This is a genomic window from Roseovarius marisflavi, from assembly GCF_900142625.1.
GTDB lineage: Bacteria > Pseudomonadota > Alphaproteobacteria > Rhodobacterales > Rhodobacteraceae > Roseovarius > Roseovarius marisflavi.
In genome coordinates this window covers 57,672-169,734 of sequence record NZ_FRBN01000005.1, presented here as the reverse complement: position 1 = coordinate 169,734, position 112,063 = coordinate 57,672, and the positions used below count along the sequence as shown (strand labels likewise).

The window sequence follows — 112,063 nt, the reverse complement described above, 5'->3', positions numbered from 1 at the left end:
AAGATGATCGCGCATCTGCGCATGCAACATCGGCAACTTGTGAAACGGCACCTGCGGCAATGTGTGATGCTCGGTGTGATACGGCATGTTCCAGGCCAGAAACCGTACAATCCGGTTGGTAAAGGTGGTGCGCGTGTTCTCGAACATATTGGCCACAAAGGCACAGCGGCCATGCTCCGCCAAAAGATACAACCGCAAGAACGGCTGCCCCAAAAGACAGGGCAACAGCCAGACCCACACCAAAACCGGCGTGACCAAAAGACTAAGCACCGCCAGCCCGTAAAGCGCCAGCATAACGCGCGCCTCCCGCCTTACCCGCCCCCTTGCCATCTCGGGCACATAATCGCCCGGATCACGCCCTATCGCATTGCCGACAAGCTGCCGGATCATGCCCGCCCAATAAGGCAGGCCTGACACATGGATCAGATAAGCCATTCGCGTCTCGGGCTTCCCGCCCGGCCCAAGCTCGGGGTCTTTACCGGGAATATTGGTGAACCGGTGATGCGCCAGATGAAAATAGCGGAACCACTCGAAAGGCAGCACAAGTAAAAGCCCCGCACTCCGCCCCACCCACTCATTTAACCAAACGGATCGAAACGGCGTCTTATGGGTGGCCTCATGCTCCAGCGTGAACAGAAAACAGATCGCAATCCCCTGCCCCACCAGCGCCACAGGCCACGCTGCCCAGCCCTGCGTGATCCAGAGACCAAACACCACAATCACCGCCAGATGCCCGGCAAGATGCCAAAGCCCCGGCACATCCTCGGTTTCATTTAAGGCGGCCAGCGTATCGCGTGGCAAAGCCGCGACAAAATTCTTGTGATCCATCCCAAAAGCCTATGCAGAACTGCGGGTACAAACCAGCCCCTGGCTTCTTCTTGGTCCAAATACTCATCCCGATCCAACCTGCCCCTTTGAGGGCGCGGGGTGGGCGGGTGGGAGCGCCCTCAAAGGGGCATTTTCACACCACACCCTCAGGCGAAGTGCGTCGCGCCAAAGGCCTGTTGGCGCACGTCTTCGGGGGCCTCACCGTACTTTAGAACAAACCATTTCTTCATCAGCGTGACATTTGAAAACCCACAGGCCACCGAAACCTCGTTCATCGACAAGGCCGTTTGCCCCAACAACCGGCGCGCCCGGTCAAGCCGCAGATCGCGATAAACGTTCAACGGCGTTTGGCGCAGAAGGTCCCGAAACCCGCGTTCAAGCTTGCGCGCGCTCACCCCGAGCAAATCGGCGATCTGCCCGACGCTTAGCGTATCTTCCAGATGCTCAAGCATGATCTGAAGCGCCGCATTAAGCGTTGCGTCCCCCTGCGCAAGCCGCAGATAGCGCAGATGCTCCCCCGGCGGGGCCTCGCTCCCCGGCTCACTCAGGCCCAGATATCGCGACAGGCTGGCGCGGGTAAATTCGCCATCGCGCGCCCCGACAAGCTCGACCATCATCCACACGGCGGCGGCGGGGCTGACGGCACTGCTCAGCGCCTTGTGATGACAGGTGGTCTGATCGCTAAACTCGATCCGGCGGCTTGTCTCCTGCACCCCGGCGCGAAAATCAGGATGCACCGCCAATTGGCGCGCCCCCAGAACGCCCGCTGCCAGCGGCACAAACACCGCCGAGCCCACAAGACAAAGCCGCGCGGCATTGCGGATTGCCCGGCGCAAATCGGCAAGATCGTCGGTGACCGGTCGCCATGCCGTCTCAATCCCGCCCACAAGCACAAGCGTCTGATCCGGGCCACAGCCATCGATCTGCGCAAGGCCGCGCGCGCCGCAGACATGATCCCAACAATAGCTGTCGCGCCCCAAAAGCCGGTTGGCAGAGCGCAGCACATCAATACAGGCCTCGGCGGCAAACGCCATGTCCTGACCTTGCGACACGAACAGAAAATCACCCGAAAGACTACGCCTTGCATGGATCGGCGCGGCGGCCTCGGCGCGATCAGGTGTCAGCGTTTCAATATACATGGTGACCTTCCTTTCCTGTCTTGCCTGTCGTTTGCCCCGCGACCCGTCAGGCGATATTGCTCAACGAGGTTTCGATCGCATGCAGGAACGAACCCGCAGACGAACTGCCCGACATCAGGCGATAGGCGTCATCCCCGGTGCGAATGATAAGCGTGCCAAGATGCTCCATCATGGTGCGGGCACTATCGCCGAGCGCAAAGGCATCGGGATGCAGATCAATCGGGCAAATCCGCTCCAGCGCGCGGCGCGCATTCTGCCCCGAAAGATCAAGCGCGACCCAGACATCGGTCTGATCGGTGGTATAGGCGGCGCCCTTGAGGCGCGCGGCCACCACCCGTTCGGCATCCGGCGTGGGATGGGTAAAGATCACGAAGGCAGAATCGCTGCCCAAGCGGACAATCCGGGCGCCATCCTTGGCAAGGCTCGATTTGCCGACCTCGGGCAAGGCCACGCCAAAGGCGGTCTTGATCGCCTTCTCGGCGGCTTTTTCCGCACCAAGCGGCAGGGCAACCGACACGACCGCAAGATCGGCAGGTGCCAAAAGACGGGTCTGCGCGATGGTGATATCGGTGCCCGCAAGCGGGGCGGCGGGGGTCAGGCTATACTCAGGCACGAAGACGCTCTCCTTCGGGATCAATGAAATGCGCCGAGACGATCTCGACCTCCATTTCGGTGCCGTGAACCGGGCTTACGGCGCGCACGATCTCGCCCATGCGGGTATCGCCGTTCTTGATGAACCCAAGGCCGACGGAATGCTCAAGGCTTGGCGAATAGGCCACCGACGACATCCAGCCCTGATCGTTATCCATGTTCGCCACATCGCCCTTGGTGATGAAATGCGACCCGGCAATCAGCCCGCGATCACGATCCACCGGGCGGAACCCGACCAGCTTTACGGCATCCTCACGCACCATCTCGGGGCGTTGCGACAGCACGTTGCCGATGCATTCTTTGGTCTGGCTGACCATCCGGCCCATGCCAAGGTTATGCGCGGTGGTCTGACCGTTTAGCTCGTTGCCGGCCGCATGCCCTTTTTCGATCCGCATCACGCCAAGCGCCTCGGTGCCATAGGGCGTCGCGTCAAACTCTTGCCCCGCCTGCATCAGAACATCCATCATCGCATTGCCATAGCGCGCAGGCACCGCGACCTCATAGGCAAGCTCGCCCGAGAACGAGATCCGGAAAAGCCGCGCCGGGGTGCCGTTGCAAACCGTGACCTCGCCGCAGGCCATGAAGGGAAACGCCTCGTTCGAGAGATCATGCGCTTCGTCCACCACCTTGCGCAAAAGGTTGCGTGCATTGGGCCCGGCAACGGCGAATTGTGCCCAGCCATCGGTGGTCGAGATAAGATGCACATCCATATCCGGCCAGAGACACTGGCGCGCGAATTCAAGCCGGCGGAACACCAGAACCGCATTGGCGGTGGTGGTGGTCATCACAAAGTGGTTCTCCGACATCCGCGCTGTGGTGCCATCGTCATAGGCAATCCCATCCTCGCGCAGCATCAGCCCATAGCGCACCCGGCCCACGGCCAGCTTGGCAAAGCCATTGGCATAGACCCTGTTGAGAAACGCGGCGGCATCCTTGCCCTGCACATCAATCTTGCCGAGCGTGGTCACATCGCAAATCCCAACCGACTTGCGCGTCGCCAGAACCTCACGATCCACCGAATCGCGCCAGCCCTTTTCGCCGGGCCGCGCAAACCACTGCGCCCGAAGCCAGTTGCCAACCTCGACAAAGGTCGCGCCGTTTTCCTTGGCCCAGTTATGGCTTGGCGTCAGGCGATAGGGCCGGAAATCGCGACCGCGCGAGCGCCCGCCAAGAGCGCCAATCGGCACCGGCGTATAAGGCGGGCGGAAAATCGTGGTGCCGGTTTCAGGGATCGTCTTGCCGGTGCATTCCGCCATGATCGCCAGCGCCGGGATATTCGCGGTCTTGCCCTGATCGGTGGCCATGCCAAGCGTGGTATAACGCTTGAGATGCTCGACCGAACGAAACCCTTCGCGATGCGATTGCTTGACGTCCTTGACCGTCACATCGTTCTGAAGGTCCAGCCAGCCGCGCTTGGTGCTTTCGCGCACATGCCAATAGGGCACGCATTCGCGCGGCTCGTCCTCGGCACGGGGCAGGTCGGCTTTGCCGGGTTTATATCCAAGCGCCTCGATCTGGGCATTGGCGGCGCTTTGGCCCTCGGCCAGGGCCGCGGCCAGCGTCATCGCGCCATTTGCGGCGCCCGCAACGGCCATCCCCGGCGGAAGATCATGCCCCGGCACAAAGGCCGAGATATCATCACGCCATGTCGGGCGACCGCGTTGGTGACAGGTCAGGTGCACATTCGGGTTCCACCCGCCAGAGACTGCAAGGCAATCGACCGGGATCACCTGACCGTCAGTCAGGGTGACCGATTTCAAGCCCTTGCGCCCGACCGTATCAACCACGCCCGCATTGCGGATATGGCGCGCGCCGGGGACGTCACAGACCGCAGCCGCGTCGCGCACGTCGATGATCGCGGGCACATGCACGCCCTTGGCCACAAGATCGGCCGCCGTGCGCCAGCCGTCATCATTGTTGGTAAACACCGCAACCTGCTGACCGGGTGTCACGCCATAGCGGTTGGCATAAGAGCGCACCGAACCGGCCAGCATCACGCCGGGGCGGTCGTTGTTGCCAAAGGCAATTGGGCGTTCGGTGGCACCCGCCGCCAGAACCGCGCGCTTTGACGTCACCCGCCAGAGGATCTGGCGCGGTTTGCCGCCCGAGGTTGCAAGATGATCGGTGCACCGCTCCAGCGCGCCGTAAACGCCGTGATCATAGGCGCCATAAACCGTGGTGCGCGCCATCAGGCGGACGTTATCCATCGCGGCCAGTTCGACCAGCGCCTCTTTGGCCCAATCGGCGCCGGTCATGCCGCCCACCTCAAGCGTTTCGGAATTGAGCCGCCCGCCAAGGGTAAAGTCCTCATCCGCGAGAATAACCCGCGCGCCCGCGCGCCCCGCCGTGAGCGCCGCCATAAGGCCCGTCGGCCCGGCGCCAATCACAAGCAGATCGCAATGCAGATAGCCCTTGTCATAGATGTCAGGATCTTCCTGCATCGACAGGCGGCCAAGGCCGGCCGATTTGCGGATGATCGGCTCGTAGAGCTTTTCCCAGAACGCCCGCGGCCACATGAAGGTTTTATAATAAAACCCCGCCGACAGGAACGGCGACATGAAATCCGTCACCGCCATCAGGTCATAGTCAAGCGAGCCGCGATGGTTCTGGCTATTGGCTTGCAGCCCATCATACAGCTCTGTCACTGTGGCGCGTGTGTTGGGTTCCTGGTGCGCGCCGCTGCGCAGCTCTACCAGGGCGTTCGGCTCTTCCGAGCCGGCGGTGAAAATCCCGCGCGGGCGGTGGTATTTGAACGACCGCCCGACCAGACGCTGGGCATTGGCCAAAAGCGCCGAGGCCAGCGTATCGCCGGGATGCCCGCGCATCTCCTTGCCGTTGAAGGTGAACTTGAACTCTGCCGCGCGGTCGATCTGACCGCCGCTGATCCGGTTGATCTGGCTCATTTGCTGCGTCCCTTTGCCCGGGCCACATCGCGGGCCATCTCGACAGACGTTATTTCATGGGTAACCGTGTCGCGGGTCACCAAGAGCCAAGAGCGGTCGCCCTGTTCGTGATACCAAAGCTCGGCATGCTTGCCCGCCGGATTGTCACGCAGATAGCCGTATGCATGGAACGCTTCGGCGGCATCGGCGGCTTGCCAGTCGGGCCGCTCTATCAGGGCGGCATCGCCGAGATAGACGAATTCGGCGGCATCGCGGGGGCCAAGAAGGGGGTGATTGATGATCATGCGTCCGGGCCCTTTGTCAGCGGTTGGACTTGAGTATTTTTGGAAAGATGAAAGGTCATATGCGCTCGCCTCAATGCAGGTTGGGCTGATTGCCCTGACCTTTTTCGTCGATCAGGTTGCCGCGCTTGAACCGATCAAGCCGCATTTGCGTGGCCACCGGATGGGGCGTGTCCTTGGCAAGAAGATGGGCATAGCACATGCCGCTGGCAGGCGTGGCCTTGAACCCGCCATAGCACCAGCCGCCGTTGAAATAGAGCCCGTCGATATCGGTCTTGTCGATGAAGGGAGAACCGTCCATCGACATATCCATGATGCCGCCCCAGCTTCGCAAGAGGCGGGCGCGCCCGATCATCGGCATGATCGCCATGCCGCCCTCGGCGACGTCCTCTACCACCGGCAGATTGCCGCGTTGAGCGTAAGAGTTATAGCCGTCGATATCGCCGCCAAAGACCAGCCCGCCCTTGTCAGACTGGCTTACGTAGAAATGGCCCGCGCCAAAGGTGATCACGCCGGGCAGAACCGGTTTGAGGCCCTCGGTCACGAAGGCCTGCAAGACATGGCTTTCGATCGGCAGGCGCATGCCCGCCTGCGCCATCACGCGGCCCGAAGAGCCGGCAACACAGACCGCCACCTTCCGCGCGCGAATGGCGCCGCGGCTTGTCTGGACACCGCGGCATTTGCCGTTCTCAATGTCAAAGCCGGTCACCTCGCAGTTCTGGATGATATCGACGCCGCGCTCATCCGCGCCGCGCGCATAGCCCCAGGCCACCGCATCATGGCGCACCGTGCCGCCGCGCCGCTGAAACAAGCCGCCCTTGATCGGGAAGCGCGCGTTTCCATAGTCAAGAAACGGCAATTCGGCGCGCAGCTGATCGGCGGTGGCAAGCTCGGCGTCGGCACCCGCAAGGAACATCGCGTTGGCGCGGCGCACGAAGGCATCACGCTGTGCATCGGTGTGAAACAGGTTCAGGATCGACCGCTGGCTGACCATGGCATTATAGTTGAAATCCTGTTCAAGCCCCTCCCAGAGCTTGAGCGACATTTCATAAAACGGTTCATTGCCCGGCAGCATGTAATTCGAGCGGATGATCGTGGTGTTGCGCCCGATATTGCCCGAGCCGATCCAGCCCTTTTCCAGAACCGCAATGTTGCGCATCCCGAATTCGCGGGCGAGATAATAGGCGGTTGCAAGACCATGACCACCGCCGCCGATGATCACGATGTCATATTCCGGTTTTGGATCGGACTCGCGCCAGACAGGTTTCCAACCTTTGTTCCCGGTCAGCCCCTCGCGGAGAATTTTTAAGGCAGAGTAGCGCATGAGCCAAAGAATCCTGTTGATGTCCTTGATCCAGCATCGCGGTTTATCTGGCAATAGACTTGCCTGAAAAAGCCAATTACATATCCAGTATGGACAAGACCCCGCAAATCCGAACAAAGCCGCTTCGAATCGGCATTCTGCCGATCGAGGGCTTTGCGCTTATGTCTTATGCCGCCACAACCGAGCCCTGGCGCGCCGCGAACCTTTTGGCCGGGCGCACGCTTTACGAGGTGATCAACATCGCTGCCACGGCCATGCCGGTCGCAAGCTCGGGGGCTGCGGAAATCAAGCCTCAGGCAAGCCCTCGCGACGATCTGCGGCTTGATTACCTCTTTGTTGTCGCGGGGGGCGATCCGGCCCTTTATCCGGGGCGCGCCATGTCCGCCTGGCTGACGCGACAGGCGCGCGCCGGGGTGGTCATGGGCGGCGTGTCGGGCGGGCCGATCATCTTGGCGCGCGCCGGGCTTATGGCCGGGCGACGGATGACGGTGCATTGGGAATATGCCAGTGCCCTGGCGGAAATCTCGCCGCATCTGATGGTTGAACGGACGCTTTACGTGATTGATCGCGACCGGATGACCTGTGCCGGGGGCACCGCGCCGATGGACCTGATGCATGCGCTAATCGCCCAGCATCACGGCACCGATTTCGCCCGCCACGTCAGCGATTGGTTTATGCATACCGAGATTCGCCCCCCGACCGGCCCACAGCGGTCCGGGCTGGTCGAGAGGGTGGGCACCCATGCTCCGGCCATTCTTGACGCGGTCGAGGCGATGGAAGGCAATATCGCCGACCCTCTGTGCCTTGAACAGCTTGCTAAGCTGGCGCGGCTCTCGACCCGGCAGCTCAACCGGTTGTTTCAGGACAAGCTTGGCCAGACGACGATGGGATACTACCGCGAATTACGGCTGGAGCGGGCGCAGAACCTGTTGCGTAATTCGGCGCTACCGCTGACCGAGGTCGCGCTTGCGACGGGCTTTGCCAGTTCCTCGCATTTCTCGCGGGCCTATAGCGCGCAGTTTGGTGAGGCGCCGTCGCGCTATCGCCAGACCTAAAAGGCAGGATCAGACCCTAATCCGGCCGACCTTTGGCGCCGTCCGCCTTGAGCAGCGCCTCGATATTGGCGAGCCGCCCCATGACCTCGTCGCGATAACTGTCGGTTCTTTCGACGTTTTCGGCATGATGCGCATCCTGCATCGAGTTCACAATCAGACCGACCAGAAGGTTCACCACGGCGAATGTGGTAACCATGATGAAAGGCACGAAAAACGCCCAGGCATAGGGGAACACCTCCATCACCGGGCGCACGATTCCCATCGACCAGGATTCAAGTGTCATGATCTGAAACAGCGAATAGGCAGAGCGCCCCAGATCACCGAACCACTCGGGGAAATGCGCGCCGAAAAGCTTGGTCGCCATGACCGAACCGATGTAAAACAGCATCCCCATCAACAGAAACACCGACCCCATCCCCGGCAGGGCATTGACCAGCCCCTCGACCACCCGGCGCAAGGACGGCGCCACCGACACCACCCGCAAAAGCCGCAGAATGCGAAGCGCGCGCAGCACCGAAAGGCCCTGCGTGGCCGGCACAAGAGAGATGCCGACAATCACGAAGTCAAAGATATTCCAGCCGCGCGAGAAAAACCCGGCCACACCGCGGGCAAAAAGCTTGGCCGCGATTTCAACGACAAAGACCGCAAGACAAAGCTGATCCAGCAGGGTGATAAGCCCGCCGACCCGGTCCATGATCGGGGCCGAGGTTTCCATCCCGAGGATTATCGCATTGAAAAGGATGACCCCAAGAATGAAGTTCTGAACACTGGATTGATCGAGAAAACTGCCGACGCGAGTGCGAGAAATCATGGGCCTGCCTGTATATCCTGCCTGAAATGCTTGGCCCACATATGGGCGCACATTGGCAAAGCTGCAAGCCGCGACGCGCTAGTCCTTGGCGCGTGCAAGCATGCGGCCAAGCGGACGACCGCCGAGGATATGCAGGTGGAAATGCGGCACCTCTTGCACGCCATGCTCGCCGGCATTGCTTATGCTTCGAAACCCGTCGCCGTCTTCGCCCGGTTGCACGCCGCTCAGGCGGCAAACCTCGCCCACGGCGCGGGTGAAATCAACGATTTCGGCGTCCGTGGCGGCAAGCGCAAAATGATCATGACAGACATAAGGCCCTTTCGGGATCACCAGCACATGCACCGGCGCCTGTGGCGCGACGTCATGAAACGCAAGGCTATGCTCGGTTTCCAGAACGGTCTTGTTGGGGATTTCGCCGCGCAGGATCTTGGCGAAAATGTTCTGGTCGTCATAGGCATAGGGCATGGCTGTCCTCAGTCTGCAAAAAGGTGATCTTGTTGGGTGATTTCCTGCGCCTTTTCGCGCGAGATATCAAGGAAGCGCACCAGAAGATCGGCATGCTGATCGCGCTCGTCGGATTCGCGCAGGATCAGGTGGTTTTCAAAATCGGCATCCCGAATGCTGTCGCTTTCATAGGTCATGTCACCCCGGATCGTCGGCAAAAGCCGCTCAAGCGTATCCTCGGGCGTTTGTTCACCGGCCAATCCGACGCGCATGGCGTGCCCGATAAGGTACTCATCGGTGAAATCGCACTGCACCTCCAAAAGCTTGGTGGTCGCGCGATCCCCACAAAAATCCTGCAACAGGTCGATGCTTCCAGGGTCCATGCAGACGATAAGGCGGTCGGTTTCATAGTAATCGAACAGCATCCGCATCAAGGCACGGCGATGGCGCGTGCGTTTGGCCAGCGTGCCCTGAATTCCGCCAAGGTCCGGCAGCGCCGTGCTCTCTTCGTTAAACAGGTACTCGATCGCGGGCAGGTTCGTGACCTGACGAATCCGCTCCATCAGACGCTTGGCCACATGCCATTTCTTGCAGACCACGATCATCAACTCGCGCTCGCGGCCAAGGCTGCTTTCGGTTTCCCAGAACCGGCTTGCAAAACGCCGCCCGTCACGGCCGCGCGCCGACAGGAACTTGAACAGGCTGCGCCCCTCGTCGGAAATCTGGAAGGTCGCGTTGTCATTGGCATAAAGCGTGCCAAGACGGCGCTTGAGCTCTAGTGCTTCGGGGCTGATCTTGCGGGTAAATAGATAATCCTGACCCAGCAAAAGATCGTAGTGATCGTTATAAAAGGTCACCGGCATGCCGTAATCGGTGAACATCAAGAAGGTCAGGGTTCGGGTGCTTATCTCTTTTTCCGGCACGAGATGACGCACCAGGGTCTGAAAAAATGTCTCATCCGGAATCCAGGTCGTGCGAAAGAACCGCATCACATCGCGGCGTTTGCGCGTAAAGTCGATGATCCACTCGATGGTGCGCCGACGCAGGCACCACCACTGGCTTCCGATCTGAACCTGGACATCACGCGGTATCTCGCGGGTCAGGCCAAGCTTGGTTTGCAGGTTGTACGAGGCATAAAACCTCTTTGGCTGAGTGCGCTCATTAAAGAAGTGGCGATAAATCAGCCGTTCCTCCTTCATCCCGGTCTTGATCCAGTCGCTTTCGAAATAATCAAAGCTTTCGATGTAATCGACATCCGAAGAATCCAGAAACTCATGCGCATAGCTGGCGGATTTGATCGGCGCGCAATCGCCCGACAGCATGTAGAAATGCGTGGCGCGCGGAAAGGCATCAACGGCGGCCTCGACGGCATAAAGCGTGGCCTGAACAAGCGACCATTCACCCCAGCCGCATTTGATCCGCTTCCTGGCAAACACCACGTTGGGATTGTCGCCAAGTTCTGTTTTGATCTGTTCGAAATGCTCGGGCTTGGCGCGGGCATCGAAATGGATCGCGATGTAATCGCCCACGGCCGTCAGCATCTCTGCCTGTCGAACAATCGCCTCGGGGTCTTTATGGCACAAAAGGATGAACGCTATTTTTGCCATATTAGAAACGATTCAACCCTGAGTTCATAGATTGTCTATAGCAATAGCGGTGAAGACAGTCTGAATAAACAGACTTTCTTTGGTTTTTTTAACCGGGTAGACATAATTAAAGCTGCAAAAAACAGGCAGCAGTGTGCGGAGGCAGTAAATATGGGGTTCCCAGGCACCTGGATGACCGAGAGTGAGAGCGTGGTTTACCGCGTTGTGCCGAAATGTGCGTGTTCGACAATTGGTCAGGCGCTTTATTATTCGGATCATGGCGCATTTTTTGACGGTGATATTCATGATGCTACCGAGGGTCTGCATAAATGGGCCCGCGAAGATAGCCAGAAGCTGATCAACGCGAACGTCAAAACCCACACCTCTTATGCGTTCACCTGTGTGCGCAATCCCTATACCCGCATCCTGTCGAGCTTTTTCGACAAGATCTGCGGCATTCAGCGCAACGGCAAACGCTATCGCGGCAAACTTGTTCCGACCCTGATCCAGAAGTACGGGATCGAGGTTGGCGGTGATGATGGCAAACAGGAATTTGACCAGATCAAGAGCTTTCGCCGTTTCCTTTTGTTTGCCCGCGACACCATCCGCTGGAAGCGCCCGATGGAGCCGGACATTCACTGGTCCGCCATGTCCGGGCATGTCTCGACCTTCATCGTGAACGGCGGCACCTATGACAAGATCTTCTGGACCGAAAAGTTCAACGAGGGCATGCGAGAGGTGCTCGATTCGATAAAGACCCCCAATAAGGTTGACCTCGAGAACATGCCGCGGTTCAACGAATCCGAGGGGCACGGCCCAAAGCGCGCCCATCCGGTCGAGGATTATTTCGACGACCTGTCGATGCACCTTGTCTATGAAATCTACAAACGCGATTTCGAAGTGTTCAAATATGACTTTGAGAATCCGGGTAACAAGATGCCGATCGGTGAAATAGATCTGGCAGAGGTGCACGCGAAACTGGGCGTTTAGCCCGCAATTCCTTGGGGAAACGATAGGGCTTTGCATTTGCCCCGAACTGGCGTATATGCCGCCCCATACATGCGCGTGATGCCCGCTCAGGCAAGAATCATATCCCCAGAGAGTGGGGGCCCGGTCTGGTATCGTTGCGCAACACAAACATATACCAAACCAATGCAAGGGTCTGATTCACATGGCTAATACGCCCCAATCCAAAAAACGCGCCCGTCAGAACGAAGCCCGTTTTGCCGTCAACAAAGCGCGCCGTTCGCGCATCCGCACCTTTCTGCGCAAAGTAGAAGAAGCAATCGCATCCGGCGACAAAGAGGCGGCAACCGCCGCTCTGCGCGCCGCTCAGCCCGAGCTGATGCGTGGCGTGACCAAGGGCGTTTTTCACAAGAACACTGCGTCACGCAAAGTGTCACGCCTTGCTGCACGGGTTAAGGCAATCGCCTGAACCGTCATTGAGCGCTAAACTATTGAACGCAAAAGGCACCGGGCCAACCGGTGCCTTTTTGTTTTTAAACCGTAAAAAAGCGCCCGATAGATTCTTTTCAGCCAAAGCCCCTGTCAAGCGCGAAGATCAGTTGCCCGCGCGCTTACGACTTTGCTAGTTTCGAAAGGCGATTCACGCTTGGGGGGACAGGCTAAATCGGTAACTGACCGCTTTTGACACAGAAGCCGTCGGATGCTGTAACTGGGCAATTTGCCCTGGCCATGTTCATTGCGTATGCATTTTATAAGGCACGTCAGGTGCACGGTTTTGGGACGAACCGTGATACCATTCTTGCGGCCTTTTGATATGCGTACAACTTTGTGAAAGAGGCTTGGAACCCGTTAACTTTGGTTAACGGTATGGTGTCTTTTGCAGGGTCCGATCCGGGATCGCAGACCAAAGCCAGCTGGCGTTGTCAGCCTGACATTTGGATGGTGTGAAGAGTCGCGGAACGGGGAAGCATGACACAAGATCAATGGGGCCAGTTGAAGCAGAAACTTCAGCAATCGGTTGGGCAAAGTAATTTCAAGAACTGGATCGAACCGCTGGAGTTTTCCAAACTCGCGGATGGCGTGGCAACATTTCATGTGCCGACCAGTTTTCTGGGCAATTACGTCTCACAGCATTTTGGGGATTTAATCCTCTATCAGATGAACGCGCTTGTATCCGACGTGCGCCGTATCCACTTTCAGGTGCCTGCCAACACCACCGAACGCCCGACACGGCCCGCGACGCGCACATCCCAGACCGGGGCCGGCAACGTTGCGTCCTCCGTTAGCGACAGCATGCTGCCAACCGCGCCGCTCGACGAGCGTTTTACCTTTGACACCTTCGTTGTCGGCAAGCCCAACGAGCTTGCCAATGCCGCCGCGCGCCGCGTCGCCGAGGGCGGGCCGACAACCTTCAACCCGCTGTTCCTTTACGGTGGGGTCGGCCTTGGCAAAACTCACCTGATGCACGCCATCGCATGGGAGCTTCAGACAAGCCGCCCGGACCTGAATGTCGTTTACCTGTCGGCGGAACAATTCATGTATCGCTTCGTGCAGGCCCTGCGCGACCGCAAGATGATGGATTTCAAGGAAATGTTCCGCTCGGTTGATGTTCTTATGGTCGATGACGTGCAATTCATCGCCGGCAAGGACAGCACTCAGGAAGAGTTTTTCCACACCTTCAACGCGCTGGTTGATCAAAACAAACAGATCGTGATTTCCGCCGACCGCGCCCCCGGCGAGATTGCAAATCTCGAAGAGCGGATCAAATCGCGCCTGCAATGCGGGCTGGTGGTTGATCTGCATCCGACCGATTACGAATTGCGCCTTGGCATCCTTCAATCCAAGGTCGAACGCCACCGCGAGCAGTATCCCGACCTGACCATGGCCGATGGCGTGCTTGAATTCCTTGCACACCGCATCAGCACCAATGTGCGCGTTCTCGAAGGCGCGCTGACCCGGCTGTTTGCCTTTGCCTCGCTTGTCGGCCAGCCGATCACGCTTGAACTGACCCAGGATTGCCTGGCCGATGTGCTGCGCGCGTCTGAACGCAAAGTCTCGGTCGAAGAGATTCAGCGCAAGGTCTCGGATCACTACAACATCCGCCTGAGCGACATGATCGGCCCCAAACGCCTGCGCAGCTTTGCGCGCCCGCGGCAGGTGGCGATGTTCCTGTGCAAACAGATGACAAGCCGCTCTTTGCCCGAAATCGGTCGCCGGTTTGGCGGGCGTGATCACACCACGGTCATGCATGGCGTCAAACGCATCGAAGAGCTGCGCATTCAGGATGCCCAGATCGCCGAGGATCTGGAGCTTTTGCGCCGCACACTTGAGGGCTAAGGACCGCGCTCGTCTGCCCGCGTCGGGCAGCCTCGCCCTTTGGGGCGGGGTCTGCTCTTGACGCGTCGATAAATACAGCCGAAAACGCAATAAAGCACTTGAGCCGCAGGGGGAAATTGATACCGTGCCCCTCCCGGCGCTAATCCGGCACCTATAGGGAGCGATGGTATGAAACTCAGCATCGAACGCGGCGCACTGCTTAAGGCCGTGTCACAAGCACAATCCGTGGTCGAGCGGCGCAATACCATTCCGATCCTCGCCAATGTCCTGATCGAGGCCGAAGGCAACTCTGTTCAATTCCGCGCCACCGATCTTGATATCGAAGTCGTCGACAAGGCCCCGGCCATGGTCGAGCGCGCCGGTGCGACCACCGTATCGGCGGTGATGCTGCACGAGATCGTGCGCAAGCTGCCCGATGGGGCGCTTGTCACGCTGGCCGATGACGGCACCGCCGGGCGCCTGACGGTTCAGGCCGGGCGATCGAATTTTAACCTTGCCACCCTGCCGAAGGAAGATTTCCCGGTAATGGCAAGCTCTGAATATGCCAGCAATTTCAGCGCCCCGGCGCCGGTTCTGCGGCGGTTGTTCGACAAATCCAAGTTCGCCATCTCGACCGAGGAAACCCGGTATTACCTGAACGGCGTCTACATGCATGTCTCTGACAGCGATGGCGGCAAGGTTCTGCGCTGTGTGGCCACCGATGGTCACCGCCTGGCGCGGATTGATGCCGACCTGCCCGAAGGGGCCACCGATATGCCCGGCGTGATCGTGCCGCGCAAGACCGTCGGCGAGCTGCGCAAACTGCTGGAAGACGACGACATGAAGATTGCCGTGTCGGTGTCGGAAACCAAGATCCGTTTTGCCACACCCGATATTACCCTCACCTCGAAGGTGATTGACGGCACGTTCCCGGATTACACCCGCGTTATCCCCCAGGGTAACACCCGCCGGATGGAAGTGGATGCCGCCGAATTCGCACAGGCCGTCGATCGCGTCGCGACCGTGAGTTCGGAGCGCTCGCGCGCCGTCAAGCTGTCGCTGGATGAAGACCGGCTTGTTCTGTCGGTCAATGCGCCCGACAGTGGTGCCGCAGAGGAAGAACTTGCCGTGGCTTACGGCGATGAGCGGCTTGAAATCGGCTTTAACGCCAAGTACCTGCTTGAAATCGCAAGCCAGGTTGACCGGGAAAATGCGGTGTTCCTGTTCAACTCGTCCGGCGACCCGACCCTGATGCGCGAAGGCAATGACACGACGGCGGTTTATGTCGTCATGCCGATGCGCGTTTAACACCTGTCGGAGCCTCCGGCGGGAGTATTTTTGCCAAGAAGAAGGGCAATGAATGCCCGGCCTCTACCTGTCAGACCTGACTCTCTCGCATTTCCGCTCGCATAAGGCGGCGCGGCTTGCGCTTGATCCGCGCCCGGTCGTGCTTCATGGGCCGAACGGGGCGGGCAAGACCAATATCCTTGAAGCGGTTTCGCTTTTTTCACCTGGGCGTGGGCTTCGCCGGGCGGCGGCGCAGGATATGGCGCGCAGGCCAGAGGCGCTGGGGTGGAAGCTGAGCGGGCTGTTGCACTCGTTGCATCAGGTGCACGAGATCGAAATCACCGCGCAGGACGGGGCCGCGCGGCAGGTGCGTATTGACGAGAAAGCCGCCACGCAGATGGCGCTTGGCCGGGTGGCGCGGGTGCTCTGGCTGGTGCCGTCGATGGATCGGCTCTGGATTGAGGGGGCCGAGGGGCGACGGCGGTTTCTGGATCGTATGACGATGAGCTTCCTGCCCGGACACGGCGACGCGGCGCTGGCCTATGACAAGGCGATGCGCGAACGAAATCGCCTTTTGAAGGATCAGGTGCGTGATGCGCATTGGTATCTGGCGCTGGAACACCAGATGGCCGAGGCCGGGGCGCAGATTCATGCCAACCGCCAAGCCGCCCTTGCCCAGATCGCAGAGGCGCAGGCCGAGGCACAAACCGCCTTTCCGGTGGCCGAGCTTGACCTGACCCAGACCGAGGGCGAAATGCCCGACAGCGCCGAGGACCTGCGCGAGGCGCTTGCCGAGTGTCGGTTTCGCGATCTGATGGCCGGGCGCACCCTGGTGGGCCCGCATCGCGCCGACCTTTACGGGGTTTATGCGGCCAAGGGCGTGCCTGCGGCCGACTGTTCGACCGGGGAGCAAAAGGCGCTTTTGGTCTCGCTGATCCTGGCCAATGCCCGCGCTCTGGCGCGCGACTTCGGGGCACCGCCCCTGTTGCTATTGGATGAGGTTGCCGCCCATCTTGATGCCAGCCGCCGCGCCGCGCTTTATGATGAGATTTGCGCGCTTGGCGCACAGGCATGGATGACCGGCACCGGACCAGAATTATTTGCCGAGCTTGGCGAGAGGGCCCAGTACATCGAGATCACCGAAACCGATGGCACCAGCCATATCACCCAGAAGGACACCGAATGACCCCTCAGCGTGTAACCCTCATCACCCTTGGCGTTGCCGATCTTGATCGTGCGAAAGCATTTTACGCAGCGCTCGGCTGGTCCCCGGCGCAGGAGCAGGAAGAGGTGGTGTTTTACCAGATGAATGGCCTTGTTCTGGGCCTGTTTGGCAAGGCCGACCTGGCAAAGGATCAGGGGCGTGCCGGGCTGGAGTTTGGGACCGGGGCGATCTCGCTTGCACAGAATTTCGGGACCGAGACGGAGGTTGATGCCGCCTTTCAAACGGCCATTGATGCCGGGGCGAGCCCGCTGAAAGCGCCGGAAAAGGTGTTTTGGGGCGGGTATTCGGGGTATTTTGCCGATCCTGATGGCCACGTCTGGGAAGTGGCGATGAATCCGTTCTGGCCGCTGTCCCCCGATGGCAGCCTCACACTGCCCAAGGCCCCATGACCATCACGCTTTCCGATCTGATGCTCTATGCGGCGGCCATGGCCGGGCTTTGGGCCGTGCCGGGGCCGGTCTGGGTCGCGCTGACTGCGCGCGCGCTCTCGGGTGGCATGGGCGGGGCTTGGCCGCTGGCGGTTGGCGTGGCACTGGGCGATTTGATCTGGCCGCTCTGCGCGATCCTTGGCCTGGCATGGGTGCTGTCGCTATATGGTGACGCGCTCAACCTCCTGCGTTGGATCGCGGCGGCGGTGTTCATCATGATGGGGCTGCTTTTGATCCGCGCCCCGGCGCGCGTGCCCGGCGCCGACAGCCGCATGACCCGCCCCGGCATCTGGGCCGGATTTTCGGTGGGTATCGCGGCGGTGATCGGCAATCCCAAGGCAATCCTGTTTTACATGGGTTTTCTGCCAGGCTTTTTCGATCTTTCCAAGGTCACGGCACCCGATGTCGCCGCGATCCTTGCGGTTTCGGCCATCGTGCCGATGTTGGGCAACCTTGGGTTGGCCCTTTTTCTTGACCGCGCGCGCCGCCTTTTGCAGAGCCCGAAGGCCATTTCGCGGCTAAATTTCATATCAGGTTTGCTGCTTGTTCTGGTCGGGTTGATCATCCCCTTTACCTGAGGGCCGGACACCGCAAAATATGGGGGAAAGGCGTGACAATCCCCCCAATACCTCGTATAAAATAGGAAAAATACGAAGGAACTTTCGCATGTCCGAAACCGTCGCGGCGCCCGAGGAATATGGCGCCGATTCCATCAAGGTTCTCAAAGGGTTAGAGGCGGTCCGCAAGCGCCCTGGCATGTACATCGGGGACACTGATGATGGCTCTGGTCTGCATCACATGGTGTACGAGGTCGTGGATAACGGCATTGACGAAGCACTGGCCGGTCATGCCGATGCCGTCAACGTCACGATCCATGCGGATTCATCAGTTTCCGTCAGCGATAATGGCCGCGGCATTCCCGTCGACATGCACGAAGGCGAAGGCGTTTCTGCGGCCGAAGTGATCATGACCCAGCTTCACGCCGGCGGCAAGTTTGACAGCAATTCCTACAAAGTATCGGGCGGCCTGCACGGGGTGGGTGTTTCGGTGGTGAACGCGCTGTCGGAATGGCTAGAGCTTCGAGTTTGGCGCAATGGCAAGGAACACTATGCCAAGTTCGCGGGCGGGTTCACGGTGGAGCCGCTGCGCGTGGTCGGTGATGCCAATGGCCGCAAGGGCACCGAGGTGCGCTTTCTGGCCTCGACCGAGACCTTCTCGAACCTCGACTATAGCTTTGAAACGCTCGAGAAGCGTCTGCGAGAGCTGGCCTTTCTGAATTCCGGGGTGCGCATCATCCTGCGCGATGAGCGCCCGGCCGAGCCGCTTGAAACCAACCTGTTCTACGAGGGCGGCGTCAAGGAGTTTGTGAAATATCTCGATCGCCATAAAACCCCGGCCATGCCCGAACCGATTTTTATCACCGGCGAGCGTGACGATATCGGCGTCGAAGTGGCGATGTGGTGGAACGACAGCTATCACGAGACCGTCCTGCCGTTTACCAACAACATCCCGCAGCGCGACGGGGGCACGCATATGGCGGGCTTTCGTGGTGCTCTGACCCGCACGATCAACAACTATGCCCAAAGCACCGGGATCGCGCGCAAGGAAAAGATCAGCTTTACCGGCGATGACGCCCGCGAAGGCTTGACCTGTGTGCTGTCGGTCAAGGTGCCCGACCCCAAGTTCTCGAGCCAGACCAAGGATAAACTGGTCAGCTCCGAGGTGCGCCCGGCGGTCGAGGGGCTGGTGAACGAAAAGCTTGCCGAATGGTTCGAGGAAAACCCGAGCGTGGCCAAGGTCGTGGTCGGCAAGATCATCGAGGCCGCCCATGCCCGCGAGGCCGCCCGCAAGGCGCGCGACCTGACCCGGCGCAAGAACCCGATGGATGTGAACTTTCTGGCAGGCAAGCTTAAGGATTGCTCGTCAAAGGACCCGTCGAAAACCGAAGTCTTCCTCGTCGAGGGGGATAGCGCCGGTGGATCGGCGCAGACCGGCCGTGATCGCGGCACGCAGGCGGTTTTGCCCCTGCGCGGCAAGATCCTTAACGTCGAGCGCGCGCGCTTTGACCGGATGCTGGGAAGCCAGGAAATCGGCAACCTCGTGATGGCGCTTGGCACCGGGATCGGGCGGGATGAGTTTGATATTTCGAAGCTGCGTTACCACAAGATCGTCATCATGACCGACGCCGATGTCGACGGCGCGCATATCCGCACGCTGTTGCTGACGTTCTTCTATCGGCAGATGCCACAGCTGATCGAGGGGGGCTATCTCTATATCGCACAGCCGCCGCTTTATAAGGTGATGCGCGGCAAATCCGAGGTTTACCTCAAGGATCAGGCCTCGCTTGAGGATTACCTGATTTCGCAGGGCACGGCAGACGCGGTTTTGCGGCTTGGCTCGGGCGAGGATATCACCGGCACCGATCTTGTGCGCGTGGTCGAAGAGGCGCGACAGGCCAAGCGCATTCTCGAAGCCTTCGCAACCCATTACCCGCGCCACATTCTTGAACAGGCCGCGATTGCCGAGGCGTTTCTCGCCGGGAGTGCCGATGCCGACCTTCAGGGCGTCGCCAATGCGGTGGCCGCGCGGCTTGACCTTATTTCCAGCGAATACGAGCGTGGCTGGCAAGGCCGCCCGACACAGGATCAGGGCATTCGGCTGACCCGCACCGTGCGCGGTGTCGAGGAAATGCGCACGCTTGACGGGCCGATCCTTCGCGGTGGTGAGGCGCGCAAGCTTGGCAAGATGACCCAGGCCCTGCGCGAGGTATACCGCGAGCCTGCGACCCTCATGCGCAAGGACCGCTCGCAGACGATCTATGGGCCGCTCGACCTGTTGGATGCGATCCTGAAAGAAGGTGAAAAGGGCCTGACCTTGCAACGCTATAAAGGTCTGGGCGAAATGAACCCCGGCCAGCTCTGGGAGACCACGCTTGACCCCGAAGCGCGCACATTGTTGCAGGTCAAGGTCGATGACGTGGCCGAGGCCGACGATCTGTTTACCAAGCTGATGGGCGATGTCGTCGAGCCACGCCGCGAATTCATCCAGGCCAACGCGCTGAACGTCGAGAACCTCGACTTTTAGACCAGCAGGGTCTGCTCAAAAAGCTTGAGCAACACCAACAGGAAAAAGGGCGCCCGGTTTTGGGCGCCCTTTGTTATTTATCCGGGTGAAGATCTCTTAGCCGGGGCCAAGCAGGCGCTCGGACCGGCGACGCAGGTACTCCAGCGTGGTTGGGAGACAGATCCAGATCATAACGATCAGCCCGCCAAAAGGTGATAAAGGCAAACAAACCGCCCGAGATCACGCTCTGCACGATCAGCGGCATCCGACGCCACCAGCCGATGTCGACTGCGGCTGTGATCTTGACGCATTGAGGAAATATTCTTACGACCTTCCGGTTCGGAATTGTTTTGGCGCAAGTACGATATCTTCGCAATGGCATAGCATTGTGCTGTCAGAAATTGCCAACCGAAGAAGCCCATGAAGCCACTCTTTTTGATCATCACCTATCTGGCCGCCGTTACGCTGCCGCTAATTCTGTCCTGGCTTGTCGGCGGGCCGCCACGCCCGGCCCATCAAGAGCTGGCCTCTGGCCTTGGAATTCTCGCTTTTTCGACGATCCTCGCAGAGTTCGTCCTTTCCGGTCGCTTCAAGAAGATTTCGCATGGCGTCGGGATGGATGTGACCATGCGGTTTCACCAGATCATGGCACGCACCGCTCTGATCTTTGCGCTTCTGCATCCATTTTTATATCGCGCTACGCCGTCCGGGGGGCCGCGGCCCTGGGACCCGACCCATCAGCTTACGCTCACCACTGATTTTTCTGATATGTCCAGTGGCATTGCGGCGTTTCTTATCCTTCCAAGCCTCGTTTTTCTGGCCATCGGGCGCACCAAGCTGGATCACAAATACGAGGTGTGGCGTCTGATGCATGGGATCGGCGCGGTTTTGATCGCGGCGCTTTTGTTGCATCACGCCACCGAGGCTGGCCGCTATGGGTCACAACCGGTCATGACATGGGTTTGGCGGGCCATGACAGGGCTGGCCGTTGGCTCGCTTTTCTATGTTTACCTGATCGTGCCGTTTCAGGATCGCAGACAGGCATGGCGCGTCGCCTCTGTCACCCGGCTGACGCCGAAGCAGTGGGAATTGACCCTCGCGCCCGATGCGCATCCGGGGCTTGCCTACACGGCCGGGCAATTTGTCTGGCTGACGGCGGGACATAGCTCCTACTCGATCAACGAACACCCGTTTTCGATCTGCTCGGCGCCATCGGCCGGGCCAGAGGTCTCCTTCATGATCAAGGAACTTGGCGACTTTACGCGCGGGGCTGGCGACATAAAGCCGGGCACGATCGCCTATCTTGACGGTCCTTACGGAAGTCTGGCCATCGAGGGGCGCACCGAACCCGGCGTCGCGTTGATTGCCGGCGGTGTCGGGCTTGCGCCGCTTCTGGGTATTCTCAGGCAGATGCGCCTGACCGGTGATCCGCGGAAGGTCAGGCTTGTCTATGGCAACCGGAAAGCCAGCCAGATTGCCTTTCGCGACGAGCTTGGTACGGCGGATGTCACCTATGTCCTGTCAGAGCCACCAGAGGGATGGAAGGGCGAGACGGGTTTCATCGACGGCGCGCTACTGGATCGGGTTTTCACGCCGCAGTATTTCAAGGACTGGCTGTTCGTGGTCTGTGGGCCGCCAGTAATGATGGATATTGTGGAAACCCATTTGATCAAGCGCGGCACGCCGTCTGATCGCATCCTGTCGGAGCGGTTCGACTATGATTAATCCGTTCAAAAAGATGACCCTGCGGCGCCGGATAGGCATCGTGATCCTGGTGGTGAATCTCTGCCTGTGCCTGGCGGTGATCGCCTTTGCCCTGCGCTGAATGCCAGTGTGAGGCAAAGCAAAAGGGCGCCCGGTTGGGGGCGCCCATTGTTATCTGTCAGGTGTGGAGACCTTAACCCGGGCTAAGCCCGCGCAGACGCTCGGAGCGGCGGCGCAGATATTCCAGCGTGGTCAGCAGACAGATCGAGATCACCACAAGAATGGTCGCCACCGCAAGAATGGTCGGGCTGATCTGTTCGCGCAGGCCCGTGAACATCCGCCATGGCAATGTCTGCTGATTGGCCGAGCCGACGAAAAGCACCACGACAACCTCGTCAAACGAGGTGATAAAGGCAAACAGCCCCCCCGAGATCACGCCGGGCAGAATAAGCGGCATCTGCACCCGGAAGAACGTGGTCAGGGGATCAGCGCCCATATTCGCCGCCGCCCGCGTCAGCGAGCGGTCAAAGCCCACAAGCGTGGCCGTGACGGTGATGATCACGAAGGGAATGCCAAGCGCGGCATGCGCCAGAACAACACCCATATAGGTGCCCTGCAGGCCGACGCGGCTATAGAAAAAGTACATGCCCGCCGCCGAGATGATCAGCGGAACGATCATCGGTGAAATCAGGATCGCCATAATCGCCCGACGGAACGGCACATGCGGCTGGCTAAGGCCGATTGCCGCCAGCGTACCAAAGCCCACCGACAGGACCGTCGCCATCGGCGCAATGGCCAGCGAGTTGCGAAGCGCCTGCTGCCAGCCGGTCGAGGTGAAGAAATCCTCATAATGCTTGAGGCTGTAACCGGCGGGATCAAACCGCAACATTTCGGGCGTGAAGGTAAAGAAATCCTGCGCGTTGAAGCTAAGCGGCATGACCACGAGAATGGGCGTGATCAGAAAGACAAAGATCGTGCCGCAGATGACCCGGAAGGTATAATGCCAGAGCACCTGACCAGAGGTCAGATAGGGCGCAAGGTTGGCGCGATACCGGCCTTCGCCGATCCAGAAGATGAACCAGGAAAAGAACCATCCGGACAGCGCCCCAAGCACCAACCCCGGGAGCCCGGCCACAAGCCATCCCACCACGATAAAGAGGACGATCATCCCCCTGCGGGTGGTCTTTTCCATGCCAAGGCCAAGCACCTTGAGCGCGATCAGGGAAAGCGCCATCAAGGCGATTGCGCCAATCACGATGCCCATAAGGCCAGAGCCATGCGCCGTGCCGACAAACAGCCCGGCAAAGGCCCCTGCCGCGCCGACCATCGGCAAGGTGAAAGACATAGGTTTCGTTTCAACCGGTGTAAGAGTGAATCCGCTCATTTTTCTTTACCCCAGCTTCACGTTGTCGATGCCGACGATCTTGTCGTAGGCGTAGTAGAGAACCATCACCACCGCGAGCAGGATAGAGCCCAAAGCAGCGCCAAGACCCCAGTTGAGCGATGACGAAATGTGATAGGCGATCCGGTTCGAAATGAACGTCCCGGTGGTGCCGCCGACGATTTCGGGCGTGATGTAATAGCCGATCGCGAGGATGAACACGAGAATGCTGCCCGCGCCGATGCCCGGCACCGATTGCGGGAAATAGACCCGCCAGAACGCTGTCCAGTTGTTGGCACCAAGCGATTTGGCCGCGCGCAGATAGGTCTGCGGGATGGTCTGCATCACCGAATACATCGGCAGGATCATGAAGGGCAAAAGGATATGCGTCATCGCGACGATCGTGCCGAACTGGTTGTTGATCATCACAAGCCGACTTTCATCGGCTACAAGCCCAAGCCAGACCAGCACATCGTTGATCACCCCCTGTTGTTGCAGCATGATTTTCCAGGCACTGGTTCGCACCAGAAGCGATGTCCAGAATGGCAGCAGAACAAGGATCATCAACAGGTTGGCCGAGCGCGCCGGCAGGTTCGCCATGATCCAGGCAATCGGATAGCCAAGCGCGATACAGCTAAAGGTGATCACCATCGACATGAACATCGTGCGCTTGAACAGGATGCCATAAATCCGCTCGTCCTCGGACCGCAGGGCGATGCCATCGGGGGTTTTTTCCATATCAATGGCATTGAGGAAATAGCCGGTGGTATAGGGCGGTGAATAGGCCTTGATCACCTGCCAGTATTCGGTGCGAAGCCAGTCCTTGTTGCTCTCGGCAAAGGCGGCCTTCATGTCAACCGGAGGAAGGGTGTCGATCTGGGCGGCGGCATCGCGCAATTCCTGTGCGCCGGGGCCCTGATAATCTGCAAGCGCCGCCACCGTGGCGGGCTCGGCAAGGTCAAGCGCAAGCGCGGGATAGACGGCCTCCCAAGGGTCTTCTTCGGCAACGACATCGTTCTTCATGAAAAAGGTAAAGGCGGCAAAAGCGGTATAGGCCCGCGTGGTGTTGGGCAGGATCTTGTAGATCTCCGCGCCCGGCACAAAGCCGATCTCACCTTTGAAGGTCGTGGATTCGAGCATTTCGAGACGCCCGATCTGGTTCGACAAAAGCTTTGTGTTGCCCTCGGCCCCCTGGCCTCCGGACATCATGTCATACCAGAACGCGCCCTCGTCGAAGGCGGGGTCCAGTTTCTTGAAGGCTTTCTGGTAAACCTTGCCCATGTCATCGACATCACGGCCGGTGGTGCGGAACATCGAGGAAATACCACTTTCCTCATAGTTCAGACGCGACCCAAGCTTGGTGTGTTCCTTGCCTTCGGCGGCAAAGAAAAGGTCAAAGAACAGCGCACGATAGACCCTCTCGTCGGGTGTGCCGGTGCCATCCCAATCGCGCAGCTCTTCCACCGTCATCGGCAGGGTTTTTCCAGTGATCTGGTTTTCGACCGAGCGAAACAACATGTCCGCAATGGGTGCGATGAACGTCAGCAGCACAAAGAGCAGCAGCGGCGCAATAAGCGCCAGAGCCCGCAATTTCTGCGCTCGAAGGGCGCGTCGCAGGCTGCGTTTCAGCGGCGTGCCATCCGCGGCAAGAACCGGGCCGGTGTGGGTTGTATCGCTCATGTCATCCCCGTCGGACAGTAGTGTTTATAAAAACCGGGTCTTTTGCCCGGCATGGGGTGGAAGGGGCCGATCCGGCCCCCTCCTGTTTGTGTTGGCGAGACTTATTGTACCAGCCACGCCTGGAATTTTGCATCCAGATCGTCACGGTTGTCTGCCCACCATTCGTAGTCATAGATGTGCACGTTCGACGCGTTTGCCGGATCGGTCGGCATATGCGGTGCCATGTCGATGCCCAGATCTGCGTGCTTGCCAACAAGCGGCGCCGAAGACGCGCGTGCCGGGCCGTACGAGATATAGGCGGCCTGATCTGCAAGACGCTGAGTGTCGGTGGCGAACTTGAGGAAGTCCATCACGCGCGCCAGACGGTCCGCGGGCAGACCGGCGGGAACGATCCAGCCGTCAAGATCGAAGGACTGCATATCCCACATCATGGCAATCGGCTGACCCTGCTCGGCAATCGCCGAGAACAGACGACCGTTGTAGGTCGAGCCCATGAACACTTCGCCATCGGCCAGAAGCTGGGGCGTTTCGGCACCAGCCGACCACCAGACAACCTGATCCTTGATGGTGTCGAGCTTGGCCAGAGCCTTCTCTACACCGGCATCTGTACCAAGGGTCGGATAGATGTCTTCCTTGGCGACGCCATCGCAGTACAGAGCCCATTCCATGTTGTCGATCGGGCGCTTTTGCAGCGACCGCTTGCCGGGGTACTTGGCAAGGTCGAACACGTCACAAACGCTGGTCGGCGGCTCAACACCGGCGGGCACCAGATCGGTACGATAGCCGAATGTGGTCGAGTAAACGATTTGCGGCACGAAGCAATCGCTGACGATCAGATCGCCAAAGTCATCGCTGGCAGAGGTGCCATCGGGCGCGGCGGCCAGATCTTCGTCGTGATCCAGCTCCATCGCCAGACCTTCGTCGCACAGACGCATGGCGTCAGAGGCAACGACGTCGACCAGATCCCAGGTCACGTTGCCAGCTTCGTTCATCGCGCGGAGCTTGGCAACGGCCTCGGCCGAGCTTTCGTCCCAGGTTGCACTGACGCCAGCGTTGTTGGCGAGGTAAGGATCAACGTAAGCCTTGTTCTGGCTGTCCTGATAGGCGCCGCCCCATGACACGAGGGTCATGCTGTCGGCCATATCCTGTGCGGTCACGGCTGTGCTTGCTGCTACGGTCAAAGCCGTTGTCGCGAGCAAAGTTTTCGTGAGTTTCATAAACATTCTCCCAGTTTCTTTTATAGTCCCGTTGGTCTGTGAATGGGCCCCCGTGCTACGGGTAAAACTTCCGAGGGCCTCGCTCAACTCACGCCACACCCCTTGGGTCACGGCGCGAATAGGGTTACGCGTCTGGCGCATCCAGAGCACGGCAATCTTCTGCAAGCCAGCCGATGTCGATCATCTCGCCCGGTTGCAGGCGGCGTTGATCAGGGGCATTGCGGGTCTTGATGATGAAATCGTCACGCCCGGCCACCTTGAGGCGCGTGCGGAAGATGTCCCCCATATAGATAAACTCGGCCACTTCGGCCTTGAGTGTGTGGGCATCGGGGCTAAGGCGGTCACGGTTGAATTCAACCCGCTCGGGGCGGATCGAAATCAGCGTGCGATCGCCGGCTTTTTCAACGTTCACCGGCGTGGCATCAATCACATCGCCGTTGTCGAGCTTCACAAGAGCACGACCGCCCTTGATCTCCTGAACGGTGCCGGCAAGCGTGTTGTTCTCGCCGATGAACTGCGCCACGAAACTGTTTTGCGGGCTCTCATAAAGCTCGTCCGGCGGGGCCAGCTGTTGAATGCGGCCATCGTTGAACACGGCAACCCGGTCTGACATGGTCAGCGCCTCTGTCTGATCGTGGGTCACGTAAACCGTTGTAATCCCAAGCTGGTGCGCCAGGTGAGTGATCTCGAACTGCATCTTTTCGCGCAGCTGTTTGTCGAGCGCGCCAAGCGGTTCGTCCATCAAGACAAGCTCGGGCTCAAACACCAGGGCGCGGGCAAGCGCGACACGCTGTTGCTGACCACCGGACAACTGCGCCGGGCGACGGCCGCCAAAGGCGCCCATCTCGACCATCTCAAGCGCGCGCTTGACCTTGGCCTCGCGGTCCGATTTGCCGATCTTTCGCACTTCAAGCGGAAAGCTGAGGTTTTCGGCAATCGTCATATGCGGGAAAAGCGCATAATTCTGAAACACCATGCCGATGCCGCGTTTGTGCGGCGGGATATTGTTGATACTGATCCCGTCAAGCTTGATTTCGCCATGGGTGGCAGTCTCGAACCCGGCCAGCATCATAAGGCAGGTGGTCTTACCAGACCCGGAGGGCCCAAGCATTGTAAGAAATTCACCCTTGGGCAAGGAAAGGTTCAGATCTTTGACGACCAAAGTCTCGCCGTCATAGCTCTTTTGCACGCGCTCAAAAGCAACGAACGCGTCGTTGTTCCCGGTATTGGCCAAGTTCGGCTCCCTGTTTTTATTTCGCGGAGTCCCCCGCGTTCGGTCGAAACTAAAACGACAAACGTCCTTTGTTGCAAGTCGATTGCGTCACTTTTTTCCGAAATCCGACCAGCACAGGTCAAAACGACCATATCTGGATCAAGAAAAGACGATTTTCCCGTGGATCATTGGTATTTGACCGGGGACGCGCACACCCTTAACGCGAGCCCCGGCCCTTTTTAGGCGAAAGACTCAGCCTAGCCAAGAACCGTTCTGACGGCTTTGGCGGTCTTTTCGACAACCTCATCGGCCTCGGCGCGGGTCAGACAGAACGGCGGCGCAAAGCCGAGGATATCGCCCTGCGGCATGGCGCGGGCAATCACCCCGTGGGCGCCAAGGGCGGTGGCCACCTGTGGGCCGATCTTGTCTGCGGCGTCAAAGAAGGTGCGGCTGTCGCGATCTTTCACGAACTCGACCGCGCAGAGCATGCCCTCACCCCGGACCTCGCCGACATTGGGATGATCGCCAAGCGCATCGGTCATGGTCTTGTTAAGGTAGCTGCCGACATCGCGGTTGTTCGCAATAAGGTCTAGCTCATCCAGAAGCTTGAGGTTGGCAACCCCTGCTGCCGCACCAATCGGATGCGCCGAATAGGTCCAGCCATGGCCGATCGGGCCGTTTTCATCGGTGCCCTGCTCAAGGACTTTCCACATCTTTTCACCGACAATCGACCCCGACAGCGGCGCATAGGCAGATGTCAGGCCCTTGGCGATGGTGATAAGGTCGGCCTCAAGCCCGTAATGATCAGAGCCGAACATCGTGCCAAGGCGGCCAAAGCCGGTAACGACTTCGTCGACCACGAGCAGGATATCGTGCTTTTTCAAAACCTTCTGGATGGCGGGCCAGTATCCGGCGGGCGGCGGAACGATGCCTCCGGTGCCCAGTACCGGCTCGCCGATAAAGGCGGCAATGGTATCGGCGCCTTCGCGCTCGATCAGCGCCTCAAGCTCGGCCACGCAATGGGCGGTGAACTGTTCCTCGGTCTGCTCAAGGTCGGCGCGACGGAAATAATAGGGCGCCTCGGTATGGACCACCTGCGACAGCGGCAGATCGAATTTCTTGTGAAACAGCTCAAGCCCGGTAAGCGAGCCGGTCACGAGACCGGACCCGTGATAGCCACGCCAGCGGCTGATGATCTTTTTCTTTTCGGTGCGGCCAAGGATGTTGTTGTAATACCAGATCAGCTTGACGTTGGTCTCGTTGGCGTCCGATCCGCTCTGGCCGAAATAGACCTTGGACATATTGGCCGGCGCACGATCAAGGATCATCTTTGAAAGGGTGATGCTCGCCTCGGTGCCATGGCCGACATAGGAATGATAATAGGCAAGCTCCTTGGCCTGCGCGGCGATCGCAGCGGCGATATCCTGACGGCCATACCCGACATTGACGCAATAGAGGCCGGCAAAGGCATCCAGCATCTTGTTGCCGTCGCGATCCTCGATATGGCAGTTGGTGCCGGTCTTGATCACCCGATGCGTAAGCTCTCCGCGCGCGAATTGCGCCAGGTGGGTTGAGGGGTGGAAAAAGTTGTCGCGATCCCACTCCGCCAGTTGGTCGTTTCTCAGCATGTTTGTTCCTTTCGATCCTGTGTGTCGGGGCCCGGAAATTTCAAAAATTTCCGGACAAAAATCTTTCCAAGATTTTGGTCTGGCTAGGCCCAGTCGCGGCAAACGTATTTGATTTCCATGAATTCCTCCATCCCCCGGCGTGCCCCTTCACGGCCCAGGCCCGATTGCTTGACCCCTCCAAAGGGAATCGGCGCGCCGGTCACTTTGGTACGGTTCACCGCCACCATCCCGAATTGAAGCGCCCGCGTCATCCGGTAAATCCGGCGCGGATCAAGGCTGTGAAGATAGGCGATCAGCCCGTATTCGGTGGCATTGGCGCGGGCAATCACCTCGTCTTCGGTGTCAAACGGCGTGATCGCCGCCACCGGGCCAAAGGTTTCGTCGCGCATGATCGCGGCGGCGTCGGGCACATCGGTCAAAACCGTGGGCTGATAGAAAAGCGGCCCCAAAGCATCGCGTTGTCCGCCACAGCCAAGCTTGGCCCCGTGATCAAGCGCGTCCTTTACCTGCTCTTCCTGCTTTTGCACGGCGCCCTCGTTCATCAGCGGGCCAAGGTCGGGGTCATCCATCCCGACCCCCAGGCTCAACGCCTTGGTCGCCTCGATGAAGCGGGTGCAAAAACTGTCATAAATGGCGCGCTCCACGTAAATGCGATTGGCGCCAAGGCAATCCTGCCCCGAGGTGGCAAATTTCGCCTTGATGGTTTCCGCAACCGCGCTGTCGATATCCGATCCCTTGAACACAATCACCGGCGCATGCCCGCCAAGTTCCATCACAAGCTTTTTCACCGTCCCCGCGCATTGGCGATACAAAAGCTGGCCGATATTGGTTGACCCGGTGAAGGACAGAACCCGCACGCGGGCGTCTTGGGTCCAGGGCTCGACCACGGTCGGGGCATGGCCCGTGACCACGTTGAACACCCCCGCAGGCACGCCCGCACGTTCGGCCAGCTCGGCCAGGGCAAGCGCCGAATAGGGCGTTTCGCCGCTTGGATGCGCCACCACGGTGCATCCCGCCGCCATCGCCGCCGCCGCCTTGCGCGTCAGCATCGCCGCCGGAAAGTTCCACGGGGTGATGAGGGCCGCCACACCGACCGGCTCAAGCCACAATTCAACCTCGGCGTCGGGAAGGTGGCTCGTGACCCCCTCGATATTCGGGCGCTTTGATTCCTCAGCGTAATAGTCGACAAAGCTGGCGGCATAGTCGATCTCGCCGCGCGCCTCGGACAGGGGTTTACCCTGTTCAAGCACCATGATGCGGGCCAGGTCTTCCTTGTGCTCGATCATCAACTCGAACCACCGGCGCAGCACCGCCGAACGCTCTTGCGGCAAGGTCATGCCCCAGATGGCAAAGGCCTCCTGTGCGGCGTCCACCGCCGTGCGTGCCTGTGCCGCGCTCATGCTGGCCACCTCGCCAAGCAAGGCACCATCCGCCGGGTTGGTCACGCTCAGGGTTTCGTTGCCGTCCCCGGCCACCCACTTTCCGTTCACGTAAGAAAAATGGCGCACAAGCCGCGTATCGGTGATCCCGTGACGGGTCCAGTTTGCTGAATCTGACATGCCTTGCCCTCCTTTGCGCCAATGAATGCAATGGAACGGCGAGTAACTGCGCCTGAAGTTGGGCGCTATCGCAGAATAATCGTCTGCCTAGAGCGATCTCAAAAGATGAATCATCCGCCAAACATATCCAGCGGCGGCAGGCGCGGCGATTTTACCGGCTTGGTCACAATATAGGTGAAATAGCGCGCAAGGCCGATCCGCGCCTCTAGCATCGCGTCGATCAGGCGCTGATAGGCGTCAATATCGCGGGCCACGATCTGCAAAAGATAGTCGAACCCGCCGCCAAGCGCCCAGCATGCCGTCACCTCACCGTAGCGCATCACGCTGGCCTCGAAGGCCTGAAAGCTGGCCGGCGTGTGATCGGCCAATTCGGCGGCGACAAAGACCGTCACATGGGGCCCAAGCTTTTTCAGGCTGATGCGCGCGCTGTAACCGTCGATAATGCCGCCCTCTTCAAGTCGGCGAAGCCGCTCCCAACAGGGGCTTGCCGAGAGGCCGACACGCGCGGCCAGATCGGCCTTGGTGATCCGGCCTTCATCGGCCAGAACCCGCAGAATTTCGAGATCGCGCGCATCAAGTTTCATGGATCAGGCCGAAATCACGGTGCCGGTCGTGCCATTCTTGAGCCGCTCGAACACATGGGTGGCGATCGCCGTATCCTGAACGCCAGTGCCGGTCAGATCGGCGATGGTGATCTCGGCGTCACTGCGCCGCCCGCGGCTGCGCCCGGTAATGACCTGCCCAAGCTCTGGCGGCGTGCCCTTGTCCCAAATGCCCGCAGCCATCGCGCTGCGCAATTCGCCAAGCTTTTCGGCCTGCGCCACCCGGTCGGCCACGTAAAGATCCGCCTTGATCAAGGCCTCTGGCTCGATCTCGTTCTTGCCGTCCTGATCCGATCCCATGGCGGTGATGTGCAATTCAGGGTGAAGCCAGCGCGCCTTGACAATCGGATCGCGCGCCGGGGTTGTGGTGACCACAAGCTGGCTTGCCATCACAAGATCGCCGGGGTGCTCGACAACGCGGGTTTCGCATTTCAGATCCCGCGCCAGATCATCGGCGCAGGCCTGTGCGTGGGCCGCGTCACGCCCCCAGACCAGCAACCGCTGAAACGGGCGCACGATATGCGCCGCCTTCATCTGAAGCCGCGCCTGAACCCCGGTGCCGATCACGCCCGCCGTATGCACCACGTCGGGCGCAAAATGATGCGCCGCCACCGCCCCAGCCGCCGCCGTGCGCAGATCGGTAAGATAGCCGTTGTCCAGAAACACCGCCTGCACCATGCCGGTCGTGGCCGAAAACAGGACCATAAGACCGTTCAGGCTTGGCAGACCAAGCTTGGGATTGTCGAAAAAACCGGGGCTGACCTTGATCGCGAAGCCGTCAAAGCCGGGGATATAGGCGGTCTTAACATCGACCTCGCCGTTCACATCGGCCATCTCCATCGACATCACCGGCGGCATGATAACGCCGCCATCGGACAATGCGGAAAAGGCTTTTTCAATCACGCGAATGATCTCTTTGTTCAGCGTGACGACACCGCGCAATTCGGCCTCGGTCACGACACGAATATCATGTGCCATATTTCACTCCGTTAATAACTTTATCGCCAAGGCGAATATCCTGCCCGGTCATCACACGGGTGAACATATCCATATCCAGATTGCGACCCGTTACAATGGTGGCGGTCGGCCCGGTCAACTTGACCTTGCCGGTCAACACGGCGGCCAGACCGACAACACAGGCACCTTCGGCCACGATCCGATCCTCGAAATACAGCACCTGCATGGCGCGATAAATCTCTTCCTCGGTGACAAGCAGGATGTCGTCGAGCAGATCGCGGCACATCGGAAACGACAACCGGTTCCGGATGCCGACGCCACCCCCAAGAGAATCGGCAAGGCTTGGGTATTCTTCCACCTCGACAGGCTTGCCCGCCTTGATGCTTTGAAACATCGCCGCACCGCGATCCATTGTGATGCCAATCACCCGGATACCCGGCTTGATCGCCTTGGCGGCCATCGCCACACCTGCGGCAAGACCACCCCCCGATAAGGGCACCAAAAGGGTGTCCAGATCCGGGCGCGCCGCCAGCATCTCAAGCCCGATGGTGCCCTGCCCTGCAATCACCAGCGGGTCATCAAAGGGCGAAATCTCGGTCAATCCCTCGTCGCGCACAAGCCTTTCAACCTCGGCCTGCGCGTCATCCTGACTTTGGCCGATAATCCGCACCTCGGCGCCCAGCGCGCGAATGCCATCGACCTTGGCCTGCGGCACCAGCTCAGACATACAGATCACCGCGCGCATGCCACGGGCACGTGCAGCATGCGCCACACCTCGCCCGTGATTGCCCGTCGAACAACAGGTCACACCTGTCGCCTCGCCAACCCCCGCCACGGCGTTCAGCGCACCGCGCAGTTTGAAGGCGCCGATCGGTTGCATATTTTCGAGCTTGAGCAGGAAATCCGCACCCGCCTGCGCGCTCATATAGGGCGAAGGTACAAGCGGCGTGCCGTCCGCCACCCCCCGGATCACCTGTGCCGCAGCATAAACATCGGCCAAAACGGGCTGCATTGGTCTCTCCTTTTCCGGGTCAGGCATACCTTGGTCAGGCCATAGCCTAACGTCAACCGCGCGCGGGCCGGTTTCCTGAAAACGACATTTTATGGCGTATTTCTTGGGGCAACAGGGCGCTAAACCCCCAGTATGGGAGTGAAACTTAGCCATGGACCATGACATGATCGAAAAAGACCTGCCGTTTTCACCGCAAGAATTTCAGCGTCGTCTGGCCAAGACCCGCGCCGCGATGGAAAGCAAAGGGCTTGATGCGCTCTTTGTGACCGATCCGTCAAACCAGAACTGGCTGACGGGATATGACGGCTGGTCGTTTTACGTGCATCAAGGCGTCATCGTCCTGCCCGAGGCCGACCCGATCTGGTGGGGCCGAAATCAGGATGCCAATGGCGGCGTGCGCACCGTCTGGATGACCGATGATCGCGTGATGGGCTATGCCGACAACTACGTGCAATCCACCGAACGCCATCCGATGCAGGACCTCGCGGAACGCCTCACCGGGATGGGCCTTGCCGATAAACGTATCGGCGTTGAAATGGACAACTACTATTTCTCCGCCAAGGCAATGGAAGTGCTGCGCACCGAGTTGCCCGGCGCGACGTTCATCGACGCGACCGCCCTTGTGAACTGGCAGCGTACCATCAAATCCGAAGAAGAACTTGCCTTTATACGCAAGGCCGCCGCGATCTCGGAAAAGATCGTCGATGGCCTGCTTGAGCGGGTCGAGCCGGGCATTCCGAAGAATGAAATCGTCGCCGAGATCTTTCGTGACGGCATCCGCGGCGTCGATGGCGCCTGGGGTGACTATCCCGCGATTGTGCCGCTTCTGCCTTCCGGCTCTGATGCGGCGGCGCCTCACCTGACGTGGAACGGGCGCGAATTTGCCACCGGAGAAGCGACTTTCTTTGAAATCTCGGGCTGTTACCGGCGTTATCACGCCCCGTTCTGCCGCACGCTCTTTCTCGGCAAACCGCCGCAATTCCTGCTTGATGCCGAAAAGGCGCTTGTCGAAGGGCTTGAGGCGGGTCTTGAGGCGGCGAAATCCGGCAACCGCGCCTGCGATATCGCCAATGCGCTTGCTGCGCCCCTCGAGCGCGCAGGCATCGAACGTGGCGCACGCTGTGGCTATCCCATCGGGCTGAGCTATCCCCCCGATTGGGGCGAACGCACCATCTCGCTGCGCTCTGAGGATGAAACAGTCCTCGAGCCCGGCATGACCTTTCACTTCATGCCAGGTCTCTGGATGTCGGACTGGGGCCTCGAAATCACAGAATCCATTCTGATCAAAGAGACAGGTCCGGCTGAAACCTTCTGTAATCGTCCGCGCAAGATGTTCGTCAAAGACTAAGCCGTCAGCACAACAGGACAGGACAGGAGCCTCCGGCGGGGATATTTAGAGCAAGAAGAAACAGAGGCATCCTATCCGCTTCTTCTTGCCGCAAATATCCCGGGAAGTGTGAGGGGCAGCGCCCCTCATTCCGGCCATTGCATCAATGTGAGACGGTCAGTCTCCAAAAGACAGGCCCATATCCCAAAACGCGACTTCAAGCCGGGTCGCAGTCGTAAAGCGCTGTGAAATCCGCTCCCAACCGGGGGTGGTTTCCGGGGAGTCGCCAAGGCGGCGCGCGACCGCCCCGTCAAATAGCACACCGGCATTGCGACAGGCCTGTTGATAGTCATCACCGGCATAGGTGTTGATCCAGTCGGCATAGGGATGATCTGCGTGAACATCCGCCGCAAGCCGCGCGCCGATTTCGCCGTATCCCATCACACAGGGCGCAAGCGCCGCGATCAGGTCAAGGAAATTGCCCGAATGCCCCGCATCCATCACATAGCGCGTATAGGCAAGGTTGGCGGGGTGCTCGGCGGCGGTGAAAAGCTCTTGTTCACTTAACCCCTCGGCGGCGCAGGTTTTGACATGCAGGCTGATTTCGCCATTGACCAGAACATCCACCGAGGACGCACAGGCGCGCATTTCATCAAGCGTATCGGCCTTGGTGACCGCAAGCGCCCAGGCGCGGGAAAAATGGATCAGAAAGATGTAATCCTGAACCAGATAGCCAAGGAACGCCTTGCGCGGCAGTGATCCGTCGCGGATGCCTTCGACAAAGGCATGATGGGTATAATCCTGCCAGACCTCCCCCGCCGCGTCACGCAGGCGGGGAAAGGTGGTGCCATAATCGCCGCTCATTCCGCGCTCAGGTCCAGAGCAAGGCCCGAAACAGGCGTGAATTCTTCGATCATCCCGGTCTCTTTGAGGAAGGCTTCAAACCGGGTATAGCGGGCATGATCAAGCGCCGAAGGGCGCAGCGCAAAGCGCGGCACTGTATCAACCCAGGCTTTCGCGTTCAGCTCATCACGAAGCTCGGCCGAAGTACTCGCGAAAATCTCCCAGCTTTCGGTGGGGTGGTTGACGATATATTGCGTCGCGCGCTCGGTGGCGAAGAGAAAGCGGCGGATCATATCGGCATTCATCGTCGCCGGATTGGCCACATAGATCAACTCGTCATAGGCCGGAATGCCCTCTTCCTCGATGAAGAAACAGCGCCCCGGCACACCTTCGATTTCCATCTGGTTCAGCTCGAAATTGCGATAGGCACCGATAACGGCATCGACCTGCCCCGACATAAGCGAAGGCGACAGCGACCAGTTCACACTCACCAGTTCGATATCGTCAAGCGTCAGGCCATGCTGCCCCAGAATGGTGGACAGCAGAACCTCTTCGACACCGGCCACCGAAAAGCCAACCTTGCGCCCCTTGAGGTCGGCGCTTGATTTGATCGGGCCATCCTCAAGAACCAAAAGACAGTTAAGCGGCGTCGCCACCAGCGTGCCCACCCGGCGCAGCGGCAGACCGCTTTCGATCTGCATATGAAGCTGTGGTTGATAAGAGATCGCAAGATCAGCCTGCCCGGCGGCGACCATCTTGGGTGGATCGCTTGGGTCGGCAGGGGCGACAATCTCGACCTCAAGACCGGCATCCTTGAAATAGCCAAGTTCCTGCGCCACGATGATCGGGCCATGATCGGGGTTTACAAACCAGTCTAGCAAAAGGGTCATGCGATCCTGTGCCATGGCGGGGGCGGTCGCCAACAGGGCAACCATAAACGCGAGATATTTCATTCAGTCGTCTCCTTGGGTGTCAGTGGGGCTGTCGCCAAGGGCGATCAGCGCAATTTCTCCGGGCCAGTGCTGGCGCAGTCGGGTGGCGGCCTGCCAAGCGCGCAGGCCAGAACGGCAGGCCAGAACAACGCGTTGCCCGTCAGCGGGCAAGGCGGGTGTATCGAAATCAGGAACAGTGCGGCGGATAGCGCCCGCAAGGGCGGGGCCGGGTTCATCAGCGGTGCGCAGATCGCTCAGGGCATCACTGGCGCGGATCTCGCTGGCGGCGATAAAGGCAAACCCGCCTTCGGGCTCTGGCGCGCCATCAAACCGGAACCCGCCAAAGCGGTTCCCAAGGGCCTCGAACGTCACCAGTTGACCAAGCGGATCAGTCTCTAATCCGGCCAAAATGGCCAATGTCATCTGGGCCTGAAGCGCGCCCATTACCCCGACCGCAGGCCCCAACACGCCATCGGCGTCACAGCTTCCAAGGCGATCGGGCAGATCGGGAAAGACCGCCCGCAAAGAGGGCGCCGTGCCGCAAAACCCGCCGCAATAGCCCGATGTGCCGACGATAGAGGCGCTGATCAATGGCGTGGCGTTTGCCTTGCAGACATCCGACAGGATATAGCTGGCGGCGAAACTATCGGCGCAATCAAGCACAAGGTCGACCCCGGCACAAAGGGCGGGCGCGTTGGCCGGATCAAGCGGTACGGTTACGGGCGTGATGGTGCAATCGCGGTTCAGCGCCGCCATGTGCCGGGCGGCAACCTCGGCCTTGGGCTGGCCAATATCGGCCTCACGAAACAGGGTCTGGCGGTGCAGATTGCTAAGCGCGACGGTGTCTTGATCCACCAGCGTGATCTTCCCTACGCCTGCACCGACGAGATACTGCAAAACCGGCGCGGCAAGCCCGCCTGCGCCGACCACAAGAACCCGCGCCGCGCGAAGCTTTTCCTGCCCCTTTGTGCCGAACTCCGGCACAGCGATCTGGCGCGCATAGCGGTTCATGCGGTCGCCTCAATCCATCGGCGCACGCGCCCCTCGGGGTCGTCGTTCAGGGTGATGTCGGTGACAGCCGCGACGATATCAGCACCGGCCTCAAAGGCCCCGGCGGCGCGCTCGACCGACATGCCGCCAATCGCCACCAATGGAATATCGCCGATAGCGGCCTTCCATTCCGTCAGCTTTTCCAGACCCTGTTGATGCCATTTCATCTTTTTCAGGACGGTCGGATAGACCGGGCCAAGCGCCACGTAATCGGGATCAAGCGACAGGGCGCGGTCAAGCTCGGCGCGGTCATGGGTGCTTAGGCCAAGCTTGAGGTCCGCATGCCGGATCGCGGCGATATCGGCGTCATCAAGATCTTCCTGCCCGAGGTGAACCCAGTCACAGCCCGCGTCGATTGCGATCTGCCAATAGTCGTTGACCACAAGGATCGTGCCCTGTGCCCGGCAAAGCGCCTGGGCCTTGATCACCGTGTCGCGCACCACATCGGTGGGCGTATCCTTGATGCGCAATTGCACCAGCTTCACGCCAAGCGGCATGAGCCGCTCAAGCCAGCGAAGATCGTCGAAAATCGGGTAAAACCGCGGAAGGGTCATGCCAGAAACGCCTTTCCCAAAACCGGGGTCGAGGGGGCCGCCATATCGCGCGGCTCCATCGGGTCGGCCTCGAACGCCAACCGCCCGGCCTCTAACGCGCGTGCAAAGCCCTCTGCCATCAAGGCCGGGTTGCCGGCCTTGGCCACGGCGGTATTGAGCAGGACCGCGTCATAGCCAAGTTCCATCGCATGCGCCGCCTGACTTGGCAGGCCAAGGCCCGCATCCACCACCAGCGGAACATCGGGGAAATGCGCGCGCAGTGACCGCAGCCCATAAATGTTATTCAGACCCAAACCCGTGCCAATTGGCGCACCCCATGGCATCAAGACGCGACAACCCGCCTCGATCAGGCGATCACATAGAACAAGGTCTTCAGTGCAATAGGGAAATACCTGAAATCCGTCATCGGTCAGAATGCGCGCCGCCTCGACAAGACCAAAAGGATCGGGTTGCAGGGTGTCGGCGTGGCCGATCACCTCAAGCTTGATCCAAGGCGTGTCGAACAATTCGCGCGCCATCTGTGCGGTGGTCACCGCCTCGCGCACCGAATGACAGCCGGCGGTATTGGGCAGAACCTTGACCCCAAGATCGGCGATCAGATCCCAGAAATCCTGACCGGCGCGTTCGCCGCCTGCTTCTCGGCGGACCGACACCGTTGCGATGCCCGCGCCCGAGCGTTTGAAGGCCTCGGCCAAAATGGCTGGTGAAGGGTATTGCGCCGTGCCAAGCATGAGGCGCGAGGCAACCTCGGTATCGTAGAAACTTGGCATGCTAACCTCCTTGCCGCGGGGCAACGATTTCGACGCGATCACCCATGTTTAGAGTCTGTTTTTCGCGCATTGCAGCGGGCACAAATGCCTCGTTCACTGCGGTGGCGATTTTGGCCTGCCCATGGCCCAGCTCATCCAGCAGGGCGGACAATGTGGTTGCCTCGGTGTCATGCCCCGCGCCGTTAACTATGATCTTCATCCATCACCTCCGGTATCTGACCATCCAGCACCAAATCCGCCAGCATCCGCGCCAGAGCAGGCGACAACAAGAACCCGTGCCGGAACAACCCGTTGACATAGATCGTGCCGCCCCGCCTGCGAATACGCGGCAGGTTGTCGGCAAAGGCGGGGCGGGCGTCGGTGCCGATTTCCAAAAGCTCAGCCTCGCCAAAGGCAGGGTGAAGCGCATAGGCCGCCGACAGCAGTTCCATCACCGAGCGGACCGAAGCGCGCCCGCGCTCGCCACTTTCGATCTGGGTCGCTCCCAGCATGAATACCCCGTCGCCGCGCGGCACGATGTAGAGTGGAAATCGCGGATGCAAAAGCCGGATCGGACGCGAGAGGGTCAGGTCCGGCGCGCGCAGGATCACCATCTCGCCCTTGACGCCGCGCAGGTCTTTTAGAGCGTCACGCGCCGCCAGCCCGCGACAGTCGATCACGGTTTGCGCGCTCGGCGCCGCATCGGTTTGTTCATAGGCCACACCGTCACTGATCAGGCGCGCGCGCAGGGTTTCCAGCGACATGCGCGGATTGATATGCGCCTCGTCCCCGAAGAACAACGCGCGATCAAAATGATCGGCCAAAAGTGGCTCTAACGCGGCCAGATCAGGGCCAGATACGGCGATGTGACCACTGGTGCGGCGGGCGAATTGCGATAGCTCGGCGCGGTCGCGTGCAAGTGTCACCACGAGCGATCCGTTGCGATGCACGGTCGCGCCGTGGGTCTGCCACCAATCGGCGGCCTCCTGGCCCAAACGCACGACGGGTTCTTCGGCGGTATAGCCTTCGCAGAACGGCGCCAGCATGCCACCGGCCCACCATGAACAGGCCTGCGGGCCGGGGCCGGGGGCGGGATCAAGCAGCGTAACCGCCGCTCCGCGCGCGCGCAGTTCGGAGGCGACGCAAAGCCCGACAACCCCTGCGCCACGAATGATCACCGAAGTGGTCATTTCCAGACCTCGTGAAAATGGTGCACCGGCCCATGGCCATGGCAGATCTCAAGGCTGTCGGCGGCCACAATCGCATGGTGAAGCCAGTGATGCGCGCGCTCGACCGCCCTTTCTAGGGGCATCCCCTTGGCAAGACCGGCGGCAATGGCCGATGACATCGTACATCCGGTGCCGTGGGTGTTGCGGGTGACAATTCGGGGCGCGTCAAGCTGCACCACCTCATCGCCGATTAACCAATCGGTGCAGATATCCCCCCTGCCGTGCCCACCCTTCACCAGGACCGCCCTGGCCCCCATATCGCGGAGACGATTGCCCTGATCCTGCATGTCCTGGTCCGTGACCGCCTCGGGCAGACCCAAAAGGCTTGCCGCCTCGGGCAGGTTCGGGGTCAGAAGGTCGGCGCGCGGCAAAAGATGCGTGATCAACGCGCTGCGGGCGGCATCGGGCAAGAGGCGCGCGCCGGATTTCGCGACCATCACCGGATCAAGCACCACCGGCCCGGTGAACCCACGCAACGCCTCGGCCACGGTCTCGATCAGGGTGGCATCGCCCAGCATTCCGATCTTGATCGCATCGACCCTGATATCGCCCAAAACGGCGTTAATCTGGGCCGCGACCATGGCATTAGGGATGGCAAACACATCGGTCACTTCACAGGTGTTTTGCGCGGTGACGGCGGTGATTGCGCTGGTGCCAAAGACGCCAAGCGCGGAAAAGGTCTTGAGGTCGGCCTGAATGCCCGCGCCGCCACCGCTATCGGATCCGGCGATTGTGAGTGCTGTGGGCGTGGTCATGGCCTCTCCTTCCAGTCATCCTGGAAACGGAAAGAGCCTTGTCTGGCATTGGCGGGCCATGGCATTTCCGTTCCCTACGCCGGTATAAACCGGATCAGGTTCGATGGGTTGGCGGGTCGCCTCTCAGCCTGACAAGCAGGCACCCCAACGGATTTGTCAAAGACGTAGCAGCAGTAATGCCTCTGGGCAAGGGGGGAATGCAGGACAGAACCTGTCGCAAATGACACGGAAAGCGCCGCAGGACTGCGGCAGGATGGGAATGTCCCTTCACCATGAAAGCCGCGCGCATGCTCGAAACCGCCCTGAAAGACCCGTTTGCCCAGATAGCGCAGTTCGCGCTTGATCCTCATCTTTGCGTCCCTGACGAGGTGTTGCTTCAGACCTCGACGCTATTGATTGACACGCTTGCGGTGGCGGCGGGGGCGACACGGCTTGAGGTGGCTGAAATCGCCCGTGATTTTGCCAGTGATTTCCACGCGGCAGGTCGGCCAGAACATAGCGCTTTTATGCTGTTTGACGGGCGCCGCGTCAGTGTGCCGGGCGCGGCCTGGGCGTTGGCCACCCAGATCGACAATCTGGATGCGCATGACGGGTTTAATCCGACCAAGGGCCATATCGGATGTGCCCTTGTCCCCGCCCTTTTCGCCTTTGCCGAACAGCGCCCGGACCTAAGCGGCCGTCAGGCATTGGCGGTGCTGGCGATGGGGTATGAGCTGGCGGCCCGCGCCGGGATTGCCCTGCATGCGACGGCATGTGATTATCACACGTCGGGTGCGTGGAATGCGCTTGGCGTGGCGGCGGTTGGCGCGCATTTACGCGGGCTTGGCCCGGATGCCTTGCGCCATGCGATGGGGATTGCCGAATATCACGGCCCGCGCAGCCAGATGATGCGCGAGATCGAGACCCCGACGATGCTTCATGACGGATCGGGGATGGGTGCACTGGTTGGGGCAAATGCGGTGCTTTTGGCCGAGCGCGGTTTTACCGGAGCACCGGCGATCACCGCCGAGGGGCCGGAGGTGGCGCATATCTGGGCAGACCTGGGGCAGGACTGGACTGTGATGCGCAATTATATCAAGCCCTATCCGATCTGTCGCTGGGCGCACGGCGCGCTTGAGGCGTTGCGCCAGGTGGTGCGCGATCATGGTATTGACGCCGGGGACGTCAAAGCGATGCAGGTGCGTACATTCGCGCAATCCGCGCAGCTTTTTGCCGGGATGCCCGAGACCACAAGCCAGGCGCAGTACTCGCTTGGCTTTGCGCTTGCCACGCTTTTGGTGCATGGCCGCATCGGGCCAGAACATATCACCGGTGAGGGTCTGCGCGACGCTCAGGTTGCGGCGTTGCTTGGTCGGATCACCATCACCGAAGAGCCCCGCCATTCGGCACGGTTTCCGGCGGGTCGCTGGTCTGATGTAACCCTGACATTGGCCGATGGGCGCAAAATTTCATCCGGCGACGTCAATGCGCGCGGCGGGCCAGAGGCGCCTCTCGAGATTCTTGAAATCCGTGACAAGATCACTGCTATAGCCGGTCACACTCTGCCCGAGGCAAGGATATCGGCGCTTTGGGGCATGCGTGAAGGGCTTTTGCAGGATGAACTGAAATTCGCCGATCTCGCCCGGATCGTCACGCCAAAATGTGATGACTGAAGGATAAAATCAGAGACTAAACACGTCCAAAATACTGGTTTTTCAAAACGAAAAAGGCCCCGCCGTGACGGCGGGGCAGGTAGAGAGTGCCTGATAAGTCAGGTCTCAGGCACCGGCGGTGTTCTGTGAGACCTAGTTCGGGCGCTCTGACATTTCGGCGCGGATCTGTTGGCGCAACAGGTCAATCGGCACGGTTTTGCCATCGCGCTTGAAGCACCAATAGGTCCAGCCGTTGCAGCTTGGCGCACCTTCAAGATGGGCGCCGACCTGATGAATGCTGCCTTTGACGTCATCACCGATCAGCGTGCCATCGGCACGCACCTTGGCCTTGTGACGACCGTTCATGCTCAGCAATTCTTCGCCGGGGCGCAGCATGCCGCGTTCGACCAGCTGACCGAAGGGCACGCGCGGCTCGGCACGTTTCGAGGTCGTGACCCGGAGCGCCTCGCGATCAAATTTGCGGGTGTTGCCAAGCCGCTTTTCGGCCACCTTGCGATAGGCCTCTTCGCGCTCGATCCCGATGTAATCGCGGCCAAGCATCTTGGCAACGGCGCCGGTGGTGCCGGTGCCAAAGAACGGGTCAAGCACGACGTCGCCGGGGTTGGTTGAACCGACAAGGATACGATGCAAGAGGCTTTCGGGTTTCTGGGTCGGATGGGCCTTGTCGCCGTGTTCATCCTTGAGACGCTCGTGCCCGGTACAGATCGGCAAAACCCAGTCGCTGCGCATTTGGATGCCATCATTGAGCGATTTCAGAGCTTCATAGTTGAAGGTGTACTTGCCGCCTTCTTCCTTGCTGGCCCAGATCATCGTTTCGTGGGCATTGGTGAAACGCTTGCCGCGAAAGTTCGGCATCGGATTGGACTTGCGCCAGACCACATCGTTCAGAATCCAAAAGCCCTGGTCCTGCAAGGCGGCCCCGACCCGGAAGATGTTGTGATAAGAACCGATTACCCAAATTGCCCCATTGGGTTTGAGTAATCGGCGCGCCGCCTTGAGCCAGTCTTGGGTAAATCTGTCGTAGGCGGCGAATGAGGAAAACTGATCCCAGGCGTCGTCAACCGCGTCCACCTGGCTATTGTCAGGGCGATGCAGGTCGCCCTTGAGCTGAAGATTATAGGGCGGGTCGGCAAAGATCAGGTCGACACTGGCCTCGGGAAGGCTGTTCATAACCTCGATGCATTCACCGGCAATAATCGTATTGAGAGGGAGCGCGGGCGCCCCTTTTGCTTTGGTCATCGTCTTCATTTTCTGCCTCTGTCCCGGCACTTTGTGTGCTCTGGTTGTTGAGGTCAAAGATGAGTCAAAGCTGATTCGCCGTCAATTTCTTTTTTGAATCAGAGGGTTAGTTATTTTTCTTGATACAAGATGTTGTGTACCGGTTTGAACGAACGTCTATGGTGAGGGGTCACCCCGAGATTTAGAAGCGCCGCTTTGTGGCTTTTTGACGGGTAACCTGCGTTTGTCTCCCAGCCATAGCCGGGAAACTGTTGCGCCAAGGCCTCCATGATGCGATCGCGCGTTATTTTTGCAACAATGGACGCCGCCGCAATAGAGACCGAGGCCGCATCGCCTTTGATAATTGCCTGCGCCGGAATGCTCAGACCGCGCGGAATAAGGTTGCCGTCAATAAGCGCTATGTCGGCGGTCTGGCGCAAACCAAGTAACGCGCGCTCCATCGCAAGATGCGAGGCGCGCAGGATGTTGATCGCGTCGATCTCTTCGACACTGGCATGGGCGGCTGAAACATCGGCGCAGGCCAACAACTCGTCATAAAGTGCTTCGCGGCGTTTCGCGCTGAGCTTCTTTGAATCGTTCAGACCCACCGGAATATGGGCGGGGTCAAGGATCACCGCCGCCGCCGTAACGGGGCCTGCCAGCGGCCCGCGCCCAACCTCGTCCACCCCGGCGATCAGGGTGAACCCCTGAGACAGGGCAAGCGCTTCATAGGTGTAATCGGGGCCCGGCATTACCCCAGATCGCATAGCGCGCCCGTAAATGCAAAAGGCCCAGAGAAATAAAAGGCCCCGAAATATGAAAGGGAAGAGGCGCACCCCTTCCCTTGTCCGCCAGAAAGTGTCTGGTGATTATTTACGGTCCTGATGGCGTCTGTTACGCGATTGCGTCGAATACCGGTCCGCACGACGTTGGTCGTACTGACGTGCCCGGTGCCCGCGACTGTCATAGGCTGGCTGTGCACGGTGGTAACCGCGGTTGTTGATGTGGCGCTCTTGGTGACGCTCATGACGATGATAGCGCTTTTGCTTGACGTGGCGCTTATGTTTGTAGTGGCGATCCTGGTGCCGGTAGTGGTGGCGATCCTGGCGTTGGTAGTTGTGACCATGACCACGGGCGACATAATCCTTGCGGCGGTCCTTTTTGCGATCATTGGCCACGGCGGCGCCAATGATGGCGAGGGCGGCGACACCCGCGATGATGGCGGCGGTCTCGCCGCGATCCTGTGCGCGCACTGGAGCAGAGCTAAGCCCGGTAACGGCAAGGGCGGCGCCCAGGACGATTGCGATAAACTTGCGGTGCATGATCTCTTTCCTTTCAGGTTTCACGACAGTGATGTCAAAGCGTTCGGCCTGTTTGACCGTTCGCGATGTACTCAAGGTGGGGTCAACCCGTTCAGACAGGCAATAACGCCCCGATGTTATCAGATAACAGCCGGTTTTCGGGTCATTTCGGATCACAGGTTATTGAATAGCCGTGGGGTTGGGCGCATCTTGCCCCCATGAAACAGATCACACAAATCACTCTCATGGCTCTTGGCCTTGCTCTTGCCGCCGGTGGCGCGCAGGCGGCCTGTCAGATCGAGTACAAAGCCAAGCGCGACAAGCCGCTTGAGCTTTATTATGATGTCACCACCGTCAATGCGCCCTGCTCTTCCGCAGAATCGGCGTTGCGCAAGCAATTGGCGAGCAAGGGGCTAAAGCTTCTCAAGGTGCTGTCGAAAAAGGAAAAGTAGGTTGGGTAAAATAGGGGGATGCCCGTGCGGGGATTAACCAGCACAGCCGCCGATGCGCGGCGCTCGGGCAACCGGGTTGTGGTTCTTGGCGTCGTGGCCATCGTTGTCATCCTGATGATTGCAGCTGTGGTCTTGTTTCTCAACCTGCCGGACGCCAATGCGTTCAATGCGCGGGTCGAGCGGATATTCGTGGAAAATGACGCGCTCACGGCGCGCACCGATATCAAGCTTCTGGAAATTCTCGCCCTCTCGGGAACGGCGTTTTCCGAAACCCTGACAAGCTATCGCATGGTGATTTTCGTATTGTTGGTTTTTGCCACCGCTCTTTTGGTCTCGGCTCTGGTGTTTCTGGTGATGCTGATCACGCTTAACCGCCGCATGGCCCAGATTGAACGCTCTGGCATTCAGGTAAGTTCGCTCTTGATCAGCCGCGAGGAAAAGACCGTGTATCTCAACAACATGGGGTTCAAGCTGACTGATGCGGCGATGGAAACCCTGTCGGTTCTGGCCGAGGCGCGGATGGATGACGATGTCATGACCGGGGCCGAGATCGAAGGCGTGATTTCGGGTCGCAATGCATCTGATTGTGAAGAAGCGGCCGGGGCCACCCGGATCAAGCGCCTGCGCGATACCTTGGGAAATCAGCTTGTGAGCGAACTTCTGGTCAAGAATATCGCACGGCGTGGCTATATGCTTGCGATCGACAAAGATGTGATCCGGGTTATCTGATAGCGCGGATTGGCTGGCGTGACGATGACCGATCGCCGCACCCGCGCCAAATGATCGTGAAAAATCGGCGTCAAAGACACGATTTGCCCCCCACGGACCGGGCTTGCAGGGGGGGAGGCGCATCTAATGCTTGTCTTTACGTCAATTCCAAAATAGCAAGCATCACGGTTTGAAGGGTAGTGGTGTCTTCTTAACCTTTGATCGGCTATGGTTTGGCCGCGACGGGATTGGGTTGACCGCGATGCGTATAAGTAATGCCATCAATTTCCCTTTGCCTTTTGGAGGTGCATGCACTTGTTGACAAACGACAGACTATCCGGCTTGTCGACGGCCTTTTCCACGGCTGACAGCACCGCAAGTGTAACGACACCTACTATTGACGACGGGACCCGGATTCTGGTGTGCCCGCAACTTACGTTGGCTGCGACGTCGCAGCCCAAACGCTGAGGGATATCTCAATTTGGCTCATACCCTGATGTCACCTGCTGTCACACCGGCCCAAGAACAGGCCGTGGCGACGCCAGACACCGAAGACGCACGTATTTGGGTCCGCATTCTCGCCAATTACCGAGAGCCGTCGCATGCGCGCAGCCTGTTCGAGCTTGTCGTGACGCTGATCCCGTTTCTGGCGATCTGGGCGCTTGCCATCTGGTGCCTGTCGTTCAGCTATCTTCTTGCCACGGGCCTTTCGGTTTTCAACGGCCTGTTTCTTGTGCGGCTGTTCGTGATTCAGCATGATTGTGGCCATGGCTCGTTCTTCAGCAGTCGTTTGCTCAATGACTGGATCGGGCGCGCCCTTGGGGTTGTGACCGTGACGCCCTATGACGTCTGGCGGCGCACCCACGCGGTGCATCACGCCTCTGCCGGGAACCTCGACAAGCGCGGCATGGGCGATGTGATGACCCTTACGGTCAGCGAATATCAGAGCCTGTCGCGCTTTGGACAGCTGAAATACCGGCTTTATCGCAACCCCTTTGTCCTGTTCGTGTTGGGGCCGTCCTATTTGTTCTTCCTTGAAAACCGCCTGCCGCTTGGGTTGATGACTGCCGGCTGGCGCTATTGGGTAAGTGCGATGGGCACGAATGTGGTGCTGGCCGTGGTTTTGGTCACGCTGGGCTATATCGGCGGACTTGCGGCGATCTTTCTTGTCTTTGTGCCCACGGTCGTCGTTGCGGCCTCGATCGGGGTCTGGCTGTTTTACGTTCAGCATCAGTTTGAAGAAACCTGCTGGGATCATGATCCGGACTGGCAGCTTCAGGATGCGGCCCTGCATGGCAGTTCGCATTATATCCTGCCCGGTATCCTGCGCTGGTTCTCGGCCAATATCGGCGCGCATCACGTGCACCACCTTCAGAGCCGTGTCCCGTTCTATCGCCTCTCCGAAATCCTGCGCGATCACCCCAAGCTTGACCAGGCACAGCGCCTGACGATCCGTGAAAGCATCAGCTGCGTAAAGCTTCAGCTTTGGGATGACCAAAGCCGTCGTTTGATTTCCTTTTCAGACGCCAAGATGATCTGAGCACGCCGGATCTCTGGCACGGACAGTTTGACAGCGCGTGGGTTTCACACACCCTACGGGCAATGCGGTGGGTCCGTCAGGTATAAAAACGGCCTAAACCACAACCTCCAAGGCCTCTTGTTCCCCGACCCCGAACACCCGTTTGTAGCGGGCGATTTCGTCGACGGGGCCCATGGCCTTGCGCGGGTTGTCGGATAGCTTGACGGTCGGGTGGCCATTGGCCGAGACCGCCTTGCACACGAGAGAAAACGGCGCGAGCGCGTCGTCGGCTGTCAGACCGCGGAAATCATTGGTCAGCAGCGTGCCCCAGCCAAAGGAACAGCGCACGCGGCCCGAAAACTGTTTGTGCAGGGTGATGATCTTGTCGACATCAAGCCCATCCGAAAAGATCACCATCTTTTCGCGCGGGTCTTCGCCCCGCTCTTTCCACCAGCGGATTGCGGTTTCGGCGCCGGTCGCCGGATCGCCGCTGTCAATGCGGATTCCGGTCCACCCCGCCAGCCAATCGGGGGCGTCGCGCAAAAAGCCCTCGGTGCCATAGGTATCGGGCAGGATGATGCGCAGGTTGCCGTCATGCTCTTCGTGCCAGTCGCTCAGCACGTCATAGGGTGCGCGCTTGAGCGCGGCGTCATCCTCGGCCAGTGCCGCATAGACCATGGGCAATTCATGCGCGTTGGTGCCAATCGCGGCAAGGTCGCGATTCTTTGCGATCAGACAGTTCGAGGTGCCGACAAAGGCATCGCCAAGACCTTCGGTCATTGCCTGCACACACCAATCCTGCCAGAGAAAGGAGTGGCGGCGGCGGGTGCCGAAATCTGCGATCCGAAGGTCGGGGATGTCGCGCAGCTTTTCGACCTTTTCCCAGAGCTTGGTCATCGCGCGGGCATAAAGCACCTGAAGCTCGAACTTTTTCATCGTGTTGAGCACCGCGCGCGAGCGCAGTTCCATCAACACGGCGAGCGCAGGGATTTCCCAAAGCATCACCTCGGGCCAGGATCCTTCAAAGGTCAACTCGTACTGCCCGTCACGCTTTTCAAGGTGATAGGGCGGCAAGCGCAGGGTCTCGAACCAATCCATGAATTCAGGCGTGAACATCTGGCGTTTGCCATAAAACGTATTGCCGCGCATCCAGGTGCTTTCGCCCCGCGACAGCGACAGCGAGCGGATGTGATCAAGCTGTTCGCGAAGCTCGCCCTCATCGACCAATTCCGCAAGGCGGATGGATTTGGTCCGGTTGATCAGCGAGAACCTGACCTGCGTATCGGCCTTGTTTCGAAACACCGATTGGCACATCAGCAGTTTGTAAAAATCAGTGTCGATCAGGGATCGCACGATCGGGTCGATCTTCCATTTGTGATTATGAACACGGGTGGCGATATCGACCATTTGCGCGGCTCCGGTAAGACTGTTTCGCCGGTTAAATCAAAGGGGGCGCAGGCGCGCAAGGCAAGTGGGCGATTCAAGGCAAAGTTAGGCTATATTCCGGGGCTTGTCGCCCGCAATGCGGACTTGGCCGTCGTTTGTTGTGCCGATCCTTGTATCCGCTTCCTTCGTATGACCTATGAGCACGGCCCCGCCCAAGGACGCGATTTGACAATGGTCAATTGACGCGCAACCCCTTGATGTAGTTTCCAATCAACGGGTATTTCCACGCCAGATACAAAGGAGGGGCATCGCCAGTAGATATGCGTTTAAGCCTCCTTAGAGTATTTGGTTATTTGGTCGGCGGGCTCTGGACAGCTTGGGGCGGGCGCAAGCGAATTGAAGCCAGGCAGCTCCGCAACCTTCGGCGCCTCGTGGATAAAGCGCGGCGCGACTCCCCCTTGTTTCATAGGCTCTATGCGGATCTTCCCGCATCAAGCGAGATCGAACTCTGCGACTTGCCGGTGACCCGCAAACCCGATCTCATGCGGAACTTCGATGACTGGCTGACGATCCGGTCCCTTTCCCTCGAAAGGGCCCGCGAACATCTACGGGATATCCAAAAGGTTGGTGTACCAATCGACGATGTAGCCGTTTTTCAGACCTCCGGGACATCCGGCGAACCTGCGGTCATCGTACTGCCCTCTTCGTTCGTGGAATATGCCTATGGGATAATGATGGCGCGCTTTGAACGGTATCATTGGAAGCTTATCCGAAAGGTCCGAAAGCTCGGTGTGAGGGTGACGATCACCGGCGGCAACGGTCACTTTGCCGGAAACGGATTCAACAAATTGGTGCAACGGCTGAATCCGGCGCTGGCGAGGTCTTTCGCGTTGACCTTCATCGAGGCCGAGCAGCCGATTGACCACCTCGTTGAAAAACTGAATGCGATAAAGGACGTCGCCTGGATCGTGACCTATCCCAGCATGCTGAGCATCCTCGTCAGGGAAAAAGAGGCCTGGCGACTGAAGATCGAGCCTGCGCTTTTCAGTACGGGAGGCGAGAAGCTCACGGATGATCTCCGCAAGCGGGTTCGACAGGCCTTTCCTTCGCTGATATCCGACATTCTTGATCCCTATGGCTGCACCGAGTGCCTGATGATTTCGTTCGAGTGCAGCTGCGGGCGGAAACATTTGAACGAGGACTGGGTGATCCTCGAAGCAGTCGACAAGGCGATGCGGCCGGTTCCCGATGGCACGTTGTCGGAGACAGTGCTGCTGACGGTTCTCGCCAACGCGGCGCAGCCCTTCATCCGATATGATCTCGGTGATTGCGTTCGCTTCGACAAGGAACCCTGCCCCTGTGGATCGCCATTTCGCAGTTTTCAGGTGGAAGGACGCCAGGCAACGCTCGTTCATGTGGGCCAGGTGACGCTGTCGCCGCTCGTTTTCGATTTGGAGCACGAGCAGGCCCGGCGCATCCAACTGGTCCAGACCAAAGAGAAGGTTTTCGAGGTTCGAATAAAGCTGGCAGATGAGGCGGCGGCAGGGCGTGTCTTTCAAGAGGTCATCGAGTCGGTGCAACAGGTGTTTCACGATAATGGCCTGGAGGGTGTCACGGTGCGAAAAAGCAGAGCACTGCCCGAATTCACCGCGAGCGGCAAATTCCACGACGTCGTGCCTTTGCGAAACACCAATGCACGAAACACGACATTATCCGGTAGTCGCCAGTCGGCGTCGGATTGAAGACGTGAGTGCCCCGCAAAACCGCGCTGCTGTATGTCTTCAGCTTCATCATAACAGAGCTTCGCAATTGAACTCAGGCCGGGCAAAACGCGCTCAAAACCAACCTAGGCGGCGTTGCGCGCGGATCGTTTCATCGAGCAAGGGGCATTTTGCGCGTTTGGGGTGCTTTGCAATGCCTTGCCGTTGCCGAGTTAAAGTGGTCAAAAATTGTATTCAGCCCACTTTCAATTATACCAAGACAAAGCTTCAGCACTTTCAGGCCGCTTAACATCTTGTCTTGGCCCTCAGTCGCGACTTGATAGGATAGAAGAGGATTTTACAGGGGCGGCAGGATGACCAAGAGAACCTATTATGCACCGACGGGCGGATTACCGCCTCAAACCCAGCTTTTGACCGATCGCGCCATGTTCACCGAGGCCTATGCTGTCATTCCCAAAGGCACGATGAGCGATATCGTCACCAGCTTTCTGCCCTTCTGGGAGGGCGCGCGCTTTTGGGTACTGTCGCGCCCGCTTTCGGGTTTTGCCGAGACATTCTCGCAATATATCGCCGAGGTTCAGCCCGGCGGCGGAAGCGAGCGGCCCGAAACCGAGGCCGGGGTTGAAGCCGTTCTTTTCGTGGTTGAGGGCAGCATGACCCTTTTGATTGACGGCACGCCCCATGAAATGGCCGAGGGAGGTTATGCCTTTTTGCCGCCAAGCGCCAAGTGGAGCCTGCGCAACGAGAGCAGCGCGCCGGTGCGCTTTCACTGGATTCGCAAGGCCTATGTCGCGGTCGAAGGGCTTGATATGCCCGACGCCTTTGTCACCAACGAGGCCAGGGTCGCACCGACAGAGATGCCCGGCACCGATGGCAAATGGGCAACTTCGCGATTTGTCGATCCGAACGACCTGCGCCATGACATGCATGTCACGATTGTCACCTTCCAACCCGGAGCGGTCATTCCCTTCGCCGAGACCCACGTGATGGAGCACGGGCTATATGTGCTTGAGGGCAAGGCAGTCTATCGGCTTAACCAGGATTGGGTCGAGGTCGAGGCCGGCGATTACATGTGGCTGCGCGCCTTTTGCCCACAGGCCTGTTACGCGGGTGGGCCGGGGCCGTTCCGCTATCTGCTTTACAAGGATGTGAACCGGCATATGCCGCTTGGGCCAAGTCGGGTCTGATCGGGCCTGATCGGGCCGAAACAGACCCTGAGAGACAAAAAGGGGGAAGGGGCATCATACCCCTTCCCCCATTTTTGTTGACCATGCTCCCTTAGTCGGTGGGAAGCGATCCCTTGCCGTGACCGGCCATGCCGCCGGATACCTCTTCGGTGGCTTCATCCGAAAGCTCTTCGGGGAGCACAAGGTTAAGCACGATGGCGATAAGCGCCGCCGGCAACAAGCCCGAGGTCATCAGGATCCGGATCGTATCGGGCAGGTATTTGACCGCGTCAGGTTCAAGCTGAAGCCCAAGACCAACACTAAGCGCGATGGCGAAAATCACCATGTTGCGACGGTTCCATGCCACATCCGACAGCATCGAGATACCGGCCGCGACAACCATGCCGAACATCACGATCACACCGCCGCCAAGCACCTCGATCGGAACGGTACGAATGACCGCGCCCACCTTGGGCACCAGGCCACAGATGATCAGGAAGATCGCACCGCAGGTCACCACGTGGCGGCTCATGACACCGGTCATGGCGATCAGCCCGACATTCTGGCTGAACGAGGTGTTGGGAAAGGCGCCAAAGCAACCGGCAAGCGCGGTACCGAGACCATCGGCATAGGTCGCACCCTGAATTTCCTTATCCGTCGCTTCGCGCCCGGCACCACCCTTGGTGATCCCGCTGACATCGCCAACAGTTTCAATCGCCGAGATGAACGCCATCAGACAAAAGCCGATGATCGCGGCGCCGGAGAATTCGAACCCGTATTTGAAGGGTTGCGGCAGGGCAAAGGCCGCCGAACGCGCCCAGGAACCAGAGATCGTCTCAAAGCTCAGCATGCCCATCATGATCGCATAGACGTAGCCGACCAGCAGACCGACAAGCACCGCAGAAATCGCCAGCATGCCACGGGCAAAGAACTTAAGCCCGAGAGTCACCGCGATCACGATAAGCGCAGCGGACCAGTTGAGAAGCGATCCGTATTCCGCCGCGCCCGACATTTTCGCAGGCACACCGCCGGCGGCATACTGGATGCCGACCTTGACCAGCGCCAGACCGATCATCGTCACCACAAGCCCGGTCACCAGGGGCGGTAGCGCAAAGCGGATTTTCCCGATGAATGTCCCCAAAAGGGCGTGGAAAAGCCCGCCAAGGATAACGCCGGCGAACAGGGCGGCAAGCGCATCAACGCCCTTGCCCGCCACCAGCGGGATCATGATCGGCAAGAACGCAAACGACGTGCCCTGTACAATCGGCAGGGCCGCGCCAATCGGTCCGATGGTGATGGTCTGCATAAGCGTGGCAACGCCCGCAAACAGCATCGACATCTGGATAAGATAAAGCAGTTCCGGAAAATCCGGGGAGTTCGAGCCAAAGCCAAAACCCGCCGCCCCCGCAACGATGATCGCAGGCGTCACATTAGAGACAAACATTGCCAAAACGTGCTGAATTCCAAGCGGAATACCACGTGCAAAGCCGGGAAAGTAGTTTGGATCGCGAAGCTGTTCCGGCGTCCCTATTGAAGTATCAGCCATGATCATTCCTCCTGTCGCAGCTGTCCGCGTTATGCCTCTGGTTCTTTTTGCCAGAGTGCTTGTTCAATGGATTCAACGACAAACGGATCGTCCAACCAGTGTTCTTCAAGATTGGGGCCCTCGCCGATGCGATCGACCACAATGTATTGCCCCGGTGCGCCAATCGGGGCCAGAACCCCGTGCCAGACACCGCGATGCAGGTTGATGGATTGCCCCGGCCCGGTGATGAACGCCTTGAGGTTCACCGGAACGCCGCCCTCGTCATCCGCAACGATCACCAGAAACGGCACCCCGTTGAGCGGCACGAACGCCTGGCTTCCATCAGGGTGACGCTCGACCATATCCACAAGATGCGGCAGGTGGCGTGCGCGTGCGTCAAACAGGCTGATCCCGGCGCGCCCGTTCGAGAAATCAAGCGCGGCCAGATCATCATGGCGGCCACACATGCCTTGATTGATCATCTTGCTCGGCACATCGCGCGGCTCGATGATGTCGCCATAGGGCGCAAAGGCCTCTGGCGTCAGCGGGGTCAGGGTCAGCGGGCGGGTCATTGCGGCAACATGCCTTTCAGGCGCCATTCGCCGATCCGCTCGACCTGTTTGCAGGCCTCGGCAAACTCGGTCTCGCTATCGTTATTGATCCGGCGTTCAAACGCCTGCCGGATCGACGCCTTGGTGTTGTCACGCACCGCGATGATGAAGGGAAAGCCGTGCTTGGCCACGTATTCGGCGTTGAGCGACTGAAACATCGCGCGCTCGGCATCGGTGAGCATATCAAGCCCCGCGCCCGCCTGTTCGCATGTGCTTTCCGCCGTCAGCTGCCCCGCAGCGGCCAGCTTGCCGGCCAGATCGGGGTGCGCCGTCAAAACGCCAAGCCGTTCGTCATGTGACGCAGAGCGGAACATCCGGCAAAGCGCATGATGCAGACCCGTGGCGCAATCATGGGCCGGGCCAAGCTCAAGATCAAAGGCCCGCTCGGCGATCCAGGGCGAATGCTCGAACACCCCGCCAAACGCCGCGACGAACGCCTCTTTGGTCATTTCAGACGGGCGTTCAAACGCCACTTTCGGGTGGTGATCATGCCAATGACGGGCAATCTCGATCCGGCGTGCGAACCAGACATCGGCATGCCCTTGGGCGTACTCCATAAAGCGGCGCAGGGCCATGATACGCCCCGGCCGCCCGACAAGACGGCAATGCAGGCCGATTGACATCATCTTGGCCTGACCGGCCTCGCCCTCGGCGTAAAGCGCGTCAAAGGTGTCTTTGAGGTAGGCAAAAAACTGATCGCCCGAGTTGAAGCCCTGCGGCGTCGCAAACCGCATGTCGTTGCAATCAAGTGTATAGGGCACGATCAGCTGATCCTTGCCGCCCGACGTGATCCAATAAGGCAGGTCATCGGCATAGGCATCAGACACATAGTCAAACCCGCCCTCATCCGCGACAAGATCGACGGTATTTGCCGAGCACCGCCCGGTATACCAGCCGCGTGGGCGCGTGCCGGTCACCTCGGTATGAAGGCGGATTGCCTCGAGCATATCGGCCTTTTCATCCTCGGGCGCGCAATCCTTGTATTCGATCCATTTCAACCCGTGGCTCGCGATTTCCCAATCGGCATCCTGCATGGCGCGTACCTGTTCGGGATTGCGCGCAAGGGCAGAGGCCACACCATAGACCGTCGCGGGTATATTCAGCTCTGTGAACAAGCGGTGCAAACGCCAGAACCCGGCGCGCGCTCCGTATTCATAGATCGATTCCATGTTCCAATGGCGCTGACCCGGCCAGGCGGCGGCGCCAACGATCTCGGACAGGAACGCCTCGGATGCGGCATCGCCGTGCAAGATGTTGTTTTCACCGCCCTCTTCGTAATTGATTACGAATTGCACGGCGATTTTCGCACTACTGGGCCATTTCGGATCGGGCGCATTCGCACCAAAACCGCGCATATCACGGGGATAACGTGTCATCAAAGGTGTCTCCAGATTTCGATTATGTTCTAAGTCGAAAGAATGCATATTACCTTCCAGAAATTTTTGAAGGAGTTGTTTGCAAGACTAATCTGTCAAAAACCTTTAGATAACGCCAGTAAGCAAGCCACCTTCAAAGCCCAAGGAGCGATCATGACCGGTTATTTAACAACGCATGTTCTGGACACCGCGCGCGGTTGCCCGGCCCAAGGCCTGAAGATCGAGCTTTTTCGCATCACTGGCGAGCATCGCGAGTTGCTGGATAGTCTGGTCACGAATGACGACGGGCGAACCGACCGACAAATCCTGCCTGCTGAACGCTTTGAAACGGGCACCTACGAGCTTGTGTTTCATGCCGGTGATTATCTTACATTGATTGGCACCCCGGCCGAAGACCCGCGCTTTCTCGATATCGTGCCGCTGCGTTTTGGCATGTCTGAACATAGCCACTATCATGTGCCGCTTTTGCTCTCGCCATTCGGGTATTCAACCTATCGCGGAAGTTAAGTCACGCGTACTGCGGAAGGGACGCCTGAATGTGATTGACCATGAAATCAATGAATAGCCGCGTCTTGGGGTCCTGACGGCGGCGATGGCTGTAAAGACAGGCCATCTGGATCGGAATCGGCGGCTCGTCTTCAAGAACCGGAACAAGCCGACCCTCGCGCAGGTATTCGGCCACTTCGAACATCGGCTTGAGGATGATCCCGTGCCCGTCCAGCGCCCAGTTGGTCAGAACATCGCCATCATCGGTTTCAAACGGGCCCGACACCGCGAACCGTTTGACCCCTTCGGGCGTTTGAAGCGGCCATTGAAATTCCGGTGCGCCGGGAAACCGCAGATTCAGACAGTCGTGCTTATCCCCCCTGAGGCTTGCGCTATCGCGCGGCAGGCCCCTGCGCGCGATGTACTCCGGGGCGGCACAAAGCACCCTCGGGCAATCCGCAATCTTGCGAATGCGAAGCGTTGAATCCTCGGGCACGCCAAGAAAAAATGCCGCATCAAGCCCCTCACCCGCAAGATCAAGCTTTCGATCCGACAGGCGCAGCCGGATGGTGATCAGCGGATAGGCCTCTTTGAACCGAGGGATCATGGGGGCGATCAGACGCTTGCCCATGCCAAGCGGCGCCGCCACATAAAGCGTGCCCCGCGGCGAACTTGTAACGTCGGTGATATCGGCCTCGGCTTCGTCTACCGCCTCAAGAATCTTGCAGGCCCCGCTATAAAACAGCACCCCCTGCTCGGTCGGGTGAAGCGTCCGGGTGGTGCGTTGAAACAGCCGAATGTTCAGATGCTCTTCGAGATGCGCAATTCGCGCCGAGGCAACCGCGGCGGAAATTCTCTGATCCCGCGCCGCCGCCGACATATTGCCAAGCTCGTAAACACGGACGAACGTCCGGATATTGTTCAAGTAAGACATGGCAAAATGATTATTAGCTTTCTATTGAAGCTGCTAGGATTTTTTTTGCATTACAGGGCAATGGCGCGGTGAAGTAGGGTCGCCCAAAGTGATCTTAGGAGAAGAAAATGCAGGATTTCGCTATCATTTGGGACTGGCTTGACTTTGCCGTACGGTGGCTTCATGTCATCACTGCGATGGCCTGGATCGGGTCATCGTTCTATTTCGTGGCGCTTGACCTTGGCTTGCGCAAGGCCCCGCATCTTCCGCCCGGCGCGCATGGCGAAGAATGGCAGGTCCACGGCGGCGGCTTTTATCACATTCAGAAATACCTGGTCGCGCCCGACAACATGCCCGAGCACCTGATCTGGTTCAAATGGGAAAGCTATACCACCTGGCTTTCGGGCGCGGCGCTTTTGATGATCGTCTATTGGGCCGGGGCAGAGCTTTACATGATCGACCCGGCCAAGGCCGATCTTGCGATCTGGCAGGGCATCCTGATTTCTGCCGCCTCGTTGACCGTTGGCTGGCTGGTCTACGATTTCCTGTGCAAATCCGGGCTTGGCGAAAAGCCGACCTTCCTGATGGTTCTTTTGTTCATCCTGCTGGTAATCATGGCCTATGGGTATAATCAGGTGTTCACCGGGCGCGCCTCGCTTTTGCATCTTGGCGCCTTCACCGCCACGATCATGACGGCCAATGTGTTTTTCATCATCATGCCCAATCAGCGGATCGTCGTGAAAGACCTGCAAGAGGGGCGCACACCAGACCCTAAATATGGCAAAATTGCCAAACTGCGCTCGACGCACAACAACTATCTTACCTTGCCGGTCGTGTTTCTGATGCTCAGCAATCACTATCCGCTGGCCTTCGCGTCCGAGTATAACTGGCTTATCGCGGCGCTGGTGTTTCTGATGGGGGTAAGCATCCGGCACTATTTCAACACACGCCACGCCGGGACCGGCAATCCGACCTGGACATGGGCCGTGACCGCTCTGCTGTTCATCGCAATCATGTGGCTAAGCACGGCCCCTTTGCGCAACGATACCTATGAGGAATCAGAGGCGCGGCCGTTGACTTCCACGCAGCAGGTCTTTGCCGCGGCCGAGGGGTTTGACGAGATCACAAGCATCATCCCCGGCCGCTGTGCGATGTGTCACGCCCGCGAGCCGTTCTACGACGGCATTCACCGGGCGCCCAAGAATATCCTGCTGGAAACCCCCAACGACATCGCCCGCGCCGCGCGCCAGATCTATTTGCAGGCCGGTGTATCCGTCGCCATGCCCCCGGCCAATGTGTCCTTCATGGAAGAGGACGAGCGCAAGGCGATCATCCGCTGGTACCGGGACGCCGCCCGCGATCTTCCGTTCTCGCTGGCCGCAAAGTGACACGAAAACCGGGGCCTGAGGCGGTGATTCTTGCCACTTGGAGGCCCGCTGTGACTAGCCCTTTCAAACATCTCTCGATGGTTTGAAATCAGCGTTTGGAAATACAGGTTAAAGCGAATAACCTTCAAATTAAAAATGGCAATTTCGAAAAGCCGAAATCAGATCCTATATTTTCTTATTTATTACAAAATATTAGAGGGTTTCGATTCAATTTTGACCGTGTGGTTCAATTGCTCTTCATTGCTCAAACATCGCCCCTGAGGCGCTTGATCGGTGCAAATACCACGCCTTCGATACCCTGCTTCACAATGACTTCGCTTGCAGAGCGCCAAAACAAACCGCGCCGGTCAGGCTATATTTACGGAACAGGGACACATAAAAAAACATATCGGAAATCTGCTTGGCGGACTGGCACTTGTTGCGGGTCTTGCGACAAGCAACGCCGCACAGGCCGGCTTTTCCACCACCGAGGTACAGCTGCATTGCGGCGATGGCTACAAGATGGGTCGCAACGCGACCTTCGCGAATGGCTTTAGCGAAGAAACAGCGCGAGACCATCACGCTTGACCATTTCTCGACCAACGATATCGGCGATCTGTTCTTCTTCGTCGACTTTTTCCGCGACACCAGCTCTGGTACCGGACGGGAAAGCGATCAGTATGGCGAGATCTATTATCACCTTCACGGCAGCAATATCGGCCTGACCTTTGACGAAGGCAACCTGTTAAAGGGTCTTGATCTGGGTGTCGGCCTGAACCAGGGCACCGATGTCTCGGTCGCTCTGGCCGGTCCGCGTCTCAGCTTTAACGTGCCCGGTTTCAAGGTCCTGTCGCTTGGCGTCTATGCCTATGAGAATTTCGTCGATGTCTTTGACCGCAAGCTTGATACCACCTATCAGGCCACGATTGTCTGGGATGCGCCCTTCGCCATCGGCTCGCAAAAATTCCAGGCCAAGGGCTTTGTCGACTTTATCGGCTCGCAGGGCAATCGGATTGCAAGACAGATCGTGTTCTCGCCGCAAGTCCGCTGGGATATTGGCAATGCGATGGGCATGAAAGAAAACAAGGGGCATCTTGGCATCGAGTACACCCACTTCGACAACAAGTTCGGCAATAAAGGTGTTGACGAGGATTCCGCGTCGATCTTCCTTGGGCTCAAGTTCTAAACCGGGCCTTTCCAACCGGGTGAGCGAGGCGGAGATATCTTCGCCTCGTTTGCGCTTTACCCCGGATGCGCAAGCGCCGCCACAAGCCGCGCCCAATCATGCGCCCAGCTATCGTCGGAGCGGTCCGAAAGGCGGATCATCCAAAGCTCCATCTGCTGACCTGGAAGGCTTTGCACAAGGCTCTTGAGGCGACCAGATTCAAGGTCTTCGGCCACCATCCCCTCGGGAAGCCACGCCACACCGATCCCGCGACAGGCATATTCACGCGCCGCCAGCGTCAACGCGGTTTCCGCGCGCCGCCGCAACACCCGATGCGCCGGAACGCCCGGCATGATCGCCCGCGCCATCACCTGACCAAGGAATACATCCGACGGATAGCCGATAAACGGAAGATCTTCGCCCTGCGCCAGACGCGGCACGGCGACCGGAATCAACCGCTCGCGCCCTAGCAACACCTGCTCGAACGCCCGGTTCAGGGTCAGCGGCGCAATCTCCGGCGCGGCGTAAACCACCGCAAGATCAACCTCGCCGGACAGCAGCCGCAACAGACATTCATCACGGTTATCCGAGCGCACCCGCACCGAGCGCCCGCCCTGCGCGGTCAGAATGCTGACGATCGCGGGCGAATGGGTTGTGGTGATCGCGTGCTGACAGGCCAGCGTCAGCCCCCGCGCGCCGCTTGTCTGGGTCAGCGCCTCGCGCAGGTGGCGAAGCTGCGTTGCCAGGGCGCGCATTTCCCCGGCCTGCGCCTCGATCTCGGGCAAGAGAACCACCGGCTTGCGACGGCGATCAAACAGCGGCACGCCAAGCGCCTCTTCAATCGCGCGCAGGCGTCGGGTAAAGGCGGATTGGCTCACATGGCGCATCTGCGCCGCCCGCGCCAGCGACCCGGCCTCGGCCACCGCAAGGATATCGTCAAGCCATTCAAGCCGCATGTCCCATCCTATCTTGCAGAATTTGCATAATACATGGCGATAATAGCATTAGACGCCCATGTCGTCGCCACTTATTCTGCTATCAACGCATTTTATTGGAGACTGACATGCATCTTGCCCGTTACCCGCGCCGCTTCATGGCCCACCTGCCCACCCCGCTTGAGCGGATGGACCGCCTGACCGCCGAACTTGGCGGGCCGGAAATCTGGATCAAGCGCGACGATTGCACCGGCCTCTCGACCGGCGGCAACAAGACCCGCAAGCTTGAATTCCTGATGGCCGAAGCAGAGCTTCAGGGCGCTGACCTTGTGATGACCCAGGGCGCGACCCAATCCAACCACGCCCGTCAGACCGCGGCCTTCGCGGCCAAGCTTGGTATGGGCTGTCACATCCTTCTGGAAGACAGAACAGGCTCTAACAATGCCAATTACAACAATAACGGCAACGTTTTGCTTGATCACATGCATGGCGCCACCACCGAAAAGCGCGGTCCGGGTCTGGACATGAACGCCGAAATGGAAGCGGTCGCCGACAAGTTCCGCGCCGAGGGGCGCAATGTCTATACCATCCCCGGTGGCGGCTCGAACCCGACCGGCGCCTTGGGGTATGTCAACTGTGCCTTTGAAATGCTCGCGCAGTTCAACGATCGCGCGCTCAAGGTCGATCACATCGTTCATGCCACCGGAAGCGCCGGCACGCAGGCGGGTCTTATCACCGGGCTCAAGGCGATGAACGCCAATATCCCGCTCTTGGGCATCGGCGTGCGCGCCCCCAAGGACAAGCAGGAAGAGAACGTTTACAATCTTGCCGTCAAAACCGCAGAAAAGCTTGGCTGCCCCGGCGTCGTGAGCCGCGAAGATGTTGTCGCCAACACCGATTACGTCGGCGAAGGTTATGGCATCCCGACCGAGGGCGGCATCGAGGCGATCAAGATGTTCGCAGAGCTTGAGGCGATCCTGCTTGATCCGGTCTATTCTGCCAAAGGCGCGGCCGGGTTCATTGATCTGATCCGCAAGGGCCATTTCAAAAAGGGTGAGCGGGTCGTGTTCCTGCACACTGGCGGGTCTGTCGCTCTGTTTGGCTATGACGCCGCGTTCGACTTTTCGGATCGCTGGACGGCCTAAAGCCGCCCTTTGCCCGACCAATCAAAGACATGATAATGAAACCCCGCAGCGATGCGGGGTTTTCCATATCGGACATATCCGGTAAAGCCTGTGTCGACCCAAGATTTACAGGCGGACGAACGCACATGAAATTCACAATGTCATGGCTGAAAGATCACCTAGACACCACGGCCACGGTTGACGAAATCACCGAGGCACTAACCGACCTCGGCCTTGAGGTAGAGGGCGTGTCTGACCCCGCAAGCCGGTTGTCCGATTTCACCATCGGCAAGGTCGTCAAGGCCGAACCGCACCCCGATGCAGACCGGCTTCGGATTTGTCAGGTCGACACCGATGAAGGCCAGACCCAGATCATCTGTGGCGCGCCCAATGCCCGCGAGGGGATCACCGTTGTGATCGCCAAGCCCGGCGTTTACGTGCCGGGCATCGATACCACCATCGGCGTCGGCAAAATCCGTGGCATCGAAAGCTATGGCATGATGTGCTCCGAGCGCGAGATGGAGCTAAGCGAAGAACACGACGGCATCATCGAGCTTCCCTCGGGCGAAGTGGGCCAGCGGTTTACCGACTGGCTTGCGGTCAATGACCCCGCCAAGGTTGATCCGGTGATCGAAATCGCGATCACGCCGAACCGCCCCGATGCCTTGGGCGTGCGTGGCATCGCCCTTGATCTTGCGGCGCGCGGGCTTGGCACGATGAAACCGATCAAGCCGGCCCATATCGAGGGTCAGTTCCCCTGCCCCATCACCGTGACGATTGACGAAGATGCCGCCACCAACGGCTGTGAGGTTTTTGCCGGCCGCCTTATCCGGGGCGTTGAAAACGGCCCTTCGCCCGAATGGCTTCAGGATCGCTTGCGTGCCATTGGCCTGCGGCCGATCTCGACGCTGGTCGATATCACCAACTTTTTCACCTATGATCGCAACCGCCCTCTGCATGTGTTTGATGCAGGCAAGGTTGTCGGCAATCTGCGGGTTCACCGCACCAAGGGTGGCGAAACATTGGTTGGGTTGGATGAAAAGGAATATACATTCGGCCCCGGTCAGGTGGTGATTTCTGACGACAACGGCATTGAATCAATCGGCGGCATCATGGGCGGCCTTGCCACAGGGTGCACCGAGACGACCACCGATGTGTTCCTCGAGGCCGCCGTTTGGGATCATATCCAGATCGCAAGCACCGGGCGCGCGCTCAAGATCAACTCTGATGCGCGCTATCGCAACGAACGCGGGATCGACCCGGCCTTCAACATGGAGGCGCTTGATCTCGCGACCCAGATGATCATCGAGCTCTGCGGTGGCAGCCCCTCAAACCGCGTCACCGCCGGGCAGGTGCCCGATGTGTCGCGCGCCTATCGACTTGATCCGGCGCGCGTGCGCTCGCTTGTTGGCATGGACATCCCGGAATCCGAGCAACGCCAGACCCTGACCAGCCTTGGCTTCAAGCTTGAGGGCAACATGGCCCATGTCCCAAGCTGGCGCCCCGATATCCTTGGCGAGGCCGATCTTGTGGAAGAGGTGGCGCGCATTGCCTCTCTGACCAAGCTAGTGGGTCGCCCGATGGCCCGGATGGACACGGGCGTGCCCAAGCCGATCCTGTCGCCGATGCAAAAGCGCGAACAGATCGCACGGCGCATGGGTGCGGCGCTTGGCTACAACGAATGCGTCACCTATAGCTTTATCGACCACGCCAGCGCGACCCTGTTTGGCGGCGGCGATGATGCCACGATGCTGGCCAATCCGATCAGCTCGGAAATGAGCCATATGCGCCCCGATCTCTTGCCCGGCCTGCTTTTGGCCGCAGCCCGCAATCAGGCGCGCGGCATCATGGATCTTGCCCTTTTCGAGGTCGGTCACGCCTTTCAGGGCGGTGAGCCGGAAGACCAGCATTTGCAAATGGCGGGCCTTTTGATCGGCCGCACTGGCCCCAAGGATGTGCAGGGCGGAGCGCGCGCCGTTGACGTCTTTGACGCCAAGGCCGACGTCGAGGCGATCCTTGCCACCATCGGCGCGCCCACCAAGGTGCAGGTGCTGCGCAACGGCCCGGCATGGTTCCATCCCGGTCGTCATGGCCGTATCTGCCTTGGCCCCAAGAAGATGCTGGCCGTCTTTGGCGAGCTACATCCGCGTATCCTCTCGGCGATGGATGTCAAAGGGCCTGCCGTGGCCTTTACACTCTATCCCGCCGAAATTCCGCTGCCGCGCAAAACCTCGGCCACGCGCGGCGCGCTTGAGATCAGCGATCTTCAGGCGGTGGAACGCGACTTTGCCTTTGTGGTGGATGCCGAGGTTGAGGCCTTGACCCTGATCAACGCCGCCGCCGGGGCCGATAAGGCGCTGATCGACGATGTGCGCATCTTTGACGAATTCATCGGTGGCAACCTTGGCGAGGGCAAAAAATCGCTCGCCATGACCGTGCGCCTGCAACCACGCGAAACCACCCTGAAAGAGGCCGATATCGAGACTGTTTCGGCCAAAATCATCGAAAAGGTAACCAAGGCCACCGGCGGTACGCTGCGCGGCTGATCATCAGAGGGGATATGGCATGCTAAATGTTTATCTGTCAGGCGAAATTCACACCGACTGGCGCGAACAGATCACAGAGGGCGCAAAAGGTCTTGCCGTGATCTTCAACAGCCCGGTGACCGATCACGCCGCCAGCGATGATTGCGGCGTGGCGATTCTTGGCTCTGAGGACAACAAATACTGGCATGACCACAAGGGTGCGATGGTCAACGCGATCCGTACCCGCAAGGGGATTGCCGATGCCGATGTTGTCGTCGTGCGCTTTGGCGAAAAGTACAAACAGTGGAACGCGGCCTTTGATGCGGGCTATGCCGCCGCGCTTGGCAAATCGCTGATCATTCTGCAACAGCCCGATCACGATCACGCCCTGAAAGAGGTTGATGCCGCCGCCCTGGCCGTGGCCCGCGACCCCGCGCAGGTGGTTGAAATCCTGCGCTATGTTCTGGACGGTAGCCTTCCGGCCTAAGCCTTTACCGGGTCGCGAGGCGCTTAATGCGCCTCGGCCCAGTTCGCCCCCTGCCCTGCATCGACGACCAACGGCACGTCAAGATGCACGGCGGGGTGCGCCGCGCCCTCCATCACATCGCGGGCGGTGGTGATCAGGCGATCAACCGCATCCTCGGCCACCTCAAAGATCAATTCGTCATGCACCTGCAACAGCATCTTGCAGGGGATATCGGCAATCGCATCCGGCATCCGGATCATGGCGCGGCGAATAACATCGGCCGCGCTTCCCTGGATCGGGGCATTGATCGCCGCGCGCTTGGCAAACCCGGCGCGCGGGCCCTTGGCGCCAATCTCGGGGGTGTGGATCTTGCGCCCGAACAGAGTCTGGACATAGCCATGCTCTTTGGCGAAAGCGACGGTCTCGTCCATGTAGGTCTTGATGCCCGGAAACCGCTCGAAGTACCGGTCGATGAATCCCTGCGCCTCTGACCTGGGGATGCGCAGGTTGCGCGCAAGGCCAAAGCCCGAGATGCCATAAATCACACCAAAGTTGATCGCCTTGGCCTGACGGCGAATATCCGGCGTCATTTCCTCCATCGGAACGTTGAACATCTCCGAGGCGGTCATCGCATGAATATCCTGCCCCTCTCGAAACGCCACCTTAAGGGCATCAATCCCCGCCACATGCGCCAGAATCCGGAGCTCGATCTGGCTGTAATCGAGACTGACAAGGCGGTTTCCTGGCTCTGCGACAAAGGCCTCGCGGATGCGCCGCCCCTCTTCGGAGCGCACCGGAATGTTTTGCAGGTTCGGATCGGTCGACGACAGCCGCCCGGTGTTCGCCCCGGTCTGAACATAGGATGTATGGACCCGCCCCGTATCCGGGTCGATATGATCCTGAAGCGCGTCGGTATAGGTCGATTTCAGCTTGGAAAGCTGGCGCCAATCCAGCACCCGAGCCGGTAGTTCGTGCTCGGTGGCAAGGTCTTCAAGCACGTCCGCACCTGTCGCATAGGCCCCGGTTTTGCCGGTCTTGCCACCCTCAAGCCCCATTTCATCAAACAGGATTTCACCCAGCTGTTTGGGCGATCCAACGTTAAAGCTTCGCCCGGCCAACTGGTGAATTTCAGCCTCTAATCCAGCCATTTTCTGGGCAAAAGCATTCGACATCCGGCTCAGGGTTTCGCGGTCAACCTTGATTCCGTACCGCTCCATCCGGGCCAAAACCGGCACCAGCGGGCGCTCAAGCACTTCGTAGACTGTGGTCACCTGATCGCGGTGCAATTGCGGCTTGAACAGGTGCCACAGGCGCAGCGTGATATCGGCGTCCTCGGCGGCGTATTTCACCGCTTCATCGACCGGCACGCGATCAAAGGTGATGGCCGATTTGCCCGTACCTAACAGCGATTTGATCGAAATCGGCTTATGCGCCAGATAGCGATCGCTCAGCGTGTCCATCCCATGGCCATGCTGTCCGGCATAAAGCGCATAGGACATGAGCATCGTGTCATCAATGGGCGCCACATGAACATCCAGCGCGGCAAATATCTTGGCGTCATATTTCATGTTCTGCCCGATCTTGAGGATCGCATCATCCTCAAGCACAGGTTTGAGCGCGCCAAGCACATCGCCAACGCTTAGCTGCCCCTCGGCAAGCTTGTCCGACCCAAACAGATCATCCGCCGCGCCGTCCTTGTGGATAAGCGGGATGTAACAGGCCTCACCGGGATCGACGCAAAGCGAAATCCCGACAAGCTCGGCCTGCATTTCGTTAAGGGATGTCGTCTCGGTGTCGACCGCCACGTAGCCCCGCGCGCGAATGCGGGTGATCCATGTGTTTAGAGCGGCCATGTCGCCGACGCGCTCGTATTTTTCAGGGTCTATTGCAGGCCATTCCGGGGCATTCTGCGCCTCATTTCCCGCCTGACCGGCCTGCGCCGACGGCTCTGGAATCACCGGGGCCTCGGTGCCCAACGCGTCGGCAATCCGCCTTGACAGGGTGCGAAATTCCATCCGTGCCAGAAAGTCGAGCAGGGTGTCCGGGTCCGGATCGCGCACCTCAAGATCATCAAGCGTGAAATCGAGCGGCGTGTTGCAATCAAGCTGAACCAGCCGCTTTGACATCTCGATCTGCTCGCGCTTTTCGATCAGAGTCTGGCGGCGCTTGGGCTGCTTGATCTCTTCCGCGCGATCCAACAGCTCTTCAAGCGAGCCGAATTCGTTGATCAAAAGCGCCGCGATCTTCACCCCGATCCCGGGCGCGCCAGGCACGTTATCGACACTGTCCCCGGCCAAAGCCTGCACATCGACGACACGATCCGGGTTCACGCCAAATTTTTCGCGTACCCCGTCAACATCGATATGGCGGTTCTTCATCGCGTCCAGCATCTCGACCCCGCCACCGACAAGCTGCATCAAGTCCTTGTCGCTGCTGATGATCGTCACCCGCCCGCCAAGATCGCGCGCCTGACAGGCCAGCGTGGCAATGATATCGTCGGCCTCGTATCCCTCGATCTCTTCGCAGGCGATGTTGAAGGCGCGCGTCGCCTCACGGGTCAGCGGCATTTGCGGGCGCAAATCCTCGGGCATCGCCTCGCGGTTTGCCTTGTACTCGGGATACATGTCGTTGCGAAACGTGTGGCTGCCCTTGTCAAAGATCACCGCCACATGGGTCGGCGCATCATGGCCGTTATTGCCCTCAACATAGCGCTGCAACATGTTGCAGAACCCGGCCACAGCCCCAATTGGCAGGCCATCCGATTTACGCGTCAGCGGTGGCAGCGCGTGATAGGCGCGAAAGATAAACGCCGATCCGTCAATCAGATGCAGATGGCAACCTTTTCCGAATGACATGGCTAGCCCCTTTCGCCCAGAAGGCTTTCATCTTTCCAAAAATACTCAATCCTGCGGCATCACCACAGGTGCGGGCTTGGTCGGTTTAGACCTTGCCTTCAAAATCGCGATGCACAAGCTTGGCATCGCAATAGGGGCATTCGACATAGCCCTTTTCATGCGAAATCTGCAACCACACGCGCGGATGGCCCAGCGCCCCGTCGCCGCCGTCACAGGCCACGCGATAGGCGTCAACAATTCTCGTTTCTGGGGCCTGCGTTACCATGGGGGCGTTTCCTTTTGCGTGACTTTGAATTAGGTCCAAATATGATTGATCCGCCAGCAAGGGGCAAGAGCACCATGGCCGCAAATGCCATCGAAATCCGTGGACTGACAAAAACCTATGGCGGCGGGCGCAACAGCCCCGAAAAACAGGCGCTGAAGGGTATTGATCTTGATATCCCGCAGGGCTCTGTCTTCGGGCTTTTGGGCCCCAACGGCGCCGGTAAATCAACGTTGATCAATATTCTCGCCGGGTTGGTTCTTAAAACCAGCGGTCAGGTCACGATCTGGGGCTTCGATCAGGACGTGAACCCGCGCCAGTCGCGTGCCTCGATCGGGGTTATGCCGCAGGAATTGAACCTTGATCCCTTCTTTACCCCGCGCGGCGCGCTTGAGGTGCAGGCGGGTCTTTACGGCGTGCCCCGCGCGCAGCGCAAAAGCGACGAGATCCTGCGCCTGATCGGGCTAGAGGACAAGGCCGACGCCTATGCCAGGACCCTCTCTGGCGGCATGCGCCGTCGGCTTTTGCTGGGCAAGGCGCTTGTGCACACCCCGCATGTTCTGGTGCTGGACGAACCCACCGCGGGTGTCGACATCGAGTTGCGCCAGATGCTCTGGGAAAACATTCGCCGCCTCAATCAACAGGGTATGACGATCATCCTCACCACCCATTACCTCGAAGAGGCCGAAGAGATGTGCGACGAGATCGCCATCATCAACCTCGGAGAGCTTGTTGCCCGCGACAGCACCGCCAATCTTTTGGAACGGCTTGATGCCAAGACGATGATCATTCACCCCGACAGCCCGGCAACAACCCTGCCCAAGGGTATGGGGATTGAAGTGTCAAAGCGTGCGGATGGGGCGCTTGTGATCAACTATCATTCCGCGGCCACCCCGGCCGAGGCGGTTCTGGCCGCCGTCCGAGAGGCGGGGATTTCCATTCGCGATGTGAAAACCGAACAAGCCGATCTTCAGGATGTGTTCCTTGAACTGACCCGAAGCCGCTAGGCCGCGTCACTCGCCCCAGCCGTCAGACTGCATTTCGCGCAGACGGCTGGCGGTGCGTTCAAATTCAAACGATCCTTCGCCCTCAATATAAAGGTATTCCGGCTTTGCCGCCGCTGAACAGATAAGCCGCACCCGCGCCTCGTAAAGCGCGTCAATCAGAGTAACAAAACGCTTGGCCTCGTTGAAATTGCTGCGCCCAAGCTGTGGGATATCCTCAAGGATAAGTACCCGCGCCGCCTCTGCCAGCGCGAGATAATCCGCCGGGCCAAGGGCTTTACCGCAAAGGTCGTAAAACGTGGCCCGCGCCACGCCGTTGTGAAACGCCGGGATTTCGACCTCGCGTTTGTTGACGATAATCTTATGTGGCTCACCGCCCCCGCCGGTCAGATCCTGCCAGATACTCTGAACCTCGGCATGCGATGCTTCATTGATCGGGGTAAAATAACTTGGGCTGCCGGCAAGGCGCTCCTGCCGGTAATCCACCGGACTTGTCATTTCATATACGACCATCCGCTCTTTGACGATCTCGATGAAGGGCAGGAAAAGCTGTCGGTTCAAGCCGTTTTTATAAAGATCATCAGGAACGCGATTGCTGGTCGTGACCACCACGACACCAGCGGCAAAGAGTGCCTCGAACAGGCGGCCAACAATCATTGCATCGGTGATATCGGTGATCTGCATCTCGTCAAACGCCAAAAGGCGCACCGAATCGGCGACCTCCTTTGCCACCGGGGCAAGGGCATCGCTTTCGTTGCGCGCGCGCGCCGCATGCAACCCGGCATGGATTTCCTGCATGAAGGCGTGAAAATGCACCCGTCGCTTGGGCACATCGACCGTCTCGACAAACAAATCCATCAACATGGATTTACCGCGCCCGACCCCGCCCCAGAGATAAAGCCCCTTGGGCGGCTCTGGCGCGCGGCGAAACCAGCCTTTGCGCGGCTGCTCGCTCAAAGCATGCCGAATCCTCTCGAATTCGGGCAAAGCGGCCTCTTGCGCCGCATCGCGGGTCAGCGTGCCCTCGGCCACACGCCGGGCATATAGGTCGGGTAGCGTTTCCATGCCTCTGGGATATCGCGGGAAAAGCGCCGGGAAAAGCGCTTATAGCCCCGAGACTTCAGGCTTTTTGCGCAAGCCGGTTCATCACGCCCACCAATTCGGCGCTTATGCCCGGCTCTGACAGGGCATGACCGGCCACCGGAATCATCCGCAAATCGGCGTTTTTCCAAACGCGCGCCAGTTGATAGGCGGTGCCGGGCGGACAGATCATATCATAGCGCCCCTGCACGATGGTGCCGGGGATGTGGGCGATTTTATGTATCTGATCAAGGATTTGGCCGTCATACTCCAAAAATCCGCGATGGGTGAAATAGTGGTTTTCAAGTCGCGCAAAGGCGCGTGCATAATCCGCCGGGCTATCGCCGCCAACGCCGGTGGAATGCACTGTGGCTAGCGCATTTTCCCAAGCTGACCACGCCTTGGCATATCGCACCTCTTCGTTCAAAAGCCCCGAAAACAACCGCCGGTGATAGGCGGCGATCATGTCGTCCTGTTCATCCTCGGGGATCAACGCCTGAAACTGATGCCATGTTTCCGGCCAGAACGCCCCTGCCCCGCCGCCATAGAACCAGTTCAGCTCGGCCTCTGTCATGGTGAACACACCGCGCAACACAAGATGGGTCACCGGGCCCGGATGGGCCTGTGCGTAGATCAAGGCAAGCGTCGCGCCCCAGCTTCCGCCAAAGACGATCCAGCTTTCGATATCAAGCGCGCGGCGGATATGCTCGATATCGGCTACCAGATGCCATGTGGTGTTGTCCTCGACACTGGCGTGGGGCTTTGACCGCCCGCACCCGCGCTGATCAAACAGGATGATCCGATAGATCGCCGGATCGAAATAGCGCCGCATCGCCGGGCTGCACCCGCCGCCCGGACCACCATGCAACACCACCACCGGCAGGCCATCGCGGCGGCCGGATTGTTCGACATAAATGCTGTGCCCGTCGCCCACATCCATCATTTGCCGGTCAAATGGTTCGACCGGGGGATATAGATATTGAACTGCGCTCTTTTGGCCTGAGAATTTGTCCATGAATGTCCTATATAACGCGCATGACCAAAAGAGCATATGGAGAGCAGAATGCAAGCCGCTCAGAGCACTATTGATCCAGGCGAAGTCGCCAAGTTCGAGGCAATGGCCGCCGAATGGTGGGATCCGAACGGAAAGTTCAAGCCGCTTCACATGCTGAACCCCTGCCGTCTTGACTATATCACCTCGCAAATCGCGGCAGAATTTGACCGCGATCTGTCTCAGGACGCGCCGTTCAAGGGGCTGCGTATTCTCGATATCGGCTGTGGTGGCGGGCTGTTAAGCGAGCCGATGGCGCGTTTGGGCGCCGAGGTTGTCGGCGCAGACGCCGCCCCCCGCAACATCCCCGTTGCACAGGTCCATGCCGAGCAATCCGGCCTTGCGATTGATTACCGCCACACCACCGCCGAAGATTTGGCGGCGGCAGGGGAACAGTTCGATGCCGTTCTGAACATGGAAGTGGTCGAGCATGTGGCCGATCCCATGGCCTATCTCACCGCCTGTCAGCAGCTGCTTAAACCCGGCGGGATTCAGATTTGTTCGACCATCAACCGCAATCCCAAAAGCTTTGCCATGGCGATTGTCGGCGCGGAGTACGTGATGCGCTGGCTGCCCAAGGGCACGCATGAATGGTCAAAATTCATCACGCCGGACGAGTTGTTCGAGCTGCTGCGCAAGGCAGGTCTTGATCCGGTCGATCGCAAGGGCTTTGTGTTCAACCCGATCACCTGGGTCTGGCGTCTGTCGGACAGGGATCTGAGCGTGAATTACGTCACCGCAAGCGTCAAGCCGGGCTAAACCCCCGGTTCCAGCTTCGAGCGCAGCTCGCGCAGCACCGGAAGGCTTGCGCGCACTCTGTCTTCGCCAAGATCGCTGATCAATTCCGAGACCATCGGGGTGATCGCGGCGATGGCGGCGTCGCGTGCTTGTCGCCCAGACGGGCTTATCGCGACCATCTTGCGGCGCGCATCATCCCAATCGGGGCGGATATGCACGTATCCGGCCCATTCCAGCTTGCTGAGCGTGTTGGTCATCGCGCCGCGCGTCACGTGAAAGCTCTTGGCGAGTTGCGCCGGGCTTCGCTCGTCACCGGTGCGGGCAAGGTGGTTGAGAACCGAGAAGTGTGAGATTTCCATGCCCTTGGGCAACACCCGGCTTAGCCGATTGCGGATAAGCTGTTCATTGGTGAGGATTTCACTGAACAGGGCCACCGCCAGGGAATTGCTGGCCGAATCGTTCATGCCGGGCCATCAAACTGCGTGTCATGACGCAAGGACGGGACACGCGCCCGCGCGCTTTCAACTTCGGCCGGGTCCAGATCAACCATCACAACGCCGGGCTCTGTGCCGCCATCGGCCAGAACCTCGCCCCAGGGGGCGACAACAAGGCTGTGACCGTGTGTTTTCCGGGCCCGCCCGGTGCTTGCCGCATGGGTGCCGGTCTGCGCCGGGGCAAGAACGTAACAGCCGTTTTCAATCGCCCGCGCGCGCAAAAGGCTTTCCCAATGCGCGGCGCCGGTGACATAGGAAAACGCCGCAGGCACGCTCAGGATGCGCGCCCCGGCATGGGCAAGGCGGCGGTAAAGATGCGGAAAGCGGATGTCATAGCAAATGCTAAGGCCAAGCCGTCCAATCGGAAGGTCCGCGACAACAGCGCGACTGCCGGGGCGAAATCCGTCTGATTCGCGATAGGTTTCTTCGGGCGACACATCGACATCGAACATGTGAATCTTGTCATAGCGCGCGACGATCCCGCCATCCGGCCCGATCAGAAAGCACCGATTGGCAAACCGGCCATCCGGATCGTTTGTCTTGAGCGCAAGCGAGCCGATCAAAAGCCAGATCTTCCGCTCTGCCGCCTTGACACGCAACGCCTTGAGCGTCGGGTCGCTCTCCTCGGGATGCAGAACCGCCTGTTGATGCGAGCGGCTTCCAGAGACGCAATTGGTCACCTCGGGCGTCAGGACAAAGTCAGCCCCCTGCGCGATGGCGTCGTCAATAAACGCAAGCGTGACCGGCAGGTTCGCTGCCGGATCATCGCTGCTGTTAAGTTGAACAAGCCCCGCGCGCATCGGCATCACTTGGCCAGCAAAGAATCGAGCTTACCTGCTCGCTCAAGCGCAGAGAGATCATCATACCCGCCGACATGGGTATCGCCCACGAAGATTTGCGGCACGGTATGTCGCCCGTTTGCACGTTTCAGCATCTCGGATTTGCGGGCCGGTTGGGCCAGCACATTGATTTCCGAAAAGTTGACGCCCTTTTGCTTGAGCAACCGCTTGGCCGCGTGGCAAAACCCGCAAAGAGGCGAGGAGTAGATTTCGACTGGTTTCATCTTGGCGCTTTCGTAATCCTGTTTGACAGGAACTTAGGCATCCTTGGCCGTGCGCGCCAGTGTTAGTATGTGCACATCTTGTGCGCCTGCCGAAAAACAGGCCTGCGCCGCCGCCGAAAGCGTGGCCCCCGATGTCATTACATCATCCACCAAAAGCACCGTGCGACCGATAAGTTCGGCCCGGCGCTTGGGATGAACACGAATCGCGCCATCAAGCATAGCGTGACGCTCCTCAACCCCCATTCCTTTGAGAGATCGGGTGTGTTTCGGGCGAATCAACAGATCGGGACAGACCGGCAAGGTGGTCTCACGCGCCAGCGCCTGTGCCAAAAGAGCGGATTGGTTGAACCGCCGCTTGAGCATCCGCAACCAATGCAGGGGCACCGGTGCGATGAGCGTGTTGCAGGTCAAAAGCGGTTGCGCGACCCGCGCCATCCAGAGCGCCGCAGGGCGCACAACATCATGACGGTCGCCGTGTTTGAGCGCCAGAACAAGCTTGCGCCCGTTTTCGCGATACACAAGCGCCGATCGCCCCCGCGACCAGGGTCGTGCCACGCTCAGGCACTCATCGCAGTGCTCTGCATGACCTCCGCCTTCGCCCGGCAGGGGCACACCGCAGGTATCGCACACCAGGCCGGCAATGAACGGCGTGTCGCGCCAACACGGCCCGCACAGGCCAAAATCGCTTTCGACATGGCAACCACACGAAGTGCAGCGCGCCGGATAAACCACCTGAAGTGCCGTTTGAAAAGCCTGCATACTCGCCCTATTGTCCCCGCTATGATGCAAGCCCTGACAGACCGTTCCGCCCTGATCCGCAATCGCCAACGCGCCTTGCGCGCGCCTGTCTGGTTTCTGCATGAAACCGCTGCTGATGAGATCAAGGATCGCCTGAGCGTGGTTAAGAAATCCTTTACCGCGCCCGCCGTGGTGACGGGTTTTCCAGAGTTCTGGCAAAATCGCTTCCCAAAGGCCCTTTGCGTCAAGGATGACGAAACCCTTACGCTTGCACCGCAATCGCATGATCTGGTGATCCACGCGTTATGCCTGCATTGGGCCAATGATCCGGTGGGTCAGCTTATTCAGGCGCGGCGCGCGCTTAAACCCGATGGTCTTTTGCTGACGGTGTTGTTTGGTGGCGAAACCCTGCATGAGCTGCGCATCGCGCTGGCGCAGGCGGAATCAGACCTGCTTGGCGGGCTATCGCCGCGCATCCTGCCGATGGGTGAAATCCGCGATCTTGGCGCTTTGCTGCAACGCGCGGGCTTTGCCCTTCCGGTGGCCGACACCCTGCCGCTCAAGACAAGCTATGGCTCACCGCGCCACCTTATGCGTGAATTGCGCGCGATGGGCGAGGGCAACGCAATGACCAACCGGCCGCGGCGCGCAACCCGGCGCGCGCTGTTTGATCGGGCCGCAGAGATCTACACCCAAGAGTTTGGCGATACCGACGGGCGCATTCCCGCCACCTTCGAGATGATATTCCTGACCGGCTGGTCCCCGGATGCAAGCCAGCCCCGGCCCCTGCGCCCCGGATCGGCCGGTGCACGGCTCGCCGATGCCCTCGGGGCCAAAGAAACACCCCTGAAAGATTGACCTTGGGGTCACAACCTTTATGTCAACCGTAACCCGAGACAGTAAGGATTGACCCAGACCATGCCCGATGCAAGCAACCCTGCCGTTCGTCCGCCCCATGCGCCCGGCGATCACCCCGCAATTCCACGCGCCAAGACGGGGGTTCTGCTGGCCAATCTCGGGACGCCTGATAATTACGATTACTGGTCAATGCGCCGCTATCTGAACGAATTCCTCTCGGATCGTCGTGTCATCGACTATGCCCCCTGGAAATGGCAGCCGCTGTTACAGCTGATCATCCTGACCAAGCGCCCGTTCACCAGCGGGCACGCCTATAAATCCATCTGGAACGAGGATAAGGGCGAAAGCCCGCTGATGACCATCACCCGTGACCAGACCGCAAAGATGGCCACCGCGCTTGAGGCAAGGTACGGCGATCAGGTGATGGTTGATTTCTGCATGCGCTATGGCAATCCGTCGACCAAATCCAAGGTTCGCGCCATGGTCGAGGCCGGCTGTACCCGGATCCTGTTCTTTCCGCTTTACCCGCATTACGCCGGCGCCACATCGGCCACCGCCAACGATCAGTTCTTTCGCGCGCTGATGGACGAAACATGGCAGCCGATCGCCCGCGTGGTCGAACCCTATTTCGAAAACCCGCTTTATATCGAGGCCTTGGCCGAATCGGTCGAGACCGCCTATGCGAACATCGAAAAGCGCCCCGATATCCTTGTGGTGTCCTATCACGGAATGCCGAAACGCTATCTGATGCAGGGTGACCCCTATCACTGCCATTGCCAGAAAACCACGCGGCTTCTGAAAGAGCAGCTTGGCTGGGATAACACCCAGATCACCACCACGTTCCAGTCGGTCTTTGGCCCCGAAGAATGGCTAAAGCCCTATACAGTGGACGAGGTTGCCCGACTTGCCCGCGAAGACGGCAAGAAACGGATCGCCGTGATGGCGCCGGCGTTTTCCGCTGACTGCATCGAAACGCTGGAAGAGATCAACGAAGAGATCCGCGAAAGCTTTGAAGAGGCGGGCGGCGAGGAATTTACCTATATTCCCTGCCTGAATGACCAGGACGCCCACATCAGGGCTCTGGCATCCATTGTCGAATCAAACCTTCAGGGCTGGCTTGATTAAGCGCCACACCCCGGCAGAAACGAAAAAAGGCAGCGGTTTCCCGCTGCCTTTTTCTTTGTTTTCAATACTGACTTAGTCAGCAATGACGACTGCGGCTACGATGGCCAACAGGACCAGCGGAACCCATACGCCAGCAGCAGACGAGCTAGCTGCAGTTTCTTCAACAACTACCGGTGCCTCGATAACGGGCTCGGCGTAGCTGCCAGCGAATGCGGTCGAAGCAGCGGCACTAAGGGCGGCGGCGAGAACGAGTTTCTTCATATTATCCTCCAGATATTGGCTTAACGCTGTGTATCACAACGCCAAGCACCCAAGACTTAACCTCGTAACTTTTTTCTAACCAGCAATCCGACACGATTGCAAACGCAAGTTAAGCCACAGACGCTATATCACGCCGCGTTTTCGTCAAATAAGCAACACTTGGGTGCCCACTTTGGCCATTCCGAACAACTCGGCGATGTGTTCGTTGTAAAGACCGACACATCCATTGGACGAACGACGCCCGATTTTACGTGTGTCGTGGGTGCCGTGGATTCGATAATATGTCCAGCTAAGGTAAAGTGCGTGGGTGCCCAACGGGTTATCAGGGCCCGGCCCGACATAGGCCGGCCATTCGGGGTTACGCTCCAGCATCGATGGCGTCGGACGCCAGCTTGGCCCTTCGACCTTGCGCACCACGGAGGTACGGCCGCGACGCGTCAGATCTTCGGTCAGCGGCACGGAGGACGGATAAAGCTTGTAAACCGACTGATCCTCGTTCCAGAAATGAACCGCACGCGAATCGATATCGACAAGGATCGCGCCGTTCTTGAGGTTCGAGAAATAGGGCTCCCAGCTAAGAGTGCGGAAACTGGAAATATTGTGGCGCACCGTTTCGGTGACGTCACGCTCAATCTCAACAGTGCCTTCTCCATCAACGCTTTGCGCCAATGCGGGTGCCCCGATCAGTGCCGCGGTTCCAGCCAGAAAAGCGCGGCGGTTCCAGTTGTCTCGGGTTTCAGAGGCCATTTTGGTTCTCCAGATATAGGTCCTTGGATTTTAGGAATATATGGCGCGAATGACGCAGTCGCAATTCAAACAACTGTCATCCGGCGAACTTGCGCGTATGTGGGTTTGAATCGCAACGCCTCACGCGATAAAGCAGAGACTACAACAATTTCGAGTGGTTTGACATCATGGCGCGTCTTTACATCATTTTCCTGTCGGCACTTTTGGCCTTGGCAGCCTGCGCGGCCCCGCCTCCGCCGCTACAGCTTGGGTCCGACGGCAAACCGCTGCCAAAACTCTATCGCATCAGATCCGGCGAAACGGCCGAAATTCAGTTCCGCATGCTGGATGCTGTCAACTCTCTGCGCCAGGCCGCCGGGCAATCGCCGCTTATTCTTGATGCCTCGCTGAATGCCGCCGCCGCGACCCATTCGCGCGATATGTCGCTGCAAAACCGGCCCTGGCACTTTGGCTCTGACGGCTCTTCGCCGATCGAGCGGGTTCAGCGCGTTGGCTATACCGGGCACCTCGTTGGCGAGACGATCTCGGAGACCTATGAAACCGAGCTTGAAACCCTGTCCGCATGGATGGAAGAACCCGGCTCGCGCCGCGTCATTCTTGCGCCGGACGCCAAAAAGATGGGGTTCTCCTGGCTTCAGGAAGACAACGGAAAGATCTGGTGGACAATGGTACTGGGCGGTTGATCAGGGGTTGATTGTCACAGGCGTTCCGTCGCGGACCATGGCATAGATATTCTCGATCTCGCCGTTCGTGACGGAAATACACCCCGCCGTCCAATCCGGGCCAAAAACCCCGAGCTTGTTCGGCTCGCCGTGAATGAAAATGTCCCCGCCCGGGGATTTTCCGGCCACCTCGGCATAGGCAATATCCTGTTCATTGGGGTAAGAGATGCCAAGCGACAGGTGAAAAGAGCTGTTGGGATTGCGCCGGTCGACGGAATAATCGCCCTCTGGCGTCTTGCCGTCGCCCTCAAATTCCTTATGGCCCTCGGGGGCAAACCCAAGATCGACCTCATGGGATTTCAGCACCCTGTTGTGGTGCATCAAAAACATCTCGCGGTCGCCCTTGTTGATGATGATCCGGGTCACCTCGGGGCCGTTGTAGGTTTTGAACTTTGACGGGGCGCCACAGGCCGCAAGGCCCAAAAGGGCCGTAACCAGCACAAAGAATCTAATCGTTTTCATCAAAAACTGCCGTTGTCCTGCTCGCGATGTTCATACAATAGATCGGCCGCTTGGGGATAGGAAAAATTACACCGATCACGCCGGGTTTAGCGTGAATCCCGCCACCAGCTCTACATGCGAAGACCAGCGGAACTGATCCACCACACGCAGACGATCCAGGCGATACCCCTCGGCCAGAAGCGTCCTGGCGTCGCGGGCAAAGCTGGTCGGGCTGCATGACACATAGGCGATGACAGGTACACGCGCCCGGCAAATCTCGGCAATCTGCGCCTCGGCGCCGGCGCGGGGCGGGTCGATCACCACCGCATCAAACCGTTTCAACTCGTCCGGCAACAGCGGCTGGCGGAAAAGATCGCGCGCCTCGGTCGTGACCGACTTTAACCCTTGGGTTTTGCGCCACCCGGCATCCAGAGCCTCGCACATGGCGGCGCTGCCCTCGACCGCGAGCACTTCGGCGTTTTTCGCAAGAGGCAGGGTAAAAGTGCCTGAGCCGGCAAACAGATCGGCGATCCGCTTTGCCCCCCCAACAATCGCCCGCACGTCGGCAAGCAGGGCCGCCTCGCCCTCTGCCGTGGCTTGCAGGAAGGCGCCCGGCGGCGGCAGAACCCACGCCGCGCCAAACACCTGTTCGGGGGCATGACGGGTCACGACCACCTCGTCATCCCAGGCCAGCCGCGCAAGATTATGGTGCTCGGCCAAAGCCGCCAGCGCGATGCGCAACGGCCCGTCCAGAGGTTTGCCCTCGCTCACCGAAATATCAGGACCGTTCAGCGAAAGGGTCACCGACACCGAAATGCCGTTCTTGCGGCTCGCCCCGGTTACGGCAAGGTCACAGGCCACCGGAACCGCGCCCATAAGGGCAGGGTGCAGCAGCTTGCAATCGGGGATTTCAATGACAACATCCGAACCCTTGGCGTGAAATCCGGCCATCGCGCCCTTTTTGGTGCGCCGCGCGGTCAGTGTCGCACGACGCCGCGATTGTGCGGGCGACACGTGGATCGGCGCAAACTCAGCCGTTATCCCATGCGCGCCAAGTGCAGAGGCGACCACATCCTGTTTCCAGCCCGCCAGGAATTCATCCGAAGCATGCATGAGCTGGCAGCCGCCACAGGATTTAAAGTGTCGACAGGGCGGCGCAACCCGGTCGGGCGAGGGCGTGTCTATCTTGACATCGCGCAGCACCTGGCCGTCAAGTGTTCCGCTCACCACCTCGCCGGGCAGGGTAAGCGGGGCAAAAACGGGGCCTTGGGCGATCCCGTCACCCTGGTGGCCCAATCGAATGATTTTATGTTGGCTCATTTCCCGGCTTTAACCCGTGTTGGGCGCGCGATAAAGGCTACTTAGATCAGATCGTCGCGCTCAAGGCGAAAACCCGACCCGATCCAGCGCTGTTCCAGCTCTGCCAGACGCGCGCCAAGGGCAGGGCCGCTAAGGCCAGGCATCAGATCAGCCGCCTTGACCGGAAACTTTGCCGCCGCTCCGCGCGCGAGATCGCCCGCTGTATCGGCCGCCAGCGGTTGCTCGGACAAGGCCGCGCGCAACAGAAGAATATCAAGCCCCTCAGCCACGCCGTGACGATATCCAAGCTCGGGCGCGCCCATCGTGCCAAGCGCCCCTTCGCGCAAATGCGCCAGCCTACGCGCCTCTGCCTTGCTCAGGCGAAGACGCTCTGCCACGTCTTCTCCGCCCAGCGTGGCAAGACGACGAATGGCGTCCGGGGCCGTATCAGCCTCTGATTCAAGATGGATAAGGGGGCCGAGCGCGCGATCATCGGCCCCCGGCATCACTGACAAAAGAACACCGGTGTTGCGCATCGCGGCAACCGATGGCGCAGGATCGGGCGCGCCCAAAAGCTTGCGAATTTCGCCGCCAACGCGTTCACGCGACAGGCCCGCCAACCCATCAAGGTGCATCGCACACCCCGCCAGCCCCTCGGCATCAAGCCCGTCTTGTGGGTCGCCATACCATGCATGAAACCGGAAAAACCGCAAAATGCGCAGGTAGTCTTCCTGAATGCGCTTTGTCGGATCTTCGATAAAGCGCACGTGCCGCGCCCTGAGATCATCAAGCCCGCCAAGTGGATCAAGAATCGTGCCATCGGGACGCGCATAAAGCGCATTCATCGTGAAATCGCGCCGCCGAGCATCGCCGAGAATACCGCCGCCGAAGGCCACATTGGCGTGGCGGCCAAAAGTTTCGATATCTTCGCGAAACGTCGTGACCTCATGAGGAATGTGACCCGAAACCACGGTGATCGTGCCGTGATCAATGCCTGTCGGGACCGGCTTTAGCCCCGCCGCATCGGCTAGTTTCATCACCTGATCGGGCAGGGCATCCGTGGCAATGTCGATATCGCCCACCGGCGCATCCAAAAGCGCGTTGCGCACACAGCCGCCCACGAATAATGCCTGATACCCGGCGTCGGTCAGCATCTTGCAGACCGCTTGCGTGGCACCGACCCGGATCCAGTCTTGGGTAATCTGCATCATGGTCGCGCCATATCCGCCAGGGTACGCAAGATGCGCGCGGTCGCGCCCCAGACATAATAGGGGCCAAACGGCACCGTGTAATAGCGCCGCCAACTGCCGCGCCAACGCCGTTGCTCCACGCGAAAATGTGCCGGGGCGAGGAAATGCGCCAAAGGCACTTCGAACACCTCATCCACCTCACCCGCCTCGGGGCGTGGCACAAACGGCTGCGCCACGCGCGCCAAGACCGGCGTCACATCAAAGGCGGTGACGGTTTCATGTTTCGGCAGATGGCCCAACACCTCGACATTGGCTGGATCAAGCCCGATTTCTTCGTGCGCCTCGCGCAGGGCGGTGGCCGTGATATCGACATCGCCCAGATCCTGCTTGCCGCCAGGAAAGGCGATCTGGCCAGGGTGATGCTTGAGCGCCGACGAACGCTTGGTCAGGATCACCCGCGCCACGCCACCGGTCTGGATGACCGGCACCAACACCCCCGCCGCCCGAAGCTTGCGCCCCGCAGGCAGGGTGATCTCGGGGTTGAGATCATAGTCCGACGAGGGATGGCGTACCGCGTTCAGCGCCCCAAGCACCCGGTCTAGCGGATCAAGAGTCACCGGGGCCCTCTTTTGCCTCGAAGCCGACGGTTGCCGGATCAAGCCGGTAATGCGCGCCGCAGAACTGGCAATCGGCGGTCACAATCCCCTCATCGGTGGTCATAGCTTGGATATCCTTGGCGGAATAGATCGACAGGCTGTTGCGCACCCGATCCTCGGAACAGCTACAGCCAAAGCGCACCGGCTGGGAGTCAAACACCCGCGGCGCCTCTTCGTGAAACAGCCGCAGCAAAAGGTCGGTCGGCGCCACCGACGGCCCTATCATTTCAAGATCCTCGACCGTATCAAGCAGGATATTCACCCGATTCCAGTTTTCAGCCTCGTCCCCGTCAAGGATGTCCTCGGGCATCAAAAGCCCGGCTTCGCCAGACCCGCCGTCCTTTGCGAAAGGCGAGGCCTTGGGCATATGCTGCAGCATAACACCCCCCGCGCGCCAATGCTCGTCGCCGCCAGACTCGGTCGATTTGCCAAAGCTCAGCGCAAAGCGCGTCGGAAGCTGTTCGGACTGCGCGAAATAGGCCTCGGCGCAACTGCGCAGGCTGTCACCGGCAATCGGGGTAATCCCCTGATAGGGGGCCATCCCCTGACCCTGATCAATCAGCACAGCGAAATAACCCTCGCCAAGCTGTTCAAATGGGACCGCATCGGTAAGCCGCTCGCGGGTATAGCTGGCATAGGCACGCATGCGGGCGGGCTCGCCGTCTTCGGTCGGGCCATAATAATCCGTGGCGATCATCCGCACCGGGCCATTGGTCTGAACCTGAAGCGACAGCTTCCAGCGAAGTTTGATCGTTTGACCGATCAGCGCCGTCAAAAGCGCCATTTCGGCCACAAGCGCCTCGACCACCAAAGGGTAGTCATGTTGCTTGAGGATGCCATCAAGCACCCCGTCCAGCCGCGCAACGCGGCCGCGAATGTCTGCCTGGTCAAGCTGGAACGGCAATATCGTGTCGTCCCAGGCGATTTTTTGTCCGAGTGTCATGGGGTTTCCTTCAGCGCCGGTTCTTGGCATATCGCAGCTATATAGGCAGGGCAAGTCGGCGTCCAAGGGGGCAAGCCATGATCAGACGATTCGGAGAGACACCCAAACCCGGCATTTCATATCGCCGACGGCCGGGCGTTTATGCGATTTTGCCCCGCGGCGGACAGCTTCTTGTCACCCATCAGGCAGAGCCAATGCCCGAATTACAGCTGCCCGGCGGTGGAATTGATCCGGGCGAATCACCAATTCAGGCATTGCATCGCGAGGTGTTCGAAGAAACCGGCTGGAAAATCGCGCGACCGATGCGGCTTGGGGTGTTTCGCCGGTTCACCTATATGCCCGACTATGATCTCTGGGCCGAAAAGGTTTGTGTCATCTATCGCGCGCATCCGGTGCGCGAACTTGAGCCGCCGTCCGAACCGGGGCATCAGGCGATCTGGATCAGCCCGACCATCGCGGTGCGTGAACTTGGCAACGAAGGTGATCGGTTTTTTGTCAGCCAGGAAACAGGTTTGGCTTGAATTCAAGCAAGACCGCCGACACGTCATCGGCAAAATCCGCATCACCGGCGAATTCCGACAACTTCCAGATCAGTGATTCAAGACAGGCCATGCCCCGCGTCTGGCGCAAATCGCGCAGGATGCTTGCAAGGCCCGTATCATCCAAAAGCGCCCCGCTTGTGCCAGCGCATTCGATGATCCCGTCGGAATGAATGAGTAGGCGGTCACCCGGCGCCATGGTCACCTCGAACTGTTGATACTCGGCACCGTCAATCAGACCGACGGGAAGGCCGCCGCGCCCGACGAATTCAACCTGCCCATTGGCCCGTTGCAGGGCCGGGTAGGGGTGACCAGCCTGCGCCATGATCACCTTGCCGCTGGCAAGATCGACGTCCGCCAGAAGCAGAGTGAAATAATGCTCGGTTTCCATTTCGCTCATGATCAGGCGATTGAGGTTGGCAATCACCTCGGATGGCGGGCGAGCAACAAAGCGGCCATCAGAGGTTTTGCGCAGCGCAAGGTTTTGTTCCGGCACGGAAGACGACAGATAACCCGCCAGCCGTGCGGTCATCAACGCAGAGCTGATTCCATGGCCCGAGACATCAATGCCATAAAGGCCAATTCGCTGATCGCTGATCGGGAACATGCCGACAAGATCACCCCCAACATGCCCCGCCGAATGCAGCATCAAGGACACTTCTGCGGGGCCAAAATCGCGATAACGTTCGCTCACCAGGGATTGCTGAAGCTTTTTGGCCTCGATCAGGTCGCTATCAAGCAGGTCATAAAGCGTCTGCAATTCATCCAGCGTCGTTTTGATAAGCCGGTTTTTCTCGGTAAGTTCCCGCTCCATCCTCAAAATGCGGGCCCCGGCAGAAATCCGGGCGCGCAGTTCGGCGGCGTTGACCGGTTTGGTCAGAAAATCATCTGCCCCGGCATCAAGCCCAAGCGCAACCTCATCCTTGTCGCTTTTTGAAGTGAGCAAGATAAAGTATCCATAGTGGTCGCGCGACATCTGTCTGAATTCTTTACAGAATTCAAGACCGCTCAGGCCCGGCATCATCCAATCGCTCATCACAAGATCGGGTGGGTTTTCACGGCAAAGCTCAAGCGCATCATCACCTGATTCGGCCTCTTGAACCTCAAATCCCCAGCGTTGAAGCGAGGCGGTCAGGATACGGCGTTGCAGACGGCTATCATCCACCACAAGCACCCGCCGGATCACACCGCCGCCGGCATCTGATTCTGATAATTCCTGCATCTGAGACCGCACAATCGCCACCTTTGATCTAACTGAACAAGGCCTAACCGAAGGCCGCTTAACGGGATGTGAATGCTAAAATTTTCAACGCTTGTCTGACGGGTTTAACCCTTTGTCAGCAGGTTAGAGTCACCTTTGCGGCAAAGCGAAAGGAGGCTGGAATATGATCGACTGGTACCGTGTTCAGGAGTTGCGCGATGAAATCGGCGCAGAGGCATTTGGCGAGGTGGTCGAATTGTTCCTCGAGGAGGTGGACGACGAAATCGACAAGCTCCGCGCGCTCTCGGATCGCAGCAATCTTGAAAGTCAGCTTCATTTTCTAAAAGGCAGCGCACTTAACCTTGGGTTTGCAGCGTTTTCCGACCTGTGCCACAAGGGCGAAATGGCCTCTGCCGCAGGCCAACAAGACACGGTCGACACCACCGAGGTTCTGACCTGCTATGACGCGTCGAAATCGGCTTTCCTGTCAGGCCTTGACCGGGTCATCGCCGCCTAGATCAGGAATTCGGCCAGAACCTCATCCTTGGTGATGTCACGATAATCAAACCCGGCCGCCGCAAGCTTTTGCAGGAAATGCTTAAAATTGTCGGGGTTCTTGGTTTCGATCCCGATCAGGACAGACCCGAAATTGCGCGCTGATTTCTTGAGGTATTCAAACCGCGCGATGTCGTCATCCGGGCCAAGAATTTCAAGAAAATCGCGCAAGGCGCCGGGGCGCTGTGGCATCCGCAGAATGAAGTACTTTTTGACGCCGGAAAACCGCTGGGCGCGTTCCTTGACCTCGGGCAGGCGTTCAAAATCGAAATTACCACCAGAGGTCACGCAGACAACCGTTTTGCCGCGGATCGCATCCCCCATATCCTTGAGAACATCCACCGAAAGAGCGCCGGCAGGTTCAAGAACGATCCCCTCGATATTCAGCATTTCAAGCATGGTCGTGCACAGCCGGCCCTCGTCGATGACACGGGCATGCGCGGCATCAAGATCGCTCAGCCGGGCAAAGGTCTTGGCCCCGATCTGGGCCACAGCCGCGCCATCGGCAAAGTTGTCGACATGATTGAGCCGCACAGGCTTGCCCGCCGCAAGCGCCGCCCCAAGACAGGCGCCACCCATTGGTTCCACCAGCGTCAGCTTTGCGCGATCCCCAACATAGCTTCGCACGCCCGCCGAAAGGCCGCCGCCACCGACCGGCATGATCAGATGGTCGGGCAAGCCTTCCAGCTGAGCCTCGATTTCAACCGCGACCGAGGCCTGACCCTCAATCACGTCCTCGTCATCAAACGGCGACAGGAAATGCCCGCCGGTTTGCGCGCAATAGGCCTGCGCCGCATGCAGAGTGTCATCGAAATAATCGCCCGTCAGGCGGATCGCCACAGCATCGCCACCAAACTTTTCGGTCTTGCCGATCTTTTGCTGGGGCGTTGTCACCGGCATGAAGATCACGCCGTTCACCCCGAAATGGCGACACATGAAGGCCACCCCCTGCGCGTGATTGCCCGCGCTGGCACAGACAAACTGTGTCGTTTCGGGCGCTCGCGCCAAGACCTTGCGCATCGCATTGAACGCGCCGCGCAGTTTGTAGGACCGTACCGGCGAAAGATCTTCCCGCTTGAGCAGGATTTCGGCGCCGTAACGCTCGGACAGGTGATCATTGCGCTGAAGCGGTGTCGGCTCGAACACCTCGCGCATCGCGGCCTCGGCGGCCTGGGCCCTGGTTCTGAAATCGGTCATGCCCGCCTGAGTGCCGCAATCATCCCGCGCTGGCAAGGGTCAGAGATCGCGACCCTCGACAAAATGACCGTAAAGTGTGGTCAGGATGCTTACATTGATCAGCGCCGAAATCAGGACGCCGACGAGCATGATCAACGGCCCGATCAAAGGAATCACCATCACAAGGCCCAAGGCAAATTGCAGGATAAACTGAAAAACGCTCAGAATGACCAAGAGCAAAAGGATCGTCCCGTTCGCGCCCTTTGTCGCCTCCCAGGCCTCTTTCATCCGAAGCGGCTTGCCAATCGCGGCCGCCGGCAAAATCGGGGATAAGCGCAAGACGATGACGTTCAGTGCCAGGACAACCAGCACCAAAAAGATTGTTCCCGCAACTGGCGCGGCGGTTTCCGTAACCCCCATGATCATGCCGACCGGCAACACGAGGACAAGCGCCACGAGCCCAAGCAAAATTGCGTGCCCGGCATAGGACAGGATACGGTCAAATCGCAGCGTCGGAATCCAGCCCGTGGGGTATTCCGCCAAAAGGATAAAGCGATGCCATGCGACGACAGGCCATAGCCCAATCATGATGAGGATCAGCAAGAGCAGGAAGGTGCCTAAAAGAGTACTGCCACTGATGGCGCCCGGGCCGCCTTCAATCGGGCCGCTTTCAAGGACCGAAAACTGATTGGCAAAAATGGTCAGGATCACCATCCAGCCAACCATAAATGCAAACCCGATCAGAGCCGGAACAAGCGTGATCTTCATAAGCTGCGACAGATTGCCAAAGATCATTCTCAGCGAATGGGTAAAAATCGTCCAAGCTTTCATCGGCTCACCTCTGAGAACACTAATTTTCTGCAATAACACGTGGCAGGGTTCCGTCAACCGGCTCTACTTGCCCATTGGGGAAAAAGCCGCTACTCCGCCAGCCAGATTTGACGCAAGGGGAAAGTGAATGTCTGCGCCCAAAAAAGTTGTCCTGGCCTATTCTGGCGGCCTTGATACCTCGATCATTTTGAAGTGGCTTCAAACCGAATATGGCTGTGAGGTTGTGACCTTTACCGCCGATCTGGGGCAGGGCGAGGAACTTGACCCGGCCCGCAAAAAAGCCGAGCTGATGGGGATCAAGCCCGAGAACATCTATATCGAGGATGTGCGCGAAGAATTCGTGCGCGATTTCGTCTTTCCGATGTTCCGCGCCAATGCTCTCTACGAGGGGCTTTACCTTTTGGGCACCTCGATCGCCCGCCCGCTGATTTCCAAGCGACTGGTCGAGATCGCCGCCGAAACCGGCGCCGATGCTGTGGCACATGGGGCAACCGGCAAGGGCAACGATCAGGTGCGCTTTGAATTGGCGGCTTACGCTCTCAACCCTGATATCAAGGTGATTGCGCCCTGGCGCGAATGGGATCTGAGCAGCCGGACCAAGCTTTTGGCCTTTGCCGAGCAAAACCAGATTCCGATCGCCAAGGACAAACGCGGCGACGCGCCGTTCTCGGTTGATGCGAACCTGTTGCACACCTCCTCCGAAGGCAAGGTTCTTGAAGACCCGGCAGAGGCCGCACCCGATTACGTCTACCAACGCACCGTTAGCCCCGAAGACGCACCCAACACGCCCGAATTCCTCGAAGTTTCGTTTGAAAAAGGCGACGCCGTCGCGATCAACGGCGAAGCAATGAGCCCTGCCACGATCCTGACCAAGCTGAACGAATATGGCGGCAAGCACGGGATCGGGCGGCTTGATTTCGTGGAAAACCGCTTTGTCGGCATGAAATCGCGCGGGATCTATGAAACCCCTGGCGGCACTGTCCTTCTTGAGGCGCATCGCGGCATCGAACAGATCACCCTTGATAGCGGCGCGGGTCATCTCAAGGATTCGCTGATGCCGCGTTATGCAGAGCTTATCTATAACGGCTTCTGGTTCAGCCCCGAGCGCGAGATGCTTCAGGCCGCCATCGACAAAAGCCAGGAGCATGTGACCGGCACTGTGCGTCTCAAGCTTTATAAAGGCGCTGCAACGACCGTTGGCCGCTGGTCAGACCACAGCCTTTATTCCGAGGCCCACGTGACGTTCGAGGATGATGCAGGCGCCTACGATCAAAAAGACGCGGCTGGTTTCATTCAGCTCAACGCGCTGCGCCTCAAACTTCTGGCGGCGCGCAATCGCCGCCTTAAAGGCTAAGCGCTACCGCGCGCAGGCGGTCATAGGCGGGCATCGCCGCCTCTGCCAGTACTGCGCGCGGGCCATCAAGATCGGGTAATGCCCCCTCGGCCGGGGCAAACCCGGTCGATTGATGCACCGCCCCGTACCAATGCGCGGCCCAAACCCCGTCATCTGGATGCCCGCCCGCTGGCCAGCTTAGCATCGCCGGATCCCAGCCAAGGCCAATCGCTGCGCAAAGCCGTTTCAACATCGTCTCGGGATCACGCCGTATATCGGCGGAATCAACCACAACCGGGTGCGCGCCCGCCGCGACAAGTTGATCGTAGAGCTCGGCCTGCTGGACAAAGCCGATATCGGCTAGGGTCGGGTTGTCATATTTCGCAGAAAAACTTGCCGCAACCCGCGCCGGATGGCGGATCAGGAACACATTTGCCACCCGGTGCACCCAATCACGCGGCACCCCCTCAATCATATGCTGCGACATGTGCTTTTGATAAAAATGCGCCTTGCCGCCGGGGATCGGCCTCAAAAGGGTCTCGATCACCTTGGCCGGATCCGTCGGCTGCGACGCGATAATCTCGTCTCGCATGGGATGATCAAACCCGGTTTGCGCAAGATAGGTGGCATAGAACGGCTCGTCCACCACGGCGCAATCGGCGCGTGCGCCAAAGCTATACATCATCGCCGTGCTAAGGTTGCGAGGCCCGGACCACATTGCGATCCGCATCTCTAAGCCCGTCCGGCCAGAGCGATATCGCAACGCATGACGGTTTGACGAAAATTCATGATTGCCTGCCCACGCCCTTTGCTACCACCATAAGTCTAGAATCGTCGAATCGCGGATGCAAGAACAGAGGAAAGGGCAGGATATGGAAGCGGATTTCTGGCATACGCGGTGGCAACATGCGCAGATCGGGTTTCACGAAGGCGAGGTGAACCGGATGCTGGCGGCGCATTTGGGCGCCCTGTCCATTGCGCCGGGATCACGGGTATTTCTGCCGCTTTGTGGCAAAACCCGCGATATTGCCTGGCTTTTGTCGAAGGGATACCGCGTTGTCGGCGCCGAACTTAGCGAAATTGCGGTGCAACAGCTTTTTGACGAGCTGCCCCTCGTGCCCAAGGTCACGCAGGCAGGTCCGTTAAAACGATATGCCGCCGAGGGCATTGATATCTTCGTCGGCGATATCTTTGATCTGACGGCCAAAGTACTTGGGCCCGTTGATGCCGTGTTCGACCGCGCCGCCCTGGTTGCTCTGCCCGGCGAAATGCGTGGTCGCTATACCGATCATATCGCAACGATCACCAAACGCGCGCCCCAGCTCCTTGTGACCTTTGAGTACGATCAATCGGTCATGAATGGCCCGCCGTTTTCCCTTACGGAATCCGAGGTACGGGATCGCTACGGTGCATCTTACGACATCACGCTTTTGGCCGATGCAGAGGTCCAGGGCGGGCTGAAAGGGGTTTGCCCCGCGCAGGAAAAGGCCCTGCGTCTTATGCCGACTTAGACCGTTTCACGCTTAATCAGAGCCTTGTAAAGCCCTTGAATGCGGGTCGTCATCGGCCCTTGCGCACCGTCGCCAATCACCCGGCCATCAATCTCGCCCACGGGGGTTTGCGCCCCAAAAGTACCGGTCAAAAATGCCTCATCAGCTCCATAGGTATCGACCAGAGAAAAATTCCGCTCGTAAACCGGAATGTCATTGCCGCGGCATAGGTCAATAACCTTTTGCCGGGTGATGCCATTCATGCAGTAATCCCCGGTGCTCGTCCAAACCGCGCCCTTGCGAATGATGAAAAAGTTACAGGCGTTGGTCGTGTTCACAAAACCATGCTGATCAAGCATGAGCGCCTCATCGGCCCCTGCTTTTTCCGCCGCGATGCAGGCGAGGATACAATTCAGCTTGGAATGCGAATTCAACTTGGGGTCCTGCGTCATCGGCAGCCCGCGAATATGCGGCACGGTCGCAAGGCGGATCGGTCGGGCAATCTTGGGCTTGGAATGCTCCATGATTATGGTCACGGTCGGCCCCTGACGGCTTAGCGACGGATGCTGAAACGGTCGGACCTTCACGCCGCGCGTCACCATAAGACGGGCATGCGCATCGCTGGTCATGTCATTGGCCGATTGTGTGTCAATTATGGCCTGAAATACCTTTTTTCGGGTCATGCCAATATCAAGGTCAATCGCTTTTGCCGCCTCGAAAAGCCGATCCAGATGCTCATCCGCAAAGGCCCATGTCCCGTTATAAAGCCGAAGCCCCTCCCACACGCCATCGCCAAGCATGAAACCGCTGTCATAAACGCTGACAAGCGCCTCTGCCTTCGGTACAATCCGACCGTTCAGCCAGATCTTGATCTGCTCGTTGCGCGCGTCTTCTTCTGCCTGATGTGTGGTCTGGTGCTCGATCATCATATCCCCCGTTTTCGGCAAGCCTAGTGAGCCACCCACACCATGCCAAGGGCGAATTATTGCTCAACTGCGCGTGACCTCACGGGGACGTATCTTGGTGTGATCGTTCATTTGGTGCAGGATCACGATATCAAAGGAGGGCAGGCCCATGATATTGCAAAAACGAGAAATAAAGGCAGCCGTGCTCGCATTGCTGATCGCGGTCGGCTTGTGCGTTCACGCCAGCCAGGCTAAGGCGGGCGAGCCCCAAGATCTGGTTGTTGCTGGCGGATGTTTCTGGTGCGTCGAGGCTGATTTTGAAAAAGTTTCGGGCGTCATCGGCGCCGTATCGGGCTTTACCGGCGGAACAAGCGAAAATCCGACCTACAAAGAGGTGACCAAGGGCGATACCGGGCATTTTGAAGCCGTAAAAATTACCTTCGACCCCGAAAAGGTGACACGCGCGGCGCTGTTGCACCTGTTTTTCCGCTCGGTCGATCCAACCGACGCGGGAGGGCAGTTTTGTGACCGAGGTGAAAGCTATCGCACGGCGATTTTCGTCTCTGATTCAGCGGAAAAGCAAATTGCCGAGGCGGCAAAGTCAGCCGCAGAAAAGGCCTTGTCCCAAAAGGTTGTGACGCCGGTTCTTCCGTTTGAAACCTTCTATCCCGCCGATAGCAGCCATCAGGATTATTACAAAGGAAGCGCCCTGGTCATCACACGGTTTGGGCCGCGCACCAAGGCAAAAGCCTACAAACTATACCGCGAAGCCTGCGGTCGCGACACTCGCGTACGCGCGCTATGGGGGAATGACGCACCCTTTGCCGGACAGTCCTAGGCAAGAAAGGCGGCAGTTTCGGCGCCTGTCGGGATCGCCTCGGCAGTGCCCGGCCTTTGCACCTGAAGCGCCGCCGCCGCCGAGGCCCGCCTGAGCGCCGCGCTCGGCACGAGGCCCTGCGCAAGCGACGCCACCAGATAGCCCGTGAAGGTGTCGCCCGCACCTGTGGTATCGACCGGCGTGACCGGAAAGGCCGGGCATAAGATAACCTCGCCCGATGCACGATCCCGCCACTCGGCACCATTGGCGCCACGGGTGATCAAAAGCTGCGGCACATCAATCTCGCCTATCGCCTGTTCAAGCTGGCGCGCCTCGACTTCGTTCAGCATCAAAAGCGTCACAAAGGGCAATATTTCACGCACAGCATTGGCATCAAAAGGCGCGGCGGAATAGGCAAGGTTCAATCCACCGACCTGCGCCAGACGCGCGGTTTCGATCTGCAAATTCGTTTCATTCTGCATCATGAGCCAGTCACCCGGCGACGCCGCGCCCAGCGCTGATGTCACATCAGAAACCTCAAGGGCGCGATTGGCCCCTGGGTAAATGACGATTGCATTCTCACCGGCATCATCGACGCAAACCACCGCATGCCCCGAGGGCGTGTCGGACCGTGCAACATGCCCAACTTCGACACCGTATCCCTCAAGCAGATCGACCATCCAATCGCCATCAGGCCCGATAGCCCCGATATGACAAACCCGTTCCCCAGCCCGCGCAGCGGCAACCGATTGATTGGCCCCCTTTCCGCCAAGCGTACGACAATAGCTCACCGCAGCAAGCGTTTCGCCGGGGGCAGGCAAATGAGGCAGGCGATAAATATGGTCCGCATTGATCGAGCCAAGGTTAAAGATCATTCTCATCCTCTGTTTCATCTTTCCCCAAATACTCACATCCCAACGCCTGCCAGAGCCGCCAAACCTAACCCACTTTACAGGCCGCCAGAACCGCCATGTTCAGAATATCATTCGACGAACAAATCTGGATCGCCTGATCTACACCCGACAATATCGGCCCGATCACCGTCGCCGCGGCCATTTCCTGCATCAGCTTGACAGAAATTAACGCCGAATGACGCGCCGACACCACAAGAATATTCGCAGGCCCGTTCAGAGCGCGGATAGCCGAATGTCGAAAGCTGACAAAGGCAACGCGTGGCTTAGGTCCAAGGTGACGCGCCACACCGGCGGCGCGCCTGGCGATATTGGCAAGATCCTCTTCATCCGGCCATTCGTGCACAAGCGTATCCAAGATCAGAGCGATCCGCCCTTTATGCAAGAGTGCCGTTACCCCGGCCCCGCCATGATCGGCATCGGCATCAAAAACATGGTTGATCAGTTCAAGCACATGCGCCGATTTGCGTGTGGCGCCAGTCACAAGGTCATCACCATGCCCATGCGCAAGCATCAGGGCCGAGAGCACATGTCGATCACGGGCGGCAAGACAGGCAATCCCGGCCGCGCCAGCGCCGTTAAGCACGATCCGACCATCCTCGATCTTCTTGCCAGAGATGTGCAGAGCATTGATAAGGCCCGCAGCATAAATCACGGCGCTGCCATGCTGATCATCGTGAAAGACCGGAATATCCATCACTTCTTTAAGCTGCTGCTCGATAATGAAACATTCGGGCGCTTTGATATCTTCAAGGGTGATGCCGCCAAACGTCTGCCCTATCAATGTCACCCTGAATAGCGGTGGAATGCGGCTGCCTCAACTGAAACGCGGTTTTGGCTTTCGCGGGCGGTCGGGGATTTGTAAGGTCACGCCAAGCAAAAGGGGGCCCCCGTGACCGCACAACCATCGACCGTCACGCCGATGATGGCGCAATATCTTGAGATCAAGGCGCAGTACCCAGAGGCGCTTTTGTTTTATCGGATGGGTGATTTTTACGAATTGTTCTTCGATGATGCGGCGGCGGCGGCCGAGGCGCTTGATATTGCCCTTACCAAACGCGGCAAGCATCTGGGCGAGGATATCGCCATGTGCGGCGTGCCGGTTCATTCCGCCGAGGGCTATCTTTTGACGTTGATCCGCAAAGGGTTTCGCGTGGCCGTCTGTGAACAGATGGAAGACCCCGCCGAGGCCAGGAAACGCGGCTCGAAATCCGTGGTCCATCGTGCCGTCGTGCGCCTTGTCACCCCCGGCACCCTGACCGAGGAAAGCCTGCTTGAGGCGCGGCGTCACAATTACCTTGCGGCTTTTGCTCAGGTACGCGGCGACTGTGCGCTGGCGTGGGTCGATATCTCGACCGGGGCGTTTCACGTGATGCCCCTGACAGCGGCGCGGCTTGGCCCCGAACTCGCGCGGCTCGCCCCGCGCGAGGTGGTGATCGCCGACGGTGATGAGGCCGATTTAGGTGAAATAGTCGCTGAATCTGGCGCGTCCCTTACCCCGCTGGGGCGCTCCGCCTTTGATAGTGCCGGCGGTGAAAAGCGGCTTTGCGCGTTGTTTGGCGTCACCACGCTAGAGGCCTTTGGTAAGTTTTCACGGCCAGAGATTGCCGCCATGGGGGCCATCGTCGAATGGCTTGAGATCACGCAAAAAGGAAACCTCCCGCTGTTGCGCACCCCGGTGCGCGAGCAACATGAACGCGCGATGCAGATCGACGCCGCCACCCGGCGTAATCTTGAGCTGACGCAGGCGCTTGGCGGGGGCAGGGCCGGCTCGCTTTTGGCCACGATTGATCGCACGGTAACGGCCGGCGGCGGGCGTCTGTTAGAGCGCCGCCTGTCAAGCCCGAGCCGGGTTTTGGATGTGGTTCAAGACCGGTTGGCTTCTGTCGGTTTTGCGGTGGATCAGTCTCGGTTAGCCGCCGATTTACGCGAGGCCCTGCGCAGGGTGCCCGACCTTGATCGCGCTCTCTCGCGGCTTGGGCTTGATCGCGGCGGGCCGCGTGATCTGGCGGCCGTTCGCAACGGGCTTGAACAGGGCGAAGAGGTCGCAAAGCTTTTTGGCGATGCCGACCTTCCGCCGCTTCTCGCCAGTGCCGCGAAGGGTCTGACCGGCCACGACGCCTTGCTTGATCTTTTGGATCAGGCGCTTGTGGCCGAACCACCGCTTTTGGCGCGGGATGGCGGGTTCATCGCGCCCGGCTATGACACCGACCTTGATGAAGCGCGTCAACTTCGCGATGAAGGCCGGGGCGTGATCGCGGCGATGCAGGGCGAATATACCGCCCTGACCGGCATTCAGTCGCTGAAGATCAAGCACAACAACGTTCTCGGGTATTTCGTCGAGGTCACCTCGACCCATGCCGATAAAATGCTGGCGCCACCGTTGAACGAGACGTTCAAACACCGCCAGACCACCGCCAATCAGGTTCGGTTCACCACCGTGCCACTCAGCGACATGGAAACCAAGATCCTGAACGCAGGCGGGCGAGCGCTTGAAATTGAAAAGCGGCTCTATGACGCCCTGAAATTCGCAATTCTTGAACAATCCGGCGCCATCGCGCAGGTTGCACGTGGGCTTGCCGAGATTGATCTCTCGACCGCCCTCGCCGATCTTGCGGTGCAGGAGAACTGGTGCAAACCCATCGTCGACACCAGCCGCGCGCTTAACATCAAGGGCGGGCGGCATCCGGTGGTCGAACGCGCGCTGCGCGCCCAAAGCGGCGCGCCGTTCATTGCTAATGACTGTGACCTGGGCAGCGAAAACGATATCTGGCTTTTGACCGGGCCAAACATGGCCGGTAAATCGACCTTCCTTCGGCAAAACGCCCTGATTGCGCTTTTGGCGCAGATGGGAAGCTATGTGCCCGCCAAATCCGCCCATATCGGCCTTGTCAGCCAGCTTTTCAGCCGCGTTGGTGCCTCTGACGATCTGGCGCGCGGGCGGTCCACATTTATGGTTGAAATGGTCGAAACCGCCGCGATCCTCAATCAGGCGGATGATCATGCGCTTGTCATTCTTGATGAGATCGGGCGCGGCACGGCCACCTATGACGGGCTTAGCATCGCTTGGGCGACCCTTGAAAACCTGCATGACGTCAACGGCTGTCGTGCGTTGTTTGCCACGCATTATCACGAGCTGACCAATCTTAGCGACAAGCTCGATCGGGTTGAGAACGCCACCGTGACCGTGAAGGAACATGATGGCGATGTGATTTTCATGCACGAGGTCCGCCGTGGTGCCGCCGATCGCAGTTATGGCGTGCAGGTCGCGAAACTTGCCGGCCTGCCAGAGGCGGTCGTTGTGCGTGCACGTGTCGTGCTCGATGCGCTGGAAAAGGGCGAGCGCGAGGGTGGAAGCCGCCAAAAGGCGTTGATCGACGATCTTCCACTGTTTTCCGCAATGCCACCCGCACCTGTGCCCGTCAAGACCAGTGGGGCGTCACAGGTCGAGGCTCGCCTGGCAGATATCCTGCCGGACGCTCTTAGCCCGCGCGAGGCGCTGGACCTTATTTACGAACTCAAGAAACTGGCCAAGGATAAGGCGGGCTGACACCCGCCTTAGATGTTATGCGCCGCGGTTGGACGAAACGCCAACCTGCGCCGGGCGCAGAATACGGTCGTGCAGCATAAAGCCCTGACCAGACACCTGAATGATCTCGCCGGCCTTTGTGCCGGGCAGGGGGGCTTCGAACATGGCCTCGTGATGTTGCGGATCAAAGCGATCCCCGACTTGCGGATCGATCACGGTGATACCGTGCTTGGTGAACACGTTCAAAAGCTCGCGCAGCGTTAGCTCGATGCCTTCAAACACGGCGGCCGAGGCCTGACGCTGTTCATCGGTGAGGGTTTCAAGCGCGCGCTTGAGATTGTCATGTACCGGCAACATATCACGCGCCAGTTTTGATCCGCCGTAATTCTCGGCCTCGCGCCGGTCCTTTTCGGACCGCTTGCGTGCATTTTCGGCATCCGCCAGCGCACGCATGAACTTGTCCTGATACGCGTCACGCTCTGCGCGCAGGGTATCAAGCTCTAACTCTTCGTCTGAAATCTCTGCCTCGTTCTGTTCGTTCTCTTCGGCGGCAGCCTCTTCGATATCATCGAGAAAGCTTTCGTTGTTCGGTTCTGCCATTTTACACCTCTAACTCCGGTCCGAGATCAGTTTGCCAACCAGTTGCGCCGTGTAATCGACAATTGGCACAATCCGCCCATAGTTCAGGCGCGTCGGGCCAATGACACCAACTGCGCCAATGATCTTACGGTCAGCGTTCATATATGGAGAGACCACCAAAGAGGAACCCGAAAGTGAAAAAAGTTTGTTCTCAGAACCAATAAAAATGCGCACACCTGCGCCTTCGTCGGCCAGTTCGAGGAATTCGGCGATATCACGCTTGCGTTCGAGGTCATCAAACAGGGTGCGAATGCGCTCAAGGTCAACTTCCTCGGCGCCTGAATTCAAAAGATTCGCCCGCCCCCGGACGATCAGGCGCTCGTAAGCGTCGCCTTCGCCTTCCCACACCGCAAGGCCACTTTCGACCATGGCGTGAGAAAGCTGATCAATCTCCTGGCGTCGCGCCGCGATCTGTTTGGCGATCACGGTCTGAAGATCCGACAGGGTTTTACCCTCGATCAAGGAATTCAGAAAGTTCGCCGCCTCGCGCATCGAGCTTGGGGTTTGGCCGGGCGGCGGATTGAAAATACGGTTTTCAACATGCCCGTCGGAAAACACCAGAACCACAAGCGCGCGGTCATGGCCGAGGCTAACGAATTCGATATGCTTGATCGGGGCCTCGTGTTTCGGCGTCAAAACAAGGGACGCGCCCCGCGTCACCCCCGAAAGCGCAGAGCCGATGCGATCAAGTATGCCGCCAACGTCCTGTGAATTCGTGGCGACGGTGTCGTCGATCATCTTACGGTCGGTTGCCTCAAGATCGCCCACCTCGAGCAGGCCATCCACAAACATCCGCAAGCCTTCCTGCGTTGGCACGCGCCCGGCGCTGATGTGGGGGCTGCCCAAAAGGCCGAGGTATTCCAGATCCTGCATCACGTTGCGGATCGTTGCCGCACTTACCTTTTCGCTAAAGTCTCGCGTGAGGGTGCGCGACCCCACAGGATCACCATTGGCGAGATAGCTTTCGACCACGCGGCGAAACACTTCGCGCGAGCGGTCGTTCATCTGATCAAGGGCCTGTCTTGGGGTATTCATCTAACTGGGTTTCCTCATAGGTCTGCCATTAAAGACGGGTTGCGCCAAAGGTCAATCGGGGTTGCCATTGCAGGCGCTTCACCTGTATCCCCCGCCCAACAGCGAAAGGGAAACATCATGCGACCGTCTGGTAGAGATTTAAGCGAAATGCGGCCAGTTTCAATCGAAACCGGGGTTTTGAAGCACGCCGAGGGCTCTTGCCTGATCAAAATAGGTGATACCCATGTTCTGTGCACCGCCACGATCGAAGATCGCGTGCCGCCCTTTATCAAAGGCAGCGGCCTTGGTTGGGTTACCGCCGAATACGGCATGCTTCCCCGTTCGACCAATAGCCGGATGCGCCGCGAGGCGACGGCGGGCAAACAAGGCGGCCGTACCGTCGAAATTCAGCGCCTGATTGGCCGCTCTTTGCGCGCCGGAGTTGATCGTGTCGCCCTTGGCGAGCGCCAGATCACCGTCGATTGCGATGTCATCCAGGCCGATGGCGGCACGCGTTGCGCCTCGATCACCGGCGGATGGGTTGCCCTTCGCCTTGCTGTGCAAAAACTGATGAAGGTCGGCGATGTCGTCAGCGATCCCCTGATTGATCCGGTCGCCGCTGTATCCTGTGGCATCTACGCGGGCCAGCCGGTGCTTGATCTTGATTACCCCGAGGATAGCGATGCCGGCGTTGACGGCAATTTCATCATGACAGGCACCAAAAAGCTGATCGAGGTGCAAATGAGCGCCGAAGGCTCTACCTATAGCCGCGACCAGATGAACACTCTACTTGATCTGGCAGAGAAGGGCGTTAACGAACTCGTCGCCAAACAGCTTGAGGCGACAGGTGCGTAAGTTTACCGGCGATATCCTGTTGGTGGCCACGCACAACGCGGGCAAGCTTGAAGAGATCGCCAATCTGCTTGCCCCTTACGGTGTCCGCGTTGTGGGCGCCGCCGAACTGGGGCTTGCCGAACCAGACGAAACCGAGACCACCTTTGTCGGCAATGCGCGCATCAAGGCGCATGCGGCGGCAAAGGCAACCGGTCTGCCTGCATTGTCCGATGACAGCGGAATCGAAATCGACGCGCTGAACGGCGCGCCCGGCGTTTATACCGCCGATTGGGCCGAAACAGAGACTGGTCGTGATTTTGTCATGGCGATGACTAAGACCCATGACAAGCTTGTTCAAAGCGGCGCTGCACAGCCCTGGACCGGGCGGTTTTGCTGTACTTTGGTACTTGCATGGCCCGACGGCCATGACGAGGTTTTCGCGGGCACCGTCGAAGGATGGGTCGTTTGGCCAATGCGCGGCGATCAAGGGCATGGCTATGACCCGATCTTTCAGCCGGTCGGCTATAAGATTACCTTTGGCGAAATGGATCGCTGGGAAAAAAACCGCATCAGCCATCGCGCCGATGCGTTCAACAAATTGGTAAAGGGCTGTTTTGGCTGAAGATTGGCAAGCAGGGGGTTTTGGCCTTTATATACATTGGCCGTTTTGTCAGGCCAAATGCCCCTATTGCGACTTCAACAGCCATGTTGCGCGTGAGATTGACCAATCTCGCTGGCTGCGGGCGTATCTTTCGGAAATTGACCGCTATGGCGAAATGCTCTCTGGTCGTGTGCTTAACAGCGTCTTTTTCGGCGGCGGCACGCCAAGCCTGATGAACCCCGAAGTTGTCGCGGCGATCCTCGACCGTGTGCGTCGCACATGGCCTGCCGCCAATGATCTTGAGGTGACGCTGGAGGCCAATCCCGGATCTGTCGAAGCGGGCAAGTTTCGCGCCTTTGCGCAGGGCGGCGTTTCACGTATCTCTATGGGTGTTCAGGCCCTGAATGATCGTGATCTAAAACGGCTTGGCCGAATTCATTCGGCCAAAGAGGCACAGCAAGCATTTGATATTGCGAGACAAACCTTTGAAAGAGTGAGCTTTGATCTCATTTACGCCCGCCAGGATCAAACGCTTGATGACTGGCGCTCGGAGCTGCGCGAAGCGCTTGGCATGGCGATTGATCACCTTTCACTCTATCAGTTGACAATCGAACAAGGCACCGCCTTTGGTGATCGTTATGCGGCCGGCCGCCTTCGGGGCCTGCCCGAAGATGACCTGGCCGCAGACATGTACCACGCCACGCAAGACATATGCGATGCGGCCGGTCTTGGCGTCTACGAGGTATCCAATCACGCCAAACCGGGATCAGAATCCCGCCACAACATGATCTACTGGCGTTATGGCGATTATGTGGGCATCGGGCCGGGCGCGCACGGCCGGATCACCCGCGACAGACAGCGTTTTGCCACCGAGGCCTTCTCATCCCCCGAACGTTGGTTAACATCGGTCGAAAAAGGCAATGCCGAAAAGCGCGCAATACCACTTAGCCAGCAGGATCAGGCAGCTGAATACCTTTTGATGGGGTTGCGGATCACCGATGGGATTGACGCCGACCGCTTTGCCGCCTTGTCGGGCGTACCGCTAAACCCCGAAACCGTTGCCCACTTGCAAGAGATAGGCATGGTCGAAACCGGGGGAACCGCTCTGCGCGCAACTCGGCAGGGTCGCGCGGTTCTGAACGCTGTTATTCGTGATCTTTTGCCGGAATAGTGACTGTTAGCTGCTGAGAAGCCCGCAGAGCCGATCCAATTGATCGAGCGAGTCATAACTAATGGTGATCTGCCCGTTTTCCTCGCCGGCGGTATGGTTGATTGCCACCTTCATACCAAGATTTGCAGAAAGATCGCCCTCGAGCGCCTTGGTATCGGCGTCTTTTTCCGGCGCTTTGCGGGGCTTAACCGTCGCTCCGCCCTCGTTGAAAATATTGCCGATACCAGCCTTAACGAGCTTTTCCGTTTCCCGCACCGAAAGGTTCTTTTGGATCACCTGACGCGCGAGGGCGGCGGGATCATCCGCTGTGATCAAGGCACGCGCGTGACCCGATGACAGTTTTCCTTCGCGCACGTATCCCAAAACCTCTTCGGGCAGATTGAGCAAGCGCACACTGTTTGCAATGTGGCTGCGGCTTTTACCCAACACCTCGGCCAGCTTTTCCTGGGTATGGCCAAATTTGTGCATAAGCTGATTATATCCGGTCGCTTCTTCTACCGGATTTAGATCGGCACGCTGGATGTTTTCGATAATTGCAACTTCCAACACCTCGGTGTCGTTGAACTCGCGGATAAGGACCGGGATTTCATGAAGTTTCGCCATCTGCGCAGCTCGCCAGCGACGTTCGCCCGCAACGATTTCATATTCTCCCTCACGGCGCGGGTTCGGCCGCACGATCAGCGGCTGAATGACCCCCTTTTCCGCGATGGAGTTGGCAAGATCCTGCAAAAGGTCCTGATCGAAGCTGCGACGCGGCTGATCAGGGTTTGGATGAACCTTCTCGACCGGAACCATAAGATCAGGGCGTTTTGCACCACCCGCTGCAGATCCGCGAGCGTCATCACCGACATCCGCCATGAGGGCCGAAAGTCCGCGCCCAAGGCCACGCTGCTGAGTTTTCTTGCTGGCCATATCTTTTGTCCCTTTCAGTTCAGGCGGCGACGCGCGCGTTGTTTTGCATCAATTCCTGCGCAAGATCGCGATAGGCCTGCGCTCCCTTTGAGTGGGAATCATAGCTGAGTACGGACACCGCATAGGATGGCGCCTCGCTGACCCGTACATTCCGCGGAATTCTTGTTTGAAACACCAAATCCCCAAGGTTTTCCCGTGCATCCTGTTCAACCTGAGACGAAAGGTTGTTGCGGGCATCAAACATCGTCAACACAACCCCCTCGATCCGAAGGTTTGCATTGGCCGTCTGGCGGACCTCGCGGATGGTCAACATCAGCTGAGACAAGCCTTCAAGCGCAAAAAATTCGCTCTGCAGAGGCACCAGGACCGAATGCGCCGCGACCATCGCGTTCACCGTCAAAAGGTTAAGCGACGGCGGGCAATCAATCAGCACATAATCAAGCGCATAGGCGTCAATCGCATGCTGTCGGAGTGCGTCATGCAAAAGAAAGCTCCGCTTTTCATTCGAAATAAGCTCGATATCTGCCGACGAGAGATCAACCGTCGCCGGAATGATCATGAGGTTTTCATCCGCCGTCTTTTGAATCACTTCGCCAAGGCTGATTTCATCCAGCAAAAAGTCATATGTTGTATATTCGCGCGCATCGACCCCTATTCCTAGTCCTGTCGAGGCGTTTCCCTGTGGGTCAAGATCAACAATCAGAACGCGCGCACCAGCCTCAGCCAGGGCCGCACCAAGGTTGATTGTGGTTGTGGTTTTTCCGACGCCGCCCTTTTGATTGGCAATCGCGATGATCTTTGGTCCGCGTGGGCGGGTTGGATCAGGCACGGGCAACTCCTGTTATCTTCATAATGACGGGACCGGATTCTGTTTCACTTTTAACAAGCTGGTAATCAAAATTCCACTTAGATTGCGCATCCGGCAACTCTTTTTCCCAGTTCGCACCCTTTGGAAAAATGGCCGTTCCCGTCGTTGCCAAGTGGCGGTCTGCGAAAGACAAAAGCAGCTCCAAGCTCCCAAGCGCCCGAGCCGACAGAATATCGGCCTCCAAATCGGGTAGGGCTTCGATCCGCTCATTCATAACAGTTGCACTAACTCCGGTTTCGCGAATGACCGTTCGAAGAAAGGCGCACTTACGAGCATCACTTTCGACAAGAGTGGTCTTCTGTGGTGAACCTTGATCCGCGGCCATTATGGCAATCACAAGCCCAGGAAAGCCGCCGCCTGATCCAAGGTCAACCCAATGCTCTATGGGGTGGGGCGCAAGCGCGTAGATCTGGGCGGAATCGATGATATGGCGCGACCAAAGGTCATCCATCGTACTTTTTGAAACAAGATTTATCTTTGGATTCCATTTTCGCAGCAAATCTGCATAGGTTTCCAACCTTGCTTTTGTTTCACGTGAAACATCCGACGACGCGCTCACGCGGATTGACCCCGGCGCTCGTTCCGCAATCTTGCAAGGATAAGCGTGAGGGCAACAGGAGTCATTCCATCAATCCGAGCTGCCTGAGCGAGGTTTTCCGGTCGAGAAGCCGTCAATTTTGATTTTAGCTCGTTGGATAGCCCATCTATATTCGCAAAAGAAAAACCGGTTGGAATCACATGAGCTTCGTCCCGTTTCATCATTTCGACATCGCGATTTTGACGTTCGATATAATTTGAATAAAGTGCATCCTTTTCGAGCTGCGCACGACTTTCCGGATCAATGTCCGATAAACTATCATCAAGGCGCAAAATATCCGCAAAAGTCACGTCGGGATAGGCAAGTATCGCAAACGCACTCCGTCTCGCGCCATCTTGAGAAATTTTGAGCCCTGCCTCTGAAAGCTCTCTGGGCGTAAAACTCTTGCTCTCGAGAATTGCACGGCCACCGGTAAGGCGTGCCAATTTATTCTCAAAAACGGCTTTTCGATTGTCCCCAACGCATCCAAGTGAAAGACCCATTGGCGTTAGCCGTTGATCTGCGTTATCCGCGCGTAAAGACAGGCGAAATTCGGCACGCGACGTGAACATACGATAGGGCTCGCTTACGCCCCGCGTCGTCAGATCATCAATCATAACACCAATATAGCTATTTGTGCGGCTGAAAATTGCGGGCTCTTTCCCAAGAACGGAAAGTGCGGCGTTGATCCCGGCAACAAGCCCCTGCGCAGCAGCCTCCTCATAGCCAGTTGTGCCGTTGATCTGACCCGCAAGGTAAAGTCCCGGCACATCCTTGACAGCCAGGGTACTATCCAGCGCACGAGGATCGACATAATCGTATTCGATTGCATAACCGGGTTGCAGAATTTCGGCGTTTTCCAATCCGGCGATCGAACGCACGTAATCAACCTGCGCATCCTCAGGCAAAGACGTTGAAATCCCGTTTGGATACACGACATCATCCGAAAGGCTTTCAGGCTCCAAAAATATCTGGTGCGACGTCTTATCGGCAAATCGAACGATCTTATCCTCGATTGAAGGGCAATATCGCGGCCCAATACCGTCAATGTGACCACCATACATGGCAGAACGGCTGAGGTTTTCTCGGATGATATCGTGGGTTTTCTCGTTAGTATACGTAATACCGCAGGAAACCTGCCGTGCGGAAGGGAGCCTCGACAGGAACGAAAACATCACGGGATCATCGTCACCCGGCTGTGCTTCGAGAGTGTCCCAGGCGATCGTCTTGCCATTAAGACGCGGGGGTGTCCCTGTTTTCAGCCGACCGAGGGGAAGATTAAATGAACCGATCCGCTCTGCCAGCTTGACCGAAGGGCGATCTCCCATTCTCCCGCCTGGACGAGACACATCGCCAATATGGATCACTCCTCGCAAGAATGTCCCGGTGGTCAAAACGACTGCGCCCGCGGTAATTTCGCTTCCATCGTCCAACACGACACCGCTGACACGACCATCCTTTAGGATAAAGTCTGAGGCTTCGCCTTGGATAACTGTAAGGTTCGGTTGCGCGGAAATCTCAGCCTGCATTTCCTCGCGGTAAATCTTGCGGTCTGCTTGCGCGCGGGGGCCCTGAACAGCGGGGCCTTTGCGCCGATTCAAAAGGCGAAACTGAATGCCGGCCTTATCCGCAACTCGGCCCATGACACCATCAAGTGCATCAATTTCACGAACAAGATGACCCTTCCCGAGACCTCCTATCGCCGGATTGCACGACATCACCCCAATACTTTCGCGGGTCAGTGTAACAAGTGCGGTACGCGCGCCCATGCGTGCCGCACCATGCGCAGCATCCGCCCCGGCGTGACCGCCGCCGATTACAATGACGTTAAAATGTTTCACGTGAAACACTCCTTACTTTCCGAGGCAAAAACTCGCAAAGATTTCATCCAGAACATTTTCGATATCGATGCGTCCTACCAGAGAATCAAGTGCGCGGATAGATGTCCTTAGCTCTTCTGCGGCAATATCTGCTGTCTCTTCGCCCAACGGGATAAGAGTCATGGCGGCGTTAAGCGATTCAAGCCCACGCTGCATGGCCTCTCTGTGGCGCACGCGGGTTGCAAGACCCGCGCCAGACGCGCGTGCGCTCAGGGTTTTCGTGATTTCATCCACCAGGGAAGAGAGGCCGAGCCCGGTTTTTCCGGAAATAGCGCCAGTTGGATTAGCAAGAAGATCAGCCTTGGCCCGTAAAACAATATCACCGCTACGTGGCGGCAACTCGGGTTCCTGGCCCTCAGTGATCAGAAAAACCCGCAAATCTGCACGATCTGCGCGATCCCGTGCCCGTTCTATCCCAATCGATTCGACCGCATCTTGGGTATCGCGAAGGCCGGCCGTATCAAGAAGGGTAACGGGAAGCCCCGCCAGATCCATTCGAACCTCAATCACATCACGCGTCGTGCCGGCGAACTCCGATGTGATAGCGGCGTCTCGCCCCGCAAGCGCGTTCAAAAGTGTGGACTTTCCCACGTTTGGCGCACCAACAATCGCGACCTCAAACCCAGTGCGGATGCGCTCGGCCGCCGCTACGCCTGCTATCTCAAGCTTGAGGGCGGTCGAAACCCCCGCGACAAGGTCGGTAACCTCGGGTGAGACATCAACAGGAACTTCTTCGTCGGCGAAGTCTATCGTTGCCTCAAGCAGAGCCGCCGCGCGGATCAGGCTTTTACGCCATTCCTCGCATTTGCGCCCAAGATCACCAGCCAAGACGCGAAGCGCCTGTTGGCGTTGTGCCTCGGTTTCGGATTCGATGAGATCGGCAAGGGCTTCGACCTGGGCAAGATCTAGCCGTCCGTTTTCAAGGGCCCGTCGCGTGAACTCGCCGGGCTCGGCCGGCCGCACGCCACCAACCTTTGCCAGAGCATCGAGAACGGCGGATACCACCGCGATGCTACCGTGAACCTGAAATTCTACAACAGGCTCGCCAGTAAAACTTTGATGCTCGGGGAAGGTCAGAACAAGGGCTTCGTCCAGGCGCTCGCCATCCTGATCCACCAAAACACGCAATGACGCACGACGAAACGCAGGAATATCGCCGCAAATCGCCCGACAGGCATCCAGAGCGCTTGGGCCAGAGACGCGAACAACCGCGACCCCAGCCTTTCCCTGCGCCGTAGATAAAGCATAGATCGTGTCCATGAACACGCCCCCGTTATGGTGGCTGAATCAGGTATTCATCGAGTCAAAGAATTCTGCATTCGACTTGGTCTGCTTCAACTTGGACAGCAGGAACTCGACAGCATCGGTTGTACCCATCGGGTTGAGAATTCGGCGCAGAACAAAGGTTTTCTGGAGATCGAGCTTGTCGATCAACAAATCCTCTTTCCGGGTGCCGGATTTCAGAATGTCGATGGCGGGGAACACCCGCTTGTCCGCAACCTTGCGATCAAGCACGATTTCCGAGTTGCCGGTGCCTTTGAACTCTTCAAAGATGACCTCATCCATCCGGCTTCCGGTATCGATCAGGGCGGTCGCGATGATGGTGAGCGATCCGCCTTCTTCGATATTACGCGCGGCACCAAAGAAGCGCTTGGGGCGTTGAAGTGCGTTTGCGTCGACACCACCGGTCAGAACTTTGCCGGACGAGGGCACAACAGTGTTGTACGCCCTACCAAGTCTTGTGATTGAATCGAGCAGGATAACAACATCTCGTTTATGCTCGACCAAACGTTTGGCCTTTTCAATCACCATCTCGGATACGGCAACGTGGCGTGTTGCGGGTTCGTCAAAGGTAGAGCTGACGACCTCGCCTTTGACCGAGCGCTGCATGTCCGTCACCTCTTCGGGACGTTCATCAATCAGCAAAACGATCAGATAGCATTCGGGATGGTTCTTGCCGATGCTGTTCGCGATATTCTGAAGCAACACGGTTTTACCAGTACGCGGCGGCGCCACGATAAGCGACCGCTGGCCTTTACCGATGGGTGCAACAAGGTCGATCACCCGCGCAGAGCGATCCTTGATTGTCGGATCTTCGATTTCCATGGTCATCCGCTCGTCCGGGTAAAGCGGTGTCAGGTTATCAAAAGCGATCTTATGACGTGCCTTTTCAGGGTCCTCATAGTTGATCTGCGTTACCGATGTCAGGGCGAAATAGCGCTCGTTCTCGTCGGGCTGTTTCATCTCGCCATCAATCGTATCACCGGTGCGAAGCGAATATTGGCGAATCATGTCCGGAGAAACATAAATGTCGTCGGGGCCCGGAAGATAGTTTGCCTCAGTCGACCGCAGGAAACCAAACCCGTCCTGAAGCACCTCAAGCACGCCATCGCCGAAAACGGTCCATCCATCCTCGGCCCGCTCTTTAAGAATCGAGAACATCATCTCGCCCTTACGCATGGTCGAGGCATTCTCGATCTCAAGGTCCTCTGCGATCGCAAGAAGATCTTTCGCGGTCATCGCTTTGAGATCGGCAAGGTTCAGACGTTCTTCGGTCATGGGAAAACCCTCAGCTGCACCCGATGGGCGCATGTATCATTCATTGATGGAAAACAGGCCACCCGGACGGGCGCCTGACCGCTACATACGCATCAAACCCCGTTCCGTCAATGAGGGCCTTAAAACCGCACGACAACCGAAAGAACGATCACCACCATGGCAAGGGTAGGGACTTCGTTCATCATGCGATGCTGACGGCCTGTGCGGGTGTTCTGGCCACTGACAAACTCTTTGCGGCGCAACCCTAACCAATGATGAAACCAGGTCATTACAAAAATGCCAGCGATCTTGGTATAGGGCCAGACCGCTGACCAATCGACAACACCGGGCGTCATCACAAGAATGATCCCAAATAGCCATGTCGCCACCATTGCCGGATTCATGATCACTCTGAGCAGTTTGTATTCCATGATCTGGAACACTTCATCGCGGCTGTCTCCCGGCGTCGATTGTTCCGTGTGATAAACGAATAGCCGGGGGAGATAGAACAATCCTGCCATCCAGGATATCACTGACATGATATGGAAGGCTTTCATCCAGGGATAAAGGGTGATCAGGAAATCAGGCATGTCTATCCTCGCTCGGGTTCCAGCCTTTCTAATAATTAAAAGATATATAAGAAAGATTGTTGTTTTATTTAGGGAGGTTAATTTCTGTGGATTATTAGGTTTTCAACAGGGTTGGGAACAGGTGGATAACTCTGTGTACGATTTATCAGCGCAGTGATCCCGAAAAAACATAATTAGAAATTAACATTCAAATTCAGATATTTATGCAAATACTTAAAACTTAACACCCCGTTTACCAAATGAGGATAATTTCGATTTCAAGGCCAGAATACACAACCCACATTTATCCTTTCCCACAGATGCATAAAACACTGACAAACCCGCGAGATTTGGGTAATTCAGTGGAAAACTAAGCTGGGATGGATTTACCGGTTAATTCTTCTTAAGAACCAGGTAATATTTCCCATGGGTTATCCACATGCCTCAGCCTCTTGTTCTCGCTTCTACCTCTGAGATCCGGCAAACGCTTTTGCGAAATGCCGGGTTGGATTTTGTTGTCGTACCCGCCCGCGTAGACGAAGACACAGTCCGCAATTCGATGCTGGCCGAAGATGCGTCACCGCGCGATATTGCCGATGCATTGGCCGAATTGAAGGCGACAAAGGTAAGCCAGAAACACCCCGAGGCTTTGGTGATCGGCTGTGATCAGGTTTTGAATCTTCAGGGTCGGCTTTTATCGAAACCTACCACCCCCGAAGAGGTCCGCGCACAGCTTGGCGATATGCGCGGCAAACGTCATGATCTCTTGTCCGCGGCTGTAATCTGTGAGGGCGGCAAACCGATCTGGCGGCATGTCGGGGTTGTTCGAATGACAATGCGGGCGTTTTCAGATGCCTACCTTGATGACTATATCGCGCGGAATTGGGAGAGTATCCGCCATTCCGTAGGGGCGTATAAGCTTGAAGAGGAAGGTGTACGGTTGTTTTCCCGCGTCGAAGGCGATTATTTCACTGTACTAGGCCTGCCGTTGCTGGATCTGCTATCCTATCTGACGCTAAGAGGAGACATCGAACAATGAGCCAAGCAAAAATCCCTTTGGCTGGCGTCATTGGCTCGCCGATCGCTCATTCGAAATCGCCACAGCTTCATGGTCATTGGCTCAAGACTCTTGGAATTCCGGGATATTACATCCCGATGGACGTGGCGGCGGATGATCTTGCAAATGTCCTCAAGACCCTTCCGAAGATGGGGTTTGTCGGGGTGAACATCACCGTGCCGCACAAAGAGCTCGCGCTGGAACTGGCCGATCTTGTGACGGACCGTGCAACCTTGATCGGGGCGGCGAATACGTTGATCTTTCGCAAGGATGGCAAGATTCACGCGGATAACACCGATGGTTACGGATTTATTCAGAACCTCCGCCAGAATGCCCCGGATTGGGATCCGAAATCAGGCCCCGCCGCCGTTCTTGGCGCGGGTGGCGCCGCACGGGCGATTGTCGCCTCGCTTTTGGATGTTGGCGTGCCCGAGATTCTGATTTCAAATCGTACCCGCGTGCGCGCCGAGGCGCTTCAATCCGAGTTCGGCAAACGCATTCAGGTGGTCGATTGGGTTCAGGCCGGCAATATGCTTGAAGAAGCTGTGACCGTGGTCAACACCACATCGCTTGGCATGTTGGGGAAGCCGCCGTTGCGTGTGCCCCTGGATGGCCTGCGCAAGGGCACATTGGTGACCGACATCGTTTATGCGCCGCTCAAGACACGGCTGTTGATCGAGGCGGAAAAGGCGGGATGCGTGACAGTTGATGGCCTTGGAATGCTATTGCACCAGGCCGTGCCGGCCTTTGAACGCTGGTTCGGTGTACGCCCGACGGTGGATAGTGCCACGCGCGCTGCGGCGTTGCGATGACCTTCAAACTTGGGCTGACCGGCTCGATCGGAATGGGAAAGTCGACGACCGCGCAGATGTTTGTGCAAGAAGGTTGCGCGCTCTGGGATGCGGATGCGGCGGTGCATCGGATCTATGCAAGCGGCGGCGTGGCCGTTGCCCCGATCGCGGCAAGGTTTCCAACGGCGGTCAAGGATGGCGCGGTTTCGCGTACGCGGTTGAAAGAGATCATTTCCGAGGATCAAGGCGCTTTGCAAGAGATCGAAAAGATCGTGCACCCGCTTGTGGCCCGAGACCGACAGGAATTTATGCAAAACTGCACCGATGACATCTGTGTGTTCGATATTCCGCTTCTGTTTGAAACAGGCGGGGATAGATCAATGGATGCGGTCGTCTGTGTGACTGTTTCACCTCAACTTCAGCGTGAGAGGGTGCTAAGCCGCGGCACAATGACGGAAGCACAGTTCGACGCGATCCGCGAAAAACAACTCCCCGATGAGACCAAGAGACAGCGCGCGGATTACGTGATCGAGACCGACACACTTGAGCATGCGCGCGAACAGGTGCAGGCTGTGCTGACCGAAATCAGAAAGAAGATATCCGATGCGTGAAATCGTCCTTGATACCGAAACAACCGGATTCGAGCCCGAGCAAGGCGACCGTATTGTCGAGATCGGCGCCGTCGAGCTCTATAATCACATGCCGACCGGCCGCACCTTTCACAAGTACATCAACCCTCAGAGGGCCATGCCGCAAGGCGCGTTCGAGGTTCACGGCCTTGGCGACGATTTTCTTCGCGACAAACCGCTCTTTGCCGACATTGTACAGGAATTTCTGGATTTCGTCGAAGATGCCAAGCTTGTAATTCACAACGCGGCGTTTGACATGAAATTTCTTAACGCCGAGTTGGGCTGGCTTAAAATGCGCCAGCTGCCCTGGGAGCAGGCGATTGATACGCTGGCCATTGCGCGTAAGAAATTCCCCGGGTCGCCCGCCTCGCTTGATGCCCTGTGCCGTCGATTTTCGATTGATAACGGCGCGCGTACCCTGCACGGCGCCCTGCTCGATTCAGAAATCCTGGCAGAGGTTTACCTTGAGCTGATTGGCGGTCGTCAGCCTGATCTTGTCCTTGCCGGTGCGCAAACCAGCAGTCGTGACCAAAAACAGGATGGTGGTGAGAATTGGCGACCGCAGCCGCGCCCGACACCCCTTGCGCCCCGGATTACCCAAGAAGAAGCCGCCGCCCATCAGGCCTTTGTCGACAAGATGGGCGACGGCGCGCTTTGGAAAAAGATTGGTTAGGCGTCGGCCTTCTGACCGTCTGCCTCGGCCTGACGGCGCGTGATTTCATTGCGATAAAGCTGCATGAAATCAATGTTTTCAAGGTTAAGTGCCGGAAAGCCACCATCGCGCGTAACGTCGCTGACGATGCGGCGAATGAACGGGAAAATCATCCGAGGGCATTCGATAAGAAGGAAGGGGTGAATTTGATCGTCCGGCACGCCTTCGATGTGAAACACGCCGACATAATCCATTTCCATCACGAAAAGCGGCTCATTCGCGGTCTTGTCTTTCGACGTGATGTTAAGTTTGACCGACACTTCATACTGATGCTCGACGCTGCGCTTTTTGGCATCAAGGTTGACCGCAACGCTAACGTCGGGCTGAACCTCGCCACCTGTGCCGCGTTGGGCCAGGACATTTTCAAACGACAGGTCGCGCACGAACTGTGACAGGGTATTCATCTTGACTTGCGGGGCTGCCTGGGCGGCACCGTTTTGTTCTTCGGCCATGTCTGGTCTCTCCTGAAGGTCCAAAATACTTTGGCTATCACTTAGCAGGATGGTTTGCGCTGCTCAATGCTTTGTCCAGCCTGACGGCCCATGGGTGGGGCGTTTGGGCGGCTCAACTTCCTGATATTCGCCTTCGATGATATCGGGCTGATGGGGTTGGCGCGGATCGCGGGGCGGCTGACCGCCCATTTCAAACCGCTCGACCTTGACGCGGGCGCGGATGAAATTGAACACGGCGCGCCGCACAGAGGGCACCATGAGGGAAAACCCAATAGCATCGGTGAAAAATCCCGGCGTCAACAAAAGCGCGCCGGCAAACAGGATCATCGCGCCATGGGCAAGATGTTCTGACGGATCATCAAGATCGGAAAACGATTGCCGAAGGTTCGACATCGCAATCGCGCCCTGCCTGCGGATAAGCCAGCTTCCGAGCATGGCGGTGATTACGACGATCGCCAATGTCGGCCACAGGCCGATCGCACCCCCCAGTTGAACGAAGAGGGCAATTTCGATCAGCGGAACCGCTATGAAAGCCAGAAATAACCACATGCTATGCCACTCCTTTGTTTTACGGCCCATAAGGTGGACTTGGCTGCACACGTCACCTACATAAGGACGAGCGACGAACCTTACCATGCCCCGCACAACAAGAGGTGCCCATGAATTCGCCCATTTTACAGTTACTGGTGCTTGTCGGCATCGCCATCTTTCTGATTTTGCGGCTGAAAAGCGTTCTGGGAACCCGCGACGGGTTTGAAGATCCGGCGCGTACGCAAACGGCCCCCGAAAAAAGCCGCCGCCGCGACTTTGAGGTGATCGAAGGCGGGCCGGATCATGACATCATTGATCACGTTCCCGAAGATTCCGACGCTGCCGGTGCGCTTGCCGATATGAAGCGGATCGAGCCCGACTTTAGCGTGACAACCTTTTTGCAGGGCGCGCGCGGGGCCTATGAGATGATCCTGATGGCCTTTGAGAAGGGCAAGCTTGATGATATCACGCCGTTTCTCAACAAGGACGTCTATGAAACCTTCGCCCAGGTGGTGGATGCCCGCGAAGAGCAAGGCCTGACCATCGAGGCGGAATTTGTCGGCGTTCGTGAACTTGCGCTGACCGATGCCACCTTTGATCAGGCGACCCGGCGTGCCGCGATAACTGTCAAATGCGTGGGCGAGCTTATCTCGGTCGTGCGTGATAAGGATGGCGAAATTGTCGAAGGTGAGCCCGGTCAGTCCAAGCGCCAGAAAGACGTCTGGACGTATGAGCGGGTGATGGGATCGGATGACCCCAACTGGCGGCTTATCGCAACGGGCGAATGACGCGCGCGCTTCGGGGTTTTCTTCTGGGGCTTGGGCTTTGGCTGGGATCACCGGCGATGGCCCAGGACCTTAGCCATGATATCCTTGATTTCAAAGACCTGAACGGGTGGGCCGAGGATGATCATTCCGCGGCCCTCAAGGTTTTTCTGAACACCTGCCCGGATATGAAAGACCCCGATTGGCGCGCGCTCTGTGCCCTGGCACAGCAAGGCCCGGACCCGCAGGCCTTTTTCGAGCTGTTCTTTCGTCCGGTCATGATCAGCGAAGGCAAGCCTGCGCTTTTCACCGGCTATTTCGAGCCAGAGCTTCACGGCGCGCTGCGCCCGGATGCCCGCTATCGCTATCCGATTTACCGCGAACCGCGCGCTGCC

General features: G+C 58.6%; 112 protein-coding genes, 1 pseudogene and 1 riboswitch (2 of these 114 only partly in view). Of the genes and pseudogenes, 43 read left to right on the top strand and 70 right to left on the bottom strand.

Translation table 11 applies throughout. The features are described from left to right. From BUB78_RS07205 to BUB78_RS07180, 6 genes are all read right to left on the bottom strand, one after another. A protein-coding gene (locus BUB78_RS07205) for a fatty acid desaturase family protein (protein ID WP_073196555.1) crosses the window boundary here: on the bottom strand, positions 1-828 show its 5' portion. It extends 60 nt beyond the left edge of the window; 828 of the gene's 888 nt are visible here — the first part of the coding sequence; it begins with the start codon at positions 826-828; the stop codon falls past the left edge of the window. A 146-nt stretch (positions 829-974) separates the two neighbouring features. Further along, complete coding sequence (locus tag BUB78_RS07200) at positions 975-1,967, bottom strand: helix-turn-helix domain-containing protein (RefSeq protein WP_073196553.1); 993 nt, start codon at positions 1,965-1,967, stop codon at positions 975-977. Between the two features lie 46 nt (positions 1,968-2,013). Beyond that, positions 2,014-2,580: a sarcosine oxidase subunit gamma gene (locus BUB78_RS07195; RefSeq protein ID WP_073196551.1), complete on the bottom strand. Its 567-nt coding sequence runs from the start codon at positions 2,578-2,580 to the stop codon at positions 2,014-2,016. Then, a complete protein-coding gene (locus BUB78_RS07190; protein WP_073196549.1) occupies positions 2,573-5,521 on the bottom strand; it encodes a sarcosine oxidase subunit alpha family protein in 2,949 nt (982 codons plus the stop codon). The genes BUB78_RS07195 and BUB78_RS07190 overlap by 8 nt, the downstream gene beginning before the upstream one ends. Then, positions 5,518-5,805, bottom strand: a complete 288-nt coding sequence (locus BUB78_RS07185) for a sarcosine oxidase subunit delta (RefSeq protein ID WP_073196547.1) — start codon at positions 5,803-5,805, stop codon at positions 5,518-5,520. Before BUB78_RS07185 ends, BUB78_RS07190 begins: the two co-directional genes overlap by 4 nt. A gap of 70 nt (positions 5,806-5,875) precedes the next feature. Beyond that, positions 5,876-7,126, bottom strand: a complete 1,251-nt coding sequence (locus BUB78_RS07180; RefSeq protein ID WP_073196629.1) for a sarcosine oxidase subunit beta family protein — start codon at positions 7,124-7,126, stop codon at positions 5,876-5,878. A gap of 89 nt (positions 7,127-7,215) precedes the next feature. Here BUB78_RS07180 and BUB78_RS07175 point away from each other — a divergent pair, with 89 nt between their 5' ends. Continuing rightward, complete coding sequence (locus BUB78_RS07175) at positions 7,216-8,181, top strand: GlxA family transcriptional regulator (RefSeq protein ID WP_084732791.1); 966 nt, start codon at positions 7,216-7,218, stop codon at positions 8,179-8,181. A gap of 16 nt (positions 8,182-8,197) precedes the next feature. Here BUB78_RS07175 and BUB78_RS07170 read toward each other — a convergent pair whose 3' ends face one another. The 3 genes from BUB78_RS07170 to BUB78_RS07160 all read right to left on the bottom strand — a co-directional run bounded on the left by BUB78_RS07170 (position 8,198) and on the right by BUB78_RS07160 (position 11,043). After that, positions 8,198-8,992 carry an ion transporter gene (locus BUB78_RS07170; RefSeq protein WP_073196545.1) on the bottom strand — a complete coding sequence of 265 codons (795 nt, stop codon included), beginning with the start codon at positions 8,990-8,992 and terminating at the stop codon, positions 8,198-8,200. Positions 8,993-9,070: 78 nt separating this feature from the next. Further along, positions 9,071-9,457 carry an HIT domain-containing protein gene (locus tag BUB78_RS07165; RefSeq protein WP_073196543.1) on the bottom strand — a complete coding sequence of 129 codons (387 nt, stop codon included), beginning with the start codon at positions 9,455-9,457 and terminating at the stop codon, positions 9,071-9,073. Positions 9,458-9,465: 8 nt separating this feature from the next. Further along, positions 9,466-11,043, bottom strand: coding sequence for a DUF5928 domain-containing protein (locus tag BUB78_RS07160; protein ID WP_073196541.1), 1,578 nt, complete (start codon positions 11,041-11,043; stop codon positions 9,466-9,468). A gap of 150 nt (positions 11,044-11,193) precedes the next feature. Here BUB78_RS07160 and BUB78_RS07155 point away from each other — a divergent pair, with 150 nt between their 5' ends. The 8 genes from BUB78_RS07155 to gyrB all read left to right on the top strand — a co-directional run bounded on the left by BUB78_RS07155 (position 11,194) and on the right by gyrB (position 20,328). Further along, positions 11,194-12,012: a sulfotransferase family protein gene (locus BUB78_RS07155; RefSeq protein ID WP_073196539.1), complete on the top strand. Its 819-nt coding sequence runs from the start codon at positions 11,194-11,196 to the stop codon at positions 12,010-12,012. Positions 12,013-12,193: 181 nt separating this feature from the next. Beyond that, positions 12,194-12,457, top strand: a complete 264-nt coding sequence (rpsT, locus tag BUB78_RS07150; RefSeq protein ID WP_073196537.1) for a 30S ribosomal protein S20 — start codon at positions 12,194-12,196, stop codon at positions 12,455-12,457. Positions 12,458-12,957: 500 nt separating this feature from the next. Continuing rightward, positions 12,958-14,325 carry a chromosomal replication initiator protein DnaA gene (dnaA, locus tag BUB78_RS07145; protein WP_073196534.1) on the top strand — a complete coding sequence of 456 codons (1,368 nt, stop codon included), beginning with the start codon at positions 12,958-12,960 and terminating at the stop codon, positions 14,323-14,325. A gap of 168 nt (positions 14,326-14,493) precedes the next feature. After that, positions 14,494-15,612 (top strand): DNA polymerase III subunit beta, encoded by a 1,119-nt coding sequence (gene dnaN / locus BUB78_RS07140; RefSeq protein WP_073196532.1) that lies wholly within the window; start codon positions 14,494-14,496, stop codon positions 15,610-15,612. 52 nt (positions 15,613-15,664) lie between these two features. Beyond that, a complete protein-coding gene (recF, locus tag BUB78_RS07135; protein WP_073196531.1) occupies positions 15,665-16,777 on the top strand; it encodes a DNA replication/repair protein RecF in 1,113 nt (370 codons plus the stop codon). Continuing rightward, entirely contained in the window at positions 16,774-17,205 is a 432-nt protein-coding gene (locus tag BUB78_RS07130; RefSeq protein WP_073196529.1) for a VOC family protein, read from the top strand. Before recF ends, BUB78_RS07130 begins: the two co-directional genes overlap by 4 nt. Beyond that, the gene (locus tag BUB78_RS07125; protein ID WP_073196527.1) at positions 17,202-17,822 is read left to right on the top strand and encodes a LysE family translocator; all 621 of its coding nucleotides are present in this window, start codon (positions 17,202-17,204) and stop codon (positions 17,820-17,822) included. The genes BUB78_RS07130 and BUB78_RS07125 overlap by 4 nt, the downstream gene beginning before the upstream one ends. A gap of 88 nt (positions 17,823-17,910) precedes the next feature. Continuing rightward, positions 17,911-20,328 carry a DNA topoisomerase (ATP-hydrolyzing) subunit B gene (gyrB, locus tag BUB78_RS07120; protein ID WP_073196525.1) on the top strand — a complete coding sequence of 806 codons (2,418 nt, stop codon included), beginning with the start codon at positions 17,911-17,913 and terminating at the stop codon, positions 20,326-20,328. Between the two features lie 176 nt (positions 20,329-20,504). Here the strand turns inward: gyrB and BUB78_RS20280 are convergent, their stop codons facing one another. Continuing rightward, a complete protein-coding gene (locus BUB78_RS20280) occupies positions 20,505-20,729 on the bottom strand; it encodes a hypothetical protein (protein ID WP_139279273.1) in 225 nt (74 codons plus the stop codon). Between BUB78_RS20280 and BUB78_RS07115 the strand changes: the two genes are divergently transcribed. Next, positions 20,728-22,032 (top strand): ferredoxin reductase family protein, encoded by a 1,305-nt coding sequence (locus BUB78_RS07115; protein ID WP_073196523.1) that lies wholly within the window; start codon positions 20,728-20,730, stop codon positions 22,030-22,032. The genes BUB78_RS20280 and BUB78_RS07115 overlap by 2 nt on opposite strands. A 172-nt stretch (positions 22,033-22,204) precedes the next feature. Here BUB78_RS07115 and BUB78_RS07110 read toward each other — a convergent pair whose 3' ends face one another. The 9 genes from BUB78_RS07110 to eutB all read right to left on the bottom strand — a co-directional run bounded on the left by BUB78_RS07110 (position 22,205) and on the right by eutB (position 33,260). Then, on the bottom strand, positions 22,205-23,395 hold the full coding sequence (locus BUB78_RS07110; RefSeq protein WP_073196520.1) for an ABC transporter permease: 1,191 nt from the start codon (positions 23,393-23,395) through the stop codon (positions 22,205-22,207). A 6-nt stretch (positions 23,396-23,401) separates the two neighbouring features. Beyond that, a complete protein-coding gene (locus tag BUB78_RS07105; protein ID WP_170865035.1) occupies positions 23,402-25,072 on the bottom strand; it encodes an ABC transporter permease in 1,671 nt (556 codons plus the stop codon). 101 nt (positions 25,073-25,173) lie between these two features. Continuing rightward, positions 25,174-26,289, bottom strand: a complete 1,116-nt coding sequence (locus tag BUB78_RS07100; protein WP_073196625.1) for an extracellular solute-binding protein — start codon at positions 26,287-26,289, stop codon at positions 25,174-25,176. Positions 26,290-26,413: 124 nt separating this feature from the next. Then, positions 26,414-27,523 (bottom strand): ABC transporter ATP-binding protein, encoded by a 1,110-nt coding sequence (locus BUB78_RS07095; protein WP_073196515.1) that lies wholly within the window; start codon positions 27,521-27,523, stop codon positions 26,414-26,416. Positions 27,524-27,759: 236 nt separating this feature from the next. Then, on the bottom strand, positions 27,760-29,130 hold the full coding sequence (locus tag BUB78_RS07090; RefSeq protein WP_073196513.1) for an aspartate aminotransferase family protein: 1,371 nt from the start codon (positions 29,128-29,130) through the stop codon (positions 27,760-27,762). Positions 29,131-29,213: 83 nt separating this feature from the next. Beyond that, complete coding sequence (locus BUB78_RS07085) at positions 29,214-30,689, bottom strand: NAD-dependent succinate-semialdehyde dehydrogenase (protein ID WP_073196511.1); 1,476 nt, start codon at positions 30,687-30,689, stop codon at positions 29,214-29,216. A gap of 110 nt (positions 30,690-30,799) precedes the next feature. After that, positions 30,800-31,273: an Lrp/AsnC family transcriptional regulator gene (locus BUB78_RS07080; protein WP_073196508.1), complete on the bottom strand. Its 474-nt coding sequence runs from the start codon at positions 31,271-31,273 to the stop codon at positions 30,800-30,802. A 3-nt stretch (positions 31,274-31,276) separates the two neighbouring features. Then, on the bottom strand, positions 31,277-32,269 hold the full coding sequence (locus BUB78_RS07075) for a cyclodeaminase (RefSeq protein WP_073196506.1): 993 nt from the start codon (positions 32,267-32,269) through the stop codon (positions 31,277-31,279). Beyond that, on the bottom strand, positions 32,259-33,260 hold the full coding sequence (eutB, locus tag BUB78_RS07070; protein WP_073196504.1) for a hydroxyectoine utilization dehydratase EutB: 1,002 nt from the start codon (positions 33,258-33,260) through the stop codon (positions 32,259-32,261). The genes BUB78_RS07075 and eutB overlap by 11 nt, the downstream gene beginning before the upstream one ends. Before the next feature lie 163 nt (positions 33,261-33,423). On the opposite strand from eutB, the gene doeA reads away from it, so the two are divergent. Then, positions 33,424-34,608, top strand: coding sequence for an ectoine hydrolase DoeA (gene doeA / locus BUB78_RS07065; RefSeq protein WP_073196623.1), 1,185 nt, complete (start codon positions 33,424-33,426; stop codon positions 34,606-34,608). A gap of 156 nt (positions 34,609-34,764) precedes the next feature. On the opposite strand, the gene tenA is transcribed toward doeA, so the two are convergent. The 8 genes from tenA to thiD are packed head-to-tail and all read right to left on the bottom strand — an operon-like array spanning position 34,765 to position 40,699. After that, entirely contained in the window at positions 34,765-35,451 is a 687-nt protein-coding gene (gene tenA / locus BUB78_RS07060) for a thiaminase II (RefSeq protein WP_073196501.1), read from the bottom strand. Further along, complete coding sequence (locus BUB78_RS07055) at positions 35,448-36,383, bottom strand: ABC transporter substrate-binding protein (RefSeq protein ID WP_073196499.1); 936 nt, start codon at positions 36,381-36,383, stop codon at positions 35,448-35,450. The genes tenA and BUB78_RS07055 overlap by 4 nt, the downstream gene beginning before the upstream one ends. Beyond that, the gene (locus BUB78_RS07050; RefSeq protein WP_073196497.1) at positions 36,384-37,373 is read right to left on the bottom strand and encodes a HesA/MoeB/ThiF family protein; all 990 of its coding nucleotides are present in this window, start codon (positions 37,371-37,373) and stop codon (positions 36,384-36,386) included. Continuing rightward, the gene (locus tag BUB78_RS07045; RefSeq protein ID WP_073196495.1) at positions 37,370-37,966 is read right to left on the bottom strand and encodes a thiamine phosphate synthase; all 597 of its coding nucleotides are present in this window, start codon (positions 37,964-37,966) and stop codon (positions 37,370-37,372) included. The genes BUB78_RS07050 and BUB78_RS07045 overlap by 4 nt, the downstream gene beginning before the upstream one ends. Further along, positions 37,963-38,736, bottom strand: coding sequence for a thiazole synthase (locus BUB78_RS07040; RefSeq protein WP_073196492.1), 774 nt, complete (start codon positions 38,734-38,736; stop codon positions 37,963-37,965). Before BUB78_RS07040 ends, BUB78_RS07045 begins: the two co-directional genes overlap by 4 nt. Position 38,737: 1 nt before the next feature. Next, on the bottom strand, positions 38,738-38,935 hold the full coding sequence (thiS, locus tag BUB78_RS07035; protein ID WP_073196490.1) for a sulfur carrier protein ThiS: 198 nt from the start codon (positions 38,933-38,935) through the stop codon (positions 38,738-38,740). Beyond that, on the bottom strand, positions 38,919-39,905 hold the full coding sequence (locus BUB78_RS07030; protein WP_073196488.1) for an FAD-dependent oxidoreductase: 987 nt from the start codon (positions 39,903-39,905) through the stop codon (positions 38,919-38,921). Before BUB78_RS07030 ends, thiS begins: the two co-directional genes overlap by 17 nt. Continuing rightward, entirely contained in the window at positions 39,902-40,699 is a 798-nt protein-coding gene (gene thiD, locus BUB78_RS07025; protein WP_073196486.1) for a bifunctional hydroxymethylpyrimidine kinase/phosphomethylpyrimidine kinase, read from the bottom strand. Before thiD ends, BUB78_RS07030 begins: the two co-directional genes overlap by 4 nt. 54 nt (positions 40,700-40,753) lie before the next feature. Beyond that, a riboswitch (TPP riboswitch) is annotated at positions 40,754-40,856 on the bottom strand. A gap of 115 nt (positions 40,857-40,971) precedes the next feature. Between thiD and BUB78_RS07020 the strand changes: the two genes are divergently transcribed. Further along, entirely contained in the window at positions 40,972-42,351 is a 1,380-nt protein-coding gene (locus BUB78_RS07020; protein WP_245813397.1) for an MmgE/PrpD family protein, read from the top strand. A gap of 132 nt (positions 42,352-42,483) precedes the next feature. On the opposite strand, the gene BUB78_RS07015 is transcribed toward BUB78_RS07020, so the two are convergent. The 3 genes from BUB78_RS07015 to BUB78_RS20845 form a co-directional block, all read right to left on the bottom strand. Further along, positions 42,484-43,599 carry a site-specific DNA-methyltransferase gene (locus tag BUB78_RS07015; protein ID WP_073196484.1) on the bottom strand — a complete coding sequence of 372 codons (1,116 nt, stop codon included), beginning with the start codon at positions 43,597-43,599 and terminating at the stop codon, positions 42,484-42,486. Between the two features lie 101 nt (positions 43,600-43,700). Beyond that, positions 43,701-44,321 (bottom strand): ribonuclease HII, encoded by a 621-nt coding sequence (locus BUB78_RS07010; protein WP_073196481.1) that lies wholly within the window; start codon positions 44,319-44,321, stop codon positions 43,701-43,703. A 117-nt stretch (positions 44,322-44,438) separates the two neighbouring features. Next, entirely contained in the window at positions 44,439-44,891 is a 453-nt protein-coding gene (locus BUB78_RS20845; protein ID WP_181444375.1) for a hypothetical protein, read from the bottom strand. Positions 44,892-45,088: 197 nt separating this feature from the next. Here BUB78_RS20845 and BUB78_RS07000 point away from each other — a divergent pair, with 197 nt between their 5' ends. The 3 genes from BUB78_RS07000 to BUB78_RS06990 all read left to right on the top strand — a co-directional run bounded on the left by BUB78_RS07000 (position 45,089) and on the right by BUB78_RS06990 (position 47,570). After that, positions 45,089-45,322 carry a hypothetical protein gene (locus tag BUB78_RS07000; protein ID WP_073196477.1) on the top strand — a complete coding sequence of 78 codons (234 nt, stop codon included), beginning with the start codon at positions 45,089-45,091 and terminating at the stop codon, positions 45,320-45,322. Positions 45,323-45,346: 24 nt separating this feature from the next. Continuing rightward, positions 45,347-46,051, top strand: coding sequence for a hypothetical protein (locus BUB78_RS06995; protein ID WP_084732796.1), 705 nt, complete (start codon positions 45,347-45,349; stop codon positions 46,049-46,051). Between the two features lie 475 nt (positions 46,052-46,526). Further along, positions 46,527-47,570 (top strand): fatty acid desaturase, encoded by a 1,044-nt coding sequence (locus BUB78_RS06990; RefSeq protein WP_073196472.1) that lies wholly within the window; start codon positions 46,527-46,529, stop codon positions 47,568-47,570. Positions 47,571-47,663: 93 nt separating this feature from the next. On the opposite strand, the gene pncB is transcribed toward BUB78_RS06990, so the two are convergent. Continuing rightward, positions 47,664-48,956: a nicotinate phosphoribosyltransferase gene (pncB, locus tag BUB78_RS06985; protein WP_073196470.1), complete on the bottom strand. Its 1,293-nt coding sequence runs from the start codon at positions 48,954-48,956 to the stop codon at positions 47,664-47,666. A gap of 299 nt (positions 48,957-49,255) precedes the next feature. Between pncB and BUB78_RS06975 the strand changes: the two genes are divergently transcribed. After that, the gene (locus BUB78_RS06975; RefSeq protein WP_245813395.1) at positions 49,256-50,677 is read left to right on the top strand and encodes a phenylacetate--CoA ligase family protein; all 1,422 of its coding nucleotides are present in this window, start codon (positions 49,256-49,258) and stop codon (positions 50,675-50,677) included. A 332-nt stretch (positions 50,678-51,009) separates the two neighbouring features. Beyond that, positions 51,010-51,843 (top strand): bifunctional allantoicase/(S)-ureidoglycine aminohydrolase, encoded by an 834-nt coding sequence (locus BUB78_RS06970; RefSeq protein ID WP_073196466.1) that lies wholly within the window; start codon positions 51,010-51,012, stop codon positions 51,841-51,843. A gap of 91 nt (positions 51,844-51,934) precedes the next feature. Here BUB78_RS06970 and BUB78_RS06965 read toward each other — a convergent pair whose 3' ends face one another. The 3 genes from BUB78_RS06965 to puuE are packed head-to-tail and all read right to left on the bottom strand — an operon-like array spanning position 51,935 to position 55,334. Further along, entirely contained in the window at positions 51,935-53,368 is a 1,434-nt protein-coding gene (locus BUB78_RS06965; protein ID WP_073196618.1) for a uracil-xanthine permease family protein, read from the bottom strand. A 29-nt stretch (positions 53,369-53,397) separates the two neighbouring features. After that, positions 53,398-53,919: an ureidoglycolate lyase gene (locus tag BUB78_RS06960; protein WP_073196464.1), complete on the bottom strand. Its 522-nt coding sequence runs from the start codon at positions 53,917-53,919 to the stop codon at positions 53,398-53,400. Beyond that, positions 53,916-55,334: an allantoinase PuuE gene (gene puuE / locus BUB78_RS06955; protein ID WP_073196462.1), complete on the bottom strand. Its 1,419-nt coding sequence runs from the start codon at positions 55,332-55,334 to the stop codon at positions 53,916-53,918. Before puuE ends, BUB78_RS06960 begins: the two co-directional genes overlap by 4 nt. 153 nt (positions 55,335-55,487) lie before the next feature. Between puuE and uraH the strand changes: the two genes are divergently transcribed. After that, positions 55,488-55,841, top strand: coding sequence for a hydroxyisourate hydrolase (gene uraH / locus BUB78_RS06950; protein WP_073196460.1), 354 nt, complete (start codon positions 55,488-55,490; stop codon positions 55,839-55,841). A 1-nt stretch (position 55,842) separates the two neighbouring features. On the opposite strand, the gene BUB78_RS06945 is transcribed toward uraH, so the two are convergent. Continuing rightward, a complete protein-coding gene (locus BUB78_RS06945) occupies positions 55,843-56,754 on the bottom strand; it encodes a LysR family transcriptional regulator (RefSeq protein WP_073196458.1) in 912 nt (303 codons plus the stop codon). Positions 56,755-56,861: 107 nt separating this feature from the next. Here BUB78_RS06945 and BUB78_RS06940 point away from each other — a divergent pair, with 107 nt between their 5' ends. Then, positions 56,862-58,121: a urate hydroxylase PuuD gene (locus tag BUB78_RS06940; protein WP_073196456.1), complete on the top strand. Its 1,260-nt coding sequence runs from the start codon at positions 56,862-56,864 to the stop codon at positions 58,119-58,121. Between the two features lie 303 nt (positions 58,122-58,424). Here the strand turns inward: BUB78_RS06940 and BUB78_RS20890 are convergent, their stop codons facing one another. Further along, positions 58,425-58,604: a hypothetical protein gene (locus BUB78_RS20890; RefSeq protein ID WP_139279272.1), complete on the bottom strand. Its 180-nt coding sequence runs from the start codon at positions 58,602-58,604 to the stop codon at positions 58,425-58,427. A 43-nt stretch (positions 58,605-58,647) separates the two neighbouring features. Here BUB78_RS20890 and BUB78_RS06930 point away from each other — a divergent pair, with 43 nt between their 5' ends. Further along, the gene (locus tag BUB78_RS06930) at positions 58,648-59,286 is read left to right on the top strand and encodes a hypothetical protein (protein ID WP_073196454.1); all 639 of its coding nucleotides are present in this window, start codon (positions 58,648-58,650) and stop codon (positions 59,284-59,286) included. 56 nt (positions 59,287-59,342) lie between these two features. Here BUB78_RS06930 and BUB78_RS06925 read toward each other — a convergent pair whose 3' ends face one another. Beyond that, positions 59,343-60,221 carry a LysR family transcriptional regulator gene (locus tag BUB78_RS06925; protein ID WP_073196453.1) on the bottom strand — a complete coding sequence of 293 codons (879 nt, stop codon included), beginning with the start codon at positions 60,219-60,221 and terminating at the stop codon, positions 59,343-59,345. A 107-nt stretch (positions 60,222-60,328) separates the two neighbouring features. Here BUB78_RS06925 and cuyA point away from each other — a divergent pair, with 107 nt between their 5' ends. From cuyA to BUB78_RS06910, 3 genes are all read left to right on the top strand, one after another. Further along, positions 60,329-61,345, top strand: coding sequence for a D-cysteate sulfo-lyase (gene cuyA / locus BUB78_RS06920; RefSeq protein WP_073196452.1), 1,017 nt, complete (start codon positions 60,329-60,331; stop codon positions 61,343-61,345). 125 nt (positions 61,346-61,470) lie between these two features. Then, the gene (pheT, locus tag BUB78_RS06915) at positions 61,471-63,870 is read left to right on the top strand and encodes a phenylalanine--tRNA ligase subunit beta (RefSeq protein ID WP_073196451.1); all 2,400 of its coding nucleotides are present in this window, start codon (positions 61,471-61,473) and stop codon (positions 63,868-63,870) included. Between the two features lie 19 nt (positions 63,871-63,889). Continuing rightward, entirely contained in the window at positions 63,890-64,336 is a 447-nt protein-coding gene (locus BUB78_RS06910; protein WP_073196450.1) for a YtoQ family protein, read from the top strand. Between the two features lie 23 nt (positions 64,337-64,359). Here the strand turns inward: BUB78_RS06910 and polA are convergent, their stop codons facing one another. Next, positions 64,360-67,170 carry a DNA polymerase I gene (gene polA / locus BUB78_RS06905; RefSeq protein ID WP_073196449.1) on the bottom strand — a complete coding sequence of 937 codons (2,811 nt, stop codon included), beginning with the start codon at positions 67,168-67,170 and terminating at the stop codon, positions 64,360-64,362. 85 nt (positions 67,171-67,255) lie between these two features. After that, positions 67,256-67,435 (bottom strand): zinc-finger domain-containing protein, encoded by a 180-nt coding sequence (locus tag BUB78_RS06900; protein WP_073196448.1) that lies wholly within the window; start codon positions 67,433-67,435, stop codon positions 67,256-67,258. A gap of 74 nt (positions 67,436-67,509) precedes the next feature. On the opposite strand from BUB78_RS06900, the gene BUB78_RS06895 reads away from it, so the two are divergent. Continuing rightward, positions 67,510-68,439 (top strand): ABC transporter ATP-binding protein, encoded by a 930-nt coding sequence (locus BUB78_RS06895; RefSeq protein ID WP_073196446.1) that lies wholly within the window; start codon positions 67,510-67,512, stop codon positions 68,437-68,439. Between the two features lie 6 nt (positions 68,440-68,445). Here BUB78_RS06895 and zapE read toward each other — a convergent pair whose 3' ends face one another. Both zapE and pip read right to left on the bottom strand, forming a co-directional pair. After that, positions 68,446-69,501: a cell division protein ZapE gene (gene zapE / locus BUB78_RS06890; protein ID WP_073196444.1), complete on the bottom strand. Its 1,056-nt coding sequence runs from the start codon at positions 69,499-69,501 to the stop codon at positions 68,446-68,448. Between the two features lie 55 nt (positions 69,502-69,556). After that, positions 69,557-70,531, bottom strand: a complete 975-nt coding sequence (pip, locus tag BUB78_RS06885) for a prolyl aminopeptidase (protein ID WP_073196441.1) — start codon at positions 70,529-70,531, stop codon at positions 69,557-69,559. A gap of 48 nt (positions 70,532-70,579) precedes the next feature. Here pip and ubiG point away from each other — a divergent pair, with 48 nt between their 5' ends. Continuing rightward, positions 70,580-71,326, top strand: a complete 747-nt coding sequence (ubiG, locus tag BUB78_RS06880) for a bifunctional 2-polyprenyl-6-hydroxyphenol methylase/3-demethylubiquinol 3-O-methyltransferase UbiG (RefSeq protein ID WP_073196439.1) — start codon at positions 70,580-70,582, stop codon at positions 71,324-71,326. Here ubiG and BUB78_RS06875 read toward each other — a convergent pair. Genes BUB78_RS06875 through BUB78_RS06860 form a run of 4 tightly spaced genes read right to left on the bottom strand, consistent with a single transcriptional unit; the run spans position 71,323 to position 73,621 of the window. Beyond that, entirely contained in the window at positions 71,323-71,769 is a 447-nt protein-coding gene (locus BUB78_RS06875; RefSeq protein ID WP_073196437.1) for a MarR family winged helix-turn-helix transcriptional regulator, read from the bottom strand. The genes ubiG and BUB78_RS06875 overlap by 4 nt on opposite strands. Next, positions 71,766-72,599 (bottom strand): carbon-nitrogen hydrolase family protein, encoded by an 834-nt coding sequence (locus BUB78_RS06870; protein WP_073196616.1) that lies wholly within the window; start codon positions 72,597-72,599, stop codon positions 71,766-71,768. The genes BUB78_RS06875 and BUB78_RS06870 overlap by 4 nt, the downstream gene beginning before the upstream one ends. A gap of 5 nt (positions 72,600-72,604) precedes the next feature. Next, positions 72,605-72,862, bottom strand: coding sequence for a glutaredoxin 3 (gene grxC / locus BUB78_RS06865; RefSeq protein WP_073196435.1), 258 nt, complete (start codon positions 72,860-72,862; stop codon positions 72,605-72,607). Between the two features lie 33 nt (positions 72,863-72,895). Further along, positions 72,896-73,621 (bottom strand): ComF family protein, encoded by a 726-nt coding sequence (locus tag BUB78_RS06860; RefSeq protein WP_073196433.1) that lies wholly within the window; start codon positions 73,619-73,621, stop codon positions 72,896-72,898. Between the two features lie 24 nt (positions 73,622-73,645). Between BUB78_RS06860 and BUB78_RS06855 the strand changes: the two genes are divergently transcribed. Further along, positions 73,646-74,458 (top strand): methyltransferase domain-containing protein, encoded by an 813-nt coding sequence (locus tag BUB78_RS06855; protein ID WP_139279271.1) that lies wholly within the window; start codon positions 73,646-73,648, stop codon positions 74,456-74,458. 60 nt (positions 74,459-74,518) lie between these two features. After that, the gene (hemH, locus tag BUB78_RS06850) at positions 74,519-75,583 is read left to right on the top strand and encodes a ferrochelatase (protein ID WP_073196429.1); all 1,065 of its coding nucleotides are present in this window, start codon (positions 74,519-74,521) and stop codon (positions 75,581-75,583) included. 72 nt (positions 75,584-75,655) lie between these two features. On the opposite strand, the gene BUB78_RS06845 is transcribed toward hemH, so the two are convergent. Continuing rightward, positions 75,656-75,844, bottom strand: a complete 189-nt coding sequence (locus BUB78_RS06845) for a hypothetical protein (protein WP_073196427.1) — start codon at positions 75,842-75,844, stop codon at positions 75,656-75,658. A gap of 144 nt (positions 75,845-75,988) precedes the next feature. After that, positions 75,989-76,591 carry a L,D-transpeptidase gene (locus BUB78_RS06840; RefSeq protein ID WP_073196426.1) on the bottom strand — a complete coding sequence of 201 codons (603 nt, stop codon included), beginning with the start codon at positions 76,589-76,591 and terminating at the stop codon, positions 75,989-75,991. A gap of 167 nt (positions 76,592-76,758) precedes the next feature. On the opposite strand from BUB78_RS06840, the gene dalA reads away from it, so the two are divergent. Further along, a complete protein-coding gene (gene dalA, locus BUB78_RS06835) occupies positions 76,759-77,274 on the top strand; it encodes a divisome-associated lipoprotein DalA (RefSeq protein WP_073196424.1) in 516 nt (171 codons plus the stop codon). Here dalA and BUB78_RS06830 read toward each other — a convergent pair whose 3' ends face one another. The 5 genes from BUB78_RS06830 to hslO all read right to left on the bottom strand — a co-directional run bounded on the left by BUB78_RS06830 (position 77,275) and on the right by hslO (position 81,842). Then, positions 77,275-77,775 carry a L,D-transpeptidase family protein gene (locus BUB78_RS06830; protein WP_073196422.1) on the bottom strand — a complete coding sequence of 167 codons (501 nt, stop codon included), beginning with the start codon at positions 77,773-77,775 and terminating at the stop codon, positions 77,275-77,277. A gap of 75 nt (positions 77,776-77,850) precedes the next feature. Further along, a complete protein-coding gene (locus BUB78_RS06825) occupies positions 77,851-79,074 on the bottom strand; it encodes a class I SAM-dependent RNA methyltransferase (RefSeq protein WP_073196420.1) in 1,224 nt (407 codons plus the stop codon). Positions 79,075-79,115: 41 nt separating this feature from the next. Continuing rightward, a complete protein-coding gene (locus tag BUB78_RS06820; RefSeq protein WP_073196614.1) occupies positions 79,116-80,261 on the bottom strand; it encodes a CCA tRNA nucleotidyltransferase in 1,146 nt (381 codons plus the stop codon). Next, positions 80,261-80,860, bottom strand: coding sequence for a CoA pyrophosphatase (locus tag BUB78_RS06815; RefSeq protein WP_073196418.1), 600 nt, complete (start codon positions 80,858-80,860; stop codon positions 80,261-80,263). The genes BUB78_RS06820 and BUB78_RS06815 overlap by 1 nt, the downstream gene beginning before the upstream one ends. Further along, positions 80,850-81,842, bottom strand: a complete 993-nt coding sequence (hslO, locus tag BUB78_RS06810; protein ID WP_073196416.1) for an Hsp33 family molecular chaperone HslO — start codon at positions 81,840-81,842, stop codon at positions 80,850-80,852. The genes BUB78_RS06815 and hslO overlap by 11 nt, the downstream gene beginning before the upstream one ends. 77 nt (positions 81,843-81,919) lie before the next feature. Here hslO and BUB78_RS06805 point away from each other — a divergent pair, with 77 nt between their 5' ends. Continuing rightward, positions 81,920-82,363: an NUDIX hydrolase gene (locus tag BUB78_RS06805; protein ID WP_073196414.1), complete on the top strand. Its 444-nt coding sequence runs from the start codon at positions 81,920-81,922 to the stop codon at positions 82,361-82,363. Here the strand turns inward: BUB78_RS06805 and BUB78_RS06800 are convergent. Then, positions 82,338-83,603: a PP2C family protein-serine/threonine phosphatase gene (locus tag BUB78_RS06800; protein ID WP_073196412.1), complete on the bottom strand. Its 1,266-nt coding sequence runs from the start codon at positions 83,601-83,603 to the stop codon at positions 82,338-82,340. The two genes, BUB78_RS06805 and BUB78_RS06800, sit on opposite strands and share 26 nt — an antisense overlap. Before the next feature lie 163 nt (positions 83,604-83,766). Here BUB78_RS06800 and BUB78_RS06795 point away from each other — a divergent pair, with 163 nt between their 5' ends. Continuing rightward, on the top strand, positions 83,767-84,099 hold the full coding sequence (locus tag BUB78_RS06795; RefSeq protein ID WP_073196410.1) for an Hpt domain-containing protein: 333 nt from the start codon (positions 83,767-83,769) through the stop codon (positions 84,097-84,099). On the opposite strand, the gene ilvA is transcribed toward BUB78_RS06795, so the two are convergent. After that, on the bottom strand, positions 84,096-85,334 hold the full coding sequence (gene ilvA, locus BUB78_RS06790; RefSeq protein ID WP_073196408.1) for a threonine ammonia-lyase IlvA: 1,239 nt from the start codon (positions 85,332-85,334) through the stop codon (positions 84,096-84,098). The genes BUB78_RS06795 and ilvA overlap by 4 nt on opposite strands. 39 nt (positions 85,335-85,373) lie before the next feature. Next, complete coding sequence (locus BUB78_RS06785; protein WP_073196406.1) at positions 85,374-86,144, bottom strand: threonine dehydratase; 771 nt, start codon at positions 86,142-86,144, stop codon at positions 85,374-85,376. Positions 86,145-86,271: 127 nt separating this feature from the next. Here BUB78_RS06785 and BUB78_RS06780 point away from each other — a divergent pair, with 127 nt between their 5' ends. Continuing rightward, on the top strand, positions 86,272-87,498 hold the full coding sequence (locus BUB78_RS06780) for an argininosuccinate synthase (protein WP_073196405.1): 1,227 nt from the start codon (positions 86,272-86,274) through the stop codon (positions 87,496-87,498). Here the strand turns inward: BUB78_RS06780 and BUB78_RS06775 are convergent. Continuing rightward, complete coding sequence (locus BUB78_RS06775; RefSeq protein WP_073196402.1) at positions 87,488-88,207, bottom strand: sulfotransferase-like domain-containing protein; 720 nt, start codon at positions 88,205-88,207, stop codon at positions 87,488-87,490. The two genes, BUB78_RS06780 and BUB78_RS06775, sit on opposite strands and share 11 nt — an antisense overlap. 142 nt (positions 88,208-88,349) lie before the next feature. On the opposite strand from BUB78_RS06775, the gene tmpT reads away from it, so the two are divergent. Then, positions 88,350-88,988 (top strand): thiopurine S-methyltransferase, encoded by a 639-nt coding sequence (tmpT, locus tag BUB78_RS06770; protein WP_073196612.1) that lies wholly within the window; start codon positions 88,350-88,352, stop codon positions 88,986-88,988. Here the strand turns inward: tmpT and BUB78_RS06765 are convergent. Continuing rightward, positions 88,985-89,893, bottom strand: a complete 909-nt coding sequence (locus BUB78_RS06765; RefSeq protein WP_073196611.1) for a D-amino acid aminotransferase — start codon at positions 89,891-89,893, stop codon at positions 88,985-88,987. The two genes, tmpT and BUB78_RS06765, sit on opposite strands and share 4 nt — an antisense overlap. Positions 89,894-90,041: 148 nt before the next feature. Here BUB78_RS06765 and msrA point away from each other — a divergent pair, with 148 nt between their 5' ends. Next, complete coding sequence (msrA, locus tag BUB78_RS06760) at positions 90,042-90,710, top strand: peptide-methionine (S)-S-oxide reductase MsrA (RefSeq protein WP_073196400.1); 669 nt, start codon at positions 90,042-90,044, stop codon at positions 90,708-90,710. Here msrA and BUB78_RS06755 read toward each other — a convergent pair. Beyond that, positions 90,707-91,564, bottom strand: a complete 858-nt coding sequence (locus BUB78_RS06755; protein ID WP_073196399.1) for a ribokinase — start codon at positions 91,562-91,564, stop codon at positions 90,707-90,709. The genes msrA and BUB78_RS06755 overlap by 4 nt on opposite strands. A gap of 64 nt (positions 91,565-91,628) precedes the next feature. After that, positions 91,629-92,192: pseudogene (locus tag BUB78_RS06750) on the bottom strand (phosphate acyltransferase); the annotation flags it as partial. Positions 92,193-92,522: 330 nt separating this feature from the next. On the opposite strand from BUB78_RS06750, the gene mutS reads away from it, so the two are divergent. Next, on the top strand, positions 92,523-95,150 hold the full coding sequence (gene mutS, locus BUB78_RS06745) for a DNA mismatch repair protein MutS (RefSeq protein WP_073196609.1): 2,628 nt from the start codon (positions 92,523-92,525) through the stop codon (positions 95,148-95,150). A gap of 15 nt (positions 95,151-95,165) precedes the next feature. Here mutS and BUB78_RS06740 read toward each other — a convergent pair whose 3' ends face one another. Together BUB78_RS06740 and hrcA are read right to left on the bottom strand one after the other, a co-directional pair. Then, a complete protein-coding gene (locus BUB78_RS06740; RefSeq protein WP_073196397.1) occupies positions 95,166-95,729 on the bottom strand; it encodes a nucleotide exchange factor GrpE in 564 nt (187 codons plus the stop codon). A gap of 9 nt (positions 95,730-95,738) precedes the next feature. Next, the gene (hrcA, locus tag BUB78_RS06735; protein ID WP_073196396.1) at positions 95,739-96,803 is read right to left on the bottom strand and encodes a heat-inducible transcriptional repressor HrcA; all 1,065 of its coding nucleotides are present in this window, start codon (positions 96,801-96,803) and stop codon (positions 95,739-95,741) included. 117 nt (positions 96,804-96,920) lie between these two features. Between hrcA and rph the strand changes: the two genes are divergently transcribed. The 3 genes from rph to hemW are packed head-to-tail and all read left to right on the top strand — an operon-like array spanning position 96,921 to position 99,388. Then, positions 96,921-97,637 carry a ribonuclease PH gene (rph, locus tag BUB78_RS06730; protein ID WP_073196395.1) on the top strand — a complete coding sequence of 239 codons (717 nt, stop codon included), beginning with the start codon at positions 96,921-96,923 and terminating at the stop codon, positions 97,635-97,637. Further along, positions 97,630-98,238 (top strand): RdgB/HAM1 family non-canonical purine NTP pyrophosphatase, encoded by a 609-nt coding sequence (gene rdgB, locus BUB78_RS06725; RefSeq protein WP_073196394.1) that lies wholly within the window; start codon positions 97,630-97,632, stop codon positions 98,236-98,238. Before rph ends, rdgB begins: the two co-directional genes overlap by 8 nt. After that, complete coding sequence (hemW, locus tag BUB78_RS06720) at positions 98,231-99,388, top strand: radical SAM family heme chaperone HemW (RefSeq protein WP_073196393.1); 1,158 nt, start codon at positions 98,231-98,233, stop codon at positions 99,386-99,388. The genes rdgB and hemW overlap by 8 nt, the downstream gene beginning before the upstream one ends. 6 nt (positions 99,389-99,394) lie before the next feature. On the opposite strand, the gene BUB78_RS06715 is transcribed toward hemW, so the two are convergent. The 7 genes from BUB78_RS06715 to hemJ all read right to left on the bottom strand — a co-directional run bounded on the left by BUB78_RS06715 (position 99,395) and on the right by hemJ (position 106,753). Next, complete coding sequence (locus BUB78_RS06715; protein ID WP_073196392.1) at positions 99,395-100,300, bottom strand: ParB/RepB/Spo0J family partition protein; 906 nt, start codon at positions 100,298-100,300, stop codon at positions 99,395-99,397. 19 nt (positions 100,301-100,319) lie between these two features. After that, positions 100,320-101,129 (bottom strand): ParA family protein, encoded by an 810-nt coding sequence (locus tag BUB78_RS06710; protein ID WP_073196605.1) that lies wholly within the window; start codon positions 101,127-101,129, stop codon positions 100,320-100,322. Beyond that, entirely contained in the window at positions 101,122-101,733 is a 612-nt protein-coding gene (rsmG, locus tag BUB78_RS06705) for a 16S rRNA (guanine(527)-N(7))-methyltransferase RsmG (RefSeq protein ID WP_425442148.1), read from the bottom strand. The genes BUB78_RS06710 and rsmG overlap by 8 nt, the downstream gene beginning before the upstream one ends. Continuing rightward, positions 101,724-103,586 (bottom strand): tRNA uridine-5-carboxymethylaminomethyl(34) synthesis enzyme MnmG, encoded by a 1,863-nt coding sequence (mnmG, locus tag BUB78_RS06700; protein WP_073196607.1) that lies wholly within the window; start codon positions 103,584-103,586, stop codon positions 101,724-101,726. Before mnmG ends, rsmG begins: the two co-directional genes overlap by 10 nt. Positions 103,587-103,598: 12 nt before the next feature. Further along, positions 103,599-104,885, bottom strand: a complete 1,287-nt coding sequence (gene mnmE, locus BUB78_RS06695) for a tRNA uridine-5-carboxymethylaminomethyl(34) synthesis GTPase MnmE (RefSeq protein ID WP_073196390.1) — start codon at positions 104,883-104,885, stop codon at positions 103,599-103,601. A 27-nt stretch (positions 104,886-104,912) separates the two neighbouring features. After that, complete coding sequence (gene rho / locus BUB78_RS06690) at positions 104,913-106,184, bottom strand: transcription termination factor Rho (protein WP_073196389.1); 1,272 nt, start codon at positions 106,182-106,184, stop codon at positions 104,913-104,915. A 119-nt stretch (positions 106,185-106,303) separates the two neighbouring features. Continuing rightward, a complete protein-coding gene (gene hemJ / locus BUB78_RS06685) occupies positions 106,304-106,753 on the bottom strand; it encodes a protoporphyrinogen oxidase HemJ (RefSeq protein ID WP_073196388.1) in 450 nt (149 codons plus the stop codon). 418 nt (positions 106,754-107,171) lie between these two features. On the opposite strand from hemJ, the gene BUB78_RS06680 reads away from it, so the two are divergent. The 4 genes from BUB78_RS06680 to dnaQ are packed head-to-tail and all read left to right on the top strand — an operon-like array spanning position 107,172 to position 109,882. After that, positions 107,172-107,771, top strand: coding sequence for a Maf family protein (locus BUB78_RS06680; RefSeq protein WP_073196387.1), 600 nt, complete (start codon positions 107,172-107,174; stop codon positions 107,769-107,771). Then, positions 107,768-108,601, top strand: a complete 834-nt coding sequence (locus tag BUB78_RS06675; protein ID WP_073196385.1) for a shikimate dehydrogenase — start codon at positions 107,768-107,770, stop codon at positions 108,599-108,601. Before BUB78_RS06680 ends, BUB78_RS06675 begins: the two co-directional genes overlap by 4 nt. Beyond that, positions 108,598-109,191 carry a dephospho-CoA kinase gene (coaE, locus tag BUB78_RS06670; RefSeq protein WP_073196383.1) on the top strand — a complete coding sequence of 198 codons (594 nt, stop codon included), beginning with the start codon at positions 108,598-108,600 and terminating at the stop codon, positions 109,189-109,191. Before BUB78_RS06675 ends, coaE begins: the two co-directional genes overlap by 4 nt. Continuing rightward, positions 109,184-109,882, top strand: coding sequence for a DNA polymerase III subunit epsilon (gene dnaQ / locus BUB78_RS06665; protein WP_073196367.1), 699 nt, complete (start codon positions 109,184-109,186; stop codon positions 109,880-109,882). Before coaE ends, dnaQ begins: the two co-directional genes overlap by 8 nt. On the opposite strand, the gene secB is transcribed toward dnaQ, so the two are convergent. Continuing rightward, the gene (secB, locus tag BUB78_RS06660; RefSeq protein WP_073196365.1) at positions 109,879-110,373 is read right to left on the bottom strand and encodes a protein-export chaperone SecB; all 495 of its coding nucleotides are present in this window, start codon (positions 110,371-110,373) and stop codon (positions 109,879-109,881) included. The genes dnaQ and secB overlap by 4 nt on opposite strands. A gap of 63 nt (positions 110,374-110,436) precedes the next feature. Then, entirely contained in the window at positions 110,437-110,922 is a 486-nt protein-coding gene (locus tag BUB78_RS06655; protein WP_073196357.1) for an FxsA family protein, read from the bottom strand. Between the two features lie 110 nt (positions 110,923-111,032). Between BUB78_RS06655 and BUB78_RS06650 the strand changes: the two genes are divergently transcribed. Continuing rightward, the gene (locus tag BUB78_RS06650; protein ID WP_073196351.1) at positions 111,033-111,692 is read left to right on the top strand and encodes a Tim44/TimA family putative adaptor protein; all 660 of its coding nucleotides are present in this window, start codon (positions 111,033-111,035) and stop codon (positions 111,690-111,692) included. Beyond that, a protein-coding gene (mltA, locus tag BUB78_RS06645) for a murein transglycosylase A (RefSeq protein WP_073196349.1) crosses the window boundary here: on the top strand, positions 111,689-112,063 show its 5' end (the start). The gene runs 666 nt beyond the window's last position; 375 of the gene's 1,041 nt are visible here — the first part of the coding sequence; it begins with the start codon at positions 111,689-111,691; its stop codon lies beyond the right edge, outside the window. The genes BUB78_RS06650 and mltA overlap by 4 nt, the downstream gene beginning before the upstream one ends.

What these genes read in the sequence shown, in the direction of transcription:
- BUB78_RS07200 (WP_073196553.1), bottom strand. Translation starts at nt 1,967, where the DNA reads ATGTATATTGAAACGCTGACACCTGATCGCGCCGAGGCCGCCGCGCCG.
- BUB78_RS07190 (WP_073196549.1), bottom strand. Translation starts at nt 5,521, where the DNA reads ATGAGCCAGATCAACCGGATCAGCGGCGGTCAGATCGACCGCGCGGCA.
- BUB78_RS07185 (WP_073196547.1), bottom strand. Translation starts at nt 5,805, where the DNA reads ATGATCATCAATCACCCCCTTCTTGGCCCCCGCGATGCCGCCGAATTC.
- BUB78_RS07180 (WP_073196629.1), bottom strand. Translation starts at nt 7,126, where the DNA reads ATGCGCTACTCTGCCTTAAAAATTCTCCGCGAGGGGCTGACCGGGAAC.
- BUB78_RS07175 (WP_084732791.1), top strand. Translation starts at nt 7,216, where the DNA reads ATGGACAAGACCCCGCAAATCCGAACAAAGCCGCTTCGAATCGGCATT.
- BUB78_RS07170 (WP_073196545.1), bottom strand. Translation starts at nt 8,992, where the DNA reads ATGATTTCTCGCACTCGCGTCGGCAGTTTTCTCGATCAATCCAGTGTT.
- BUB78_RS07165 (WP_073196543.1), bottom strand. Translation starts at nt 9,457, where the DNA reads ATGCCCTATGCCTATGACGACCAGAACATTTTCGCCAAGATCCTGCGC.
- BUB78_RS07160 (WP_073196541.1), bottom strand. Translation starts at nt 11,043, where the DNA reads ATGGCAAAAATAGCGTTCATCCTTTTGTGCCATAAAGACCCCGAGGCG.
- BUB78_RS07155 (WP_073196539.1), top strand. Translation starts at nt 11,194, where the DNA reads ATGGGGTTCCCAGGCACCTGGATGACCGAGAGTGAGAGCGTGGTTTAC.
- rpsT (WP_073196537.1), top strand. Translation starts at nt 12,194, where the DNA reads ATGGCTAATACGCCCCAATCCAAAAAACGCGCCCGTCAGAACGAAGCC.
- dnaA (WP_073196534.1), top strand. Translation starts at nt 12,958, where the DNA reads ATGACACAAGATCAATGGGGCCAGTTGAAGCAGAAACTTCAGCAATCG.
- dnaN (WP_073196532.1), top strand. Translation starts at nt 14,494, where the DNA reads ATGAAACTCAGCATCGAACGCGGCGCACTGCTTAAGGCCGTGTCACAA.
- recF (WP_073196531.1), top strand. Translation starts at nt 15,665, where the DNA reads ATGCCCGGCCTCTACCTGTCAGACCTGACTCTCTCGCATTTCCGCTCG.
- BUB78_RS07130 (WP_073196529.1), top strand. Translation starts at nt 16,774, where the DNA reads ATGACCCCTCAGCGTGTAACCCTCATCACCCTTGGCGTTGCCGATCTT.
- BUB78_RS07125 (WP_073196527.1), top strand. Translation starts at nt 17,202, where the DNA reads ATGACCATCACGCTTTCCGATCTGATGCTCTATGCGGCGGCCATGGCC.
- gyrB (WP_073196525.1), top strand. Translation starts at nt 17,911, where the DNA reads ATGTCCGAAACCGTCGCGGCGCCCGAGGAATATGGCGCCGATTCCATC.
- BUB78_RS07115 (WP_073196523.1), top strand. Translation starts at nt 20,728, where the DNA reads ATGAAGCCACTCTTTTTGATCATCACCTATCTGGCCGCCGTTACGCTG.
- BUB78_RS20280 (WP_139279273.1), bottom strand. Translation starts at nt 20,729, where the DNA reads ATGGGCTTCTTCGGTTGGCAATTTCTGACAGCACAATGCTATGCCATT.
- BUB78_RS07110 (WP_073196520.1), bottom strand. Translation starts at nt 23,395, where the DNA reads ATGAGCGGATTCACTCTTACACCGGTTGAAACGAAACCTATGTCTTTC.
- BUB78_RS07105 (WP_170865035.1), bottom strand. Translation starts at nt 25,072, where the DNA reads ATGAGCGATACAACCCACACCGGCCCGGTTCTTGCCGCGGATGGCACG.
- BUB78_RS07100 (WP_073196625.1), bottom strand. Translation starts at nt 26,289, where the DNA reads ATGAAACTCACGAAAACTTTGCTCGCGACAACGGCTTTGACCGTAGCA.
- BUB78_RS07090 (WP_073196513.1), bottom strand. Translation starts at nt 29,130, where the DNA reads ATGCTGAGAAACGACCAACTGGCGGAGTGGGATCGCGACAACTTTTTC.
- BUB78_RS07085 (WP_073196511.1), bottom strand. Translation starts at nt 30,689, where the DNA reads ATGTCAGATTCAGCAAACTGGACCCGTCACGGGATCACCGATACGCGG.
- BUB78_RS07080 (WP_073196508.1), bottom strand. Translation starts at nt 31,273, where the DNA reads ATGAAACTTGATGCGCGCGATCTCGAAATTCTGCGGGTTCTGGCCGAT.
- BUB78_RS07075 (WP_073196506.1), bottom strand. Translation starts at nt 32,269, where the DNA reads ATGGCACATGATATTCGTGTCGTGACCGAGGCCGAATTGCGCGGTGTC.
- eutB (WP_073196504.1), bottom strand. Translation starts at nt 33,260, where the DNA reads ATGCAGCCCGTTTTGGCCGATGTTTATGCTGCGGCACAGGTGATCCGG.
- doeA (WP_073196623.1), top strand. Translation starts at nt 33,424, where the DNA reads ATGATCGAAAAAGACCTGCCGTTTTCACCGCAAGAATTTCAGCGTCGT.
- tenA (WP_073196501.1), bottom strand. Translation starts at nt 35,451, where the DNA reads ATGAGCGGCGATTATGGCACCACCTTTCCCCGCCTGCGTGACGCGGCG.
- BUB78_RS07055 (WP_073196499.1), bottom strand. Translation starts at nt 36,383, where the DNA reads ATGAAATATCTCGCGTTTATGGTTGCCCTGTTGGCGACCGCCCCCGCC.
- BUB78_RS07050 (WP_073196497.1), bottom strand. Translation starts at nt 37,373, where the DNA reads ATGAACCGCTATGCGCGCCAGATCGCTGTGCCGGAGTTCGGCACAAAG.
- BUB78_RS07045 (WP_073196495.1), bottom strand. Translation starts at nt 37,966, where the DNA reads ATGACCCTTCCGCGGTTTTACCCGATTTTCGACGATCTTCGCTGGCTT.
- BUB78_RS07040 (WP_073196492.1), bottom strand. Translation starts at nt 38,736, where the DNA reads ATGCCAAGTTTCTACGATACCGAGGTTGCCTCGCGCCTCATGCTTGGC.
- thiS (WP_073196490.1), bottom strand. Translation starts at nt 38,935, where the DNA reads ATGAAGATCATAGTTAACGGCGCGGGGCATGACACCGAGGCAACCACA.
- BUB78_RS07030 (WP_073196488.1), bottom strand. Translation starts at nt 39,905, where the DNA reads ATGACCACTTCGGTGATCATTCGTGGCGCAGGGGTTGTCGGGCTTTGC.
- thiD (WP_073196486.1), bottom strand. Translation starts at nt 40,699, where the DNA reads ATGACCACGCCCACAGCACTCACAATCGCCGGATCCGATAGCGGTGGC.
- BUB78_RS07020 (WP_245813397.1), top strand. Translation starts at nt 40,972, where the DNA reads ATGAAAGCCGCGCGCATGCTCGAAACCGCCCTGAAAGACCCGTTTGCC.
- BUB78_RS07015 (WP_073196484.1), bottom strand. Translation starts at nt 43,599, where the DNA reads ATGAAGACGATGACCAAAGCAAAAGGGGCGCCCGCGCTCCCTCTCAAT.
- BUB78_RS07010 (WP_073196481.1), bottom strand. Translation starts at nt 44,321, where the DNA reads ATGCCGGGCCCCGATTACACCTATGAAGCGCTTGCCCTGTCTCAGGGG.
- BUB78_RS20845 (WP_181444375.1), bottom strand. Translation starts at nt 44,891, where the DNA reads ATGCACCGCAAGTTTATCGCAATCGTCCTGGGCGCCGCCCTTGCCGTT.
- BUB78_RS07000 (WP_073196477.1), top strand. Translation starts at nt 45,089, where the DNA reads ATGAAACAGATCACACAAATCACTCTCATGGCTCTTGGCCTTGCTCTT.
- BUB78_RS06990 (WP_073196472.1), top strand. Translation starts at nt 46,527, where the DNA reads ATGTCACCTGCTGTCACACCGGCCCAAGAACAGGCCGTGGCGACGCCA.
- pncB (WP_073196470.1), bottom strand. Translation starts at nt 48,956, where the DNA reads ATGGTCGATATCGCCACCCGTGTTCATAATCACAAATGGAAGATCGAC.
- BUB78_RS06975 (WP_245813395.1), top strand. Translation starts at nt 49,256, where the DNA reads ATGCGTTTAAGCCTCCTTAGAGTATTTGGTTATTTGGTCGGCGGGCTC.
- BUB78_RS06970 (WP_073196466.1), top strand. Translation starts at nt 51,010, where the DNA reads ATGACCAAGAGAACCTATTATGCACCGACGGGCGGATTACCGCCTCAA.
- BUB78_RS06965 (WP_073196618.1), bottom strand. Translation starts at nt 53,368, where the DNA reads ATGGCTGATACTTCAATAGGGACGCCGGAACAGCTTCGCGATCCAAAC.
- BUB78_RS06960 (WP_073196464.1), bottom strand. Translation starts at nt 53,919, where the DNA reads ATGACCCGCCCGCTGACCCTGACCCCGCTGACGCCAGAGGCCTTTGCG.
- puuE (WP_073196462.1), bottom strand. Translation starts at nt 55,334, where the DNA reads ATGACACGTTATCCCCGTGATATGCGCGGTTTTGGTGCGAATGCGCCC.
- uraH (WP_073196460.1), top strand. Translation starts at nt 55,488, where the DNA reads ATGACCGGTTATTTAACAACGCATGTTCTGGACACCGCGCGCGGTTGC.
- BUB78_RS06945 (WP_073196458.1), bottom strand. Translation starts at nt 56,754, where the DNA reads ATGTCTTACTTGAACAATATCCGGACGTTCGTCCGTGTTTACGAGCTT.
- BUB78_RS06940 (WP_073196456.1), top strand. Translation starts at nt 56,862, where the DNA reads ATGCAGGATTTCGCTATCATTTGGGACTGGCTTGACTTTGCCGTACGG.
- BUB78_RS20890 (WP_139279272.1), bottom strand. Translation starts at nt 58,604, where the DNA reads ATGCAGCTGTACCTCGGTGGTGGAAAAGCCGGCCTGTGCGGCGTTGCT.
- BUB78_RS06930 (WP_073196454.1), top strand. Translation starts at nt 58,648, where the DNA reads ATGGCTTTAGCGAAGAAACAGCGCGAGACCATCACGCTTGACCATTTC.
- BUB78_RS06925 (WP_073196453.1), bottom strand. Translation starts at nt 60,221, where the DNA reads ATGCGGCTTGAATGGCTTGACGATATCCTTGCGGTGGCCGAGGCCGGG.
- cuyA (WP_073196452.1), top strand. Translation starts at nt 60,329, where the DNA reads ATGCATCTTGCCCGTTACCCGCGCCGCTTCATGGCCCACCTGCCCACC.
- pheT (WP_073196451.1), top strand. Translation starts at nt 61,471, where the DNA reads ATGAAATTCACAATGTCATGGCTGAAAGATCACCTAGACACCACGGCC.
- BUB78_RS06910 (WP_073196450.1), top strand. Translation starts at nt 63,890, where the DNA reads ATGCTAAATGTTTATCTGTCAGGCGAAATTCACACCGACTGGCGCGAA.
- polA (WP_073196449.1), bottom strand. Translation starts at nt 67,170, where the DNA reads ATGTCATTCGGAAAAGGTTGCCATCTGCATCTGATTGACGGATCGGCG.
- BUB78_RS06900 (WP_073196448.1), bottom strand. Translation starts at nt 67,435, where the DNA reads ATGGTAACGCAGGCCCCAGAAACGAGAATTGTTGACGCCTATCGCGTG.
- BUB78_RS06895 (WP_073196446.1), top strand. Translation starts at nt 67,510, where the DNA reads ATGGCCGCAAATGCCATCGAAATCCGTGGACTGACAAAAACCTATGGC.
- zapE (WP_073196444.1), bottom strand. Translation starts at nt 69,501, where the DNA reads ATGGAAACGCTACCCGACCTATATGCCCGGCGTGTGGCCGAGGGCACG.
- pip (WP_073196441.1), bottom strand. Translation starts at nt 70,531, where the DNA reads ATGGACAAATTCTCAGGCCAAAAGAGCGCAGTTCAATATCTATATCCC.
- ubiG (WP_073196439.1), top strand. Translation starts at nt 70,580, where the DNA reads ATGCAAGCCGCTCAGAGCACTATTGATCCAGGCGAAGTCGCCAAGTTC.
- BUB78_RS06875 (WP_073196437.1), bottom strand. Translation starts at nt 71,769, where the DNA reads ATGAACGATTCGGCCAGCAATTCCCTGGCGGTGGCCCTGTTCAGTGAA.
- BUB78_RS06870 (WP_073196616.1), bottom strand. Translation starts at nt 72,599, where the DNA reads ATGCGCGCGGGGCTTGTTCAACTTAACAGCAGCGATGATCCGGCAGCG.
- grxC (WP_073196435.1), bottom strand. Translation starts at nt 72,862, where the DNA reads ATGAAACCAGTCGAAATCTACTCCTCGCCTCTTTGCGGGTTTTGCCAC.
- BUB78_RS06860 (WP_073196433.1), bottom strand. Translation starts at nt 73,621, where the DNA reads ATGCAGGCTTTTCAAACGGCACTTCAGGTGGTTTATCCGGCGCGCTGC.
- BUB78_RS06855 (WP_139279271.1), top strand. Translation starts at nt 73,646, where the DNA reads ATGCAAGCCCTGACAGACCGTTCCGCCCTGATCCGCAATCGCCAACGC.
- hemH (WP_073196429.1), top strand. Translation starts at nt 74,519, where the DNA reads ATGCCCGATGCAAGCAACCCTGCCGTTCGTCCGCCCCATGCGCCCGGC.
- BUB78_RS06845 (WP_073196427.1), bottom strand. Translation starts at nt 75,844, where the DNA reads ATGAAGAAACTCGTTCTCGCCGCCGCCCTTAGTGCCGCTGCTTCGACC.
- BUB78_RS06840 (WP_073196426.1), bottom strand. Translation starts at nt 76,591, where the DNA reads ATGGCCTCTGAAACCCGAGACAACTGGAACCGCCGCGCTTTTCTGGCT.
- dalA (WP_073196424.1), top strand. Translation starts at nt 76,759, where the DNA reads ATGGCGCGTCTTTACATCATTTTCCTGTCGGCACTTTTGGCCTTGGCA.
- BUB78_RS06830 (WP_073196422.1), bottom strand. Translation starts at nt 77,775, where the DNA reads ATGAAAACGATTAGATTCTTTGTGCTGGTTACGGCCCTTTTGGGCCTT.
- BUB78_RS06825 (WP_073196420.1), bottom strand. Translation starts at nt 79,074, where the DNA reads ATGAGCCAACATAAAATCATTCGATTGGGCCACCAGGGTGACGGGATC.
- BUB78_RS06820 (WP_073196614.1), bottom strand. Translation starts at nt 80,261, where the DNA reads ATGCAGATTACCCAAGACTGGATCCGGGTCGGTGCCACGCAAGCGGTC.
- hslO (WP_073196416.1), bottom strand. Translation starts at nt 81,842, where the DNA reads ATGACACTCGGACAAAAAATCGCCTGGGACGACACGATATTGCCGTTC.
- BUB78_RS06805 (WP_073196414.1), top strand. Translation starts at nt 81,920, where the DNA reads ATGATCAGACGATTCGGAGAGACACCCAAACCCGGCATTTCATATCGC.
- BUB78_RS06800 (WP_073196412.1), bottom strand. Translation starts at nt 83,603, where the DNA reads ATGCAGGAATTATCAGAATCAGATGCCGGCGGCGGTGTGATCCGGCGG.
- BUB78_RS06795 (WP_073196410.1), top strand. Translation starts at nt 83,767, where the DNA reads ATGATCGACTGGTACCGTGTTCAGGAGTTGCGCGATGAAATCGGCGCA.
- ilvA (WP_073196408.1), bottom strand. Translation starts at nt 85,334, where the DNA reads ATGACCGATTTCAGAACCAGGGCCCAGGCCGCCGAGGCCGCGATGCGC.
- BUB78_RS06785 (WP_073196406.1), bottom strand. Translation starts at nt 86,144, where the DNA reads ATGAAAGCTTGGACGATTTTTACCCATTCGCTGAGAATGATCTTTGGC.
- BUB78_RS06780 (WP_073196405.1), top strand. Translation starts at nt 86,272, where the DNA reads ATGTCTGCGCCCAAAAAAGTTGTCCTGGCCTATTCTGGCGGCCTTGAT.
- BUB78_RS06775 (WP_073196402.1), bottom strand. Translation starts at nt 88,207, where the DNA reads ATGCGGATCGCAATGTGGTCCGGGCCTCGCAACCTTAGCACGGCGATG.
- tmpT (WP_073196612.1), top strand. Translation starts at nt 88,350, where the DNA reads ATGGAAGCGGATTTCTGGCATACGCGGTGGCAACATGCGCAGATCGGG.
- BUB78_RS06765 (WP_073196611.1), bottom strand. Translation starts at nt 89,893, where the DNA reads ATGATCGAGCACCAGACCACACATCAGGCAGAAGAAGACGCGCGCAAC.
- msrA (WP_073196400.1), top strand. Translation starts at nt 90,042, where the DNA reads ATGATATTGCAAAAACGAGAAATAAAGGCAGCCGTGCTCGCATTGCTG.
- BUB78_RS06755 (WP_073196399.1), bottom strand. Translation starts at nt 91,564, where the DNA reads ATGATCTTTAACCTTGGCTCGATCAATGCGGACCATATTTATCGCCTG.
- mutS (WP_073196609.1), top strand. Translation starts at nt 92,523, where the DNA reads ATGATGGCGCAATATCTTGAGATCAAGGCGCAGTACCCAGAGGCGCTT.
- BUB78_RS06740 (WP_073196397.1), bottom strand. Translation starts at nt 95,729, where the DNA reads ATGGCAGAACCGAACAACGAAAGCTTTCTCGATGATATCGAAGAGGCT.
- hrcA (WP_073196396.1), bottom strand. Translation starts at nt 96,803, where the DNA reads ATGAATACCCCAAGACAGGCCCTTGATCAGATGAACGACCGCTCGCGC.
- rph (WP_073196395.1), top strand. Translation starts at nt 96,921, where the DNA reads ATGCGACCGTCTGGTAGAGATTTAAGCGAAATGCGGCCAGTTTCAATC.
- BUB78_RS06715 (WP_073196392.1), bottom strand. Translation starts at nt 100,300, where the DNA reads ATGGCCAGCAAGAAAACTCAGCAGCGTGGCCTTGGGCGCGGACTTTCG.
- mnmE (WP_073196390.1), bottom strand. Translation starts at nt 104,885, where the DNA reads ATGGACACGATCTATGCTTTATCTACGGCGCAGGGAAAGGCTGGGGTC.
- rho (WP_073196389.1), bottom strand. Translation starts at nt 106,184, where the DNA reads ATGACCGAAGAACGTCTGAACCTTGCCGATCTCAAAGCGATGACCGCG.
- hemJ (WP_073196388.1), bottom strand. Translation starts at nt 106,753, where the DNA reads ATGCCTGATTTCCTGATCACCCTTTATCCCTGGATGAAAGCCTTCCAT.
- BUB78_RS06680 (WP_073196387.1), top strand. Translation starts at nt 107,172, where the DNA reads ATGCCTCAGCCTCTTGTTCTCGCTTCTACCTCTGAGATCCGGCAAACG.
- BUB78_RS06675 (WP_073196385.1), top strand. Translation starts at nt 107,768, where the DNA reads ATGAGCCAAGCAAAAATCCCTTTGGCTGGCGTCATTGGCTCGCCGATC.
- coaE (WP_073196383.1), top strand. Translation starts at nt 108,598, where the DNA reads ATGACCTTCAAACTTGGGCTGACCGGCTCGATCGGAATGGGAAAGTCG.
- dnaQ (WP_073196367.1), top strand. Translation starts at nt 109,184, where the DNA reads ATGCGTGAAATCGTCCTTGATACCGAAACAACCGGATTCGAGCCCGAG.
- secB (WP_073196365.1), bottom strand. Translation starts at nt 110,373, where the DNA reads ATGGCCGAAGAACAAAACGGTGCCGCCCAGGCAGCCCCGCAAGTCAAG.
- BUB78_RS06655 (WP_073196357.1), bottom strand. Translation starts at nt 110,922, where the DNA reads ATGTGGTTATTTCTGGCTTTCATAGCGGTTCCGCTGATCGAAATTGCC.
- BUB78_RS06650 (WP_073196351.1), top strand. Translation starts at nt 111,033, where the DNA reads ATGAATTCGCCCATTTTACAGTTACTGGTGCTTGTCGGCATCGCCATC.